General features: G+C 32.2%; 125 protein-coding genes, 3 tRNA genes, 3 rRNA genes and 1 pseudogene (2 of these 132 running past the window's edge). 91 read left to right on the plus strand and 41 right to left on the minus strand.

Translation table 11 applies throughout. The features are described from left to right. The 5 genes from N508_RS09245 to rrf form a co-directional block, all read left to right on the plus strand. Window positions 1-735, plus strand: a 16S ribosomal RNA gene (locus N508_RS09245) (it extends 814 nt beyond the left edge of the window). A 285-nt stretch (window positions 736-1,020) separates the two neighbouring features. Next, a tRNA-Ile gene (locus tag N508_RS09250) sits at window positions 1,021-1,094 on the plus strand. Window positions 1,095-1,425: 331 nt separating this feature from the next. Then, window positions 1,426-1,498 (plus strand) — tRNA-Ala (locus N508_RS09255). Between the two features lie 122 nt (window positions 1,499-1,620). Continuing rightward, window positions 1,621-4,531 (plus strand): 23S ribosomal RNA (locus tag N508_RS09260). An 88-nt stretch (window positions 4,532-4,619) separates the two neighbouring features. Next, window positions 4,620-4,737, plus strand: a 5S ribosomal RNA gene (gene rrf, locus N508_RS09265). Together the 16S, 23S and 5S rRNA genes with 2 tRNA genes alongside form the textbook arrangement of a ribosomal RNA operon. A gap of 1,801 nt (window positions 4,738-6,538) precedes the next feature. On the opposite strand, the gene N508_RS09270 is transcribed toward rrf, so the two are convergent. The 9 genes from N508_RS09270 to gspG are packed head-to-tail and all read right to left on the minus strand — an operon-like array spanning window position 6,539 to window position 12,516. Beyond that, window positions 6,539-7,312, minus strand: a complete 774-nt coding sequence (locus tag N508_RS09270) for an SDR family NAD(P)-dependent oxidoreductase (RefSeq protein ID WP_023276798.1) — start codon at window positions 7,310-7,312, stop codon at window positions 6,539-6,541. Between the two features lie 12 nt (window positions 7,313-7,324). Beyond that, complete coding sequence (locus N508_RS09275; RefSeq protein WP_023276799.1) at window positions 7,325-8,041, minus strand: hypothetical protein; 717 nt, start codon at window positions 8,039-8,041, stop codon at window positions 7,325-7,327. 27 nt (window positions 8,042-8,068) lie between these two features. Beyond that, on the minus strand, window positions 8,069-8,731 hold the full coding sequence (locus N508_RS09280; RefSeq protein WP_023276800.1) for a hypothetical protein: 663 nt from the start codon (window positions 8,729-8,731) through the stop codon (window positions 8,069-8,071). Window positions 8,732-8,734: 3 nt separating this feature from the next. Then, window positions 8,735-9,748, minus strand: a complete 1,014-nt coding sequence (locus N508_RS09285) for a hypothetical protein (protein WP_023276801.1) — start codon at window positions 9,746-9,748, stop codon at window positions 8,735-8,737. A gap of 15 nt (window positions 9,749-9,763) precedes the next feature. Next, window positions 9,764-10,675, minus strand: a complete 912-nt coding sequence (locus tag N508_RS09290) for a type II secretion system minor pseudopilin (RefSeq protein WP_023276802.1) — start codon at window positions 10,673-10,675, stop codon at window positions 9,764-9,766. After that, on the minus strand, window positions 10,676-11,197 hold the full coding sequence (locus tag N508_RS09295; RefSeq protein WP_023276803.1) for a prepilin-type N-terminal cleavage/methylation domain-containing protein: 522 nt from the start codon (window positions 11,195-11,197) through the stop codon (window positions 10,676-10,678). Continuing rightward, window positions 11,197-11,568: a type IV pilus modification PilV family protein gene (locus tag N508_RS09300; protein WP_023276804.1), complete on the minus strand. Its 372-nt coding sequence runs from the start codon at window positions 11,566-11,568 to the stop codon at window positions 11,197-11,199. Before N508_RS09300 ends, N508_RS09295 begins: the two co-directional genes overlap by 1 nt. Further along, a complete protein-coding gene (locus N508_RS09305; protein ID WP_023276805.1) occupies window positions 11,568-12,011 on the minus strand; it encodes a type II secretion system protein in 444 nt (147 codons plus the stop codon). The genes N508_RS09300 and N508_RS09305 overlap by 1 nt, the downstream gene beginning before the upstream one ends. 55 nt (window positions 12,012-12,066) lie before the next feature. Then, window positions 12,067-12,516, minus strand: coding sequence for a type II secretion system major pseudopilin GspG (gene gspG, locus N508_RS09310; RefSeq protein ID WP_023276806.1), 450 nt, complete (start codon window positions 12,514-12,516; stop codon window positions 12,067-12,069). A gap of 210 nt (window positions 12,517-12,726) precedes the next feature. Between gspG and N508_RS10990 the strand changes: the two genes are divergently transcribed. The 6 genes from N508_RS10990 (at window position 12,727) to N508_RS09335 (ending at window position 19,885) form a co-directional block, all read left to right on the plus strand. After that, window positions 12,727-13,032, plus strand: coding sequence for a CPBP family glutamic-type intramembrane protease (locus tag N508_RS10990; protein ID WP_350028806.1), 306 nt, complete (start codon window positions 12,727-12,729; stop codon window positions 13,030-13,032). 572 nt (window positions 13,033-13,604) lie between these two features. Beyond that, window positions 13,605-14,399, plus strand: coding sequence for a hypothetical protein (locus tag N508_RS09315; protein WP_040637378.1), 795 nt, complete (start codon window positions 13,605-13,607; stop codon window positions 14,397-14,399). Then, window positions 14,396-16,594, plus strand: coding sequence for a type II secretion system secretin GspD (gene gspD / locus N508_RS09320; protein ID WP_023276809.1), 2,199 nt, complete (start codon window positions 14,396-14,398; stop codon window positions 16,592-16,594). Before N508_RS09315 ends, gspD begins: the two co-directional genes overlap by 4 nt. 12 nt (window positions 16,595-16,606) lie before the next feature. Continuing rightward, a complete protein-coding gene (locus N508_RS09325; protein ID WP_023276810.1) occupies window positions 16,607-18,064 on the plus strand; it encodes a GspE/PulE family protein in 1,458 nt (485 codons plus the stop codon). Then, window positions 18,064-19,263: a type II secretion system F family protein gene (locus tag N508_RS09330; RefSeq protein ID WP_023276811.1), complete on the plus strand. Its 1,200-nt coding sequence runs from the start codon at window positions 18,064-18,066 to the stop codon at window positions 19,261-19,263. Before N508_RS09325 ends, N508_RS09330 begins: the two co-directional genes overlap by 1 nt. Window position 19,264: 1 nt before the next feature. After that, on the plus strand, window positions 19,265-19,885 hold the full coding sequence (locus N508_RS09335) for a LysE family translocator (protein WP_023276812.1): 621 nt from the start codon (window positions 19,265-19,267) through the stop codon (window positions 19,883-19,885). Window positions 19,886-20,292: 407 nt separating this feature from the next. Here N508_RS09335 and N508_RS09340 read toward each other — a convergent pair whose 3' ends face one another. Beyond that, a complete protein-coding gene (locus N508_RS09340; protein ID WP_023276813.1) occupies window positions 20,293-20,823 on the minus strand; it encodes a thiamine phosphate synthase in 531 nt (176 codons plus the stop codon). A 147-nt stretch (window positions 20,824-20,970) separates the two neighbouring features. Here N508_RS09340 and N508_RS09345 point away from each other — a divergent pair, with 147 nt between their 5' ends. The 35 genes from N508_RS09345 to rplQ all read left to right on the plus strand — a co-directional run bounded on the left by N508_RS09345 (window position 20,971) and on the right by rplQ (window position 45,074). After that, on the plus strand, window positions 20,971-22,377 hold the full coding sequence (locus N508_RS09345) for a TolC family protein (RefSeq protein ID WP_023276814.1): 1,407 nt from the start codon (window positions 20,971-20,973) through the stop codon (window positions 22,375-22,377). 35 nt (window positions 22,378-22,412) lie between these two features. After that, a complete protein-coding gene (locus N508_RS09350) occupies window positions 22,413-23,399 on the plus strand; it encodes an HlyD family secretion protein (protein WP_023276815.1) in 987 nt (328 codons plus the stop codon). 6 nt (window positions 23,400-23,405) lie between these two features. Then, window positions 23,406-24,590: an ABC transporter permease gene (locus N508_RS09355; RefSeq protein ID WP_023276816.1), complete on the plus strand. Its 1,185-nt coding sequence runs from the start codon at window positions 23,406-23,408 to the stop codon at window positions 24,588-24,590. Further along, window positions 24,587-25,735: an ABC transporter permease gene (locus tag N508_RS09360; protein ID WP_023276817.1), complete on the plus strand. Its 1,149-nt coding sequence runs from the start codon at window positions 24,587-24,589 to the stop codon at window positions 25,733-25,735. Before N508_RS09355 ends, N508_RS09360 begins: the two co-directional genes overlap by 4 nt. A gap of 77 nt (window positions 25,736-25,812) precedes the next feature. Next, complete coding sequence (locus N508_RS09365; RefSeq protein WP_023276818.1) at window positions 25,813-26,181, plus strand: META domain-containing protein; 369 nt, start codon at window positions 25,813-25,815, stop codon at window positions 26,179-26,181. Window positions 26,182-27,708: 1,527 nt separating this feature from the next. Continuing rightward, window positions 27,709-28,350: a 50S ribosomal protein L4 gene (gene rplD / locus N508_RS09370; RefSeq protein ID WP_023276819.1), complete on the plus strand. Its 642-nt coding sequence runs from the start codon at window positions 27,709-27,711 to the stop codon at window positions 28,348-28,350. Next, window positions 28,350-28,634, plus strand: coding sequence for a 50S ribosomal protein L23 (locus N508_RS09375; protein ID WP_023276820.1), 285 nt, complete (start codon window positions 28,350-28,352; stop codon window positions 28,632-28,634). The genes rplD and N508_RS09375 overlap by 1 nt, the downstream gene beginning before the upstream one ends. A gap of 14 nt (window positions 28,635-28,648) precedes the next feature. Then, complete coding sequence (rplB, locus tag N508_RS09380; protein WP_023276821.1) at window positions 28,649-29,470, plus strand: 50S ribosomal protein L2; 822 nt, start codon at window positions 28,649-28,651, stop codon at window positions 29,468-29,470. Window positions 29,471-29,487: 17 nt separating this feature from the next. After that, on the plus strand, window positions 29,488-29,766 hold the full coding sequence (gene rpsS / locus N508_RS09385; RefSeq protein ID WP_023276822.1) for a 30S ribosomal protein S19: 279 nt from the start codon (window positions 29,488-29,490) through the stop codon (window positions 29,764-29,766). 5 nt (window positions 29,767-29,771) lie between these two features. After that, window positions 29,772-30,191, plus strand: a complete 420-nt coding sequence (gene rplV / locus N508_RS09390) for a 50S ribosomal protein L22 (RefSeq protein WP_023276823.1) — start codon at window positions 29,772-29,774, stop codon at window positions 30,189-30,191. Then, complete coding sequence (rpsC, locus tag N508_RS09395) at window positions 30,191-30,844, plus strand: 30S ribosomal protein S3 (protein WP_023276824.1); 654 nt, start codon at window positions 30,191-30,193, stop codon at window positions 30,842-30,844. Before rplV ends, rpsC begins: the two co-directional genes overlap by 1 nt. 2 nt (window positions 30,845-30,846) lie before the next feature. Then, entirely contained in the window at window positions 30,847-31,272 is a 426-nt protein-coding gene (gene rplP / locus N508_RS09400) for a 50S ribosomal protein L16 (RefSeq protein WP_023276825.1), read from the plus strand. Beyond that, on the plus strand, window positions 31,269-31,481 hold the full coding sequence (gene rpmC / locus N508_RS09405) for a 50S ribosomal protein L29 (RefSeq protein ID WP_040637397.1): 213 nt from the start codon (window positions 31,269-31,271) through the stop codon (window positions 31,479-31,481). The genes rplP and rpmC overlap by 4 nt, the downstream gene beginning before the upstream one ends. Continuing rightward, on the plus strand, window positions 31,471-31,752 hold the full coding sequence (gene rpsQ / locus N508_RS09410; protein ID WP_023276827.1) for a 30S ribosomal protein S17: 282 nt from the start codon (window positions 31,471-31,473) through the stop codon (window positions 31,750-31,752). Before rpmC ends, rpsQ begins: the two co-directional genes overlap by 11 nt. Continuing rightward, complete coding sequence (rplN, locus tag N508_RS09415; RefSeq protein ID WP_023276828.1) at window positions 31,752-32,120, plus strand: 50S ribosomal protein L14; 369 nt, start codon at window positions 31,752-31,754, stop codon at window positions 32,118-32,120. Before rpsQ ends, rplN begins: the two co-directional genes overlap by 1 nt. Before the next feature lie 9 nt (window positions 32,121-32,129). Next, window positions 32,130-32,459 carry a 50S ribosomal protein L24 gene (gene rplX, locus N508_RS09420; RefSeq protein WP_023276829.1) on the plus strand — a complete coding sequence of 110 codons (330 nt, stop codon included), beginning with the start codon at window positions 32,130-32,132 and terminating at the stop codon, window positions 32,457-32,459. Window positions 32,460-32,469: 10 nt separating this feature from the next. Continuing rightward, window positions 32,470-33,006, plus strand: coding sequence for a 50S ribosomal protein L5 (gene rplE, locus N508_RS09425; protein WP_023276830.1), 537 nt, complete (start codon window positions 32,470-32,472; stop codon window positions 33,004-33,006). Between the two features lie 14 nt (window positions 33,007-33,020). Further along, window positions 33,021-33,206 (plus strand): type Z 30S ribosomal protein S14, encoded by a 186-nt coding sequence (locus N508_RS09430; RefSeq protein ID WP_023276831.1) that lies wholly within the window; start codon window positions 33,021-33,023, stop codon window positions 33,204-33,206. An 18-nt stretch (window positions 33,207-33,224) separates the two neighbouring features. Next, window positions 33,225-33,623: a 30S ribosomal protein S8 gene (gene rpsH / locus N508_RS09435; protein ID WP_023276832.1), complete on the plus strand. Its 399-nt coding sequence runs from the start codon at window positions 33,225-33,227 to the stop codon at window positions 33,621-33,623. A 13-nt stretch (window positions 33,624-33,636) separates the two neighbouring features. Then, window positions 33,637-34,218: a 50S ribosomal protein L6 gene (gene rplF, locus N508_RS09440; protein ID WP_023276833.1), complete on the plus strand. Its 582-nt coding sequence runs from the start codon at window positions 33,637-33,639 to the stop codon at window positions 34,216-34,218. 9 nt (window positions 34,219-34,227) lie between these two features. Beyond that, entirely contained in the window at window positions 34,228-34,596 is a 369-nt protein-coding gene (gene rplR, locus N508_RS09445) for a 50S ribosomal protein L18 (RefSeq protein ID WP_040637381.1), read from the plus strand. Window positions 34,597-34,610: 14 nt separating this feature from the next. After that, entirely contained in the window at window positions 34,611-35,111 is a 501-nt protein-coding gene (gene rpsE / locus N508_RS09450) for a 30S ribosomal protein S5 (protein ID WP_023276835.1), read from the plus strand. A 574-nt stretch (window positions 35,112-35,685) separates the two neighbouring features. Further along, window positions 35,686-36,570, plus strand: coding sequence for an IS30 family transposase (locus N508_RS09455; protein WP_179077821.1), 885 nt, complete (start codon window positions 35,686-35,688; stop codon window positions 36,568-36,570). Window positions 36,571-36,694: 124 nt separating this feature from the next. After that, on the plus strand, window positions 36,695-37,174 hold the full coding sequence (rplO, locus tag N508_RS09460) for a 50S ribosomal protein L15 (RefSeq protein WP_023276836.1): 480 nt from the start codon (window positions 36,695-36,697) through the stop codon (window positions 37,172-37,174). A 330-nt stretch (window positions 37,175-37,504) separates the two neighbouring features. After that, the gene (locus N508_RS09465) at window positions 37,505-38,680 is read left to right on the plus strand and encodes a PDDEXK-like family protein (RefSeq protein ID WP_023276837.1); all 1,176 of its coding nucleotides are present in this window, start codon (window positions 37,505-37,507) and stop codon (window positions 38,678-38,680) included. A 368-nt stretch (window positions 38,681-39,048) separates the two neighbouring features. After that, window positions 39,049-40,365, plus strand: a complete 1,317-nt coding sequence (gene secY / locus N508_RS09470) for a preprotein translocase subunit SecY (RefSeq protein WP_023276838.1) — start codon at window positions 39,049-39,051, stop codon at window positions 40,363-40,365. Further along, window positions 40,362-41,009, plus strand: a complete 648-nt coding sequence (locus N508_RS09475; RefSeq protein ID WP_023276839.1) for an adenylate kinase — start codon at window positions 40,362-40,364, stop codon at window positions 41,007-41,009. Before secY ends, N508_RS09475 begins: the two co-directional genes overlap by 4 nt. Then, window positions 41,009-41,767, plus strand: coding sequence for a type I methionyl aminopeptidase (gene map / locus N508_RS09480; protein ID WP_023276840.1), 759 nt, complete (start codon window positions 41,009-41,011; stop codon window positions 41,765-41,767). The genes N508_RS09475 and map overlap by 1 nt, the downstream gene beginning before the upstream one ends. Window positions 41,768-41,808: 41 nt before the next feature. Continuing rightward, window positions 41,809-42,030 (plus strand): translation initiation factor IF-1, encoded by a 222-nt coding sequence (gene infA / locus N508_RS09485; protein ID WP_023276841.1) that lies wholly within the window; start codon window positions 41,809-41,811, stop codon window positions 42,028-42,030. Window positions 42,031-42,043: 13 nt separating this feature from the next. Continuing rightward, complete coding sequence (gene rpmJ / locus N508_RS09490) at window positions 42,044-42,157, plus strand: 50S ribosomal protein L36 (protein ID WP_076653971.1); 114 nt, start codon at window positions 42,044-42,046, stop codon at window positions 42,155-42,157. An 11-nt stretch (window positions 42,158-42,168) separates the two neighbouring features. After that, on the plus strand, window positions 42,169-42,537 hold the full coding sequence (rpsM, locus tag N508_RS09495) for a 30S ribosomal protein S13 (protein WP_023276842.1): 369 nt from the start codon (window positions 42,169-42,171) through the stop codon (window positions 42,535-42,537). 111 nt (window positions 42,538-42,648) lie between these two features. Next, window positions 42,649-43,035, plus strand: a complete 387-nt coding sequence (gene rpsK / locus N508_RS09500; RefSeq protein WP_023276843.1) for a 30S ribosomal protein S11 — start codon at window positions 42,649-42,651, stop codon at window positions 43,033-43,035. Between the two features lie 11 nt (window positions 43,036-43,046). Further along, window positions 43,047-43,673 (plus strand): 30S ribosomal protein S4, encoded by a 627-nt coding sequence (gene rpsD, locus N508_RS09505; protein WP_023276844.1) that lies wholly within the window; start codon window positions 43,047-43,049, stop codon window positions 43,671-43,673. Between the two features lie 28 nt (window positions 43,674-43,701). Then, window positions 43,702-44,709, plus strand: coding sequence for a DNA-directed RNA polymerase subunit alpha (locus N508_RS09510; RefSeq protein WP_023276845.1), 1,008 nt, complete (start codon window positions 43,702-43,704; stop codon window positions 44,707-44,709). Further along, window positions 44,709-45,074 carry a 50S ribosomal protein L17 gene (gene rplQ / locus N508_RS09515; protein WP_023276846.1) on the plus strand — a complete coding sequence of 122 codons (366 nt, stop codon included), beginning with the start codon at window positions 44,709-44,711 and terminating at the stop codon, window positions 45,072-45,074. Before N508_RS09510 ends, rplQ begins: the two co-directional genes overlap by 1 nt. A gap of 1,242 nt (window positions 45,075-46,316) precedes the next feature. Here rplQ and rplT read toward each other — a convergent pair. From rplT to N508_RS09545, 6 genes are all read right to left on the minus strand, one after another. Then, a complete protein-coding gene (gene rplT, locus N508_RS09520; RefSeq protein ID WP_023276847.1) occupies window positions 46,317-46,664 on the minus strand; it encodes a 50S ribosomal protein L20 in 348 nt (115 codons plus the stop codon). Window positions 46,665-46,771: 107 nt separating this feature from the next. After that, window positions 46,772-46,975 (minus strand): 50S ribosomal protein L35, encoded by a 204-nt coding sequence (gene rpmI / locus N508_RS09525; RefSeq protein WP_023276848.1) that lies wholly within the window; start codon window positions 46,973-46,975, stop codon window positions 46,772-46,774. A 41-nt stretch (window positions 46,976-47,016) separates the two neighbouring features. Then, window positions 47,017-47,607, minus strand: coding sequence for a translation initiation factor IF-3 (infC, locus tag N508_RS09530; RefSeq protein WP_350028807.1), 591 nt, complete (start codon window positions 47,605-47,607; stop codon window positions 47,017-47,019). A 6-nt stretch (window positions 47,608-47,613) separates the two neighbouring features. Beyond that, window positions 47,614-49,536, minus strand: a complete 1,923-nt coding sequence (thrS, locus tag N508_RS09535; RefSeq protein WP_023276850.1) for a threonine--tRNA ligase — start codon at window positions 49,534-49,536, stop codon at window positions 47,614-47,616. 51 nt (window positions 49,537-49,587) lie between these two features. Continuing rightward, window positions 49,588-49,659 (minus strand) — tRNA-Val (locus tag N508_RS09540). Between the two features lie 85 nt (window positions 49,660-49,744). Then, the gene (locus tag N508_RS09545) at window positions 49,745-50,008 is read right to left on the minus strand and encodes a hypothetical protein (protein ID WP_023276851.1); all 264 of its coding nucleotides are present in this window, start codon (window positions 50,006-50,008) and stop codon (window positions 49,745-49,747) included. Window positions 50,009-50,054: 46 nt separating this feature from the next. Here N508_RS09545 and N508_RS09550 point away from each other — a divergent pair, with 46 nt between their 5' ends. The 3 genes from N508_RS09550 to N508_RS09560 all read left to right on the plus strand — a co-directional run bounded on the left by N508_RS09550 (window position 50,055) and on the right by N508_RS09560 (window position 52,881). Then, complete coding sequence (locus N508_RS09550) at window positions 50,055-51,059, plus strand: ankyrin repeat domain-containing protein (RefSeq protein ID WP_023276852.1); 1,005 nt, start codon at window positions 50,055-50,057, stop codon at window positions 51,057-51,059. A gap of 371 nt (window positions 51,060-51,430) precedes the next feature. After that, the gene (aroC, locus tag N508_RS09555; RefSeq protein WP_023276853.1) at window positions 51,431-52,489 is read left to right on the plus strand and encodes a chorismate synthase; all 1,059 of its coding nucleotides are present in this window, start codon (window positions 51,431-51,433) and stop codon (window positions 52,487-52,489) included. Continuing rightward, complete coding sequence (locus N508_RS09560) at window positions 52,486-52,881, plus strand: hypothetical protein (protein ID WP_023276854.1); 396 nt, start codon at window positions 52,486-52,488, stop codon at window positions 52,879-52,881. Before aroC ends, N508_RS09560 begins: the two co-directional genes overlap by 4 nt. Here the strand turns inward: N508_RS09560 and N508_RS09565 are convergent. Together N508_RS09565 and N508_RS09570 are read right to left on the minus strand one after the other, a co-directional pair. Further along, window positions 52,878-53,459 (minus strand): TetR/AcrR family transcriptional regulator, encoded by a 582-nt coding sequence (locus N508_RS09565; protein WP_023276855.1) that lies wholly within the window; start codon window positions 53,457-53,459, stop codon window positions 52,878-52,880. The genes N508_RS09560 and N508_RS09565 overlap by 4 nt on opposite strands. Before the next feature lie 873 nt (window positions 53,460-54,332). After that, window positions 54,333-54,863 carry a nitroreductase family protein gene (locus N508_RS09570; protein ID WP_023276856.1) on the minus strand — a complete coding sequence of 177 codons (531 nt, stop codon included), beginning with the start codon at window positions 54,861-54,863 and terminating at the stop codon, window positions 54,333-54,335. 347 nt (window positions 54,864-55,210) lie between these two features. Between N508_RS09570 and N508_RS09575 the strand changes: the two genes are divergently transcribed. From N508_RS09575 to N508_RS09590, 4 genes are all read left to right on the plus strand, one after another. Further along, window positions 55,211-56,095, plus strand: a complete 885-nt coding sequence (locus N508_RS09575; protein WP_179077821.1) for an IS30 family transposase — start codon at window positions 55,211-55,213, stop codon at window positions 56,093-56,095. A gap of 84 nt (window positions 56,096-56,179) precedes the next feature. Next, entirely contained in the window at window positions 56,180-56,806 is a 627-nt protein-coding gene (locus N508_RS09580) for a hypothetical protein (RefSeq protein ID WP_023276857.1), read from the plus strand. A 179-nt stretch (window positions 56,807-56,985) separates the two neighbouring features. Continuing rightward, on the plus strand, window positions 56,986-57,858 hold the full coding sequence (locus tag N508_RS09585) for a 5-bromo-4-chloroindolyl phosphate hydrolysis family protein (protein ID WP_023276858.1): 873 nt from the start codon (window positions 56,986-56,988) through the stop codon (window positions 57,856-57,858). A gap of 17 nt (window positions 57,859-57,875) precedes the next feature. Continuing rightward, on the plus strand, window positions 57,876-59,024 hold the full coding sequence (locus N508_RS09590; RefSeq protein WP_023276859.1) for a toxic anion resistance protein: 1,149 nt from the start codon (window positions 57,876-57,878) through the stop codon (window positions 59,022-59,024). A 477-nt stretch (window positions 59,025-59,501) separates the two neighbouring features. Here the strand turns inward: N508_RS09590 and N508_RS09595 are convergent, their stop codons facing one another. The 11 genes from N508_RS09595 to N508_RS09645 all read right to left on the minus strand — a co-directional run bounded on the left by N508_RS09595 (window position 59,502) and on the right by N508_RS09645 (window position 69,087). Next, window positions 59,502-60,398, minus strand: coding sequence for an IS3 family transposase (locus tag N508_RS09595; RefSeq protein ID WP_143815552.1), 897 nt, complete (start codon window positions 60,396-60,398; stop codon window positions 59,502-59,504). After that, window positions 60,329-60,886, minus strand: coding sequence for a hypothetical protein (locus N508_RS09600; protein WP_023274985.1), 558 nt, complete (start codon window positions 60,884-60,886; stop codon window positions 60,329-60,331). Before N508_RS09600 ends, N508_RS09595 begins: the two co-directional genes overlap by 70 nt. A gap of 130 nt (window positions 60,887-61,016) precedes the next feature. Continuing rightward, window positions 61,017-61,223 carry a hypothetical protein gene (locus tag N508_RS09605; protein WP_023276860.1) on the minus strand — a complete coding sequence of 69 codons (207 nt, stop codon included), beginning with the start codon at window positions 61,221-61,223 and terminating at the stop codon, window positions 61,017-61,019. Window positions 61,224-61,231: 8 nt separating this feature from the next. Then, entirely contained in the window at window positions 61,232-61,495 is a 264-nt protein-coding gene (locus tag N508_RS09610; protein ID WP_023276861.1) for a hypothetical protein, read from the minus strand. Beyond that, the gene (gene mobA / locus N508_RS09615) at window positions 61,488-62,078 is read right to left on the minus strand and encodes a molybdenum cofactor guanylyltransferase (protein WP_023276862.1); all 591 of its coding nucleotides are present in this window, start codon (window positions 62,076-62,078) and stop codon (window positions 61,488-61,490) included. The genes N508_RS09610 and mobA overlap by 8 nt, the downstream gene beginning before the upstream one ends. Then, entirely contained in the window at window positions 62,078-63,298 is a 1,221-nt protein-coding gene (locus N508_RS09620) for a molybdopterin molybdotransferase MoeA (RefSeq protein WP_023276863.1), read from the minus strand. The genes mobA and N508_RS09620 overlap by 1 nt, the downstream gene beginning before the upstream one ends. A 362-nt stretch (window positions 63,299-63,660) precedes the next feature. Beyond that, window positions 63,661-63,951: a hypothetical protein gene (locus N508_RS09625; RefSeq protein ID WP_023276864.1), complete on the minus strand. Its 291-nt coding sequence runs from the start codon at window positions 63,949-63,951 to the stop codon at window positions 63,661-63,663. A 29-nt stretch (window positions 63,952-63,980) separates the two neighbouring features. Further along, window positions 63,981-65,675, minus strand: a complete 1,695-nt coding sequence (locus N508_RS09630) for a fused response regulator/phosphatase (protein ID WP_023276865.1) — start codon at window positions 65,673-65,675, stop codon at window positions 63,981-63,983. Window positions 65,676-65,753: 78 nt separating this feature from the next. Beyond that, window positions 65,754-67,790, minus strand: a complete 2,037-nt coding sequence (locus N508_RS09635) for a methyl-accepting chemotaxis protein (protein ID WP_023276866.1) — start codon at window positions 67,788-67,790, stop codon at window positions 65,754-65,756. A 255-nt stretch (window positions 67,791-68,045) separates the two neighbouring features. Then, window positions 68,046-68,387 carry an AzlD domain-containing protein gene (locus N508_RS09640; RefSeq protein ID WP_023276867.1) on the minus strand — a complete coding sequence of 114 codons (342 nt, stop codon included), beginning with the start codon at window positions 68,385-68,387 and terminating at the stop codon, window positions 68,046-68,048. Continuing rightward, complete coding sequence (locus tag N508_RS09645) at window positions 68,380-69,087, minus strand: AzlC family ABC transporter permease (protein ID WP_023276868.1); 708 nt, start codon at window positions 69,085-69,087, stop codon at window positions 68,380-68,382. The genes N508_RS09640 and N508_RS09645 overlap by 8 nt, the downstream gene beginning before the upstream one ends. Before the next feature lie 252 nt (window positions 69,088-69,339). On the opposite strand from N508_RS09645, the gene N508_RS09650 reads away from it, so the two are divergent. Continuing rightward, a complete protein-coding gene (locus N508_RS09650) occupies window positions 69,340-69,594 on the plus strand; it encodes a hypothetical protein (RefSeq protein ID WP_023276869.1) in 255 nt (84 codons plus the stop codon). 191 nt (window positions 69,595-69,785) lie between these two features. Here N508_RS09650 and N508_RS09655 read toward each other — a convergent pair whose 3' ends face one another. Next, on the minus strand, window positions 69,786-70,097 hold the full coding sequence (locus N508_RS09655; RefSeq protein WP_023276870.1) for a DUF952 domain-containing protein: 312 nt from the start codon (window positions 70,095-70,097) through the stop codon (window positions 69,786-69,788). Beyond that, window positions 70,094-71,647, minus strand: coding sequence for a leucine-rich repeat domain-containing protein (locus N508_RS09660; protein ID WP_196806270.1), 1,554 nt, complete (start codon window positions 71,645-71,647; stop codon window positions 70,094-70,096). Before N508_RS09660 ends, N508_RS09655 begins: the two co-directional genes overlap by 4 nt. 194 nt (window positions 71,648-71,841) lie before the next feature. Here N508_RS09660 and N508_RS09665 point away from each other — a divergent pair, with 194 nt between their 5' ends. Continuing rightward, entirely contained in the window at window positions 71,842-72,465 is a 624-nt protein-coding gene (locus tag N508_RS09665; RefSeq protein WP_023276872.1) for a hypothetical protein, read from the plus strand. On the opposite strand, the gene sfsA is transcribed toward N508_RS09665, so the two are convergent. Beyond that, window positions 72,462-73,154: a DNA/RNA nuclease SfsA gene (gene sfsA / locus N508_RS09670; RefSeq protein WP_023276873.1), complete on the minus strand. Its 693-nt coding sequence runs from the start codon at window positions 73,152-73,154 to the stop codon at window positions 72,462-72,464. The two genes, N508_RS09665 and sfsA, sit on opposite strands and share 4 nt — an antisense overlap. A gap of 196 nt (window positions 73,155-73,350) precedes the next feature. Between sfsA and N508_RS09675 the strand changes: the two genes are divergently transcribed. The 32 genes and pseudogenes from N508_RS09675 to N508_RS09835 all read left to right on the plus strand — a co-directional run bounded on the left by N508_RS09675 (window position 73,351) and on the right by N508_RS09835 (window position 101,992). Beyond that, the gene (locus N508_RS09675; protein ID WP_023276874.1) at window positions 73,351-73,566 is read left to right on the plus strand and encodes a cold-shock protein; all 216 of its coding nucleotides are present in this window, start codon (window positions 73,351-73,353) and stop codon (window positions 73,564-73,566) included. Window positions 73,567-73,766: 200 nt separating this feature from the next. Then, the gene (locus tag N508_RS09680) at window positions 73,767-74,171 is read left to right on the plus strand and encodes a transposase (protein WP_023276875.1); all 405 of its coding nucleotides are present in this window, start codon (window positions 73,767-73,769) and stop codon (window positions 74,169-74,171) included. A gap of 56 nt (window positions 74,172-74,227) precedes the next feature. Next, window positions 74,228-74,668, plus strand: a complete 441-nt coding sequence (locus N508_RS09685; protein WP_051350820.1) for an IS3 family transposase — start codon at window positions 74,228-74,230, stop codon at window positions 74,666-74,668. Window positions 74,669-74,899: 231 nt separating this feature from the next. Beyond that, the gene (ffh, locus tag N508_RS09690; RefSeq protein ID WP_023276877.1) at window positions 74,900-76,255 is read left to right on the plus strand and encodes a signal recognition particle protein; all 1,356 of its coding nucleotides are present in this window, start codon (window positions 74,900-74,902) and stop codon (window positions 76,253-76,255) included. Between the two features lie 61 nt (window positions 76,256-76,316). Then, window positions 76,317-76,595, plus strand: a complete 279-nt coding sequence (rpsP, locus tag N508_RS09695; protein ID WP_023276878.1) for a 30S ribosomal protein S16 — start codon at window positions 76,317-76,319, stop codon at window positions 76,593-76,595. 2 nt (window positions 76,596-76,597) lie between these two features. Beyond that, complete coding sequence (locus tag N508_RS09700) at window positions 76,598-76,828, plus strand: KH domain-containing protein (RefSeq protein ID WP_023276879.1); 231 nt, start codon at window positions 76,598-76,600, stop codon at window positions 76,826-76,828. Window positions 76,829-76,848: 20 nt separating this feature from the next. After that, on the plus strand, window positions 76,849-77,364 hold the full coding sequence (gene rimM, locus N508_RS09705; RefSeq protein WP_023276880.1) for a ribosome maturation factor RimM: 516 nt from the start codon (window positions 76,849-76,851) through the stop codon (window positions 77,362-77,364). Next, window positions 77,351-78,643: a tRNA (guanosine(37)-N1)-methyltransferase TrmD gene (trmD, locus tag N508_RS09710; RefSeq protein WP_023276881.1), complete on the plus strand. Its 1,293-nt coding sequence runs from the start codon at window positions 77,351-77,353 to the stop codon at window positions 78,641-78,643. The genes rimM and trmD overlap by 14 nt, the downstream gene beginning before the upstream one ends. Window positions 78,644-78,663: 20 nt before the next feature. After that, window positions 78,664-79,020: a 50S ribosomal protein L19 gene (rplS, locus tag N508_RS09715; protein ID WP_023276882.1), complete on the plus strand. Its 357-nt coding sequence runs from the start codon at window positions 78,664-78,666 to the stop codon at window positions 79,018-79,020. A gap of 100 nt (window positions 79,021-79,120) precedes the next feature. Further along, window positions 79,121-79,552, plus strand: a complete 432-nt coding sequence (gene rplM / locus N508_RS09720) for a 50S ribosomal protein L13 (RefSeq protein WP_023276883.1) — start codon at window positions 79,121-79,123, stop codon at window positions 79,550-79,552. 13 nt (window positions 79,553-79,565) lie between these two features. Beyond that, entirely contained in the window at window positions 79,566-79,955 is a 390-nt protein-coding gene (rpsI, locus tag N508_RS09725; protein ID WP_023276884.1) for a 30S ribosomal protein S9, read from the plus strand. Window positions 79,956-80,497: 542 nt separating this feature from the next. Further along, window positions 80,498-82,066 carry a tetratricopeptide repeat protein gene (locus N508_RS09730; protein ID WP_023276885.1) on the plus strand — a complete coding sequence of 523 codons (1,569 nt, stop codon included), beginning with the start codon at window positions 80,498-80,500 and terminating at the stop codon, window positions 82,064-82,066. A 96-nt stretch (window positions 82,067-82,162) separates the two neighbouring features. After that, window positions 82,163-83,102 (plus strand): annotated as a pseudogene (locus N508_RS09740) (glycosyltransferase family 2 protein). Further along, window positions 83,102-83,548 carry a GtrA family protein gene (locus tag N508_RS09745; protein WP_023276888.1) on the plus strand — a complete coding sequence of 149 codons (447 nt, stop codon included), beginning with the start codon at window positions 83,102-83,104 and terminating at the stop codon, window positions 83,546-83,548. The pseudogene N508_RS09740 and the gene N508_RS09745 overlap by 1 nt, the downstream one beginning before the upstream one ends. Further along, window positions 83,548-84,909: a DUF6020 family protein gene (locus N508_RS09750; RefSeq protein ID WP_023276889.1), complete on the plus strand. Its 1,362-nt coding sequence runs from the start codon at window positions 83,548-83,550 to the stop codon at window positions 84,907-84,909. The genes N508_RS09745 and N508_RS09750 overlap by 1 nt, the downstream gene beginning before the upstream one ends. Before the next feature lie 1,098 nt (window positions 84,910-86,007). Further along, window positions 86,008-86,238, plus strand: a complete 231-nt coding sequence (gene rpmE / locus N508_RS09755; RefSeq protein WP_023276891.1) for a 50S ribosomal protein L31 — start codon at window positions 86,008-86,010, stop codon at window positions 86,236-86,238. Between the two features lie 74 nt (window positions 86,239-86,312). Then, window positions 86,313-87,029, plus strand: coding sequence for an FAD-dependent thymidylate synthase (thyX, locus tag N508_RS09760; RefSeq protein ID WP_023276892.1), 717 nt, complete (start codon window positions 86,313-86,315; stop codon window positions 87,027-87,029). A gap of 159 nt (window positions 87,030-87,188) precedes the next feature. Then, window positions 87,189-88,121 carry a DUF1385 domain-containing protein gene (locus N508_RS09765; RefSeq protein WP_023276893.1) on the plus strand — a complete coding sequence of 311 codons (933 nt, stop codon included), beginning with the start codon at window positions 87,189-87,191 and terminating at the stop codon, window positions 88,119-88,121. Window positions 88,122-88,140: 19 nt separating this feature from the next. Beyond that, window positions 88,141-89,208, plus strand: coding sequence for a peptide chain release factor 1 (gene prfA, locus N508_RS09770; RefSeq protein WP_023276894.1), 1,068 nt, complete (start codon window positions 88,141-88,143; stop codon window positions 89,206-89,208). Between the two features lie 2 nt (window positions 89,209-89,210). After that, entirely contained in the window at window positions 89,211-90,035 is an 825-nt protein-coding gene (gene prmC, locus N508_RS09775; protein ID WP_023276895.1) for a peptide chain release factor N(5)-glutamine methyltransferase, read from the plus strand. After that, the gene (murA, locus tag N508_RS09780; protein ID WP_023276896.1) at window positions 90,035-91,297 is read left to right on the plus strand and encodes a UDP-N-acetylglucosamine 1-carboxyvinyltransferase; all 1,263 of its coding nucleotides are present in this window, start codon (window positions 90,035-90,037) and stop codon (window positions 91,295-91,297) included. Before prmC ends, murA begins: the two co-directional genes overlap by 1 nt. Beyond that, complete coding sequence (hisG, locus tag N508_RS09785) at window positions 91,290-91,913, plus strand: ATP phosphoribosyltransferase (RefSeq protein ID WP_023276897.1); 624 nt, start codon at window positions 91,290-91,292, stop codon at window positions 91,911-91,913. The genes murA and hisG overlap by 8 nt, the downstream gene beginning before the upstream one ends. Window positions 91,914-91,918: 5 nt before the next feature. Next, window positions 91,919-94,195 (plus strand): outer membrane protein assembly factor BamA, encoded by a 2,277-nt coding sequence (gene bamA, locus N508_RS09790; protein WP_023276898.1) that lies wholly within the window; start codon window positions 91,919-91,921, stop codon window positions 94,193-94,195. A gap of 117 nt (window positions 94,196-94,312) precedes the next feature. Continuing rightward, a complete protein-coding gene (locus N508_RS09795) occupies window positions 94,313-94,840 on the plus strand; it encodes an OmpH/Skp family outer membrane protein (RefSeq protein ID WP_023276899.1) in 528 nt (175 codons plus the stop codon). A gap of 14 nt (window positions 94,841-94,854) precedes the next feature. After that, on the plus strand, window positions 94,855-95,865 hold the full coding sequence (gene lpxD, locus N508_RS09800; protein ID WP_023276900.1) for a UDP-3-O-(3-hydroxymyristoyl)glucosamine N-acyltransferase: 1,011 nt from the start codon (window positions 94,855-94,857) through the stop codon (window positions 95,863-95,865). Then, window positions 95,855-96,301: a 3-hydroxyacyl-ACP dehydratase FabZ gene (gene fabZ / locus N508_RS09805; RefSeq protein WP_023276901.1), complete on the plus strand. Its 447-nt coding sequence runs from the start codon at window positions 95,855-95,857 to the stop codon at window positions 96,299-96,301. The genes lpxD and fabZ overlap by 11 nt, the downstream gene beginning before the upstream one ends. A gap of 14 nt (window positions 96,302-96,315) precedes the next feature. Beyond that, entirely contained in the window at window positions 96,316-97,092 is a 777-nt protein-coding gene (gene lpxA / locus N508_RS09810; RefSeq protein ID WP_023276902.1) for an acyl-ACP--UDP-N-acetylglucosamine O-acyltransferase, read from the plus strand. An 87-nt stretch (window positions 97,093-97,179) separates the two neighbouring features. Then, window positions 97,180-98,151 carry a Gfo/Idh/MocA family oxidoreductase gene (locus N508_RS09815; RefSeq protein ID WP_023276903.1) on the plus strand — a complete coding sequence of 324 codons (972 nt, stop codon included), beginning with the start codon at window positions 97,180-97,182 and terminating at the stop codon, window positions 98,149-98,151. 7 nt (window positions 98,152-98,158) lie between these two features. Further along, window positions 98,159-98,623, plus strand: a complete 465-nt coding sequence (gene lpxI / locus N508_RS09820; RefSeq protein ID WP_023276904.1) for a UDP-2,3-diacylglucosamine diphosphatase LpxI domain-containing protein — start codon at window positions 98,159-98,161, stop codon at window positions 98,621-98,623. Further along, window positions 98,623-99,411: a prepilin peptidase gene (locus N508_RS09825; RefSeq protein WP_023276905.1), complete on the plus strand. Its 789-nt coding sequence runs from the start codon at window positions 98,623-98,625 to the stop codon at window positions 99,409-99,411. Before lpxI ends, N508_RS09825 begins: the two co-directional genes overlap by 1 nt. A gap of 17 nt (window positions 99,412-99,428) precedes the next feature. After that, complete coding sequence (gene tyrS / locus N508_RS09830; RefSeq protein WP_023276906.1) at window positions 99,429-100,607, plus strand: tyrosine--tRNA ligase; 1,179 nt, start codon at window positions 99,429-99,431, stop codon at window positions 100,605-100,607. Window positions 100,608-100,732: 125 nt separating this feature from the next. Then, window positions 100,733-101,992, plus strand: a complete 1,260-nt coding sequence (locus tag N508_RS09835; RefSeq protein WP_023276907.1) for a DUF1015 domain-containing protein — start codon at window positions 100,733-100,735, stop codon at window positions 101,990-101,992. Between the two features lie 276 nt (window positions 101,993-102,268). On the opposite strand, the gene N508_RS09840 is transcribed toward N508_RS09835, so the two are convergent. From N508_RS09840 to N508_RS09875, 8 genes are all read right to left on the minus strand, one after another. Then, window positions 102,269-104,548, minus strand: coding sequence for a PAS domain-containing sensor histidine kinase (locus N508_RS09840; RefSeq protein ID WP_023276908.1), 2,280 nt, complete (start codon window positions 104,546-104,548; stop codon window positions 102,269-102,271). A 177-nt stretch (window positions 104,549-104,725) separates the two neighbouring features. Next, window positions 104,726-105,247: an IS3 family transposase gene (locus tag N508_RS09845; protein ID WP_083688349.1), complete on the minus strand. Its 522-nt coding sequence runs from the start codon at window positions 105,245-105,247 to the stop codon at window positions 104,726-104,728. A 15-nt stretch (window positions 105,248-105,262) separates the two neighbouring features. After that, window positions 105,263-105,499: an IS3 family transposase gene (locus N508_RS09850; protein ID WP_179077838.1), complete on the minus strand. Its 237-nt coding sequence runs from the start codon at window positions 105,497-105,499 to the stop codon at window positions 105,263-105,265. After that, a complete protein-coding gene (locus tag N508_RS09855; RefSeq protein WP_076654182.1) occupies window positions 105,474-105,872 on the minus strand; it encodes a hypothetical protein in 399 nt (132 codons plus the stop codon). Before N508_RS09855 ends, N508_RS09850 begins: the two co-directional genes overlap by 26 nt. Before the next feature lie 388 nt (window positions 105,873-106,260). Then, entirely contained in the window at window positions 106,261-106,767 is a 507-nt protein-coding gene (locus N508_RS09860) for a GNAT family N-acetyltransferase (protein WP_023276911.1), read from the minus strand. Between the two features lie 17 nt (window positions 106,768-106,784). Then, entirely contained in the window at window positions 106,785-108,551 is a 1,767-nt protein-coding gene (locus tag N508_RS09865) for a thioredoxin domain-containing protein (protein ID WP_023276912.1), read from the minus strand. Window positions 108,552-108,622: 71 nt separating this feature from the next. Beyond that, a complete protein-coding gene (locus tag N508_RS09870; protein WP_023276913.1) occupies window positions 108,623-110,182 on the minus strand; it encodes a Na+/H+ antiporter NhaC family protein in 1,560 nt (519 codons plus the stop codon). Window positions 110,183-110,323: 141 nt separating this feature from the next. Continuing rightward, the gene (locus N508_RS09875; RefSeq protein WP_076654125.1) at window positions 110,324-111,262 is read right to left on the minus strand and encodes a DDE-type integrase/transposase/recombinase; all 939 of its coding nucleotides are present in this window, start codon (window positions 111,260-111,262) and stop codon (window positions 110,324-110,326) included. A 170-nt stretch (window positions 111,263-111,432) separates the two neighbouring features. On the opposite strand from N508_RS09875, the gene N508_RS09880 reads away from it, so the two are divergent. Next, the gene (locus N508_RS09880) at window positions 111,433-111,789 is read left to right on the plus strand and encodes a hypothetical protein (protein WP_023276935.1); all 357 of its coding nucleotides are present in this window, start codon (window positions 111,433-111,435) and stop codon (window positions 111,787-111,789) included. A 10-nt stretch (window positions 111,790-111,799) separates the two neighbouring features. Here the strand turns inward: N508_RS09880 and N508_RS09885 are convergent, their stop codons facing one another. Then, window positions 111,800-112,159: an Hpt domain-containing protein gene (locus N508_RS09885; protein WP_023276936.1), complete on the minus strand. Its 360-nt coding sequence runs from the start codon at window positions 112,157-112,159 to the stop codon at window positions 111,800-111,802. 222 nt (window positions 112,160-112,381) lie between these two features. On the opposite strand from N508_RS09885, the gene N508_RS09890 reads away from it, so the two are divergent. From N508_RS09890 to N508_RS09900, 3 genes are all read left to right on the plus strand, one after another. Beyond that, window positions 112,382-112,978, plus strand: a complete 597-nt coding sequence (locus tag N508_RS09890; protein ID WP_023276937.1) for an HD domain-containing protein — start codon at window positions 112,382-112,384, stop codon at window positions 112,976-112,978. A 249-nt stretch (window positions 112,979-113,227) separates the two neighbouring features. Beyond that, window positions 113,228-113,713, plus strand: coding sequence for a TlpA family protein disulfide reductase (locus N508_RS09895; protein WP_023276938.1), 486 nt, complete (start codon window positions 113,228-113,230; stop codon window positions 113,711-113,713). Between the two features lie 2 nt (window positions 113,714-113,715). Further along, window positions 113,716-115,343: the 5' portion of a putative manganese-dependent inorganic diphosphatase gene (locus N508_RS09900; protein WP_023276939.1), read on the plus strand. Its footprint extends 13 nt past the window's final position; 1,628 of the gene's 1,641 nt are visible here — the first part of the coding sequence; the start codon lies at window positions 113,716-113,718; its stop codon lies beyond the right edge, outside the window.

The following is a 115,343-nucleotide window of genomic DNA, read 5'->3' on the forward strand; positions in this document are numbered from 1 at the left end:
TAAACGATGGATGCTAGGTGTTGGGCTTTTAAGTTCAGTGCCGCAGCAAACGCGATAAGCATCCCGCCTGGGGAGTACGTTTGCAAGAATGAAACTCAAAGGAATTGACGGGGGCCCGCACAAGCGGTGGAGCACGTGGTTTAATTCGATGCTAACCGAAGAACCTTACCTGGGTTTGACATCCACAGAAGGCGTTAGAGATAATGCTGTGCCTGATTTATCAGGAGCTGTGAGACAGGTGCTGCATGGCTGTCGTCAGCTCGTGCCGTGAGGTGTTGGGTTAAGTCCCGCAACGAGCGCAACCCCTATTTCCAGTTGCTAACGGTTGAAGCTGAGCACTCTGGAGAGACTGCCAGCGATAAGCTGGAGGAAGGTGGGGACGACGTCAAGTCATCATGGCCCTTATGTCCAGGGCTACACACGTGCTACAATGGCATAATCAGAGGGAAGCATCTCCGCAAGGATAAGCGAATCTCATAAATTATGTCTCAGTTCAGATTGCAGTCTGCAACTCGACTGCATGAAGTCGGAATCGCTAGTAATCGCAGATCAGCAAAGCTGCGGTGAATACGTTCCCGGGCCTTGTACACACCGCCCGTCACACCACGGGAGTCGGTCGCGCCTGAAGCCGGTGGCCTATCAGTAATGGGGGAGCCGTCTATGGCGAGATTGGTAACTGGGGTGAAGTCGTAACAAGGTAGCCGTACCGGAAGGTGTGGCTGGATCACCTCCTTTCTAAGGAAAGTAAGCAAGTCTGTCACGATATTAACCTAAACAATATGGGGGATTAATATCCCCCAGTAATTGAGTTAGTTTATCTTAAATATTTTTAATAAAGTATGAAAGATATTTAAATTAAACTAATAAGCTCTATAAGGGCATAAAGGTAAGAATATTTTTAATAATATTTATTCTGTATCAAGGCGATAATTTAAAGACCGCAGAGAGTTTACATATAAGTAAATGAGCAAGGGGTTTAAATTATCAACACAGAGACAGTATAAATAGATTAAAAAGATAGGGCCTATAGCTCAGGTGGTTAGAGCGCACGCCTGATAAGCGTGAGGTCGATAGTTCAAGTCTATCTAGGCCCATAGTATTAGGCGTATTTATAAGAATATTTTTATCAGGACAAGGCGATTTTTTAGAGCGAAGAGAGTTTACATAAAGGTAAATGAGCAAGTGAGAAAAAATCAACGCAGTAATGATGAAAATAGATTATAAAAAGGGGTCTATAGCGAAGGATGATTAGAGCGGATGCCTGCTGCGTAGGCGATAGTTCAAGTCTATCTAGGCCCATAGTATTAGGCGAGCGATGTCTGGAAAGATTTTTTCAGCCATTAGTGAAGAAAATATGTTAGTTTGTTGTTTTAGAAAAGAAAATAATAAGTTTTAAATGTAAGAGTTTAAAATGACTTATAAAGAGGGGATATAGCTCAGCTGGGAGAGCACTTGCCTTGCAAGCAGGGGGTCAGCGGTTCGATCCCGCTTATCTCCATAGATATTAGAAATACATTTCATTTTTTTGATGGAATGTGTTTCCATCATTTATGGAATGAAGTAATGATTGACATAAGAATAAGAATTAAGTGAGAGGAGTATAGAGAGAACTGCAATTTAGGTCAAGCTACTAAGGGCGCATAGAGGATGCCTAGGCGATGACAGGCGAAGAAGGACGCGGCAAACTGCGAAAAGCCACGATAAGCTGTTAACAGGCGTTACAGTCGTGGATATCCGAATGGGGCAACCCAGTGGAGCGACCCTCCACTACCCGTAAGGGAGCGAACTCAGGGAAGTGAAACATCTCAGTACCTGAAGGAAAAGAAAGAAAACTCGATTCCGTGAGTAGCGGTGAGCGAAAACGGAAGAGCCTAAACCAGTCATAAGGCTGGGGTTGTGGGGCAGGTGTTATAATACTTGCGACTATAGAAGAACGGCATGGGAAGGCCGGCCATAGAGGGTTAGAGCCCCGTAATCGAAATGGTCAAGAGATTAAATCTGTACCCGAGTACTGCGGGAAACGTGAGGTCCTGCAGGAATCAGGAGGGACCACCCTCTAAGGCTAAATACTAGTCATCGACCAATAGTGAACGAGTACCGTGAGGGAAAGGTGAAAAGAACCCTTGTTAAGGGAGTGAAATAGAACCTGAAACTATGTGCCTACAAGCGGTCGGAGCATATGTTAATATGTGACGGCGTGCCTTTTGCATAATGAGCCTACGAGTTATCGTATGCAGCGAGGTTAAGCCGATAGGTGAAGCCGGAGGGAAACCGAGTCTGAATAGGGCGAATTAGTTGCATGCGTTAGACCCGAAGCCAGTCGATCTATCCATGGGCAGGTTGAAGCAGCGGTAAGACGCTGTGGAGGACCGAACCAGTTTGGGTTGAAAACCATTTGGATGACCTGTGGATAGGGGCGAAAGACCAATCAAGGCTGGTGATAGCTGGTTCTCCCCGAAATGCATTGAGGTGCAGCGTTGATATTTAATTTTCTGGGGTAGAGCACTGTTTGGGCTAGGGGGCATACCGCTTACCGAACCCATACAAACTCCGAATACGGAAGAGAATATATCAGCAGTGAGACTACGGGTGAGAAGATCCGTGGTCGAGAGGGTAAGAGCCCGGACCGTCAGCTAAGGTCCCTAAATATACACTAAGTGGTAAAGGATGTGGAAATGGAGAAACAGCCAGGAGGTTGGCTTAGAAGCAGCCATCCTTTAAAGAAAGCGTAACAGCTCACTGGTCTAGCGTTTCTGCGCCGAAGATATAACGGGGCTAAGTGTATTACCGAAGCTACGGACTGTGTAAGATTATTATACAGTGGTAGGGGAGCATTCTGTTCAGCGGAGAAGCCGAACCGTAAGGTTTAGTGGAGCGTACAGAAGAGAGAATGTAGGCATGAGTAGCGATAAAACGGGTGAGAAACCCGTTCGCCGTAAACCTAAGGTTTCCACCGGCAGGGTAATCCGCGGTGGGTTAGTCGGTCCCTAAGACGAGTCCGAAAGGGGTAGTTGATGGGAAACAGGTCAATATTCCTGTACCGGCATAAATCGTTTAACGATGGGGTGACGGAGAAGGTTAGGTGAGCAGATTTATGGATTAGTCTGTTTAAGTATGTAGGCAGACTGTGCAGGCAAATCCGCACAGTTAATGACCCGAGATACGAGCACGAGCTGGTTAACCCCAGCGAAGTCATTGATACCACGCTTCCGAGAAAAACCTCTAAGTAGATATTATGTTGACCGTACCGCAAACCGACACAGGTAGGTGAGGAGAGAATCCTAAGGCGTATGAGATAAGTTCACTTAAGGAACTCGGCAAATTACTACCGTAACTTCGGGATAAGGTAGGCTCTGAGTATGTGAATCTATTTACTAGAGGAGCAGAAAAGAGTTGCAGATGAGAGGCCCAGGCGACTGTTTAACAAAAACATAGCACTCTGCAAATTCGTAAGAAGAAGTATAGGGTGTGACGCCTGCCCGGTGCTGGAAGGTTAATAGGATGGGTGCGAGCTCAGAATTGAAGCCCCAGTAAACGGCGGCCGTAACTATAACGGTCCTAAGGTAGCGAAATTCCTTGTCAGGTAAGTTCTGACCTGCACGAATGGCGTAACGATCTGGGCGCTGTCTCAAGTGAATACTCAGCGAAATTGCAGCAGCGGTGAAAATGCCGCTTAACCGCAGCGGGACGGAAAGACCCCGTGAACCTTTACTATAACTTGGCAGTGATATTTGGTACATAATGTGTAGGATAGGTGGGAAACATAGAAGCGTGTGCGCCAGCATGTGTGGAGTTGCCCTTGAAATACCACCCTTTGTGTGCTGACTATCTAACCTGGCCGCTTTGTAAGCGGAGGGACATTGCCAGGCGGGTAGTTTGACTGGGGCGGTCGCCTCCTAAAGAGTAACGGAGGCGCGCGAAGGTGCCCTCAGGTTGGTTGGACACCAACTGTCGAGTGCAAAAGCATAAGGGCGCTTAACTGTGAGACTGACGGGTCGAGCAGGTTGGAAACAAGGCTTTAGTGATCCGGTGATTCCAAGTGGAAGGGTCATCGCTCAACGGATAAAAGGTACTCCGGGGATAACAGGCTGATCTCCTCCAAGAGTTCACATCGACGAGGAGGTTTGGCACCTCGATGTCGGCTCATCACATCCTGGGGCTGTAGCAGGTCCCAAGGGTTCGGCTGTTCGCCGATTAAAGTGGTACGCGAGCTGGGTTCAGAACGTCGTGAGACAGTTCGGTCCTTATCCGCTGTGGTCGTAAGAAATTTGAGAAGGTTTGCCCCTAGTACGAGAGGACCGGGGTGAACGGACCTCTGGTGTGTGGATTGTTCCCCAAGAGCATAGTCCAGTAGCCACGTTCGGAACGGATAACCGCTGAAAGCATCTAAGCGGGAAGCCGGCTTCAAGATAAGATTTCTCAGAACATAAGTTCGTAAGACTCCATGTAGACTACATGGTTGATAGGTTGGAGGTGTAAGTGTCGTGAGGCATTGAGCTGACCAATACTAATAAGTCGAGGGCTTGACTTTTATACCTATAAAGTGGTTGTTACTCTATACTCCTTTTACTTAATTCTTATTTAAATGAATATTGGTTGGAATAATAAATTAAATCTGCTTTGGTGGTCATAGAGGGAAAGTAACACCTGTTCCCATACCGAACACAGCAGTGAAGGGTCCCATCGCCAAATGTACTTAGTGAAGATAACACTTGGGAGAATAGGCCGCCGCCAAAGCTTAAAGATATAAGAGCTGTCTATATTATAATAGACAGCTCTTTTTTATGCTTTAAAGGCGGCCTAAAAATGCACAGGAAGTGCATTCTTTAGTGACTGCGGAAGAATTCATTTCGACCAAAGGATAAATAAAAAATCTAGGATTGATTTTTTATTATTGATTAACAAATTGCCGCCAAAGCTTAAAGATATAAGAGCTGTCTATATTGTAATAGACAGCTCTTTTTTTATAATTTATATTTATCTTTTTAGTTTATACATCATTGTTTGAAAAATGTATTCAAGTATATACTATAAAGAAGTGCATCATTAAATTTAATCAGTCTAACAGTATCAGATATTATTAATATACAGCATTAATATGCAGCATTTGTCATTATGAGCGGAGCGAATAATCTATTAAGACTTTTATCTTTTAATATTGATTAAATCTGTATTATTTATATTTTTTTAAATTGTAAAACAGTTAGATACTTATTGCAGTTTAATCATTTTACCTATCAAAAAACAGATAATTAAATATATTATACACTATTGCAATATATGTAATTTAGATTTTTCGCCTTTAAAAATCAGGCTCAAAATGACTTATGGTGTGAAAACTGTATAGACTTACATTGTTACAGAGAAAAGAAATTTATTTAGTGGCTTAGTCTAAAAATTTTGGATAAGTCCAAAGTTCACAACATTAGGTCATACTGAGACTGAAAGGCAAAGTATCTAAAAGACAGATACTTTAAATATATCTTACACTACTGCAATATAGGTAATTCAGATTTTTCGCCTTTAAAAATCAGGCTCAAAATGACTTATGGTGTGAAAACTGTATAGACTTACATTGTTACAGAGAAAAGAAATTTATTTAGTGGCTTAGTCTAAAAATTTTGGATAAGTCCAAAGTTTATAACATTAGGTCATACTGAGAGTGATAAGGCATTTGTCATTATGAGCGGAGCGAATAATCCATTAAAACTTTTATCTTTTAATATTGATTAGAACTGTATTATTTATATTTTCTTAAATTATATAACAGGTAGATACTTATTGCAGTTTAATCATTTCAGCTATTAAAAGACAGATACTTTAAATATATCTTACACTACTGCAATATATATAATTCAGATTTTTCGCCTTTAAAAATCAGGCTCAAAATGACTTATGGTGTGAAAACTGTATAGACTTACATTGTTACAGAGAAAAGAAATTTATTTAGTGGCTTAGTCCAAAAATTTTGGATAAGTCCAAAGTTCACAACATTAGGTCATACTGAGAGTGATAAGGCATTTGTCATTATGAGCGGAGCGAATAATCTATTAAAACTTTTATCTTTTAATATTGATTAAAACTGTATTATTTATATTTTCTTAAATTATATAACAGGTAGATACTTATTGCAGTTTAATCATTTCAGCTATTAAAAGACAGATACTTTAAATATATCTTACACTACTGCAATATATATAATTCAGATTTTTCGCCTTTAAAAATCAGGCTCAAAATGACTTATAGTGTGAAAACTGTATAGACTTACATTGTTACAGAGAAAAGAAATTTATTTAGTGGCTTAGTCTAAAAATTTTGGATAAGTCCAAAGTTCACAACATTAGGTCATACTGAGACTGAAAGGCAAAGTATCTAAAAGACAGATACTTTAAATATATCTTACACTGCTGCAATATAGATGATTCAGATTTTTCGCCTATAAAAGCAGGCTCAAAAATAACTGCTTCATAAAATTTTTGTAAATTCAGCACACTTTTAAAATAATAATATAAATTAAAAGTATTAATATTATTAAACTTTATAAATTTCTGTTAAAAAGTGTTGCAGACCTTTGTGCTGTTGGAGTTACAAGAAGATTTTGTATATTTACATGCTCAGGCAGAGTAGTCATAAAGTAAATAATATCGGCAATATCTGAAGCTGTGAGTGGCAGAAAACCTTTATATACATTGTCTGCTTTTTCTTTATCCCCATTAAAGCGGACAAGTGAGAATTCTGTTTCAACAGCTCCCGGCTCAATAGTAGATATTCTTATATTTGTTTTAAGCAAGTCCATATTCATTGCCTGATTTAATGCTCTTACAGCATGTTTTGTTGCATTATAAACATTACCACCCGGATATACCTGACTGCCTGCAACACTTCCGAGATTTATAACTGTCCCTGTATTTTTTTTAATCATTAAAGGCAGCACAGCTCTTGCAGTATATAAAAAGCCTTTAATGTTTGTATCTATCATTTCTTCCCAGTCATCTATATTTCCATCCTGCAATGCAGATATTCCTTTTGCAAGTCCTGCATTATTTATGAAAATATAAGGTGTTAAATTATTATTTTTAAGCTCCTGTCCAAACTCTGCTACAAGTTTTCTGTTTCTTACATCAAAGCAGTATGGGATAACTTTTACATTATATTTATCTTCAAGCTCTTTTTGTATTTTTTCAAGCCTGTCATTACGCCTGCCTGTAATAATAATATTTGCACCGTTTTGTGCATATATTTCTGCACATGCCCTGCCTATACCAGAAGTAGCTCCAGTTATTAATATAAGTTTTTCTTTAACATTTATCATAATTATACCTCTTTATTTTATGGAAAATTTTGGAGCACGGGCAGGTCCTGTTAAAGCAAATTTTAACGGATAACTGCCCATAGATGCTTCACCATTTATATTTAATATAGATGTATCTATTTTCTGTTTATTTAAATCAATATAGCCTGTTACATTTAATGAATTTACACCTTTTGCTGATAAGTTTTTTATAGTAAGTTTATTTTTATTAATATCAGCCTGTCCATTCAAAGAATCAACTGATACTGACATTAATGGGTGGTTAACTGACACTTTATTAGGACTTTCAAGATTAACAATGCCTTTTTCATCTTTAATATTATATTCTATTTTACCGTTAACAGTGCCGCTTCCTGTAATACCTGTAATCTGGGCAATCCCTGAAACAGATGCTTTAATATCTGCATTAAGGCTGCTGCCTTTAAGTCTGCCTGTAAGCATAAATGCAGGGGAATCTGCTTTAAATGTAATTCTTTTAAATAAAAGCCCAACTGGGTTATAATCAAGCTCTATATTTTTAATTACAAGGTTCCCTGTTTGGATATTGGATGCAGCTGCACCAAAGAATGTAACATTAATTTTATCATATCTTAAATCAATTCTATTTTTTGCTGTAGTATCTTCTATAATCTTTGAAGCAACTGCATTAAGTGGAAATGCTGCTATTAAAGTTATTATCAGTGCTGCAAAAAAAGCTGTTATAGAAAATATAATTTGTTTTTTAGTCATTATTTAATTCCTTATAAATCAAAGTGATTACATTTTTACTATTTCAATAGAAGAATCAATCATTTTAGGGTTGTCATATCTTTTATTAAAGTTAATAACTTTTATGCTTAAATTGTCATATTTTTCAATATCAGCAATAAATTTAATAAATTCATCATAGTATAAGTTTTCAAGCCTTAAAGTAACATGTTCAATGCCTTTTGATGCACTAACAGGTCTTAAATTAACTATTTTATCAGATATTCCAAGAGCAGAGCCTGTATTTTGCACATACACAAGTATAGTCTGTGTCATAGCATTTATACCTGTTGATTTTGCAAACTGAATCTGACCTGCCATATTAGCTGCTTTTTCAAGTTTTTTATATGTGTTTTCAGTTTTTGTTTTTGCTGCTTCTATTTTTGAATTAAGAAAAGCATTTGTCCAGTAAAACAGAAAAAATATACCCATAACTACAACAAATGAAGTTAATATTTGCTGTTTATAGTGTGCATAAAATCTTTGAATATCAAAATTTTTTATATCCTGCCATGAAATATTTTTCAAATTTTGCAGTCTGAATTTTCTTAATAGTGTTTCTTCAGAAATATTTTTTGCTGATGTTTTTTCTTTATGAGCTATAAAATCTGGCTTTTTAAACTTTATTTCAGTAGTTTTTATCTTATGAAAAATCTCTTTTAATTTATCCATATATTACCTTTGAGTTTTAGTATATTTCATTGTAAAAGAAATACCATCTTTTGTCTTTTTTGTATCATCTACATTTACAGCAGACTGTAATTTATTTTCCATAATTTTTTTTATTTCATCAACCTGAGCAAAGCTTGCTGCGGAGCCTGATACTTTAATATCATCATCACGAATATTAATATTATCAAACATAACACCATCAATACCTGCATCATTTAAGTTATTTAATATTGTTAATATTCTTTCGCTTGTTCCTGCCGAAGTTACAGATTTAGACTGCTGCAAAAGTGAGCCATAAGGGTCTTTAGATGAAGCAACCCCTAAATTATTATATATTTTTAATAATGCATCTTCATAATATTTATTTATTCTATTGTATGCAGATATTTCGCTGATACTTCCTATAATCATAACAATAAACACAACAGCAAGCACAGCAGCAGGAGCAGCAAGCGGCAGTTTCATTGCAGATTTTCTTACTATACCGGGAAGTGATATAGAATATTTTACAGTCTGCATTGTTTCAAATAAATCTTTTGCAGTAATACAGTCTGCATCTTTATCTTCAATAAGAGATACTATATTTTCAGAAAGTCTGTATTTTTTACTGCCGTCTGAAAAAATAAACTCATTATATTTTATACACTGCTCTAAAAATGGTGTAGATATTTTTTTAAATCCAGTAAACACTTCAGTATTTTCAGATATTATATCCATTAATGTATGATTAACAACATATATTATGGTTTTTCCTGAATGCTGGAATACTCCATATTCTTTTATCATATCAGCAGGGAAAAGCACATTCAGGTAGTTTGCTGCAATGGCATGTAGTTTTTTAGCACTTGTAGATATATTTTCCATGCCAATATAAAAAAAATACGAATCATCTATTAAAAGGGCAGATTTACTGCTGTCATCTATTACATCTTCACTGCTTACCCGATACATTGCTGCACCAGTCAGTTTGTAAAGTAACCCGTCTTTTAAGTAATAGTTATTTTCAGAATTACTCAAAATAATACTCCAAAATTAAAAATATTCTATATTATTTCCCTCAATATATTTAACAGGGGAAACATTTGTGCCTTTTCTTTGAACAAGCAGATGATAGTAAATATTATCATATCCTATATTTAATTCAAGTTTAATATAAAATAAAGAAGATTTTACATCAATGTATGGCAAAATTTTACTATATTCATCCTGCATAGCTGAACCCATTAACTGATATATTGCAGAAATATCTTTAAAAGGCTCTGTTTCTCTTGTGGAAATAATATCTTCCACATAAGGCTCAAGCTCTGGAACGAATGCTTTTATTACTTCAACAGAAGCCATATTTAAATTTATTTTATTATTATCTCCTGCAATTGAAACATAAGGCATTAGTTTTTTATATTCATCTTTAAATGATGGAATATATGCAAGCTCAGCCAAAGTCTGCAGCTGTGATGATTTTGCACTGTATGGTGCACTGTTTAAATCAAAACGCTCACCTGTTGGGTCAGATGAGCCTGCCCATATCTTTAAATCATAAATATTTGATTCCGTTAATTCCAGCTCTGATAATAGGGTTGTAACAGCATTTTCTGTCCTTTCTTTTAACTTTTCATCACTTGAAACAAGCCCTGCCAGCGGCACTTTTGCATTAAGCGGCTTTATATAAACAGTCATAAACCCATTATCAAGGGGTATAGGTGGAATTTGTGCCCAAATATCAGATGATGAATCATAAGTTTCTTCATCATATTTAAATGCCATTTCCAAGGCTTCAACTGCTGTCATAGCATATACAGCACCCTGATAATCATTTTGCAGAGAAATAACTGTGCCGTAAGCATTCATTGTTTTTTCATGTATAAATAATACTAAAGTCGTGCAGGCTGCTATAATAATTAAAACAGTAACTAAAATAGAGCCTTTTTTCATATTTTTATTCATTTAAGTATTATCCATTGTTCTTGCAACAGGTATAAATATCTGCTGTTCATTTATTTTTAAAGCAATATTCAGCATTTTAGCATTTGATACAACATCTTCTTTATATTCTGAGCCGTTATAAAAAGTGGCAGAAAATTCTGTTACATTTGGTATAATACGCATTTCCATACTGAAAGCAGTATCATTATTTTCTTCTTTTCTTACAAGATAGTTTTCATCATCTATATAATATGTTACATCAACAGGCAGTGCTTTATTAAAACGCATACTGTTATGTGTGGAAAATTTAAGCCTGTAAATCTGACCAGATTTATCAAGAGATAAAGAGTTTCCTATCATCATTCTTGCATCTCTATTTATAAGCCTTGTAAATGATTCCTGCAAAATAATATTTCTGCTTTGGGTAATAGCACTGTCTCGCATATTGGCAATAGATGAAAATATAGAAAATACACCAAGAGCAACAATAGAAGAAATGGCTGCAGCAATTAGAAGCTCTAAAAGAGTAAAGCCCTTTTTCATCACATTCCAAACCCTGTGCCGCCTGAGGCTTTTTCATAATAAATAAAGGTTGTGCTTGCACTGCTTGTGGAGACTGTCATTGTGATTTTCTGCACCATAGGCACACCTGATGATTCTTTTAAAAAGGAATAGTGAACTAATGTTCCATTATAATCTTCCACATCTTCATAGGCTTTATTAGGAAAATTAATCTGGCGGCTTATTCTATCATATCCTCTTTCTATAACAAACATTTTTTCTTTTGCAGAAATTAGTGTTTTTAATGACATATTTTGCAGAGAGTAAATACCAAGCATACTAATGCTTAGCACTGCAAGAGCAATCATTACTTCTAAAAGAGTAAAGCCTTTTTCTAATTTATTCTGCGTCATTATTCCTCAGTTTTTTTATATCTTGTAGTCATAAGCAGCGGCATAGATTCTATTACTCTGCCGTCATCAAGAGTTAATTCAAAATAATCACATATTCCATCAGGATATATTCTAACTGCATATTCATTTCCCTGAGTTTGATAGCGGTTAATCACAGCATCTTTTACTTCTTTAATATCAGGTATTGTTTTAGTTTCTTTATCATGGTTTAATAAGTTGGCACTTCCTTTAAACCCAGTAATAACAATAGGCTGACCAAGCTCAATAGAGCGTTCCCATTCTGCTTTTATAAGTTTATCTATATAATCAAGCTGCGGGTCTATTCCTACACTTTTTGATGTAAATTTAGGAGTTAAGCTCATAAGACCTATGCCTATAATAAGCATAACTATCATTATTTCCATTAAAGTAAATGCTTTTTTATATTTTCCTATTTTATACATAGATGAAAAACAAAGGGAAAGTATAATTTTTACAGCTTTCCCTCATATATTTAAATTACTGTCCTATCGTATATGATGCAATATCTGCATTATAATTTTCACCACCTTCCTGACCATCAGCTCCAAACGATATAATTTCATAATCTCTATTTTCATCTTCAGTAGGGCTTCTGTATATATAGTCGTTGCCCCATGGGTCTTTTGGAACAGTAGATGTTGAAAGGTATCCGCCCGGGCTCCAGTTATTTGGCACAGGTTCTAATTCAGGTTTTTCAACAAGTGCCAGTAACCCCTGGTCAGTAGTAGGATAGTTGCCGTTATCAAGTTTATACATATTTAAGCCGCTTTCTAAGGCTTTAATGTCATTTATTGCTTTTGTAACTCTTGCTTTATCTGGTGCACTCATAATTTTTGGACCAATAAAAGTAGCTAAAAGCCCTAAAATAACAAGAACAACCATAAGCTCAATCAGTGTAAACCCTGGATGCATTCTTCTTTTTTTCATATTTAACAACCTCTTTCATCTATTAAATTTATCAGAAAATATCATAAATCATTAAAAAAATCAATAAATCATTTAATTTTTGTAATTATTGAGCTATACATATTAGTATATGAAAAAAATATATTTCCAATAATAGTCTTTACTGCTGTATCAGTATATTTTATATGCTGTATTTTTCTTTGTGGTATATCTAATATCTCTTTATATAATATTATCCTTTTTTTATTTGCTGTGCCTTTATTTGAAGAGTTTATTTTCAGGGGATTAGTTCAAGACAAGATAAATAATTTTTTCAAATCTTGTAATTTTCTACATATTTCATTTGGCAGTTTTATATCATCGCTGATATTTACATTTATCCATTTGCTGTTAAATGATTTTGCATTGTTTAACCTTATGGTATTCATTCCATCTTTATTTTTGGGATATTTATATGATACATATAAAACACTTACTCTGCCAGTTTTGTTTCACAGTTTCTTTAATATTAATGTATTTCTGTCATATTCTTTTTGATAATGTCTTGATAAGTTAGTAATTTTTATTACTGAGAATAAGTTATAGAGAATAAAATATGTATCTGTCTCGCCGCCGCAAATCTCATAAAGTAATATTTTGTTATTTCATTCCTTATGCTCCAATTGTATAACCATTCTCAATTTTTTCTCCATTGTCACTATAACTCGCTATGCTCAGACAAATAGCTGACAAACCATTCCAAAAAAAATTGTTCATATAAAATTAAGTCGCAAAGATAATGAAATAACTTAGGGTATCTGCTGTAAATAGAAATAATCTATAAATATTTCTTATTTATTACAATTATAATTTAGAACTTTTTAGGACAATATCATATTCTTTTTGAATTGTATTAAAAAAATGTCATTATCATTTGCGGACATAAGAGAAAAATTTTGTTGCAATTTTATTAAAAATATACATAATATGTAAAAAATTATTTGCAATTTATGTAATAAATTGATATTTCATATAGCATGGTAAATTTTAAACTTCCTTATATAATTTATCCTATAGTTACAGGTATCGCAGCAGGTTATTTAATTTCAGTAATAGTGGGGAGTGCTTTTATGGCACCAAAGCCGCTGCCTGTGCCAAGGATAAAAAAAATAGAAAAAGCTAATTTAGATATTAATAAAGCAGCAGAAAATATTATTGCTGAAAATATTTTTTTATTAGATGTTACTCCTGCTGCGGTTACTGACAGCAGTGGTGTAGATGCAGATGGCAGTCCTATTGTTACAAAAGATGGTGCACCATTAAATCCACCCCCTCCATTTAGAGCTGCTTTAATAGGTGTCATTTATGATGAAATAAACCATGCAGGCATAGCTACTATAAGCCTTGAAAATGATACTGTCAGCATTTCGCTTGGCAAAACAAAAGCAGGTATTACATTAGTTGATTTATCTTTCAGCTTTGCAACTATAGAAAAGGATAAGAAAAGATATTCAATAGTTATAGATAATGGAGCTGTTGTGCAGTCAATACCAAATAAACAGACAGCTTTAAATACTGGTGTAAAAGTGCAGGACAGTGGAACAAATGTTAATATTACTGTTCCAAGAGATGAACTTAAAAATGACTTGAAAGATATAAATAAAGTGCTTCAAAGTGCAAGGGTTGCCACTTTTTATGAAGATGGCAGTTTTGTAGGTTACAGAGTGGCTATGTTAAAGCCGGAATCACCTTTATTAAAACTTGGATTAAAGGTTGGAGATGTTATTACCAGAATAAATGGCAGTGAGCTTACAAACCCAGCAGCATTATTTAATATGTTTTCTCAAGTTGATGATATTTCAGCATTAAATGTGGATATGCTGAGAAATAATGAAAAAAAATCATTGTTTGTGGAAATTAGATGAAAAAGAAACTATTTTTATTACAATTCCTTTTTGTGATATTTTTTGCATGCAGCGGATATGCTCAGCAGAATGATTATACAGTAAACTTTAAAAATGTGCCGATGAAAGATTTTATTACATTTGTATCTGAATTTACTGGTAAAAATGTTATATATAATGAAGCAGATTTGCGGGGTAATGTAACCATTTCTTCTCAAAAGAATATGGATTCAAAAGAAATTCTTGATATTTTTTATTCTGTTATGAAGTTAAATGGTTATCAGCCTGTTACACAAGGAGACAGCATACAGATTATAGCAGAAAAAGATATGCAGGCTTTTGATGAAGAAATAAAACTAAATGGAGTTGGTAGAAATTCAAAAGGGTATATGACTACTGTTATGTCTCTTGATAACTATAATGCTGCAACAATACTTCCTGTATTAAACAGAATGAAATCTAAAACAGGTTATGTGGAAGCAGTAAAAGGTTTAAATATTGTAGTAGTAAGAGATGATGCATCTCGTATTGAGAAAATGACTGCATTAATAAATAAAGTAGATAATATGGCAGCAGGTTATAAATTTTATACACTTTCTTTGCAGTATAGTATTGCAAGTAAAATAGAGCAGCAGATTACTAAATTTTTTAACGAGCTTGCAAAAAATTCTATTAATTCAACTTCGCCAGTTATTATTTCAGATGATATATCTAACACATTAATCATTGCAGCAACAAAAAAGGATTATGAAAGAATATCTACAATAGTAGCAAATCTTGATTCTAAAAATATGGCAATAAATACAGAGCCTAGAGTATTTTATTTAAAAAATGCAAGGGCAGAAGATGTGGAAAAAGTTTTATCAAAACTTGTATCTTCTCTTTCTCAGCAGGCAGGTAAAACTGGCACAGCTGCTACTGCTTCATCTAATTCAAAAGTAAGTATTTCTTCAGATAATGCAACAAACTCTATTTTAGCAATAGGGGACAAAGAGTTATATGATAATTTAGATTCATTAATATCTAAACTTGATGTTCCACGCCGTCAGGTATATGTGGAAGCTTTAATTTTAGAAACAAGTATAGATAAAAGCTCTCAGTTTGGTGTTGAATGGTTTATGGGGGCAGGAAATGGTTCAGGAGCTATTGTTGGCAGCAGTGCAAATACTGGAAATTTGGGAAGTATTATTGGCTCCCTTACTCAAGGAGCATCAAGTATTTCTGGACTTGGCACAGGTCTTGGAATTGGTGTAATAGGTAATATTATATCATTTCAAGGAGCAAAATTTCCATCAATTGGTGCATTAATTTCTGCCCTTCGCACATCAAGCGGTATAAATATTATATCAAATCCACAGATACTTACATTAAACAACTCAGCAGCAGAAGTATTTGTTGGTGAGAATATGCCTTATCAAACAAGTACAAAATATGACTCAAACAATAATCCTATACAAACTTATGATTATAGAGATGTGGGTGTAAAATTAAAAGTTACTCCGCAGATATCCAGTGATGATATGGTAACACTTGCTATTGAACAGGAAATAAAAAAGGTATCTGGCTCAGCAGTAAGCTCAACAGCACCTACTACTCTTACTAGAACAACAAATACAACAGTTAAACTGAAAAACCATTCAATTATGGTTATTTCTGGTATGATAAAAGACGACTCTACTACTACAGTAACAGGTATTCCGGGTCTTTCTCAAATACCTGTTTTAGGCTGGCTTTTTAAAACACAGTCTACTATGACTCAAAAAACAAATGTTATGCTTTTTATTACTGCCCATATTATAGATACACTTGAAGATAATCAAAAACTTATGGAAGGCAAGCGTGCCACAATGGAAGATTTTAATCGTCAGGGTGATGCAGAATTTAATAAAGGTGCTTTTACAGATACAGGCAGGTCTATACAGCTTAAAAATGAAATAGAAGGTTTATCTCCAGAAGAAGCACAAAAAACTCAAAGTCAGAGAGATAAAGAAAAAGCACAGCGAGAAAAAGCAGAAAAAAAAGCTGAAAAAGAGAGACAAAAAGCTGTAGAAAAGGCAGAAAAAGAAGCAGCCAAAAAAAGTGCTAAGGAAGATAAAAAAGCAGTAGAAGAAAATACTAAGCTTTTAACTCCGTCTGCTGTTGATAATAATGAAGAAAATGGAAATCAGTTTTTAAATAATAATGAAGATACAGGTATTATCAGCCCAGAAAACTAAGGTGAATAATATATGAGTATGGATTTTGAAAGTGTAAAATCTCAGTATATGAAATTTCCTGATAAAAGTGATTTTGTGCCTGTTGGTGCAGATAATGGAGATATAAAGTTTTATTATGCTGATGATGCGGGACTGCAAAAAGCAAAGTTTATGAGTTTTTCACTTGGAATTAATCCTGATTATGAATATACAGAAAAAAGGCACATATTAGAGATACTTGAAAGTTTTGGCGGCGAAGTAGATGATATGGCATCTGATGATGAAAGCAATGATTTAGAAGATGATGCAAATATTTTAACATCATCTTATGATGATGCACCAGTTATCAGGCTTGTAAACCAAATCATTATCAGTGCCGTAAAAAATGGTGCCAGTGATATTCATTTTGAGGGCAGAGATGGTGCATTTTTAATCCGTATAAGAGTGGATGGTTGTTTAAATACTTTAAAAACATATCCAAAAAGTGTTCATGACCCAATACTTGCCCGCATAAAAGTTATAGGTCAGCTTGATGTGGCAGAAACAAGAAGAGCTCAAGATGGTAGAATAAATTTAAAAATAGGTAACCGTGTAATAGATATTCGTGTATCTACTATGCCGTCAATTAATGGAGAGAAAGCCGTTCTTCGTATATTAGAGCGTTCATCAGATTTTACATCTTTACAGCAGATTGGTTTAGACGGTGAGCTTTATGAAAAATTCCGCCCATATCTTGACAAACCAAATGGTATTATACTTGTTACAGGTCCCACTGGGAGTGGTAAAACAACAACTCTTTATGCTTCATTGCTTGCAATGAATAGAGATAATAAAAATGTAGTTACAATAGAAGACCCTGTTGAATATCATATTGATAATGTAACACAAGTGCAGATGAATCCAGCTGTAAATTTAACATTTGCAGCAGCAATTAAAACATTTTTAAGGCAGGACCCTGATATTATATTAGTTGGTGAAATTCGTGATAATGAAACGGCAGAAGCTGCTATTCAGGCATCATTAACAGGGCATTTAGTTTTATCTACACTTCATACAAATGACTCTCCAACAGCTATTGCAAGGCTTATTGAAATGGAAGTAGAGCCTTTTTTAATTTCTTCATCACTTGCTGTTGTAATAGGTCAAAGGCTTGTAAGGAAAACATGTCCGCATTGTCAGGAAGAAGTATCAGCAGATGATTATATAAAATCCACTTTTCTTCGTGCAGGTATAGAAATAAACAGTTATATTAAAGGTAAAGGCTGTTCTAACTGCTTTAATACTGGTTATAGAGGCAGGATAGGTATATTTGAAATGCTTGAAATAACAGACAGTCTGCGAAGCTTAATAAATAAGCGGGCTTCAAGCTATGATATAAAAGAAGCAGCACGAAAAGAGGGTTTTCGCACTATGTTTGAGTATGGTGCAGAGCTTGTAAAAAAAGGCATAACAACACCATCAGAAGTGCTTTCTGTTACAAAGGTTGATTAATGGCAGCATACAGTTATAAAGGCATATCAAAAACAGGCAAAGAAGTGAAAGGTGTGCGTGAAGCAGTAAGCAGGCAGGTATTAACCAGCGAGCTTTTATCAGAAGGAATATTTGTTTCTTCCATTTCTGATATGCGGGAAAAGCAGCCATTTTTTGCCAAATTGCAGGAAATATTTGCAAAAAAACTTAACTTATCAGATACTTTTTTCCAGCTTTCACTGCTTTTAAGAAGCGGAATACCACTTGTAGAAGCATTAAAAATTGTTGCAAAAAGCACAAAAGAGCAGCATTTAAAAAATGCTTTGTTAGAATCAGCATCAAAAGTTTCAGAAGGTATGCGGTTTTCAGACAGTTTATCAAAATATCCTAAAATATTTGAGCCAATGTATGTAAACCTTATAAAAGCATCAGAGCAGGTTGGCAAACTTGCTGCCATTTTAGCAGATATTGCAGTATATGAAGAAGACAAGCGAAAAAATACAGATAAAATTAAAACAGCTATGGTTTATCCTATGACTATACTTGTTATGGGGTTTGCAGTGCTTGGTTTTTTACTTGCCTTTGTTGTGCCTAAAATGGAATCTATTTTTGCATCAATGAAACAGCAGATACCTGCATCTACTCAATTTTTACTGCATGTTTCTGATTTTGTCAGTGAATATGGTCTTGTGCTTTTATTATTTATTATGTTTATTATATTTTCTATCAGGTATCTATATAGAAACAATAATAAATTCAGACTGGCTCTTGATAAAAAGTTGTTTAAAATAAACCTTGTTTCCCATGTATCTGTATCTAAGTTTGCCCATGTATTATCATTTCAGTTAAAAGAAGGGCTTCCCTTAACTGATGCTTTGCATTATGCATCTCTTGTTATTGATAATAAGTATATGTATAATATTGTAAGTCAGGTAAGAGAATCGGTGCAGGCAGGGACAAAATTTTCTGTGGCAGTTAGAAATGCAGGTATTTTTCCAGAGCTTTTTCCAGCAGCAGTATCAACAGGTGAATCTTCCGGAAATATGCCTGAACTTTTAGAGCGTGTAAATGAATTTTATTCTAAAAATGTTGATAAGTTTTTAACATCATTTATCTCTGCTATTGAGCCTATATTTATTGTTATTATTGGTGTGCTTGTAGGTTTTATTGTTGTATCTATTATGCAGCCGCTTTTCTCAATGAATTCTTTGGTGCAGTAAAATGTCAGATATTACAAATTACTATGGTTTTATTTTAGCAGTTATTATGCTTTCCATTACACCGGGAGCAGATACTGTTTTTATATTAACAAAATCAATAGCAGGCGGATACAGGCAGGGATTTGCTTCTGTTTTTGGTATTGTATGCGGTTTATTTGTTCATACAATGCTGGCTGCCTTTGGTCTTTCTGTTATATTAATGACTTCTGCACTTTTATTTAACATAGTAAAAATTGCAGGGGCGGCATATTTAATATATCTTGGTATAATGGCATTAAAATCAAAATCAAGTATTAATATTAATGAAGATAATGCTTCGTATTCATTTTTTGCAGTATTCAGGCAGGGTTTTTTTACAAACCTTCTTAATCCAAAAGTGGCACTTTTCTTTTTAGCACTTTTGCCACAGTTTGTAAAAAGTAATGTGTCAAGTCCTGTTCCATTTTTAATATTAGGTCTAACATTTATATTTATAGGTTCACTGTGGAGTATTTTTTTAGTATGGGCATCAGCAAGGATGTCAAATATATTAAGGCAGTCTAAATTTTCATATTATTTAAATAAAACTGCAGGTGTAATATTTATTGCTCTTGGATTAAATATTTTAAGACTTAAAAATTAACTTTTATTATATTATTTATGATAATTTTTTAATAAGTCCGCAGTATTTTAATATGTTTTGGACTTATTTAAAAAATTTTATGCAGCAGTCATATGGTTTTCACACTCTAGTCATTTTGAGCCTGATTTTTAAAGGCGAAAAATCTATATGGTATAAATTTAAATAACTATACATACTATTTTATGATTATTGCAGTTTATATATTTTAGATACTTCGCTTAAAAGCTTAATATGACACGGAAGCAGCCTCAGAACAAGCCGTCTTTAGTTGAGCGATAGCCGGTTTCGGCAGAGCGTGATTTAGAAAATTCAAGGGGGAGCATTTTTTGCGAGGCAAGGACTTTCCAAGCGAGCAGCAATAAAATTAAAAGTCCGTAGCTGGACAGTATTTAAAAATAAAAGATAAATTAGGATAATATATCATTTATTACCCTTATACCTGCAAAGCCGTAAAAATGTTTTTTTATTATCTCTAAATTTTCAAGATTAATGCCACCAAGAGCAAATACTTTTTTGGTTTTATCATAATCTATGATGCCTAATTGATTTACATTGTATGGTTTTGGTGTATCAAATATGGGGCTTAAGGTATAATAATCAGCTTTTATGTTATCAATTTCAGCTGCACTGTGGCTTGAATAGCCAGTAATAAGACTTGATGCTGGTTTAAAAGTATTGTAATCTTTTATAGTATTTTTATTAAGATGAATGCCGTCAAAGCCATACTTTTCTGCAAGGACATAATCACTGCTTAGTGTAAGAATACTTTTCTTTACAATTTTTCTTATTTTATTAAGTTTATAATGGATATTATTATAATTTTTAAACCTGAACCATATAATTTCAGCAGTGCCGTCAAGTTTTTCTGCTGTTTCAAATATATGTTCGTTAAAGAAGTTATCATCTAATACTGCTAAAAAATTTAATCCTGATACCATATATTAATGCAGCCTGTGTTTATCATAGAACAATATAATATTTATTGTTTATTTAATCAATAAAAAAAATAGTAGAAAAATAATTAATTATAAAGTATATAATAACCATAAAATAAAGTTAACTGCTGTTTTTATGGTAAGGAGTATATGAAGAAAGTTCAGATATTTTTAATACTACTGCTGCTTGCATCAGGCACTTATTCTTTTGGTGCAGATATAACATTCAGTCAGGCTTTAGAAAGCCTGTATGGAACACATGAAGGTATAGCACAGGCAGAAGCCGACTATAAACAAAAAGAGTATGCAAAAAAAGCTGCATTAGGGCTTTATTCTCCGCAAATATATTTAAATGCAGCTTATACATATTTTGGCAATGACTTAACTATGGATGTGGATTTAAGCCCTGTCAGCGACACAGTCAATGGAATATTAAGCAGCCTTCCTATTCCACTTCCACCGCTTAATCTGCCATCATCTATGGAACAGGTAGTTCAGCAGGACCAGTTCTTTTCATTAAATGCAGCAATGATTTGGCCAGTTTTTACAGGTGGTAAAATATATGCTGCCAATAAAGCTGCAAGTGCAAATTTAGAAATTGCAAGATATGGTAAAACTATCCGCCATGATGAGTTAGGTATTGCTATGGCAGAAAAATATTTTACACTTCGTTTTATTAATGACATTATTGCATTAAAACAGGATGTAAAAAACTCTATGCAGGAGCATTATAATAAAGCATTAAAAATGGAAAAAGCTGGTATGCTTGCAAAAGTGGAAAGGCTTCATGCAGAAATGGCTTTATCTGATGCAGAAAAATCACTTGATACATCTATTAGAGAAGCTAAACTTGTAGAATCAGCATTAAAATCTATGATTAGCAGTAATGATAATAATATAACGCCTGCAACTCCGCTTTTTATAATAAATACAGAAGATATTGAAGCGTTAATGTATTTTCAGGATATGGCATCAACTTCTAATGCTAAATTAAAGCAGGTGCAGAGTGCTAAAAAACTGGCTCATGCAGGAGTGATTAACAGCACATCATCATTTATCCCTAAAATAAATGCTTTTGGTATGGTAAATATTTATGACTATCAGCTTTCAAGCCTTGCACCAGATTATATAGTTGGCTTGCAGATGTCATTAAATCTTTTTGATGGTTTGAAAAATTATCATCAGTTAAAAATGAGTAAACAGTCAGAAGAAAGCACAAAATTAATAGCTTTAAGAGCTGAAAAAGATATTAGAACTCTTATAGAGCAGCAGTATATAACAATGGAAAATGCAAGGGCAGACTATGAAGCATCTCTTAAATCTCTTGCTTTTACAGAAGAATATCTTAGAGCAAGGCAGAAAGCCTTTAATCAGGGAATGGCTACAAGTTTAGATGTGGTAGATGCAGAGCTGGCTCTTTCAAATTCAAAGATGTCTGCAATAAAGGCAGCTTATAAGTTTGATATGGCTTTAATAAATATGCTTTCAACTGCGGGTATGTTTGACAGCTTTGAATCATACAGGGCAAAAGCATTTGTTGAGCCGGGGTTAAAATAGGTTATTTTTAATAAAATAAAAAGGAGATTAATTCTATGAAATATATTTATTATTCTGTTGCATTTATAGTAATAGGTGCCATTATTGCAGTTAGTGTATGGTATGCCACAAGACCTGTTCCCTTAACAATACAAGGAGAGTTTCATTCAAAACAAGTGCAGGTAGCGGCAAAAGTTCCTGGAAATATTGCAACACTTCCTGTTATAGAGGGGCAGAAAGTTAAAAAAGGCGAAATTTTAGCTACTATTGATTCACCTGCTTTAAAAGCAAAAGAAACTCAGGCTGCTGCGGCAGTAAAAGCTGCTGAGGCACAGCAGAAAAAAGTAGATGATGGAGCAAGACAGGAAGAAATTACTGCTCTTTATAATATATATCAAAAAGCAGTGGCTGCAGAACAGTATGCATTTAAAACATATTCAAGAGTAAAGTCACTTCATGATGACGGTGTAGTTACCACTCAAAGTTTAGATGAAGCCTTAACTCAATGGAAAGTGCTGCAAAATGATGTGAGAGCATCAAAAGCAAATTATGAAATGGCAAAGATTGGAGCAAGACCAGAAGATAAAACAGCAGCAGAGGCTATAAAAGAGCAGGCAAATGGTGTGCTGCAGGAAGTAATGGTGCTGCTTGAAGATACAATACTTCATTCACCAATAGATGGAGAAGTGTCAACAGTTGTTGTGGAGCAGGGCGAGCTTGTAACTCCCGGGTTTCCAGTTATTACTATTGTGGATTTAGAAGACACATGGGTTACTTTTTATCTTAGGGAAGATTTATTAAAGAATATCCGTATGGGCACAGTTATAAATGTGGAAATACCAGCATTATCTGACAGTCAGATATATCCTGTAGAAGTAAGATATATTGCACCTGCAGGCAGTTATGCAGTGTGGAGTGCTACAAAAACAAGTGCAGATTTTGACTTAAAAACATTTGAAGTTAAAGCATATCCACAGCAGAAAATTCCGGGAGTAAGAGCTGGAATGACTGCTGTATTTTATTCAGATGTTAAACACAAGTAATATAAAATGACAATATCAGAATATTTTAGAACTATAAAATATTTTTTTGAAAGAGAATGGCATTTTCTGCTGCATACACGCAGGAAACTCTTTTATTTTATACTTATTACTCCAGTTATTTTATTCACTGTTTTAATAGGTGTTTTTGCTAATCCTGTAATAAGAGAAATACCTATTGCTGTTATAGATGAAGATAACAGTGCATTATCATTAGAATTAACAAGCATTATTCAGGCATCTCCCTATGTAAATATTATAGAGAAAGTGCCAAATATGAAAGTGGCAGAAAAACTCATCCGTGGTGGAAAAATATATGGTATAGTGCTTATTCCTGAAGATTTTTCAAAAAGAGCATTAGGTTATAAAGGTGCAGAAGTTGTTCTTTATTATAATAATGAGCTTTTTATAGTTGGCAGTCTTGTAAATAAAGGAGTATTTTCTGCTGTAAAAGATTATTCTGATTTTCATAATAAAAAATATATGATGAGCCACGGGGTGCCTGCTTATGATGCAGATTTTCAGGTTCATCCTGTAAATATTGGTGAAAAAATACTTTTTAATCCATATTTAAATTATCAGTATTTTTTTGTGTTTGGGCTTATTCCTGCGGCATTTCAGCTTTTTGTAATATGTGTTATTCTTTATGGTGTGCTTTATGAAGAGCGTTCAAGAAAATATTTAGACATTATAGATATGGTTAATAAGGCACCTTTTTCATATACTTTTGGCAAACTGCTTCCTTATGCTGTATTGTTTGCATTTTCTGGAATGTTTATGCTTTTTGTATTATTTGTATATATAAAAGTGCCTATGGTTTCAGGATACTGGAAAATAATTATTGCTACAATGATGTATGTGTATGTTTCAATGGCAGCAGGGCTTTTTATTGCAGTGATACTTAGGCCGTTAGCTTTTAGTGCAGCAGCAGTATATGCCGCCCCAACATTTGCTTATGCAGGTATATCTTTTCCACAGGTAGCAATGCCAAAATATGCTTATTATTTAAGCGAGTTTTTTCCATTAACTCACTATCACAGAGTTTTAGTAAATGAGGCTATTAGAGGCAGTGCCCCATATAATTCTACAGGCAGTGAAATATTATACCTTTTTTTATTAGGCACATTCGTTTTTGCTGTATCTATTATTGTAATAAAGTTATACAGCCATATATACCTTAGGAGGCAGGTATGAAAAATTATTTATCTATACTTAAGCTTGAATATAGAAGAATAATTTTTGATATGCTTTCTATAACTATTATATTTGTAGGCACAGCATTTTATTCGTTTTATTATCCATTTCCTTATGAAAATGATATTGTCCGCAAAATGCCTGTTGCGATTGTAGATTTAGATAAATCAGATTTAAGCAGCACCGTTGTAACTATGCTTAATAATACAGAAAGTTTAAAAGTTATGCAGTATCCATCTATGGAGGAAGCAAAAAAGGCAGTTTATTTAAGGGATGTTTTTGGCATTATATATATACCAGATGAGTTTTATAAACAGGTTGCAAAAGGGGAAAGCCCAACAGTTTCTGTATTTGCAGATGGCTCATATTTTATTCTTTATTCCACAGCTATCACAGCAGCAACTCAAATTGTGCTTATGACAGCAGCAGGTGTAAAAATACAGAAAATGAGTATGCTTGGTGTTCCTATAACAGATGCACTTCTTTTGCAGTCAGCAGTAAATGTAACATCAAAGCCAGTATTTAATCCGCGTGCTGGCTATGTTGGTTTTGTAGCACCTGCAATCTATGCAATTATAGTTCAGCAGATTTTATTAATGGTTATACTGCTTGTTCATGCAGCAGGTTATGAAAGAGGTTACGGCTATCCAGAAAATACTTCTACATTTACAATACTTTGTGCAAAAATAACTGTGTATATGACAATTTTTGCAGCTGTTTTTTCATTTTTCTTTACAATAGGTCCTATGGTTTTTGGTATTCAGCTGCATAATTCTCTTTTAGAAGCAGTAATGTTTGCCATACCTTATGGTTTATCTATTGCTCTTTTTGGTATAACATTAAGTGTATTTGCCAGAGACAGGGATGCGGTGCTTTTAGTTATGCTTATGACTTCTATTCCGTTTGTTATGCTTGCAGGTTTTATATGGCCGCACTGGATGATGCCAGACTGGATAAAATATTTTTCTTATCTTATACCATCAACTCCGGGAGTAACAGGTTTCTTGTATATTCGTCAAATGGGGGCAGGTATAACAGATATTATGCCTAAGTATATTAATCTTTGGATACAGGTTGCAGTATATACTGTTACTGCGGTTATGGCAATCAGATGGCAGCAGAAACAAAAGCAGTTTTTGATTTAATTAAATTTTAAAAATAATATAATTGCAAAAATATTAAACTTATTATACAATACAATAAATATTTAGTAGGAGATGTTATGAAATATTTTAAATTATTACTTATTATTCTTATAATTGTTCCAGCTGCTGCTTTTGCTGTACCAAAAGATGTATTAAATGGCAAAGAGTTTACATCAGAAAAATACCCATCTATTTTAATTGGTTTTAAAAACGGTGGTGTATATGGCTATGCTCTTGTAAATACATATATGGGTACTTATGAAATTAAAGACAATAATAAAATCAAACTCAGCTATATGTCATATACGAAAATGGAAGGCACAAGAGAACAAAATGATGGTGAATATGAATATTTTAGCTATTTAAGAGAAGCAAAAACATACAGTTATGACAGCAAAACTGGTGTTTTAATTATTGATAAGATGAAATTTAGGCAGCGAAAATAGTTAAATAATTAATATTTTTAATCAGCCGCTTTATTTAAGAGCGGCTTTTTTTATATTGTGAATTTATCTAAAAGTTTTGTTCCAAAGTCATTTTAAGCCTGAATTTACGGGCAAAAAATCTATATAGTATGAGTTTCAATAACTATATATACTATTTTTATAATTGTTGCAGTTTGTATATTTTAGATACTTTGCTATAAATTAAGCGGAAGCAGGTTTAATAATGCAATGCAGGGACAGGAAGTCCCGTCTTTAGTGAGCGATAGCCGAACTTGTTTCGGCAGAGCGTGTTTTTTCAAATTCATGGACGAATTTGAAAATAAAGGACATTAATTAAGATACTTCGCTATATTTCAAGCTCAGTAAGACAGGTAAGCAGGTTTAATAATGCAATGCAGGGACAGGAAGTCCCGTCTTTAGTGAGCGATAGCCGAACTTGTTTCGGCAGAGCGTGTTTTTTCAAATTCATGGACGAATTTGAAAATAAAGGACATTAATTAAGATACTTCGCTATATTTCAAGCTCAGTAAGACAGGTAAGCAGGTTTAATAATGTAATGCAGGGACAGGAAGTCCCGTCTTTAGTGAGCGATAGCCGAACTTGTTTCGGCAGAGCGTGTTTTTTCAAATTCATGGACGAATTTGAAAATAAAGGACATTAATTAAGATACTTCGCTATATTTCAAGCTCAGTAAGACAGGTAAGCAGGTTTAATAATGTAATGCAGGGACAGGAAGTCCCGTCTTTAGTGAGCGATAGCCGAACTTTTTTCGGCAGAGCGTGTTTTTTCAAATTCATGGACGAATTTGAAAATAAAGGACAAATTAAGATACTTCGCTATATTTCAAGCTCAGTAAGACAGGTAAGCAGGTTTAATAATGTAATGCAGGGACAGGAAGTCCCGTCTTTAGTGAGCGATAGCCGAACTTTTTTCGGCAGAGCGTATTTTTTCAAATTCATGGACGAATTTGAAAATAAAGGACAAATTAAGATACTTTGCCTTTGGCTCAGTATGACCTGATTGTAATAAGCTGTATTTCTGGATAAGTTCTCATAGTTACAGCTGTTATAATAATTCACATATTGTCATTTTGAGCATAGTGAAAAATCTAAATTATTTATATTATAAGAGTGCATAATATATTTAATTTATCTTATTTTTATACACTTCGCTATATTTCAAGCTCAGTAGAGTTATATTTTTTTTAAATTATAATATTTTTTTGATAAGTCTATAATAAAATAAATTGTTTTATATCAAGCACTTACATATAAATAAAAAAACTTTTAAAAAAAGTAAAAAAAAACTTGATATTTTTTTTAAAATATGCAAAAGTATCTATCCGTGCATAAAGCATTATGCCTATATCTATGCTCAAAAATAAAGATATAGTGAAAAAGTTAATAACAAGGCATTAAGCCTTTTAAATAAAAGATTTTGTGCGATAAGCTTTTAAGCCTTTTATGCACAAATACATATATCAGGATATCCTATCTGGTATATGTGAAAAATTTTAGAGGAAATCTAATGGCAAAAATTGATGTATTTGATGTGAAAAACTCAATAGTTGGCTCAGTTGATTTGCATGATGCTATTCTTGATTATCCAGTAAATACTGTATTAATCCATGAAGTAGTTAAAATGCAGCTTGCCTGCAGAAGAGCAGGAACTCATGCAACTAAGACTAAGGGTTTAGTTTCCGGTGGTGGCAGAAAGCCGTGGAAACAAAAAGGAACTGGCAGAGCTAGAGCTGGTTCTTCAAGGTCTCCATTATGGAGAGGCGGTGGCACAATATTTGGACCACAGCCAAGAGATTATTCTTATTCTATGCCTAAGAAAAAGGTTAAAAACGCATTAAGAAGTGCAATCCATGCAAAATATGATGCAGGTGCAGTTGTTGTTTTAGACAGCCTTTTTGTAGAAAATGGCAAAACTAAAGAAGCAGTTGAAATCTTAAAAGCTTTCAATGCTGACAGAAGAGTTCTTATTGTAGTTGATGTAATTGATGAAAAAGTTGCTAGAGCTTTCAGCAACATTCCTTATGCAGACATATTACATGTAAATGGTTTAAATGTTTATGATATTATGAACTCTTACAAAATAATTTTCCTCAAAAACAGTCTCCCTATGGTAGAAAAAGCCACAGGCGTTGCAGTGGAAGGTGCATAATGATTACTAAGTATGATGTTATAAGAAAACCCTTTCTTACTGAAAAAGCAATGATGATGCAGGAAAAAGGCCTTAATTCTGTTGTTTTTCAAGTGCATACAGATGCTACTAAAACACAAATTAAAGAAGCTGTTGAAGATTTACTTAAAGTTAAAGTTGAGCATGTTCGCACAATGAACTTTAAAGGTAAAGAAAAACGCTTTGGCAAAATTCTTGGCAGAAGAAATGATTGGAAAAAAGCTATCGTTACTCTTAAAGAGGGCGAAAAGCTTGACATCGTGTAATGGGAGAGTGGTAAATGGGTATCAAAACCTTTAAACCGACGTCAAAAGGCGTTCGTTTTAGAACAAACAGCGATTATGCGGATATCACTACTTCTACTCCGGAGAAATCGCTTACAACAGTTCTTCAATCAAAAGGCGGTCGTAATAATAGAGGCCGTATTACAGTTCGTCACCAAGGTGGTGGCAATAAAAAATTATACCGTATTATTGACTTTAAAAGAAATAAAGATGGTATTCCAGCTACTGTTGCAACAATTGAATACGACCCAAATCGTTCTGCTCGTATTGCATTAGTTGTATATAAAGATGGTGAAAAACGCTATATTGTTGCTCCAATATCATTAAAAGTTGGTGATATTATTCAAAGCGGCGAAGGTGCAGATATTAAAGCTGGTCATGCTATGGCATTAAAAGATATGCCTGTTGGAACAGTAATTCACAATGTTGAATTAAGACCTGGTAAAGGTGGTCAATTAGCTCGTTCAGCTGGTTCGTATGCTCAGCTTCTTGCAAAAGAAGGTGAATACTGCCATGTAAGGCTCCCATCTGGTGAGATTAGGCTTGTTAAAGCTGAATGTAAAGCAACTATTGGTCAAGTATCTAACACAGAACATGAAAACTTAAAAATTGGTAAGGCTGGTAGAAAACGCTGGAAAGGTGTTAGACCTACAGTTCGTGGTGTTGCGATGAACCCAGTTGACCACCCAATGGGTGGTGGTGAAGGTAGAACAAGTGGCGGTCGTCATCCTACTACACCTTGGGGTAAACCAACTAAAGGTTACAAAACTCGTAAGAAAAACAAACCATCTAATAAGTATATTGTATCTAAAAGATAGCACGATAGGAGGGCAATGTGCCAAGATCGCTTAAAAAAGGACCTTTTATAGACGCTCATATTGAAAAAAAGGTAAAAGAAGCTAAAGAAACTAACAGCAAACAAGTTATAAAAACTTGGTCACGCAGAAGCACTATCGTGCCAGATATGATAGGCTTAACATTTGCTGTTCATAATGGAAATAAATTTATCCCTGTCTATGTTACAGAAAACATGGTAGGTCATAAGTTAGGTGAATTTTCTTTGACTAGAACTTTTCGTGGTCATAAGAAAGATGATAAAAAGGTCAAAAGGTAAGTCGTATGGATGTTAAAGCAGCAGAACCATCAAAAGCACCTGTTAAAAACAAAAGAAAAAATCAAAGAGATTTAGAACCGGGTGTTAGGGCAGTAGCAAAGTTCGCTCGGGTATCCACACGAAGAGCCCGTGAAGTAGCAGCTCTTGTTAGAGGCAAACAAGTTGAGGAAGCTATGGCTATCCTTAAATTTACTCCACGCAAAGCAGCTGCTATTATTGCAAAAGTTATTAAATCAGCTATGGCAAATGCTGAAGAAAACCACGGTATTCGTGATGTGACCCGCTTAAAAGTAGGCGTACTTAGAATTGAAATGGGGCCACCTATGAAGAGGTTTACTCCTCGTGCATATGGTAGGGCATCTCTTATCCGTAAACCGACTACTCATATCAAAGTAGTTTTACAAGAAGAAACGGAGGTGAAATAGTGGGACAGAAGGTTAATCCTAATGGTTTCAGACTCGGTGTAAACAAAAGCTGGAATTCTGTATGGTATTCTAATAAAAAAGAATACAGCCAAAACTTAATTGAAGACATCAGAATTCGTAAGTATTTAAGGGGACGCTTAAATCAGGCAGGCATTGCACAAATTGGCATTGAGCGTATGAGTTCTAAAATCAGAGTGACTCTCAATACTAGCCGTCCGGGTATTGTTATTGGTAAAAAAGGTGCGGAAATTGAAAAGCTCAAAAGTGAGCTTAAAAAATTCACTTCAGCAGAAATATTACTTGTTATCCGTGAAGTGAAAAAACCTGAGCTTGATGCAACATTAGTTGCAGATTCTATTGCTCAGCAGCTTATTCGCCGTGTAGCTTTTAGAAGAGCTATGAAAAAAGCTGTTTTACAGACACTTAAATCTGGTGCATTAGGCATCAAAGTAATGTGTGGCGGAAGGCTTGCAGGTGCAGATATTGCACGCAGCGAATGGTATATTAAAGGACGCGTTCCTCTTCAAACTCTTCGTGCAGCTATTGATTATGGCACAGCAGAAGCTCTTACAGCCTATGGTATTATAGGTGTAAAAGTATGGATATTCACTGGTGAAATCCTTGAAGACAGAAGCGGCAAGGGGGCAGAATAATTATGTTAATGCCAAAGAAAACCAAATACCGCAAAATGTTTAAAGGCCGTATTAAAGGTAAAGCTCAAAAAGGTAATACTGTTGTATATGGTGATTTCGGTTTAGTAAGCGAAGATAAAGCAAAAATAACAAGCCGTCAAATTGAAGCGGCTCGTATCGCCATTAACCGTTACTTAAAGCGTGGTGGTGATGTAGTAATTAGAATATTTCCACACAAACCTATTACTAAACGACCAGCTGAAGTTCGTATGGGTAAAGGTAAAGGTCCTCTGGAAGGGTATGTTGCTCCTATTAAAGAGGGAACAGTTTTATATGAAATTGGTGGAGTAGATGAAGCATTAGCTAGAGAAGCTTTCCGCCGTGCAGCTCATAAACTGCCTGTTAGATGCAAAGTTATTGCAAAAGCAGCATCAGAAGAGGTGAAATAGTGAAAGCAGCTGAAATTCGTGAATTAAGCACAGAAGAATTAATGAAAAAAGAAGCGGAACTGAGAGAAGATTCTTTCCGTCTCCGTTTTAAACTTTCTACAGGCGAGCTTGAAGATACATCTAAAATTAAACAAACTCGCAAGGATATTGCTCGTATTAAAACAATACTAGCTGAGCGTCGTAAGCAAGAGGTTGCAAATGGAAAGTAGAGGGCGTAGGAAAGTTCGCCGCGGCATAGTCGTAAGCGATAAAATGCAGAAGACAGTTACTGTTAAAGTAGAGCGTCAAATCCTGCATCCAATGTATAAAAAATTCATCAAACGCAGTAAAACTTTCTTTGTTCATGATGAAGAAAATACTGCAAGAGTAGGTGATTTTGTTCAAATAGTTGAAACAAGACCACTTAGTAAGAATAAACGCTGGAGAATCGAGAGCATCATTACCCGCTCTGTTGAGTCTACAGGCGAGGAGACTGTTTAATGATTCAAGTTCAATCTCGTATGACAGTTGCTGATAACTCTGGTGCGCGAGAAATCATGTGTATTAAAGTGATAGGTGGTTCTCGCAAACGCTATGGTAAAGTCGGCGACATTATAGTGGCAAGTGTAAAAGAAGCTAGCCCAGACAGTAATATTAAAAAAGGTGCGGTTGTTCGTGCTGTTGTTGTTCGCACAGCTAAAGAAAAACGCCGTGCAGACGGAACATATATTAAATTTGACGATAATGCAGCAGTTTTATTAAACAAACAAAATGAGCCAATAGGCACACGCGTTTTCGGTCCAGTTGCCAGAGAATTAAGGGGTAAAGGTTTCCTTAAAATAGTTTCTATGGCACCTGAAGTATTATAGGAGTTAAGAATGCCTATAAAATATAAACTTAAAAAAGATGATCCAGTTGTTGTTATAGCTGGTAAAAACAAAAAAACAGTATCTAAAATAATAAGTTTAGATAAAGAGAAAGGTCAAGTGGTTGTAGAGAATGTGAATGTTGTAAAACGCCACACTCGTCCTAACCAAACTAACCCGGATGGCGGTATAGTGGAAAAGAATATGCCGTTTTCCATCTCTAATGTAATGTATCATTGCAGTAATTGCAAAACAGGCGTTCGTTTAGGTGTTAAGTTTTTAGAAAACGGCAAAAAAGTTCGCTATTGCAAAAAATGTAATGAAGTTATTGATAAGGCATAGGTGGAAAGATATGACTGAATTAAAAGAGAAGTATCTCAAAGAAGTTGTTCCCCACATGATGAAAACTTTTTCTTACAAAAACATTAATCAAGTGCCTGTAATTGAAAAAGTTGTTCTTAATATGGGTGTAGGTGAAGCAGCTGCAAATGCAAAAGTTCTTGAACATGCTATCAATGATATGACTAAAATAGCTGGTCAAAAACCAGTTGTTACAAGAGCTAAAAAATCAATAGCTGGTTTCAAAATCCGTGAAGGTCAGGCTATTGGTTGTAAAGTTACTTTGCGTCACAATGTTATGTATGAATTTTTACAAAGATTTTTCAATATAGCACTTGCACGCGTTCGTGACTTTAAAGGTGTAAGTCCAAAATCATTTGATGGCCGTGGCAACTATGCTGTGGGTGTTAAGGAACAAATTATCTTCCCGGAAATTGATTACGATAAAATAGATAAAGTACGCGGATTAGATGTAATTATTACTACGACGGCTAAAACCGATGAGGAAGGCAGGGAACTGCTTAAAGCTCTTGGTATGCCTTTCGCTTAAGTAGGAGGATATGAATGGCTACTACTGCGAAATATAACAGTGCTTTTGAAAAGAAAAAATTTCAAGTGCGTAAAAATAATAGATGCCCACTTTGTGGTCGTCCGCGTGCTTTTATGAGACGGTTTAATATGTGCCGTATGTGTTTCCGTAAACTTGCGTTAAATGGTGATATACCAGGTGTTCGCAAGTCAAGCTGGTAGGATTGGAGGAGCAGTATAATGAGATTGACTGACCCTATTGCTGATATGCTTGCGCGTATGCGTAATGCATTAATGGTTAAGCATTCAGAAGTTACAATACCTTATTCAAAAATAAAAGAAAGCATTGCAGCTATCTTTAGAGATGAAGGTTATATAAAAAATTACAGAGTTGTTACAAACGGCAATAAAAAAGACATTATAGTTTATTTAAAATATAACGATATGAATGAGTCTGTTATCCGTGGATTAAAGCGTATATCTAAACCGGGTAGAAGAGTTTATGTAAATACTAAAAACTTAACTCTTGTATTAGGCGGCTTAGGTAATGGTATTATATCTACATCTGCTGGTATTAAAACAGTGAAACAATGCCTTAATGAAAAAGTAGGCGGCGAATATCTCTGTCAAGTTTGGTAATTGGAGTATTATTATGGCACAAAATAGTCAAACAGCCCAAAAGCCGAAAGTTAAAGTATCTCGTATTGGTAAAACACCAATTACTATTCCGGCGGGGGTAAAAGTAAATGTTGAGGGCTTTCTTGTTAAGGTAGAAGGTCCAAAAGGGAAACTGTCACAAGAAATTAGTGAAGGTATCATTGTTAAAGTTGACGGGTCTCAAGTAATAGTGGAATGTGCTGATGGTTCAATTGGTTTAAGACAAAAACATGGACTTTTCAGAACACTTATTGCTAACATGGTTGAAGGTGTAACTAACGGATTTTCTAAAAATCTTGAAATAATCGGTGTAGGTTATAAAGTTGTTATGAAAGGTAAAGATTTAGACCTTTCTATGGGCTTTTCTCACCCAGTTATATTTAAAGCACCAGAAGGTATAGAGTTTTCAGTTGATGGAACTACTAAAATCTCAGTAAAAGGTATAGATAAACAGCTTGTTGGTCAAGTTGCAGCAAATATCCGCAAAATAAGAAAACCAGAGCCATACAAAGGTAAAGGTATCCGTTATGCAGGTGAATATGTTGCTATGAAAGCTGGTAAATCTGGTAAAAAATAAGGAGAGCAGATAGTGAGCAGGTTGAATAAAGCTGACGGACGCGTTAGGCGTCATATCAGATTAAGAAAAAAAATCCGCGGGACAGAGTCTCGTCCACGCCTTGCTGTATTTAAAAGTAATACAAACATATATGCTCAGGTTATCAATGATAAAACTGGGGAAACTATTGTTTCAGCAAGCTCTCTTGAGAAAGAGTTCCGTGCAAAATTCGGTGGTAAATTAAACATTGAAGTTGCTAAAACTATTGGCGAAACAGTTGCTAAACGCGCTAAAGAAAAAGGTGTGCAGGCAGTTGTATTTGATAGAGGTGGCTTTATATATCATGGCAGAATAAAAGCATTAGCAGACAGCGCACGCGAAGCTGGTCTTGAATTCTAATTAGGGGGTATGATTTGAGTACAGAAGAAAAACAATTATCTGATAAAGTTGTTCACATTGGCAGAGTTACAAAAGTTGTTAAGGGTGGACGCATATTCAAGTTTACAGCCCTTGTTGTAGTTGGTGACCACAATGGTAATGTAGGTATCGGTCATGGTAAAGCAAGAGAAGTGCCTGATGCTATTCGTAAAGCTATGGATAATGCTAAGAAAAATATGGTAGCTATTCCAGTTGCAAAAGGCAGTATCCCGCACGAAATTATTGGTAAATTTGGAGCAAGTGAAATTATTATGAAGCCAGCTGCTCCTGGTACCGGTATCATTGCTGGTGGAGCAGTTCGTTCATTATTTGAACTTGCTGGTATCCACAATATTCTTGCTAAATCTGTTAGAAGCAGAAATCCATATAACTCTTTATATGCTGCTATGAATGGATTTAAAAATTTAAGAACAATAGATCAGGTTGCATCAGCACGCGGTCTTGAAATTTCAGACATTATTAAAAATAATAAATAATTTATGGGGCATAAAGCCCCATAAATTTTATCATTCCTTATATACTTACTAAAAATTTTATATAGTATCCTAACAATTTCGCAGTATTAAATGCTCTATAAACACAATATGTTTCGGCAATACTTCAGAATAGGCATTATATGGCATTACTCTGAATAATAAAAATATCTCAATTATATCATATTGAACCCAAAAGGCGAAATATCTATATTGTAAAATGCAACCTATAATATAGTATTAGATAAACAGATTAATAAAAATTGCGAACCAATTAATACATTTTTATATATTTAAAATGGTAAAATCTAAAAACGATTGCGAAAAAGTGAATAAATAAAAAAGTGGTTGTTAAAACTCTTTAAATAAAATAATATTTTTTAGCTAAAAAATAAAGTAAGAGAGGTAACAACCACAAATGGATACTACACCAAAAAATCGTAAAAATAAACACTTAAATGCATTTGAGTGTTATAAATTAGAAGGTCTGTTGAAATCCAAAGTTAGTGTGTTGGAAATAGCGTAGATATTATGCAGGTCTAAAAGCACGATATACCGAGAAATAAAGCGAGGGACAGTGGAATTTCTCAACAGTGACTTGAGTGTAAGGAAAGAATATAGTGCATACTATTCTCTAAATATAAGGCAAGGTTTAATGAGTAAAACAGGTAGGAAATTACAATATAACATTGAATATGGCTTATTAGACTATATACAGAGTAAGTTAGATGAGAAGTATTCCCCAGATGTTATATCTGGAGAGTTAAGGCATCAGTGTATATCAACAATAAGTACCCAAACAATATATAACTATATATCATTAGGACTATTAGAAAGTATAGAATATAGAAAATATACTAAACAATGTAAAAGTAATCCACGAACAGCCTATAATAATACACGCGGCAGAAGTATAGACGAACGACCATTTGAACTGAAAGAGCGACTATATGGCAATTGGGAGATGGATACAGTGGTGGGCAAACAAGGCAGTAAATCAGCCTTACTGGTGCTTACAGAACGAGTATCACGGTTTGAAATAATAATCAAATTAAGAAATAAAACACAGAAAAGTATAATAGCAGCATTAGATAAGTTAGAAAGAAAGTATAAAGATAAATTCAGCTTAATATTTAAGAGCATAACAGTAGATAATGGTGTAGAATTTTTAGATATGGCAGGTTTAGAAAAATCAGTGTATGATAAAGTATCTAAACGAACAACTATTTATTATGCTCACCCTTATTGCTCTTGGGAGAGGGGAAGTAATGAGAATAATAATAAACTTATAAGGAAATTTATTAAAAAGAAAACTGATATTAAAAACTTTTCAGCTGCTTATATTAAAAAAATACAAGACTGGATGAATAATTATCCTAGAAAATTATTTAATTATAAATCGGCTAATGATATATTTTATGAGAACTTAAACAACTGCTTAAAATGTTGCAATCGTTTTTAGATTTTACATTATATATTTAAAATTTTTACTTTACTTTTAAAATTAATTATTATACATTACTATTTCATTAATAGCGGCTTGCGTTAGAGAAAAGCGAGTAAGTCGTTAAATTTAGGAGAATAGAATGCAACTTAATGACCTTAGACCAGGACATGGTGCTAACAAAGAAAGAAAACGCAGAGGCAGAGGAACAGGCAGCGGTCAGGGAACTACTGGCGGACGCGGTAACAAGGGACAGAATGCTAGAAAAAGCGGGCAGGTTCGCGGGGGATTTGAAGGCGGTCAAATGCCATTACTTCGCCGTATTCCAAAAAGAGGCTTTAACAATACTCAATTTGCTACAGTTTATGAAATAGTTAATTTAGCAGATATTGAAGAAAGATTTGAAGCAGGCGAAGTAGTTAATGCTGAAAATTTAAAATCAAGAAGATTAGTTCACTGCAATGAAGACGGCATCAAAATATTAGGCAATGGCGAATTAACTAAAAAATTAACTTTTGAAGTTGATAAAGTTTCAAAATCTGCAGAAGAAAAAATCAAAAAAGCAGGCGGCGAAATCAAGTTAATTGAAAAAGTAAAATATACTGCTAAAAAAGACAAATAAATCTTTTCATAGAAGCCGCCTTTTATAAGGTGGCTTTTTTTATATTAATTATTCTTTTTTTATCAAATATTTATCTATAAATATGTATAAAATATGTAGATGTTTCTATATCAACACCTTAAAATAATAGAGTAAAACGGTAGACTGTTTAGTGAAAGATATATTCCATAAAATATTTGTGATGATATTATGTATATTCATAAAATAACAGCAAAGTCAATAATTCTATTTGACAGAATATTCATATATCAAGTGGATTAAAAGCAGTTTTAATTTATAAAGCAGCATAATAATAATTTTAAAAAATATATAATATTGGGATGGAAAAATATGAGCGAATACAGCTTAAAAGAACAAATAAGAGATTTGTTATCATCTTATGATTTTAAAAGACTAACACATAAAAAAGATGATGTTAATATTTTTAAAATATTAAATATATGTGAGAAAGAAAAAATTCATTCAAATTTTTTGGCTTGGCTTTTTAGTCCTTATGAAAGTCATGAGCTTAATAATATAGCATTAAAAGAATTGCTTATACAGCTTTCAAAAAAAGAAGCAGAGTATATAAGCCTGCTTTTACTAGATTATTCTGATTTAGAAGTATATAGAGAATATACAATAGATAACGGCAGAAGAATAGATATTTTAATGGAAAGTAAAAATAATAAAGTAATTTTTATTATTGAAAATAAAATATGGAGTGGAGAAGGTGATAATCAGTTAGAAGATTATAAAAATTATATAGATGAAAAATATAGTGATTATAACAGGATATTTTTATTTCTTACTCCAGAAAAAGAAAGAAAAGAAAAATATAAAGGATATATTCATATAACATATAGTATGATTTATAGTGTTCTAAATTGTGTATTACAGGAAAATCAAATTAAATTTGAGATAGGTGTAATTATAAGACAATATGAAGAAATAATAGGGAGATATATTATGGGCAGTATAGATAAAGAAATGATAGATTTATGCAGAAAATTATATGTGGCGCATAAAGAAGCATTAGATAAAATACTACAGTATGGCTTGCCAGAATATTATTATACATATTTGATTTCTGAAATATTAGAAAGAGATAGTATATATGGATGTGAAATAGTTAGGAAGTATTTAGATAAGCACTATATAATTATAATTCCAATATGTAGTGATGATATAAAAGATAAGCTAATATGTGGTGCAAATAGTGACAGAGATAATTATATACTTACAATATCAATTGAACCAAAAAAAGAATATACTGATTTATATCTACAAGTTACATTTCCAGATATAAATAATAATGAAATCCAACAAACAAATTATAAAAAAATAATTAATGCTGTAGAAAGAATTGGATTTAAGAATAAATGGAGAAATAATAAAGGTAATTGGTATAATATTATGGAAGAGCGTATCATTAATAGCCAACAAGCAGTAAATGTAGAACTTCAAAAAAAAATAAAATCTCTAACAGATAAATTTAATGATATAATAAACTGTTTTAATGAATAAAAAATATATATAGTTATTCATTGTTGCATATATTAATATATAATATAATAACCAGTATACACTGGTGAAAATGACTCTTATGATATGAAATTGTGACTGTTTATTATGAATATTTTGTAAATGAGTTTACTGATTTTTGGAATATGGCTTATAATGGGGGCAGTTGTGGTAACTTCCAACAGGAAACCACGAACCATTATAAAATAATATTATAAGCAAATTTTTAAATGCTCTATGTAGTATATATAGGTGTAATACTGTATAGAGCCATTTTTTTTTGCAGATTTCAATATTTTATTTGCAAAATCTTTTTATATATGGTATCAAATTTCTTTATAGTGTATTTTATTTAATTAAAGGCGGACAAAATGTTTAAGAAAATTGAGGAAATATTTTCTATTCCAGAATTAAGAAAGCGTATTTTAATGACCTTAATGCTTCTAGCAGTGTTTCGTATAGGTGCACATGTGCCTACTCCCGGTGTTAATGGTCATGCATTATCTCAATTTTTTCAAAATGCAGGTAACAGTTTACTAGGTTTCTTTGATATGTTTACAGGTGGTGCATTAGAAAAACTTACAGTTTTTGCAATGGGTGTTATGCCTTACATTTCAGCATCAATCATTATGGAACTTTTAGCTGTTGTTATTCCTACTCTTGCTGAGCTTAAAAAGAGAGGCAGCGAGGGCAGGGCTAAAATAACAAAATATACAAGATATTTAACAGTTGTTGTTGCAGTTATTCAAGGTCTTGCAATATCAATAGGTATTGAAAATATGAGAGCACCAGATGGCTCACCAATTGTTTTTATGGATGGCTGGCAGTTTAGATTTATTGCAACATTAACTCTTACAACTGGCACTATGTTTTTAGTATGGCTTGGTGAAAAAATAACATCTTATGGTGTTGGTAATGGTATGTCATTAATCATTATGGCAGGTATTATATCATCATTTCCTGGTGCAGTTATAAATACTTATTCATTAATGGAAACTGGCACAATTCAAATTATTCCATTAATTATAGCTGCTGCAATTATGGTTGGTGCTTTTATAGCTATTGTATTTATGGAGACTTCCCAAAGAAGACTGCCTATTCAATATGTTCGTAAAGGTAATGCTGGCGGCACTGTTAATGCAGGCAATTCTTATTTGCCATTAAGGCTAAACCCAGCAGGTGTTATTCCTATAATCTTTGCTTCTACATTAATCACACTTCCTGCTACACTTGCAACATTTATGCCGCAGGACCCACTGGTGCAAAAAACTAACTTTTTCTTTTCGCCAGAATATCCAGTATATTATGTATTAGAATTAATTTTAATTGTATTCTTTACATATTTTTATACATCAATTATCTTCAATCCAACAGATATTGCAGATAATATTAATAAATCAGGAGGTGTAATGCCGGGCAAACGCCCTGGTATTGAAACAGCTAACTATATAGACTATGTGCTTACACGCCTTACATTTGTAGGTGCAATATATTTAGCAGTAGTTTCTGTTATGCCGCAGTTATTTATTAGAGCATTTGGACTTCCTTTCTATTTTGGCGGAACAAGTCTTTTAATTGTAGTGGGTGTTGGTCTTGATGTTATTCAAAAGATAGAATCTCACTTACTTACTCATAACTATGACGGCTTTCTTAAAAAAGGCCGCATTAGAGGGAGAAATTGGTCATGAAAAACATTGTATTTTTAGGTGCACCTGGTGCAGGCAAAGGAACACAGTCTGAGTTTATTATTAAGAAGTATGGTATCATACAAATCTCTACTGGTGATATGTTAAGAGCAGCTGTTAAAGCAGGCTCACCACTTGGAAAAGTTGCAAAAGAGTATATGGATAATGGTAAACTTGTAACTGATGAAATCATTATAGGCTTAATGAAAGAAAGGCTTGCTCAGCCTGACTGCAAAAATGGATTTATATTAGATGGTTTTCCAAGAACATTAGCTCAGGCGAAAAGTTTAGATATTATGCTTCAAGAAGATATGAAAACAGAAATTACTCATATTATAAGTCTTGAAGTGCCTGATGAATATATAGTAGAAAGAATTACTGGCAGAAGAACAAGCCCTGTTACTGGTAAAATATACCATGTTAAATATAACCCACCTGCTGTTGAGGGAATGGCAGAAGATGGTAAAACACCGCTTATACAAAGAGATGATGATAAAGAAGAAACTGTTAAAAAACGCTTAGAAGTTTTCCACGAACAGGCTGATGCTTTAAAATCATACTATAAATCAACTGGTAAATTATTTATAGTTGACGGCACAAAAGCACCTGATACAGTATTTGCTGAAATAGAGGAAATACTTAAATAATGGTTGTTTTATACTCTAAAAGTGAGATAGAAAAAATAAAAGAGGCTTCTTTAGTTGTTAAAGAAGTCTTTAAACAGTTAAAAAGTTACATTAAGCCGGGAATTTCAACAAAAGATGTTGACAAACTGGTAGAAGATGTTATATACTCAATGTCCGCCATACCATCAAGCAAAGGTTATTATGGTTTTCCGGGTTCATGCTGCACATCTGTTAATAATGTTGTAGTGCATGGAATACCAGATGATAACACTATACTGAAAGATGGCGACATTATAAGTGTTGATGTGGTAGCCAATAAAAACGGCTTTCACAGTGATGCTTGCAGAACATTCCCTGTTGGGAATATTAGTGCGGAAGCAGAGTGTCTTATAAAAGTTACAAAAGAGGCTTTTTTTAAAGGCATAGAGTTTGCAAAAGTGGGAAACAGAATTTCTGATATTTCTCACGCTATCCAAACCCATGTTGAAGCGGCTGGTTTTGGTGTTGTTAGAGAATACCAAGGGCATGGAGTTGGAAGAAATATGCATGAAGAACCATCTATTCCAAACTATGGCAGGCCAAACCGTGGTTTTAGATTAAAGTCTGGTGCGGTATTGGCAATTGAGCCAATGGTTACTTATGGTAACTATTCCATTAAAGTGTTAGCAGATAAATGGACAGCAGTTACTGTGGATAATTCTATTGCAGCTCACTATGAGAATACAGTGGTAGTTACAAATGATAAACCGCTTATTCTAACAATTGAAGATGAAGCCTAAATTTTGGTTTCACAACGCAGTGTTGAGGAGAAGAGAACATAATGAGTAAAAAAGATGACGTTATTGAAACATCAGGCATAGTAGCAGAGGCACTGCCAAATGCTCAGTTTAAAGTTACTCTTGAAAATCAACATACCATACTTGCCCATTTATCAGGCAAGATGAGAATGAACTTCATCAGAATCTTACCTGGTGATAAAGTAACTGTTGAACTTTCACCTTATGATTTGACGAAGGGCAGAATAACATATCGGCAGAAATAAACGGAGCAGACAAATGAAAGTAAGAGCTAGCGTTAAACCGATTTGCAGCAAATGCAAGATTGTGAAAAGGAAAGGGGTAATCAGAATAATCTGTGAAAATCCCCGCCACAAACAGAGACAAGGCTAAGGAGGCGGATAGTGGCGCGAGTAGCCGGAGTTGACATTCCAAATAACAAGAAAGTAGAAATCGGTCTTACCTACATTTATGGAGTAGGTAGAAGAACAGCCCGCAAACTTATCGAAGAAACAGGTATCGATAGCAACAAGAGAGTGGCTGAGTTAACAGAGCAGGAAATTTCCTCAATCAGAAAATTATTAGAGGAAAACTATAAGGTGGAAGGTGATTTACGCAAAGAAATCGGCCTTGCTATCAAACGCCTTATGGAAATAAACTGTTACCGCGGCTGGAGACATAAAATGGGTCTTCCAGTTAGAGGGCAAAAAACTCGTTCTAATGCAAGAACTCGTCGTGGTCTTGCTGGTAAACGCGGTATAAAAAGGAAGTAAAACTTGATAGTGGTCTTATTATAAGACACTGCACAGATATTAGCTGGACTACTTGTTAAAGGGTATTCAATGCATGTTAATAGTCTGTCAAAATGCTACTTTGGAGGAACCATGGCAGGTCCTAGAAAATCAGGTAAAAAAGAGAAAAAGAGCGTCCCAAGGGGTATAGCTCATATTAATTCTACATTTAACAACACTCATGTTGCTTTTACTGATGTAAAAGGTAATGTAGTATGCTGGGCAACTGGCGGAACAGAAAATTTTAAAAACTCAAGGAAATCCACTCCTTTTGCTGCTCAACTTGCAGCTGAAAATGCAGCTAAAAAAGCTGTTGATTTCGGTATGAGAGAAGTTGAAGTTAGTATTAAAGGTCCGGGTTCTGGTAGAGAAAGTGCTATTAGAGCAATTCAAGCAGCTGGAATCAAGATTACTGTTATTAGAGACATTACACCCGTTCCACATAACGGATGCCGTCCTATTAAGAAAAGAAGAGTTTAGGAGAGGATACCTTGGCTAGATATACAGGTGCAAACTGCAAACTATGCAGACGCGAAAATATGAAGCTTTTTCTTAAAGGTGAGCGTTGTTACAAAGACAAATGTGCTTTTGAAAGAAAAGAATACGCACCAGGTCAACATGGCAAAATGCATAAAAAATTAAGCGACTATGGTGTTCAGCTTCGTGAAAAACAAAAAGCAAAAAGAATTTACGGCGTATTAGAATCTCAATTCCGCAGATATTTTGAGAAAGCGTCTTCTGTTGAAGGCATTACAGGTGAAATTTTACTTCAATTTTTAGAACGCCGTCTTGATAATGTTGTTTACAGAGCAGGTTTTGCTTCAAGCCGTAAAGAAGCTCGTCAGATGGTAAAACATGAACATTTTACTGTAAATGGCAAAAAAGTAAGTATTCCATCATTCTTAGTTAAATCTGGAATGGTAGTAGAAGTTAAAGAAAAAAGCAGAAACCATGCAAGAATAATTGAATCTCTTGATACTGCTGTAGGTAGAGGAATTCCAGAATGGATAACTCTAGATAAGCAAAACTTTAAAGCAGAAATTAACCGTCTGCCAGAAAGAACTGATATCGCTTACGATATTCAGGAATCGCTCATCGTAGAGCTCTACTCTAAATAACGCTTTTAAAGCGGAGGATGCATTACCTATGATAATGATGAATTTTAGGAATTTAATAAAACCTAAAAGTATTGAACCGGTTGGTCAGATTTCAAGCACTTCTGGCAAATTTATTATTGAGCCATATGAAAAAGGGTTTGGAACAACTATTGGTAACGCTTTAAGACGAGTTATGCTTTCTTCTATTGAAGGCACAGCCGTTGTTGGTGTGCGTATTTCCGGAGTTACAAATGAGTTTTCAACTATTCCAGGCGTCATTGAGGATGTAGTAGAGATTCTCTTAAATATTAAAGACCTTACATTATGTTCTTGTATACCAGAACAGACTAAGGTTTTTATTAAGAAAAAAGGCAAAGGTCCTGTTACTGCAGGAGATATCCAGAGCGACGGCACAGTAGAAGTGCTTGACCCAGAACAACATATTTTAACAATAAGCGATGATAACCTTGATTTATATATGGAGCTTATTGTAGAAAGAGGTATTGGATATGTTCCTAGCGGCGAATTTGAAAATAAATTCAATAACGAAATTGATATAATGCCTGTTGACGCTATATTTACTCCAATTAAAAGAGTAAATTATCATGTAGAAAATGCTCGTGTTGGGCAAAGTACTGATTATGATAAGCTGATATTAGAAATTGATACTGATGGTTCTGTTAGACCAGAAGAAGCAATGGCTTTTGCAGCAAAAATAGTTAAAGACTACATGACTCAGTTTATAAACTTTGAAGAAAAAGATGAAGAAGAGGCAGATGTTGAAGAGAACAGAGGAAACAGCCAGATTCTTGAAATGCTTGATAACAGTATTGAAGAATTAGAGCTTTCTGTTCGTGCATATAACTGTCTTAAAAATGCTAATATTAAAACTCTCCATGAGCTGTGCAGCAAAACTGATGGTGAAATGCTGAAAACTAAAAACTTTGGCAGAAAATCACTGGAAGAAATTAAAAAAGTTCTTTCTGACTTAGGTTTAAGCCTTGGTATGGATTTAGAGAGTTTAGGCTATAAGAAAAAGGATACTGAGGTTGAATAATGAGACACAATGTGGTTAATAACAAGTTTAGAATGAAGACATCTCACCGTATTGCTACTTTTCGTAATATGACAGTGTCTTTAATAGAAAATGGTAAAATTGAAACTACACTTGATAAAGCAAAAGTTTTAAGAGGTGTTGTGGAGCCATTAATCACTCTTGCTAAAAAAGGCGATGTTCCTGCAAGAAGATTAGCTCTTAAAAAACTCCCACATGCTGTAAGTGTTAGAAAACTTTTCCATGAAATTGCTCCTGTTTTCAAAGACAGAAATGGCGGATATACTAGAGTATTAAAAACTGGTCGTCGTCAGGGCGATAATGCTGAAATGGCAATAATTGAATTTGTAGAAGAAATCAAACAATAATTTAAGGGGCTTTTAAAAGCCCCTTTTTTATCTTCCTGATACTTTATTTCTGTATTTATTATTATTTTTATTTCCTTTTATATATTTTTTCAATTTATTTATAATGAGTATATATTGTATCCAGATAGTATATACTATAATTGTATTATAAAAAAGTTATTAAATATCCGTATCAAGATTTTACATATATTTAATAATGCTCTTTATTAGATTTAGCTGATATTCCCATATTATTTTACTATATAAAATCTTCAACCAGTATGCAAAGTATTTTTATGGAATGATTTGCTTGTCTGAAAGTTTTAAGCATAGCAGGCTGCAGCACAATGCGAGTGTTTTTGCTGGGACAAGATTTCTTTGAGAGAGTGGCTGGAAGTGAAAATATTAGCTGGAATAGTATTAGATAAAACATATTAATACAAATGTTTCTGACTTATTAAGACATTATCATAGTTTAAATATATCTAGCTTAATGTGTTCTAGATTTACTCAAAATCTTGTGTATAAGTCATTTTGAGCCTGATTTTATAGGCGAAAAATCTAAATTATATATATTGCAATAGTGTATAATATGTTTAAATTATTTATTGTTTTTAGATACTTCGCTTAAAAGTCAAGCTCAGTAATACAAAATCGTAATAGTTATTATCATGAATAAAGTGTTATATACTCACATTTATTATGGTAAACAATATATAATTATCACAGTAATTCACATATTATCATTTGAGCATAGCGAAAAATCTAAATTATATATATTGCAATAGTGTATAATATGTTTAAATTATTTATTGTTTTTAGATACTTCGCTTAAAAGTCAAGCTTAGTAGGACATAATAGTTATTATCATGAATAAATTATTATATACTCACATTTATTATAGTAAACTATATATAATTATCACAATAATTCACATATTATCATTTGAGCGTAGCGAAAAATCTATAATTATATATATTGCAATAGTGTATAATATATTTAAATTATTTGTTTTAGATACTTCGCCAAAGCCTCAGTATGACTTATTTACTTTCATTATTTTTATAATTATTTTACATACACTAAATAAGATTATCTTTATTGTTTAACATTAAAATAGCGAACTTGTATGATACGGCTTAGATGAAATGGCAGGAGTTCTGTAAAATACAGAACTCAAACCATATAAAATTATAAAATTTGTCCAAAAATTTGGTTTACTCTTACAATTAGAGCTTTTAAATTTATAAGTTTTATATAAACTTATTTTGTAATGCTTTTTACTAATTCTGTAAAAGCTTCAGGAGCATTTATAGCCATTTCTGAAAGAACTTTACGGTTTAAATCTATACCAGCTTTTTTCAGATTACCCATAAGTTTGCTGTATGAAGTATTGTTTAATTTAGCAGCAGCAGAAAGACGAGTAATCCATAATCTTCTCATATCTCTTTTTTTCCTGCGTCTGTCTCTGTAAGCATAGCATAAAGCTCTCTCAACAGTAGGGCGGGCAATATTATAAACTGTCCTTCTTCTGCCTCTGAATCCTTTTGCTAATGCAAGTATGTTTTTTCTTCTTCTTCTGGTTTTATAACCACCTTTAGCTCTAGGCACTTGTTCCTCCTTGTTAAGTCTCTTTTTGACTTAGGTTATTTGTTTTTGCCTGTCATACGGCGGCCTAATGCCGTATACATAGCGGATTAAGTTATAAGATAATAATCTTAAGCATAAGGCATAATGCGGCGCATGTTTGCAGCCACTGTGTCAGTGATAACGCCTGTTTCTTTTAACTGACGCTTACGCTTTCTACTTAAACCAGTAGCAATGTGTCTCATTCCTTGTTTTTTGAAGATGAGCTTACCATTAGCACTAATTTTAAAGCGTTTTTTTGCACCCTTATGGGTTTTCACTTTGTGCATAGCCATGTTGACTCCTTTATAGTTTCTAGCTTTACAAAATTAAGCGTTTATTTAGCTGCCTTTGGGGCAATAATTATCATCTGCTGTTTGCCTAATATTTCAGGTTTTTTCTCCATAGTGCCTAAATCTTCTACATCTACTGAGATTTTATTTAAAAGTTCGGTGCCAGAGTCAAGAAACATTATTTCTCTGCCGCGATAGCGGATAATTATCTTGACTTTATCACCATCAGTTAAAAAGCGTCTTATATGTTTTAATTTAACATTATAATCATGCTCTTCAATTTTAGGGCGGAATTTAATTTCTTTAATATCAACCTGATGTTGACGCTGTTTTTTGCGAGCCTCTTTTTCTTTTTTGTTTTTTTCAAACTTGTATTTGCTGTAGTCCATAATACGACATACAGGCGGCTTTGCATTAGCAGCAACTTCCACTAAATCCAGTCCTTTATCCTTAGCAGCACTAATTGCTTCATGTAACGATAAGATACCTAGAGCCTGTCCACTGTCATCAATAAGACGAACTTCTGTGGCAGTTATCTCATCATTAATCCTTTCTTTGTCTCCATCTTTAACTGACGGTATGATACACCTCCATAAGAGAAATAATTCCCTTAAAAACCTTTCTAGCCTATATATATAATATTATTCAGCCCACAATTCAAGAGATTTTGAATCTACTAATGATTGTAATACACTAATATATGCAGAAAAATCAAGATTATTTTTTGTTTCTCCATTTCTTAAACGGACAGAAACTTTATTTTCATTCATTTCATTGTTTCCAACAACTATCATATGCGGCACTTTTTCCATTTGTGCTTCTCTGATTTTGTAGCCTATTTTTTCATTTCTTAAATCTTTTTCTACTCTTATGCCAGCCTGTTTTAATTTTCTGTATAAAGTTTCTGCATATTCTGCACTTTCATCTGTAATATTCATTATTTTAACTTGAACAGGGGAAATCCATACAGGAAAAGCTCCAGCAAAGTGCTCAATTAATACCCCTAAAAATCTATCAACAGAACCTAATATAACCCTGTGCAGCATAACTGGGCGGTGTTTTTCACCATCTTGACCAATATAGCTTAAATCAAATCTTTCTGGCAGGTTAAAATCGCACTGGATAGTTGCACACTGCCAAAGTCTGCCAATAGCATCTTTTAATTTAATATCAATTTTAGGGCCATAGAAAGCACCATCACCTTCATTAATTGTATATTTCAAACCTTTATCTTCAAGGGCATCAATCAATGCTTTTGTTGCAGTATCCCATACTTCAACTGAGCCTATAAATTTTTCTTCTGGTCTTGTAGATACTGTATGTATAAATTCAAAACCAAAAATATCCATTACAGTTTTAACAAAATCTAATATGTTTGTGATTTCTTCTAAAAGCTGGTCTTGACGGCAGAAAATATGTGCATCATCTTGAGTAAATGCTCTAACACGCATAAGTCCATGTAACACACCTGATTTTTCGTGCCTGTGCACTGAGCCAAGCTCAAAATATCTTAATGGTAAATCTCTGTAACTGTGTAAATCATTTTTATATATCATAATGTGAGATAAGCAGTTCATTGGTTTAATGCCAAATTCCACACCATCTATCTCTGTAAAATACATATTTTCCTTATAGTTATCATAGTGTCCTGAGCATACCCACAAGTCTTTTTTAAGTATTGTAGGACCGTAAACTATGTCATAACCTCTTTTGATATGTTCTTCCCTTTCAAACTGCTCTAAAACTGCTCTAAGCATACCACCACGCGGCAGATATATAGGAAAACCTGCTCCTGCATCTTCTTCTATTGTAAAAAGTTTAAGCTGTTTGCCAAGGCGTCTGTGGTCGCGTTTTTTAGCTTCTTCAAGCATATTTAAATAGTCATCAAGCTCTTTTTTAGAAAACCATGATGTGCCATATATTCTTTGAAGCTGTTTATTTTTTTCATCACCTCGCCAGTATGCTCCAGCAACTGATAACAGTTTGAAATGCTTTATTTTGCCAGTAGATGATATATGCGGACCACGGCAAAGGTCAGTAAAATCACCCTGTTCATAAAGAGAAACTGTATCAACACCTAAATCTTTAATAATTTCAACTTTATATTTTTCATCTTCTTTTGTGAAACGGTCTATTGCTTCACTGGAAGATATTTCTTTTCTAGTAACAGCAATATTTTCAGCAGAGATTTTTGCCATTTCCTTTTCTATTTTTTCTAAATCTTCCACAGTAAATGGAGTGTCTCTGTCAAAATCATAATAGAAGCCGTTTTCTACAACAGGTCCAATAGTAACTTTTGTTTCAGGATAAAGCCTTAAAACAGCCTGAGCCATTAAGTGAGCTGTAGAGTGTCTAAGTATCTCTAATGCTTCCTTATCAGATTCTGTTAATATTTTTATATTATCTTCATTATGGAGTGCAGTATTTAAATCAACAATTTTATCATTAACAACACCTGCTACTGCTTTTTTTGCGAGGCTGTTAGAGATTTTTTTGGCAGCATCTAATATAGTAGAATTATCTTCTAGTTCTATTTTACCACCATCAGGTAATGTTATATTCATAATTAGCTCCTTATACATTTGCAGTTGTATGAGCTGCTATCTTAAAAAATATAGGCGAGAGCGGGATTGAACCGCTGACATTTGCCACGTCAAGGCAACGCTCTCCCACTGAGCTACACGCCTAAAAGATTATACAGTAAATAAAGTTTATAATAGGAAAAAATAGAATAGTCAATAAAAATCATATTATTTTATTCAAAAATGATTACTATTTTGGTGGAAAATATTTAAGAGCGATTTTTTTTCCTATAATCTGCCCTGCAATGCCAAAAATCATAAATATAAACACATACCAGAATGAAAACCCTGCAGAGCGGCGAAGTATAGCAGCAACAGGTATTGGTGCATGAATAGATAAAAACCACATAATACTGTATGATGTAAAGCGACTTCTAACCATACCAAAAGGTACATTTATGAAAAAGCATATAATACCTATTATAAAAATTGTAAAAATTGTTTCATAGCTCATAATATTTATGTTATAATTATTTTATATCAATTTGTAAAGGTGCTTTATGAGTAAAAAAATAGTAATTTACTTAATATCTACATTATTATTTATTACAGGCTGTAATAAAAATAATGAAATAAATGAAAGTTTAGATACTAAGCAGGATAATATTTCCAGCAGCAGCGAAGAAGTTTCACTATTAGAGCCATTATCAGAAGATGGAGAAGTTATCCAAAATGCAGCAGTTCCAAAATCAGAAGGGGAAGGGATAGATGTAATAACATCTGTGCAGGCTGATAAAAATATTCCTGCTGCTACAAGTGAACATGATGTGGCAGTATTTTTCCGTGCAATATATGATAATAATACTGCAAAAATCAGCGATTTTTTACATGACGGCTTTGACATTAATGCAATGAATAAAAATGGGGAAAATGCAGTAAATGCTGCTATTGCATCAGGCAGTTATTATGTTTTACAGTTTTTAATAGATAATGGAGCAAATCTAAACAGCACATCAGATACAGGGATACCGCCATTAAGTCAGGCAATTTTAGAATATAATAAACAGGCAGTGGATATGCTTCTTAACAGTAAAAAAGTTGATATGTATTATGTGTGGGGAGATATATGGACCGGCTCGCCTTTATATATTGCATGTTCAAAAGCTAATGTTTATGCACTTGAAAAAATGGTAGAAAATGGTGCAGATTTAAATTATGATTTTAGTGAATACAATGCCGTTCCTTTAATACACTATGCGTTAAATTATAAGCAGTATATAAAACAAGAAGAATACAGGGAGTTAATCGCATTTTTAATATTAAATAAGATAAATGTTAATATTAAAAATAATAAAGGGCATACACCTTTAATGACTGCTTTAAAAAATGGTGATATAGATGGCTTTAATGCACTAATTGCAGGCGGTGCAGACATTACAATAAAAGATGATGATGGTAAAACTGCACTTTTTTATGCAGAACATTTGAAAGGTTCATCAATGCTTCCTGATAATGAATATAATAAGATAATTCATTTATTATCAATGGATAATGGAACGAAATAATATGATATATTAATTACTTGCAGCAGGAACAGATGTAAAGTAAGTAAATAATGTTATACTGAGCTTGATTTATAAGCGAAGTATCTAAAAATAGATAATTTAAATATATTATACATTGATGTAACATATATAATTTAGATTTTTCGCCTTTAAAAATTAGGTTCAAAATGACTTATATGATAAAATTTTTGGATAAGGCTATACTATTTTTCAGCTTTTTCTCTTAATAATGTTGAGCTTTTAAGGCTGGGACACTATAAAGTGCTTGCAATTAATGTAATATTAAATATAGTATTAACTTTAATATTTGTTATGGCAGGCGATACTTTATATAAAAAAGTATTTATCTGATTATAAAACTGGAGCAGTAAATGTATTCAAATTCCTATGGAGAATGTTTTAGAATAACTACATTTGGAGAAAGTCACGGTGCAGCAGTAGGTGTAATAATAGACGGCTGCCCGTCAGGTTTAGAATTAAACAATGATGATATACAAAAAGAGCTTGATAGGAGAAAGCCGGGGCAGAGCAAAGTTTCTACTCTCCGTAAAGAAGATGATATGGTGGAAATTCTTTCAGGAGTATTTGAAGGCAAAACAACAGGGACACCAATAGCTTTAATAGTTAAGAATATGAGCCAGAGAAGTCAGGATTATAATGAGATAAAAGACTTATTTCGTCCGGGTCATGCAGATTTTACATACTTTAAAAAATTTGGCATTAGAGATTACAGGGGTGGCGGCAGGGCATCTGCCAGAGAAACAATAGGCAGAGTTGCTGCTGGTGCTGTTGCAAAAAAAATACTGGCATTAAAAGGCATAGATATTTTTGGTTTTATTGTGCAGATTGAGAATGTAAAAGCAGAAAATTTTGATAAAGAATTTATAGAGCAAAACCCTGTGCGGACAGCAGACAGGCAGGCTTATCCATTAATGGAAGAAGCTATTTTAAAGGCTAAAAAAGAGCTTGATTCTGTAGGCGGAGTAGTGGAGCTTTGTATAAAAAATATACCTGCTGGCATAGGGGAGCCAGTTTTTGACAGGCTTAATGCAAGACTTGCTTATGCGATTATGAGTATTCCTGCTGTGAAAGGTGTAGAGTTTGGGGCAGGGTTTAAAGCTGCATCTATGCGTGGAAATGAAAATAATGATGAAATCACACCAGATTATTTCCTTTCAAATAATTCAGGCGGCACTCTTGGCGGCATATCTTCTGGGCAGGATATAGTATTAAGGTTTGCAGTAAAGCCTACATCATCTATTTTAATACCAAAAAAGACAATAGATATAAATGGACAACCAAAAGAGATTGTTACAAAAGGCAGGCATGACCCGTGTGTTGCTCCCCGTGGAGTAGTTGTTGCAGAAGCTATGGCTGCATTAACTATTGTTGATATGATGATGATACATACTGGCAGGAATATTATATGAGAAAATGCTTATCTTTTGCAGTGATATTAGTGATAGTATTCAGCTGGGGATGTTCAGCAACTTATAAGAAATACTCCCAGAGAATATCTGTTTCTGCAACACCAAAAGAAATTTTTGATATAGATATAGAGCTGCGGTTTGTTTCTGCCACATCGCTTGAAAAAAAAGAAATGAAAAAAAAGCTGGCAGAGCAGGGACTGCATGTATTTACAGGATACACAAGGGGTATGATGCAAGGCACTGTTATACCAGACAGACAGTTTATTGCATCTATCCGCAGTTTTGTAATAAGGTATAAGCCTTATGTAAATAGTAATGAAAAACAGATATTTGATGAGATATTAAAAGCTCTTGATGAACTTGATTTATATCTGAATAAAAGCTCTAATTAATCTTTTCCATAAATAAGTTTAAGGATTTTAACTGATTCAAGCCCTGTGATTTCTACTACAAGTTTAGAAAATTCATCTACAGATAGTTTACTGCCGTATATAAACCAGTGAATAAGCAGGCTCACAACTCCAGAAACATAGTATTCAATATAATATTCTATATTTTCCTTATGGCAGTTTGCTTTTTTTGCTTCATTTATAAGATTATCCTTGAGCATTTTTTTCATACGCATCATAAACCTAGGATTATCATTTTTTGTAAAAAGAACTCGCAGATATTTTTCATTTTTTTTATAGTTATCAATTATAACAGAAAGTTTTTCCTGATTATATGTTTCATCTATGATAAAGGCTTGTATAAGCTGTGACATTTCTTTAATTTCAAGCATAACTTCTTTTTCAATAACATCAAATATTTCATATATGTTTTTAAAATATAAGTAAAAGACCCCTCTGTTATATCCAGCAAGGTTAGTTATTTCAGAAATTCTTATTTTGCTTATTTCTTTTTCAGAATACAGTTTCCAAAATGCATCTTTTAAAATTTCAGGTGTTTTTAATTTATTTTTATTGTCCATAAACTTATCCTTAATATTTAACATATATTATATTTAATCTTAAATTAATTCAACAAAAAATATGCTTTATTGCATAAAATCTATGATACAAAAAATCAGATAATATCTTAATAGATTAGCAGTTTTTTTAAAAAACTGTTACTTGTAGTGAATATAGCAAGAGAATTTAAAATAAACTATGTTTTACTGAGCCTTAAAAGCGAAGGAACTTATTTTATCCTTTATTTTCAAATTCATCCTTGAATTTGAAAAACCACGCTTGGTCGCAGTAAATGCTCCCATCGCTTACTTTCAGACGGGACTTCCTGTCCCTGCATTATCTTACTGAATCTGCTTCTATGGCATACTGAGCTTGATTTATAAGCGAAGTATCTAAAAACAGATAATTTAAATATATTATATATTGATGTAACATATATAAGTTAGATTTTTCGCCTTTAAAAATCAGGCTCATAATGACATAATTGTAATAGTTTTTGGGTAAGTCCAATTTATTCTTCAGAGTTGCTACAGCACAATGTCTATTCTGAGCATAGCGAAGAATCTTAATTTATCCTTTATTAAAAAATATATTTATATATTTTTTAAACCACGCTATGCCGAAACAAGTTCGTCTATCGCTTACTTTCAGACGGCTCGTCCTGAGCCTGCTTCTATGTCTTGCTGAGCCAAGGGCTAAGCATCTAAAAAGCAGATAGTTTAAATATATCATATACTATTGCAATATATATAGTTCAGATTTTTCGCCTTTAAAAATCAGGCTCATAATGACTGATACTCAAAAATTTTTGGGTAAATCCAGAAATCTATTAAAAAACTTTTTAATAATATTAAATCTCTGTTTTATTATTTATTTAATAACTTCATATTTTATTAATATTTATTATAATGAATTTTTGAGCTGTCAAATCTGTCAATAAATTTATGCTTATCTTTAGAATAGCCTATTGCAATTACTGCAAATGGAGTAATATTTTCTGGCATATTAAAATGTTTTTTTAAACCCTGAATGCGTTTTTCATCTGGATATGTCCCTATCCAGACAGAACCAAGCCCAAGTTCTGCTGCCTGTAATAATATATTTTGAATAGATGCAGATAAATCCTGCGGATACCATGCAAGTCCATTTTCGCTCCTGTAAGTTGTTTTTTCATTGCCTAAAACAATTATTACAAGTGGAGCAAGTGATGCAAGCACATAGTGTCTATCAATTGGGGCAATGCTGTCTATTATTTCTTCATCATCAAGAACTAAAAATTCCCAAGGCTGTTTATTACATGCTGATGGTGCCTGCATAGCAGCACGAAGAAGTATATCTATTTTTTCCTGCTCAACTTTTTTTTCTTTAATAAATGAGCGGATAGAGCGGCGGGAAAAAATAGTGCTTTCATTAATATTTTTCATAAGTAACCCCTTTATATCTTTAATGGACTATTATCTATATTTTTAAATAAATTTCAAGATACAATTATTTGGTAAATTCTAAAAACGATTGCGAAAAAGTGAATAAATAAAAAAGTGGTTGTTAAAACTCTTTAAATAAAATAATATTTTTTAGCCAAAAAATAGAGTAAGAGAGGTAACAACCACAAATGGATACTACACCAAAAAATCGTAAAAATAAACACTTAAATGCATTTGAGTGTTATAAATTAGAAGGTCTGTTGAAATCCAAAGTTAGTGTGTTGGAAATAGCGTAGATATTATGCAGGTCTAAAAGCACGATATACCGAGAAATAAAGCGAGGGACAGTGGAATTTCTCAACAGTGACTTGAGTGTAAGGAAAGAATATAGTGCATACTATTCTCTAAATATAAGGCAAGGTTTAATGAGTAAAACAGGTAGGAAATTACAATATAACATTGAATATGGCTTATTAGACTATATACAGAGTAAGTTAGATGAGAAGTATTCCCCAGATGTTATATCTGGAGAGTTAAGGCATCAGTGTATATCAACAATAAGTACCCAAACAATATATAACTATATATCATTAGGACTATTAGAAAGTATAGAATATAGAAAATATACTAAACAATGTAAAAGTAATCCACGAACAGCCTATAATAATACACGCGGCAGAAGTATAGACGAACGACCATTTGAACTGAAAGAGCGACTATATGGCAATTGGGAGATGGATACAGTGGTGGGCAAACAAGGCAGTAAATCAGCCTTACTGGTGCTTACAGAACGAGTATCACGGTTTGAAATAATAATCAAATTAAGAAATAAAACACAGAAAAGTATAATAGCAGCATTAGATAAGTTAGAAAGAAAGTATAAAGATAAATTCAGCTTAATATTTAAGAGCATAACAGTAGATAATGGTGTAGAATTTTTAGATATGGCAGGTTTAGAAAAATCAGTGTATGATAAAGTATCTAAACGAACAACTATTTATTATGCTCACCCTTATTGCTCTTGGGAGAGGGGAAGTAATGAGAATAATAATAAACTTATAAGGAAATTTATTAAAAAGAAAACTGATATTAAAAACTTTTCAGCTGCTTATATTAAAAAAATACAAGACTGGATGAATAATTATCCTAGAAAATTATTTAATTATAAATCGGCTAATGATATATTTTATGAGAACTTAAACAACTGCTTAAAATGTTGCAATCGTTTTTAGATTTTACAAAGAAACAATTATTTATTATATTGTTTTGATTTTTTATAATTTATATGATATAAATATGCCAAGGAGTTATCATATATGAAATTTTTAGGATTTTCTCTATTTTTATTTTTTGGAATAGTTGCATTTGCTGCATTATTAGTTGCAGGCGTTATAAAAATAGTAACTCAGGCATTAAAAGATGCGGTATCTATATTTAAAGGTGATAAAAAATCACAAAAGAAAACTTATTATTATGGTGAAGGCTTTAAAAGAGAACATGAAGATGATAGTAATATAGTGATAGATGTTGAAATAGTTAAAGATAGTTTTCTGAAATCATATATTTCAGATATTAAAAAGGCAAATAAAAGTAGTAATGATGAAGAAATCAAAAATTTGCTCAGCAGTCTTATTGATGTGCTGCAAAGTATGGATAATTATATTGCAAACCATAGAGATAAAGAAGATGATATAAAAATAATGGCAGAATATTATATACCAGAAATGTTAAGCCATTTAAAAACATATCAGGAAATGTGCAGCAGTAAATTTAAAAGTAAACATGAAGAAGCTATAAAACATGAACTTATAGAAACTATTAAAATGATAACAGCTGCATTTTCTACAGTGCTTTCAGAATTTTATGATAATATGGCACTAAATACTTCGTCAAGTTTAGAAGCATTAAAAGCAAGTATCAAAATGAAAGGATATGTAAAATAAACAGAAGCAAGTCTATTTATATTCATATATAAAAATACAAGAAATCTTTAAAACTTGCATTAAAGCAAAAGTGTCTGCATAATAACTATTTTGGTGTATTCTAATTATTCTAATATTTGATTTTTTAAAAAAATTATGATAAAATTGTATATAATAAAACAAGTTAGTAGGGTGCACTGGTGTATAATATAGATGATGGAAGTTCTGCATTTGGCAGGCTTTCAAGTATGGCAGCAGTAATACAGATTTTTGCTGGATTTGCATTTATCATATTTTCAATAATTTCTTTTAACAACATTATTTTCCTTATTTTAGGAATTATTCCCGGTATTGTTCTGATTATTATCGGGTTTTTGATATTTGCCCGCTTTATCAGAGCTTTAAAATATTATAATATATATATGTCAGGTGCTTATTCTTTGCAGGATATTTCTGATATTTTAATGGATTCAAAAAGGAATATAAAAAAAGATATTGAAAAAATGGCTTCGCTTGGTATTATGCCTAATGCTCGGTTTGATTCCTATGATAATCTAGTATTTTCTAATGATATAAAAGAAGAAGATGTTATTGAAGTATCTGTTGATGAAAACAGCAGCGAAGAAGTGATACAGGAAATTTCTTCAATTAATCAGTGGAAAAAATATTTGGTAGAAATAAGCAGTGCTGAAAATGAGTTTAAATCGCAGGATATAGCTTTTAGTCTTTACAGGTTAGAAAAAATTTTAAGAAAAATATTAGAATATTTAGAAAAACACTGTGAAAAAGAAAAAGATGTTAAAAAACTTATGGACTTTCATCTTCCTTCTGCATTAAAATTAATATCATCATACAGAGAGCTGCAAAAATCAGGCTTAAATACTTTTAATATACAAAAAACAAAGGATGATATTGTTTCTGCATGCGATAAAATACATGAAGCATTCTGTGGTGTATTAGAAGATTTATATAATGATAAAGCAATAGATGTGTCAGCAGATATTCAGGTATTGAAAATGATGCTTGCAAGAGAAGGATTGTTAGATAGAGATACATTTAAAATAAAAAAATAAAATTTAAGGATAAAGCTATGGATAACAAAAAAGAAAATACACTTACAGAAGTAGAGCAGGCTGTTAAAAGTATTAATAAAGATATTGCTGCACAAACTTCGCAGCTTGCTCCTAAAATGGATATGGAACCATTAAATGATGAAGAATTAAAACAAATAGAAGATTATGCTGCTTCTATTGATATTCATAATACAAGCACAGTTATTTCATATGGTGCATCAGCTCAAAGAAAGGTTGCTGAATTTTCAGAATCAGCTCTTGGAAATGTTACAGCAAAAGATTTAGGTGCAGTAGGTGATGCTTTAACAAGTGTTATTACAGAATTAAAAGGCTTTGAAATAGATAAAGACGATAAGGGATTTTTCAGCTTTTTCAGACGCAGTGCTAAAAAAGGTGCAAATAAAGTAATGGCACTTAAAACAAGCTATGAAAAAGCAGAAGCAAATATTGAAAGAGTTGTGCAGGTTCTTGAAAAACATCAGGTTACATTGTTAAAAGATGTGGCTATGCTTGATAAACTTTATGAACTTAATAAAGGCTATTTTAGAGAGCTTACAATGTATATTGAAGCAGGCAAGAAAAAACTAGCATCTATTCAGGATAATGAACTGCATAATTTAAGAGCAAAAGCACAAGAATCAAAGCTGCCTGAAGATGCTCAGGCTGTTAAAGATTTACTTGACTTATACAGCAGGTTTGAAAAGAAAATCCATGATTTAGAGCTTACTAGAACAATATCTTTGCAAATGGGACCGCAAATAAGGCTTATTCAAAGCAATGATATTCAAATGAGTGAAAAAATACAGTCTACAATGGTAAATACTATCCCATTATGGAAAAGCCAGATGGTTTTAGCACTTGGCATAACTCATTCTCAGGATGCTGCAAAAGCTCATAGAGAAGTTACAGATATGACTAATAAACTGCTTACTCAAAATGCTGAAACTTTAAAAATGGCAACTATTGAAACTGCAAAAGAAGTGGAAAGGGGCATTGTTGATATAGAGACATTAAAAACAACTAATGCAAATCTTATATCCACGCTTGATGAAGTATTAAAAATACAAGAAGAAGGCAGACAGGGAAGAAAACAAGCAGAACTTGAATTAAACAAAATAGAAGAAGATTTAAAAAACAAACTGATGGGACTTGCTGATAAAAAATAATATCATTATGTTATTATGAGCAAATGTGAATAATCTAAATCGTTCAAATTAAGTAACTGTAAACTTTTGTAAACAATAACTGCAAGTAATTCAGATTTTGGACTTATTCAAAAAACTTAGATTACGGTCATACAATGAATATAGAAATAGTATGTATAGTTATTTAAATTTATACCATATAGATTTTTCGCTTTGCTCAAAATGACAATATGTAAATTATTATAATAGCTATATATAGTCCAACATAATAATTATGAGTATAAAACAACATATTCATGATAATAGATATTACGATTATGTCATACTAAGCTTTTAAGCGAAGTATCTAAATTTATCCTTGATTAAAAAATTCATGGGGAGTGTTTTTGCGATGCAAGGACTTTCCAAGCGAGTAGCTGTGGAATTAAAAGTTCATAGCTGGAAAGTATTTTTTAATATAAATTTATTAAGATACTGAACTTACCCAAAAATTTTGAACTAAGCCACTAAATAAATTTCTTTTTCCTGTAAAGGTGTAAGTCCATTAGCTTTTATTCTGTAATTATTATAGAAATCAATATATTTTTCAAGTTCATATTTAAACTGTTCTATATTTTTGAATTTGTTAATATAAACCAATTCACATTTTAAAGTAGCAAAGAAACTTTCCATAACAGCATTATCATAGCAGTTGCCACGCCTTGACATACTCTGCTCTATATTATTTTCCTTTAATAACTTTCTAAATTGATTAGCCTGATATAATATACCCTGGTCTGAATGTATCATTAACCCTGTTGTATCTTTTGTTTTATCTATTGCCTGTTTTAAATTATCTATTACCATTTCTTCATTATTATATTTGCTTACACTGTATGCTGTTATTTCTCTGTTATACAAATCCATTATTGCTGATAAATACACCTTTTCATTATTAATTTTTATCTCTGCCACATCTGTTACCCATTTTAAACATGGTCTCTCACTTGTAAAGGCTCTGTTTAATTTATTGCTGCATATATGACTTACTCTGCCTTGTTTATACCTTTTCTTAACCCTGATTAGTGATGAAATTTTTAGTTCTTTCATCAATTTATACACTGTCTTCCTGTCATAAGTATAACCCAGTTTCTCTAATACCTTTGATATTCTTGGATAACCATAAGTCTTGTTAGATTTTTCATATATTTCTAATATAGATGTCTTGACTTCTGCATATTTATCTAATGCAGCAGGCTTTTTAACATTATAATAGTAAGTGCTTCTTTTCATATTACTCACAGACAACAGGATATCCAAACTGTAATACAGCCTTAATGCAGTTATTATTTGTGCTTTTTCTGTTGAACTCTCTGTTCCTTTGACTGCATTAAGGCTTCCAGCTTTTTTAAATATGCATTCTCCGCTGACTTGTAATAAAGCTCTTTTTCAAGCTCTGATATTCTCTCTTTTAATTGTCTTACTTCTTCACTATCATCTGATTTAGTGAGTTTAATATCAGTAGAGTTTGAGTGTTTACTCTTTTTACTGTTCGGGATATTCTTATCTGACATATTATCTCCAATAAACTTACTGCAAAACTTATTCCAGTCATATATTACTGATGCTGATGGTATATTAAAATATAGTGCTGTCTGCTCATAACTTAAATTATTTGATGCCTTATAAGTTAACACATTTAATTTAAAATCTCTACTATATTCATTGCGGGTAAAGCTATGATGTAAACTTGATTCGCCTGAATGCTTATATCTGTTATAGATATTACATATTACTCCTTTATGAATTTTACAGCATCTTGATAATTCACTGGCACTCATTATTCCATTTTCTATGACTGTTACTAGATATTTCTTAAACTCATAGCTGTATTTTCTTGCCATATACACTCCTTATATGGCTAGTACAACTTTTTCGGGTAAGTTCATACTTCCGCCAAAGGCTCAGTATGACCAACAGCTTTCATACCAAATATCCATATAATATTAGCTTAAAAAATAGGTGTATGCAAAATTATTTATCAAGATTTTTTATTTCATCAGCCACTTTTTTTGTAGAATCTACAATAACTTTTTCTATGTTATTAAAAAAATCATTAATCATTTTATCAGTTTTTTCTTCCTGAGAAATAGTTTCATTATCACTTTTGTCATCTTCTGCATAAACTGTGCCTGCAAAAGCTATAAAAATTATTAATATAATTACTGTAATTTTTTTCATAAAGTTTCCTATTTATTTAATTGTTCTTTTATGTCTTTTTCTACCTGCTGTATGGTTTTATCAGCTGCACTTTCTGTCTGTTTCAATGATTTTTCAACTGCTCTATCAGCTTTTTTTAATGCATCTTCTACAACCTGCTCTGCCTGATTTACTGCATTATTTACTATCTCATCAACAGAAATACCATACACTTTAAAATACACTGTCCTAATTACAAAAGCCAATAAAGATAAAAGTATTAATGCTGTTATAATTTTTAATATTTTACTCATTTTCTACATCCAGTTTATTTAAGTCTTCTTGAAAATTAATATTTGTAAATATTTTCCTTTTAAACCCAGCAGCAAAAATATCATCTTCACATATATACTTTATATTAAATTTTTCCAGACTTTTTATTATTTTATAGTTTTTATTTTTATAGTCATAAATCATAGCCTGCAATACATCTCTTTTATAAAAACTCATCAATGTATAACTTTTGCCATTTATTACAGGTATTACTCCGTCACAATCTTTAAAGCGAATATATAAAAACTTTATAAACTCCCATGTAATAAGTGGTGCATCTGCACTAACTGCAAAAATATCATCATGCTTTGCTTCTTCTGCTGCTTTAATTAAGCCGCTCATAGGGCAGATTTCTTCTAAATCGTCCTGAATATACCGCACATTCTCTAAAAAAGGCTTATATTTTTCTGCATCTTTTGAGATATGCATAACATCACAGCTTACTTTTAAGCCTGTTTCAAGACCATATATATATAAAGGTTTTTCTTTATATAATGCTTTTGTCTTATCACTTCCAAACCGCTTAGCTTTGCCACCACTTAGCATGGCATAAGATATATCCATTAACCAAGCACCTGCTCTGCATTAAATACATAAGCATATATTTCTGTTCCTGCTTTTAGTGTTCCCACCATTTCATTTGTAAATTTTGCATAAGCATTTGCAGCAACAAGGGATTGTATAATATGGGAATCCTGAGTAGTAAAAGGATATGCTTTCATTACTCCATTTTCTATTTTAAGCTGCACTCTGTCAAACTGAACTCTGCCTTTTTTCTTAAAAACATCTTCTGCTAAAATAACTTTTACAGGCTTGTTTCTATGTTCTTTTAAACCCATCATTTTTAAAAGTGCAGGTTTTGTATAATAAAAATTGCAAAACATTGCACTAACAGGGTTGCCTGGACATGCAAATACTGGTGTATGCCCCATAAAACCAAATGCCATGTGCTGACCTGGTTTTTGGTTAATTTTATTAAAATGCCATTTTATACCAAGCTGGTCTGCAATTAAATTCATATAGTCAAAATCACCTGCACTAATTCCTGCTGATGTAACAATCATATCAAAATTTTTCAAGGATTTAAATGTATCAAGCAGTGCCTGTTTATCATCAGGGACAACACCTATATATGAAACTTCTGCTCCAAGCTGCTGAAAAAAGATTTTTGCCATCTGGCTGTTAGAATCAAATATCATATCAGGATTATCCTGCATTGCAGGGTCTGCAATTTCATTACCTGTAGATATTAATGCAATTCTTGGCTTTCTATATACTGCTGTATAAAATATACCTGCTGAAACATATCTGCCTATATGATATGCAGTAAATCTTTCACCTGTTCTTTCTATAACACTGCCATCTTTTAAATCTTCTCCTTTATAGCGGACACAAAAGCCATTTTTTACCTGCTGAGAAATATTTACAATTTCTTTGCCATTATCTGTAAGTTCATGCTGGATAACACTGTCTGCTCCACAGGGCAAAAATGCACCAGTCATTATTCTATAACATTCCCCATTATTAATAGAAAGCCCTGCAACATTATCCCCTGCTGCAATAACCCCTTTTACTTTTAAAGATGCACTGCCATTTGCTGTATCTTCTGCTTTTATTGCATAACCATCCATTGCAGATGTATCAAAAGGCGGTAAATTTCTTCTTGAAACCACGCTTTCTGCACTAATTCTATTAACTGCATCAAAAATAGATACTCTTTCTGTGCTGATTGGCTCTATATGTTTTAAAATAATCTCAACTGCATCATCTGCTTCTAATATCATTTTCTACTCCATTACTATCTTACTAGTGTATAATGTATCATTTTACAATAAAAAAGGCAATTCATTAATTTTAATCTATTGAAAGCTTTGCTGTTTCTGCATATGTCTCTGCTGTATATGAGATTTAAAATTAATGTAGTGTGAAAGCTGCAGGCTTTACTAAGTGAATAAATCCAATTTATGTGATAAATTGCAGTTAAAATTGTTTGCCTTTTAGGACAATATTAATTTTTATAGATTAAGTTATTTACTTTTATCATATATAATAGTTGTTACTTATAAAAAATAAAGCCTGCTTATATGCAGGCTTAAATAAGTAGAAAAAAGTAATAAGAGAAATAAAATACAAACTCTAATTACAATTAATATTTCTTAACTTTAAATGTTTCAATTAAATTTAAATCTTCAAGCAGACTGTAAAGTCTATCATCTTTTACATATACATGAATAGATACTTTATCTTGAAAGATAACCTTAATAAAAAAACCAATAACAGAAGATGTCATAGAAAAACTTTCTGGAGTTTTAACAATAATACTTTTTGCACCTGACTGCACAAGTGCATTAACATTATCTTTAATAGACTGATAATCACTAGTGTTTTTTATATTACCAGTAATGACTATTTCTGAACCTTGTCTTTGTATTTCCATACTATACCTCATAAAAAAATTTTATTTTTCTATTTAATTTTTATACCTATAAATATTTCTCTTCTATCCTCAGAAAAAAAGAAAATATCTGTATAATAGTCTATTATCTTGATACCACGACCATTAAATTTAGTAGTATCTCCAATAGCATTTTTGAATACTGTTTCTGGGTATCCTGCACCCTCATCACGAATACCTACGATAATGTATTTGCTTTCATTATCATTACAATATACATACCTGATAGTTATCATCTTATCATTATTTTTTTCTTTTTTCAAGAGTTCTTCTTCATAATCGCCATTTTTTATTAATTCATGCTTAATAGCAAATGTAATTGCAAGATTTCCATGTTCATAAGCATTCATAATACATTCAGACAGTGCTGTAAAAAATGAATCATGTCTATCTACATCTATACCGCAGTCAACCATTTCCTGACGAATAGTTTCTGATGCCTCATCAAGTTTATCATACTTTGTAGGGAAATAATAAACTTTTTCTTTTATTATATTTGTAAATGGTCGTCTAATAAAAAATAAAGTTACATCATCATAAAAATCATCTAAATAAGTATAAGCATTATTGAAAAAAGATTTAAGAAATGGTGACTGTGAAAAATTTTCATTTAAGTAAGCAGAGTATAATACACCATCTTTTGTTTCTGATTCTACAATGCCGTCTGTAAATAATGCAACTTTTGAAACATTTGATAAATCAACAGAATCAATAGCAATATCAACAACATAAGGCATAATTGGCAGGTTATTAGATGGTAATTTTTCTATGCTGCCTGTTGTTGTTTGAAGAAGAATTCGTGGCATTGAAAATGATGCATATTGAAGTTTATTTTCTTTAAAATCAAAATAAGCAAATATTGCACATAATACTTCATCTTCTACAAGATTTTCCCGCATAAAAGATACACACTGCTCCGCAATAAACCTGATTTCTTCTTCACTAGAAATACATTTATTGCTGTCATGCTGCTTTATTATATAGTTAGTAAGCGAAACAGATACTAATGATGTAATAGCAGCAGAAACACCTTTTCCCATAGCATCTGCAATAAATATAACTACATTGCCATTATCAAGAGTTCTGCATGTATAAGTATCGCCGCTTACAATATCCAAACTTTTATAAAAAACTTCTACCTGCCAACCGTTATAAGTAACAGGATTATCCCCATCATGAAAATACTTTTTAAACATATCATTACGCATAATATGCAGCTCTTTTCTTAATGTTGCATCATGCTGTATAGTGTTATACATATCTTTATATTTTAAAAGCTCTAATTCCTTCTCTCTGCTTTTATTAAGCAGATGCTCTAATACAACAGATTCTACAGTATTATTTATAGCATTTCTAAGAAGTTTAAACTGTATTGGTTTAGATACAAATTGAGTAATACCTACATTAATTGCTTCAATAAGAAACTGCATATCCACATAGCCGGTAATTAATATGAATGGCACTTTTGATTTTATTTGCAGTATTTTTCTAGCAAACTCAATACCATTAAGTCCTGGCAAAAGATAGTCTGTCAAGATTAAATCAAAATTACTATTTTGCTTAAATATTTCTAATGCTTCTTCTGCAGAAGTTACAGATAAAAACTGATTAAACTTTGGTGCAAATCTTTTCTCAACAAGCTGAATAATATCAACTTCATCTTCTACATATAATACATTAAGGCTTTTTAAAAAACTTTCATCCATGACAGTTCCAAATTATTGGTAGTAATAAGACTGTGCTGAAAAGAATATCAGCACAGCTGTAAAAAATTATTTTATGAATTATACTTGGAATTTACCTAATACTTTATTAAGTTCCCCAGCTTTAAATGCTAAGTGTTCAGAAACCTGACTTACATTTTCACTAGCAACTTTGTTATTTGAAGACAAATCAACAAGTGTATGAGCACCCTCAATTAAATCTTTAACTTTTACTGCAATATAAGATGTTTTCTTAACAACATCACTTGATACTTCAGTAGAATTTGTAAGGCGGATAACTGCCTCATTACCTTCTTCAATAAGTTTGCCTGCACTGTTTGCAACTTCTCTTATGCCATCAGATGACTTTTCCACAAGGTTATATGTTTCATCAACACTTTGGATAACCATTTTTGCCATTTTATTAATGCTGTCAAGAGAGTCTTGTGTTCTTTCAGCAAGTTTTCTTACTTCATCTGCAACAACGGCAAAGCCTTTGCCATGTTCACCTGCTCTTGCTGCTTCAATAGATGCATTAAGTGCAAGCAGGTTTGTTTGGTCTGCAATTTCAGAAATAATAGTTAAAACAGTAGTAATCTCTCTTACTCTGTCAGTAACTTCATTCATTTTGTCAGACACAATTTTTTGCTGTTCATTCTCTTCATTAACACTTGCCACAAGTATATTTAAACTTTCTACAAAGCTGTTAAATATTTTGCGTGTTTCTTCTAAATCTTCAGTAGTGCTTATTGCTTTTTCTTCTGTAACATCAAGATTTTTACCAATATCTGAAATCAAGTCTTCAGTATTAGATACAAGCTGCATTTGCTCTGAAATAGTGCTTGAAAGCTCATAAGATGTAGAAGAAAGTTCTTCTGAAGCAGAAGATGTTTCTGTAGAAGCATCAATTGCAACAACTATTGTCTGTTGAATTTTTTCTATAAATTTATCAACATATCCTGCTGACCTGCCAAATTCATCTATACTTGTAAAATTTAAACGAGTTCTTAAGTTACCGTCACCTTCAGATAAATCTTTTAACACATCAGCTAAATGTTTTACTGGTTTAATAACATTTACAGCAAAAAGCATCATAATAATGATTGTAGATATAATAAATGCTAATATAAATACTGAAAGCAGCTGTATTGCAACTCCGCTTGCTTTATTAACAATAGCAAATATATTTTCTGCAGGTGTTGCCAGATATAATGTTCCCACATAATCGCCACTGGTTATAGATCTGTCTGATGATGTTGAAGTAAACATATTAAAATTTACTGGCATAAAAAAGTGGTCTGCTGCTAAAAGAGTAACTGTATCTTTATTAAGTCCATAAGCCTTAATAACATCTAAAAGTTTAATGTCTATATCATCACTATTAATCACTAATCCATCATTATAATAAAGGCTGCCTTTAACATTTTTAGCATAAGAATTAAATTTTGGAGAAAGGTTCAGCATATATATAAAGCCATTTGACTTGACAAAATTATCTACTGTATCTCTTAAATCTTCCACCATTTGCAATGCACCTATCATTTCGCCATTTTTCACAATAGGGGCTAATGCTCTTAAAATTATACCTTGTTTGTCATAGTCAATAGTAGATACAAAGCCACTTTTAGCTGATATTTTTCTAAAAGCCCAGCTGTCAGATACATTTTCACCAACTGCCTGAGATATTACACCATCTGCATTTTTCTCTGATGTGGAAGCAACTATTACACCATTTTTATTAATTACCTGTATTCTAGTAGTTGTCCCCTTTGCTTCTTTATTAGTCATTCTCAATACTTCATTAATAACATTATCTTTTTGATTATTAATTAACTGTTGAAGAGCCGCATTATCACCATTTTCAATGGCATCAGCTATTAAAGTATCTTTTGATAAACTTGCAGTTCCAACTAAAAGAACAGTTTTTCTCATATCTATGAATGTTGTAAGCCTTGATTTAATAAGATGAACTTCGTTTTCTATAGTCTGCTGTTTTAATCCATCAATACCAATAACAGCAACCAAAACTACTATTATAAGAGACACTATAATTACCACAATTTGAGGAATAAGAACTTTTGAAGCAACACTTCTTCTATATCTTTCTAATAAAGCCATTTTACCTACCTTTTAAAAATCATTATCATTCAATTATTCTTGATTAATAACATATTTTTATATATTATGCAATAGGCTTTTTATTACTGGAATATCCATACTTTTCACTGGTAAAATTAAAATAATAAAATAAAAGTTTAAAACCATAGAAAAATATGTAAAATATGCAGTGAACTCATTAATATTTTCAAAAAATATATACAAACTAACTTAATGCTGTTTTTATTTATTTAAAAAACAGGGGATGCAGGCTTTTTAAAAAAAATACCTGATAACAGCCAGCAGTGATATGCCAAAAATAATAACTGCAAACAAATTTTTAATAAAAATACCAAATAAAAATGTAAATATCCCTGCTACAAGAAACAAATTATCTAAAGAAATAAATAACTTTTTACTTTCACCATCTATTAAAAGTGCAGGAATAAGAAGTGCTGCCAGCACAGCAATAGGAACATAACCCATCCATTCAACAATAGATGAGTTTAACTTTTTACCTTTTAATATCACAAATGGCAGTTCTCGTGAAAAATATGTTACTGCTGCCATTCCTATAATAATCATATAAACATATTCAAGTGGATTATTGCTAAGCATAATTCATCATCCTTCCTGTATAATATCCTGCAAATGCACCAGCCACTGCACCTGCAACAACCCCAATATAGACCATATCAAAAAGAGCAAAAGCTGTTGCAGCTATCCCGCCAGTAATCAGTGCTGCAAATTGAGCAGTATTCACAAGACGGGGAAGAATTAATGCAATAAATAAAGCATACAGTGTAAAATCAAGACCAAATTTTGAGCTGTCAGGAATAAGGCTTGCTGATATTCCACCAATAGTGTTGCTTATAACCCATGAAGAATGGGAAAATATATTTAATGTGAATGCCGTAACAGTTGAAACATTGTTTCTGCTCATAAAGCTTGAATGCATGGCAAATACTTCATCTGTTATTTGTGCTGCAAAAAGCGACTGCTTTAAAAAGCTCCATTTAGATATGTATGGATATAGAACTGATGTATATAAAATATGGCGGGAATTAACTATAAATGTTGTAATAATAATAGATAACGGTGATGCACCTGCTGCAATCATCCCACCTGCAATATACTGACCTGCTCCAGCATAAACAAGAAGCGACATAAGAAATATCTGCATAACACTCATACCTGCTTCTGCACATACTATACCGCATGCAAACCCTAATGGCAGATAGCCTGCACCAATTGGAACAAACAGTCTTATTCCATCTACAAAATCCTTGTATTTTACATACAATTTTTTCTGCTCCATAACTATCTCTATTACTCTATTTTATATTGTGCTGTATAACATCTTATACAGTAATAATCAATAAAATTTTAGATTTATCCAAAAATTTTATATTACAGTCATACGGTTTTCACACTATAAGTCATTTTGAGCCTGATTTTTACAGGCGAAAAATCTAAACTATATATATTGCAGTATTGTATAATGTATTTAGAGTATCTGTTTTTTTGAACTTACCCAAAAAAAGTTGTACTAGCCATATAAGGAATGTATATGGCAAGAAAATACAGTTATGAGTTTAAGAAATATCTAGTAACAATATTAGAAAGCGGTATAATGAGTGCCAGTGAATTATCAAGACGCTGTAAAATCCATAAAGGAGTGATATGTAATATCTATAACAGATATAAGCATTCAGGCGAATCAAGTTTACATCATAGCTTTACCCGCAATGAATATAGTAGAGCATTTAAATTAAATAAAGTGATATTGAGCCTGCTTTTGTGTCATACTGAGCTTGAAATATAGCGAAGTATCTAAAAAAGCAGATAGTTTAAGTAGATTATACACTACTGCAATATATATAATTTAGATTTTTCGCCTATAAAATCAGGCTCACAATGGCTGTATTCTAGGTTTTTTGTGTAAGTCTATATTCTCTTATAATAACATATATAGCTTTGTCTAATATTTTTTGATAAGTTCAGTTTTGCCCTTGTTTATTTTTTATAGTCTGATAGCTTTACAGCCTTAACTACTGCATCTTTATTAATTTCGCCATATATATGTGGAAAATCTTGATTTAATGATTTAGAATATTCCCATTGAATATTAGATAATAATTTATCAGTATCTATAAAAAGCACCATAAAATTCAGGCTGTTTTTTTCAAGGCGTGGTATAATAAGTGGAAACTGCTCCACAGTGCTTGCATGTATAAAATCAGTTTCTACTAATAATTCTTTTCCAAAAACACTTTTTTCTTTTATTTTTTCATAATATTCTTCTGAAACATTAACTATTATTATCATAATCTTTTTTTCCTGCTTTTAAATCCTGCTATTTTATATAATAAAAATATAAAAGCAAGTATAATCACAATATCTCCGCCTGTTGATTTGCCTTTTATGATAGAGCAGCCTGTCCCCATAATAATATCTTTTTCTTTCGCTTCACCATCTGTATTATTATCAAGTGGATTTTCCCACACTTCTCCAGTTATCATATCTACATTTACAATGTTTTCCATATCTATAAAAACATTATCTGGCGGATAATTTTCGCACTGGTTTTCAAAATGCACATCTTGAATATTATATAAATATCTTATCTGCCTGTAATTTGATTCTGGAATACAGTTGTATGTAAACCGCAGAGATAATATATATGTATTTATTTTTATATCTTTTATAGGTGTTACATCTGTAATACTGTTAAAATCAAATATCATACTTTTTAAATCTCTTTTATCTGCTATTGGTGCAATATCTGAAATATAGTTATGTTTAAATGATACTTCACCAAGTTTATTTAAATCTTTTAAAGGCTCTAATGATGATATTTTATTATGGTCTGCAATAATTGTGTGTAGTGCATAGTTTTTTTCAAATGGTTTAATATCTGTTATGGCATTAATAGACATATCAATACCAGAAAGCATTGTCATATTATCAAGAGCTTCTATGCTGGTTATTCTGTTATCTCTAATTGATAAATATTTTAATCCTTTTAATGATGACAGGGCTGTAATATCTGAAATTCTATTTCCCTGCAGAGATAATTGCTGCAAACTTAAAGGCATAAATTTTAGCGGTGTAATATCCGTAATATAATCAGGTCCCTGATAATTTAAAACAAGCTGATAAAGTGGATACATATAAGGAAAAAATTTTAAATCTGTAATATGATTGCCGCTTAAATTTAAAGTGTTAAGCATAGGCAGTCTTGTAAGATATTCTATATTTTTTATTTCAGAGTTAGGTATTTCAAGACGCTGCAGCCGTTTTAAATTACGCAGTGGCATAACATCATCTATTTTTGTTCCTTGGTCCCCCATATCTATAAGTTTTAGATTAACAAACTGCTGCAAGCCTTCAAGGCTTGTAATATTAGGGTCTTTGCATTTAATCATAGTTACTGCTTCAGCTTCAGCACATGATACAGGCCATCTTTTAAAACCTGTAAATTCTCTTACACATTTTTCCAGATTAGTGCCTTTTGGAAATTTTACTAAATCCCATTTATTTTTGCATACACTGAAGTCTGTAGCATTCATAAACATTTCTTTTAGATACCTGACTGTTTCATTATCACATGTGCAGTTTTTGCATGTCATATCAAGCAGGTTATCAAGGTTTGTATCTTTATTACCTGTTATGCTGTTATTTGTATTATTTTTTGTATTAGAGCATGAAGTGCATTTACAGTCTTTTCCGCTTAAAAGTTCTGTTAAAGTTGTATTATCATATATGCAGTTATCGCAGGAACAGTTTCCAGAATTATCACATGAACAGTTTTTACATATATATGAATTCAGCAGATTTACAGTATCAAATACAGATAAAGACTGTGAATAAGTCAAATTTTGTGTAAAAAAAATAAAAAACAGACAAAATGTAACTGCGGAAATAAATTTATATGTTTTCATTAATTTTTTATCGGTAAAAATAAAAAAATATAAAGTGAAATTTCTTGTAATAATCTATTAATCAGTATAGTATATAAAAGGCATAGTTTTTGCTAGTCTTTAAGTATTACTAAATAGTGGAGTGTTATATGAAAAAAGTATATATATTAATAGTTATTTTGCTTGTATCATTTATGTTTTCTTCCTGTGCTAATAAGGCAGTAAAGCCTGTTGTAAATGCTTATACTTTGGAAGATTTTAACTACCCATGTATGAAAATAGATTTTTCTGACCAAATCAGATATATAGATATGAGCACTGTAAAAGAAGATAATAATATTGCCTTATTGTATAATCTTGTAATGCCCGGTTATGAAATCAATGTTATCAAAATGTATGCTTTACAAGGTTCATTCAGCTTAGAAAGTCTGCCGTCTCTTTATGATAACCCATCTAAACTTTTTGAAATAGCAGGCACTGATAATCCAGATAAATCAGCAGTTATAGTCATTGATGATAAAAAGGACGGCATATATTTAAAAGGCTCTGTTGGTTATTTTATCCAGTCAGACAGGGTTGTCCGTGTAGATATAAACAGAGTGATTAAAAAAGCAGGCACTTTTAGATATGCAGGGCTTGATGAATGGAATAACTCTACAATAGGAAAAAGAACATTAGAAAATATGAAAACTATTGTAGAAACAGTATATTCAAGTATTTCAACTACATCATGCCCTAATAAATCAGACTTAAAAAGTAACTGGTGGGATTAAAGTTTAATATTTATCTGATTATTTAAATTTATGGAGTTTTCTGTAACAATACAGTCGTATGCTAGTATTTTTATGCCTTTTGATTTTGCATACTGCAAAGCCTTTCCAAATTCTTCATGAGTTTTATAGTTTGGTGTAAAATATTCTGGGTTTTGCATTTGTATTACAAATATAATATATGTATCAAACCCATTTTCTTTTGCATCTATAAGCTCCATAATATGCTTTACACCCCTTTTTGTTGGTGCATCTGGAAACATTACTATATTATTTTCTTCTAATGTTACACCTTTAATTTCTATAAATATTTTATTATCTGCTGTTTCTGCATATATATCAAAGCGGGATGTTTTATATTTCTGCTCCATTTTTATAAATGTTAATGGCTCATCAATGTTTAATATATTTTTACCATTATGCAGGGCTTCATATACTGCTTTATTTGGTGCAGATGAATCCATATTAATTAATCTGCCATTTTTATTAACTGTTATAAGGTCATATTTAGTTTTTCTGCTGCTTTCTGAAAAATATTCTAAATAAACTTCTGTATCTTTTATTAAAAGCTCTCTGCATCTGCCTGTATTTTTCACATGAACAATAATATTTTTATTATCAATACTGCATTCAGCAATAAACCTGTTAGGTCTGTTTTTAAAAACTGCTTTTACAATATTATTATATATCATAAACTGATTATCCTTATAATTTTTGAATAAGTTATACAGAATTATCATGAATTTGTCAGTATCTTTCTATGCTTTATGATTAGATTATCTTTTTTTAGTAAAAACAATATTAAAAACTTGACATTGATATATAAATTGTGTATTTATATATAATGAGTGTTTATGCTTGAATGTAAATTTTTTAGGGGTTTGTATAATGAGTCAAAGTGGTGTAGTTAAGTGGTTTAATAACTCAAAAGGTTATGGTTTTTTAACTGATGAAAATGGTGCAGATGTATTTGTCCATTTTTCTGCTATTCAAAGCGATGGTTACAAAACATTAAAACAAGGAGACAATGTAAAGTTTGAAGCAATAGAAGGCGATAAAGGCTTGCAGGCTCAAAATGTTAAAATAGTAAGTTCAGCAGATTAGTTGAATATATTACTTTTTTTGCATTAAAATTTTATTTTGACAAAAGATTTTAAGCTGTGGGATTATATATTTCACAGCTTTCTTTTTTATAGTAATTATTATAACATAATTATATATTACAGCAGTGAATAATATATTTAAACTATCTGTCTTTTTTGAACTTACCCAAAAAAGTTGGACGAGCCATATAAGAAGTGTATATGGCAAGAAAATACAGTTATGAGTTTAAGAAATATCTAGTAACAGTCCTAGAAAATGGAATAATGAGTGCCAGTGAATTATCAAGACGCTGTAAAATTCATAAAGGAGTAATATGTAATATCTATAACAGATATAAGCATTCAGGCGAATCAAGTTTACATCATATCTTTACCCGCAATGAATATAGTAGAGATTTTAAATTAAATGTGTTAACTTATAAGGCATCAAATAATTTAAATTATGAGCAGACATCAATACATTTTAATATACCATCATCATCAGTAATATATGATTGGCATAATTTCTGCTGTAATTATAATGGAGATAATATGTCATATAAGAGTCCGAATAATAAACATCTTCACTTTGTAAAAGATATTAATAATCAAGGAAAGCAAGAATAGCAGAGCTTGAAAAAGAGCTGTATTACAGTTTGGATATCCTGTTGTCTGTGAGTAATATGAAAAGAAGCACTTACTATTATAATGTTAAAAAGCCTGCTGCATTAGATAAATATGCAGAAGTCAAGGCATCTATATTAGAAATATATGAAAAGTCTAACAAGACTTATGGTTATCCAAGAATAACAAAGGTATTAGAGAAACTGGGTTATACTTATGATAAGAAGACAGTAGCAAAATTAATGAATGAATTAAATATTTCATCACTAATCAGGGTTAAGAAAAGGTATAAACAAGGCAGAGTAAGTCATATATGCAGCAATAAATTAAACAGAGCCTTTACAAGTGAGAGACCATGTTTAAAATGGGTAACAGATGTGGCAGAGATAAAAATTAATAATGAAAAGGTGTATTTATCAGCAATAATGGACTTGTATAACAGAGAAATAACAGCATACAGCATGAAGATAGATATAATAATACTGCTAAAACATGCTTAAATTTTAAATCTCCATATGAGATTGTTATTGAAAATAAATTATTGCTTGATTTATATTAAGTTAAGATTTATTTTTTACTAAAAGTGTAACATTTGTCCTGTTAGTTAAGAATCTAAAATTACAAAATTTATTTTTTCTCTTGACAAATCAATTAAAGTTATATATAAGAAGTATCCCTGATTATTTTAGGGATATTTTCATACAAAAGAATAGGACGCAGGAGATTGAAACTTGTTTGCGGATTTAAATGAAAAGCTTTCTGGCGTTTTCAAACGTTTAAAAGGGGAAGCTCGCATTTCAGAAGCGAATATTGCAGAAGCTGTTAAACAGGTTCGCATGGCTTTACTGGAAGCGGATGTTAACTATAAAGTTGTGAAATCATTTATATCAGGAGTGCAGGAAGCTGCTCTTGGTGAATCTGTTATTAAAAGTGTATCTCCAGCTCAGCAGTTTATCAAAATTGTCCATGATAATCTTGTGGAAATCCTTGGTGGCAAAGATTATGAGCCATCACTTCCATTACAGTCTATACCACCTACAATAATAATGCTTTCAGGTTTACAAGGTTCTGGTAAAACTACAAGTGCAGGCAAACTTGGCAGATATTTTGCCAAAGATGGTAAAAATGTATTATTAATTGCAGCAGATATTTACAGACCTGCAGCTATTGACCAGCTGGAAGTATTAGGTAAAAATTTAAATATAGATGTATATTCAGATAAATCATCAAAAGATGCAGTAAAAATTGTCCGTGACGGCTTAGAGTATGCAAAAAAAGCTGCAAAAGATATTGTAATAGTAGATACTGCAGGCAGGCTGCATATTGATGAAGAGCTTATGCAGGAAGTTGAAAATGTTAAAAAAGCAGTTTCACCACATTATACATTCTTTGTTGCAGATGCTATGACAGGTCAGGATGCAGTTAATGCTGCAACAGAGTTTAATAATCGTCTTGAAATTACTGGTGTTATTTTAACAAAAACAGATGGTGATGCAAGGGGCGGAGCTGCTCTTTCTATCAGATATGCAACAAGCAAGCCGTTAATGTTTATAGGCACAGGTGAAAAGCCAGACGAATTTGAGCTTTTCCACCCAGACAGAATGGCTTCTCGTATTTTAGGTATGGGAGATATTGTCTCTCTTGTTGAGCGAGCTCAGGAAGTTATTGATGTAGAAGAAGCTGAAATGATGGCAGGCAAGATAAAAACAGGTCTTGACTATAACGATATATTAAAGCAGTTTTCTATGATGAATAAAATGGGCTCCCTTGAAAGCATATTAAAAATGATACCCGGTCTTCCAAAAATCAATAGTGCAGATATTGATGAAAGCCGTATCAAACGCACACAGGCTATTATATACAGTATGACAAAAAGGGAACGCACAAGACAGGATGCTTTAAATGGCAGCCGTAAAAAGCGTATTGCCCGCGGTGCTGGTGTTTCTGTTAATGAAGTAAATAAATTAATTGACCAGCTTACTAATATGAATAAAATGATGAAAAAAGTAAGCCGCAAAGTTGGCGGCAAAACACCAGATATGAATATGAAAGATTTGGCAAAATTAATGAAAGGTATGAAGTTTTAAAGAAATTATAGAATAAAAATAAATAAAAATAGACTAAGTCTATATAAATTAGGAGGCATAAGTGGCAACAAAAATTAGACTGATGCGTATGGGTCGTAAAAAACGCCCTTTTTACCGTATAGTAGTTGCAGATTCAAGAACAAGACGGGATGGTGCTTTTATTGAAATTATTGGAACATATAACCCGTTACCAAATGAGACTGAACTCAAAATTGATGAAGAAAAAGCATTAAAATGGTTATCAGTAGGTGCAATCCCAACTGATACAGCTAAAAGCCTTATGAGCAAATTAGGCATTATTAAAAAATTTGCAGAAAATAAAGTAAAAGCTGGAAAATAAGTATGAAAGAATTAGTTAATTATATTGTTACATCAATAGTAGAATTCCCTGAACAGGTTAAAATTGAAGAAGGGGAAAATGAAAAAGGTAAAGTATTAAAACTCTATGTTGCTGAAAGCGATTTAGGCAAAGTTATTGGCAAACAGGGAAGAACAGCAAAATCTATCCGTTCTATATTAGCAGCAGCTTCTGCCCGTAAAGGCGAACGCTACGGTTTAGAAATTGTTGAGTAATACTTATCAGCAGGTATTATATGAAGTTTATTTCCATAGGCAGAATAGCAGGAACATACGGGCTTGACGGAGAGCTTAAAATTAAGCCGAATACAAGCCATCCTGAACTTTTTGACCAAATGGAATTTTTATTATTAACTTATGAAAACGAGTTAAAAAGGTCTTTGAAAATTGAAGATATAAGGGAGCATAATAATCTTTTGATTGTCCGCCTTAAAGGAATTGATTCTGAAATAGATGCAGCAAAGCTTAAAGGCTTAAATGTATCAATTACAGAAGATATGCTGCCAAAAGCAAATGATGATGAAGTTTACTGGTTTGAAATAGAAAATATGCCAGTAGTCTTGCCAAGTAAAAAAGAAATTGGCAGACTAATAGATGTTATGGAATCAGGCTCTGTGGATATATTCCGCATAGCATTGCAGGACGGCAGGTTTGCACTTATATCTAATAATAAAGACCATGTGCTTGAAATAAATACAGAAAGTAAATATATAGTTGTATCAGAGCAGGGTTTAGTGTATGAAGACTTATAATGTAATAACTATTTTTCCTGAAATGATAGATGCTGTATTCAAGCAAGGTGTTGTATCAAAGGCTTTAGAAAAAGGAATTATCAGTATTAATCCTGTTAATTTAAGGGATTATGCAGAGGGCCGCCATTTAGTTACTGATGATTATCAATATGGCGGTGGAGCAGGTCTTGTAATGAAGCCTGAGCCTATATGTGAAGCCGTAGCTGCTCTTAGAGAAAAATCAAATACCTTTGTGGTGCTTTTAGACCCACGAGGTGTAAAGTTTAATCAAAAGACAGCTGAAAAATTTGCCACAGATTATGATAATATAACATTTATCTGCGGCAGATATGAAGGAGTAGATGAGCGTGTTAGACAGCTTGTTGTTGATATGGAGCTGTCTCTTGGTGACTTTATACTCACCGGTGGTGAATTTGCTGCAATCACTGTAATAGATTCAATTGCCCGTTTAGTCCCGGGGGTTCTTGGAGATGAAACAAGTGCAGATGATGAATCATTCACTACGGGGATGCTTGAGTATCCACACTATACACGCCCAGTTGAATATAAAGGCTTAAAGGTGCCAGATGTGCTTACTCAGGGCAACCATGCAGAAATTTTAAAATGGCGCAGGGATAAAGCTTTAGAGATTACACGAAGAAACAGACCAGATTTATTAGATATTTCTCTGCAAGATATAGAAAGCAGAAAAAAAATATGTGCAGAGCAGAAACGAGGTTTAAGTAAAAAACTTAAACTTAATGTTGCTTTAATGCATTATCCAATGAGAGATAAACAAGGGGATATAGTTGCAACAGCTGTAACAAATTTAGACTTGCACGATATTTCCCGCAGCTGTAGAACATACAGTGTAGAAAAGTATTATGTAGTAACACCAATTAAAGCTCAAAGGGAGATAGCATCAAGAGTTATAAAACACTGGATGAATGGTTTTGGCTCTACCTATAACCCTAATAGAATGGAGGCTTTTGCTCATACTGAGCTAAAGGAAAGTTTTTCTGAAAGCTTACTTGATATTGAAAAACGCCATAAACAGCGTCCATTAATTGTGGCAACAACTGCCAAAGCAAACAAGGCAACAATTACAGCAAGGCAGTTAGGTGTGCAAGCTGAACAGCAGCCAGTTTTATTAATATTTGGAACAGGCTGGGGTTTTGCTGATGAAGTGCTTGAAACAGCAGACTATATTGTGGAACCTATAGAGGGAGTTGGAGAGTTCAACCATTTATCAGTCCGCAGTGCTGTTGCAATACTTCTTGATAGAATTACAGAAATATAAGATATTTCAGGAGGAATAAAATGAAAAACAAAATCATCGAGGCGGTTGAGTCAGAATATATGGCGAAAGTTGTGCCATCGTTCCGCTCAGGCGATACTGTTCGTGTGAACTTCCGCATCGTAGAAGGTAACAAAGAGCGTGTTCAGCCTTATGAAGGCGTTGTTATCAAAATCCATAGAGGAGGAGTAGGCAGCACTTTTACAGTTCGTAAAGTTGTTGGTGATGTTGGTGTAGAAAGAACTTTCCCATTATATTCACCAAGAATAGACAGCATTGAGCTTAAAAGAAGTGGTCGTGTTCGCAGGGCTAAACTTTTCTATCTCCGTGCATTACGCGGTAAAGCTACTCGCATTAGAGAAAGAAAAAAAGGTTTCTAATATTGTATTAGGAAAATAAGGGAAAATTTAATGTTTTCTCTTGACAATGTTTAATATTTTATTTAAAAAAATCTAACGAATGAATGAGGATTTATAAATTATGAAATCAACATGGGCTAAGCCGGGTTCCTTTGAACAAAAATGGTATCTTTATGATGCAGAAAATGTTATATTAGGCAGACTGGCTTCTAAAATTGCTATGACCCTTATGGGAAAAAACAAACCTATCTATACACCATCTATAGATACTGGTGATTTTGTTGTTGTTGTTAATGCTGAAAAAATTGCTACAACAGGTAAATTTAAACCAAAAGATAAAAAATATTACTGGCACACAGGCTATCTTGGTGGTATTAAAGAACGCTCTTATGCTGAAATGATGGATAGAAAACCAGAAGAAGTTCTTCGTCTTGCAGTGGAAAGAATGCTTCCTAAAACTACTCTTGGTCGTAAAATGATAAAAAAATTAAAAATTTATGCAGGTGCAGAGCATCCTCATGCAGCTCAAATGCCTGTAAAAGTAGATATGTAGGAGGAGTTTAAATATGTCTAACTATAACTACGGAACAGGTAGAAGAAAAACATCAGTTTCTCGTGTTTTTATCAAACCGGGAAAAGGTGATATTAAAATCAATAATAAAACACTTGAAGAATACTTTGAGCGTATGACACTTCGTCAAATAGTTTTACAGCCACTTGCTTTATTAAATCAAGAAGGTAAATTTGATTTATATATTACAGTAGCAGGTGGTGGTAAATCAGGTCAGGCTGGTGCAGTTCGTCATGGTCTTGCAAGAGCTTTAGAACAATTTAACCCAGAATTTCGTTCTGAAATGAAAAAAGCAGGCTTTATGACAAGGGATTCTCGTATGGTTGAAAGAAAAAAATATGGGAAACCAAAAGCAAGAAAAAGCGACCAATACTCAAAACGCTAATTGTTTGCAGGTATCCGCTTTTACGATATTCTTTATCATTGCCCTATATGTTTTATTATTCCTCTTGTAAGATATACAGTGGGGCAGGAAGTATTATAAAAATATCAAATTTTATATATTTATGCCATTTGCTTATGCAGGTGGCTTTTTTTATGGAGCAGCATATCTGCGGTTTAAAATAAAGTATTCTACATTTTTTAATATCATGTAAAAAATAAGTGTATTTTCTTATAAAATACTTGCAATTTATAAGCATTGCATATATTACATTAAAGATGGACTTACCCAAAAAAATTAGATTAATCCATATAATTAATCTTATATGGAAATAAAATAATGAATACAGCAATAGCATTTAAGCTGAATTATGTCTAATATTCAGCCTGAATTATAAGCGAAGTATTTAAAAAATGAGATAATTTAAATATATTATGTGTTAATGTAATATAAATAATTTAGATTTGCCTTTAAAATCAGGTGCAGAATGACTTATGACAAAATTTTAGTAAGTCCAAGATTAAGTTAGTATGTGGAGAAAATTAATGAGTCTTATTACAGATACTCTTAATAAAATGAAAAAAGAGCAGGGCAGTGAAGAAAATGATGAAAAAATGATGGCACCTCCTGCTTTGCGTAATGCTGTTATTAATACTAAAAAATATCAGGAATTTGTCAAAAATGCAGAAATTAAAGATATTAATGGCAACAAAGCTCCATTAAAAGGTTTTGTTACTGTAAGTGTTGTTTTATTTGCAGTTATTGTGGCAGCTTTGATTTATTTTCTTAATAAAGAAGATAATACACTTATTAAACATGCAGGTATTGTTTCAAATAATCAGCAGTCTGCACAGGCAGTAAATAGTAGTAATAATGTAAAATCTCTTGGTAAGCCATATAATCCTGATCTCCAAAATAATCAGCAAAAGCAGACAGCAGTATCAGCTGATATAAATAAGAAACCTGCTCCTGATCAAAATATGCAGGGTAATAATAATACAGATACTCAGCCTTTTAATGATATGCAGGGCAGGCAGACTCAAGCTCAAATGGTATCTATGCCTGACAGCCATCAAGAGAGTAATGTAAAAAAAGAAAACACTAAAACACAGGTAAAACAGGATCCTGTTAATATTATTCCTGCAAATCAGCTTTTTATTGTTACACCACAGTCTGCACCAGTAAATAATGAGATTACTGAAAAGCCTGCACAAAGTAATTTATCACCTGCTGTTAATACTAAACAAAATAATAAACCTGCAGCAGAAAAACAAAATATTTCATCTAATGATAAAGCTGAAAATGGAAGTAAAGTAAATTTTGCAGAAATCAGTCAGGAAAATATTAAAAAAGCTAATGAATACACCCAAAAACAGGTAGATGAAGAAAAAGCACGAGCTGAAAAAAATGCTCAGGCAATTCAAGAAAATTATGCAGTTAATAATCAAAATTCATCGCTTAATAAAAGCAGTATAAAAGATTATGCAGATAAAATAGAAATAGCAGAAGTGAAAGCTATTAAAACAAAAGACCCGTCAGGCACAGTTTCAGCAAGCACAATTTCATTATATAACCAGTATGTAACAACAGGTAATAAAGCTAAAAATGAAGGTCAGTATGAAAGAGCTATAGAATATTATACAAATGCTCTTGCTTTGAATAAAAATGATGTATTATCAGCAAATATTGCAAATATGTATTTAGAGTTAAAAAATCCTAATATGGCATTTCAAGTGGTAGTGAGAAACGGAATGACAGATGCTAAATTAATCAGCTCACTGGCTGTCCGTATGGTTAATTCTAAATATTTTCTTGAAAGCAGTAAATTATTGCAGTATGCAAACACATTAGAAAAATCATCATATATTTTATTTGCCAATGGTTACTATTCACAATCACAGGGTCAGTATGATGCTGCTGTCCAATTTTATAAAGATGCAATGGCTGTAAATCCTGCTGATGTAAGTTCAGCTTATTATGCTGCTCTTTGTTTTGAAGAGCAGGGTAAAAACAGTGATGCTGTGGAAATGTATAAATATATTATCAATAACAGCTCATCACCTGAAAATATGAAAAAACAGGCATCATCAAAAGTAAAAAAACTTGGCAGTTAATTTTAAAATAAATTAAAAATAGTAAATTTATTGCAATAGAAAAAGATATATGCAATATTGTATCAATAATTTTATATTAATAAATGGAGGTCTCTTATGGATAAGGTTGCAGTTTTAATTCCTTGTTATAATGAAGAATTGACTATTGGTAAAGTTGTAAAAGATTTTAAAACACATTTACCTGAAGCAGTTATTTATGTTTATGATAATAATTCTACAGATAAAACTGCAGATATAGCAAAAGAACATGGAGCTATTGTAAGGTATGAAAGAAAGCAGGGTAAAGGCAATGTGATGAGAAGTATGTTTCGTGATATAGATGCAGAATGTTATATTTTAGTAGATGGTGATGATACATATCCGGCAGAAGCTGCTCCAGAATTAGTATTTGCAGTTACTGAAAACGGGGGGGGGGGATTTAGTAATAGGAGATAGATTATCTTCTACATATTTTACAGAAAATAAGCGTCTGTTTCATAATTCTGGTAATGTGCTTGTAAAAAATCTTATAAATAAATTTTTTAAAAGTAATATTAAGGATATAATGACTGGATACAGAGGGTTCAGTTATGAATTTGTAAAAACATTTCCAGTATTATCGCAAGGCTTTGAAATAGAAACAGAAATGACCATTCATGCACTTGATAAAAACTTTTCTATAAAATCAATACCTATCCAATATAGAGATAGACCAGAGGGCAGCCAGTCAAAATTAAATACATATAAAGATGGTTTTAAAGTAATTATGATGATATTTAATTTATATCGCTTATATAAACCATTTCAATTTTTTTCATTATTTGCTTTGTTATTTTTAATATTGTCAGTTGTATTTTTTATTCCAGTATTTATAGATTATACCAAAACAGGTATTGTACCAAAATTTCCATCATTAATAGTATCAACAGCATTATTTGTAGTAAGTGCACTATCATTTAGTGCATCATTAATACTAGACAGTGTGCGAAAGAATGGAAGGCAGCAGTTTGAAATATTTTTAAATATGGTTAATACATTAAAAAAAGGAAATAAATAATGAATTTTATAAGTAATATTATTTATTTCTTTATGAATAAAGAATTTATGATTTTTCTTTTAATAGGTTTTTTTAATACCCTTTTTGCAATGATATTAACTTATTCAATGTATAATTTGCTGCATTCAGGGTATTATATATCTTCATTTACAGGCACATTTAGTGCAGCAGTGCTGGGGTTTTTCTTAAATAGAAGGATTACATTTTCATCAAATTGTAAAATATTTTCATCAATGGTGAAATTTTTTACAATTATATTATTAAGTTATATTGTATCATTTACACTATCTCATAAATTATTTTTATATATTTTTACTGCATTAAATTTTGATTTATCAGTAAGTATTATAGAGCAGACAGCAATATTATTTGCTCAAATTATTTTTACATTGCTGAACTTTGCAGGTCAAAAACTGTGGACATTTAAAAACAGGGGCAGAATTTAATGAAAATGTTTTTTAAAGCAAATAATTTATTAATTTTAAAAATAATATTAACAATATATACATTGTATTCATTAAAATATTTTTATCGTTTAAAGCATATAGAATCAGAATTTTATATGAATATGACATTCATATTTATTATTGCAGCAGTTTATTTATTGATTAATTATGCAGTAAATTTATTAAAAAATGGAATAGATAGAAGATTACTTATAATATCTTTAATAGTGGGTTTATATTTTGCATTTGCTGCAGTGCTTGGAGCATATTATGAAGGAGCTGTAAAAGGTGAAAGGTATGCTGAAGTGTTAGATTTTACACTTAATGACTTTACAAACTCAATGATATATATTCCAGCTATATGGTTTTTATTTTCAAGCTGCATATTTTTTATCTATATTCAAATCCCAAAAATGTATAATAATTATATAAACCAAAATAGTTCATATACAGAAATGCCAAAAATGTTTAATTCTATATATAAAATATGGCTTTTTATTTTTATTTGCTGGCTGCCGTATTTTATTTTACTGTATCCCGGATATTTATATTGGGATGCAGGTTCGCAAATATCTCAGTTATTTACAGGCAGATTTAATACTCATCATCCTATACTAACTACATTATATATGTATTTTATATACATATATTATAAAATATCAAATAACGGTATATTAAGTATAGCTTTATTTATAATTATTTTTCAAATGATACCGTTATCTTTTATTTATGCTTATATGATAAATAAATTAAATAAGATATATAATGTAAATAAAATGACAGTTGTATTTTTAATATTATTTGCTGCATTATATCCTGTTAATCCTGTAATATCCATTATAGTTGAAAAAGGAATATTATTTATATTTTTTTTAATATTATTTATTGTTAAAATAATAGAATTAGTTGAAAATATAGAGCTAAAAGGGCAGAAAAAATATTTTATACAGCTTATTATTATAGGAATTATACTATGCCTTTCAAGGAATAATGTTATTTATGGATTTATTATTGTTATGCCAATTATGTTACTGTTTGCAAAAAGGTATAGAAAATATATATTTGTATCATTTGCAGGTATTTTTATTGGATATATACTTTTAAATACTGCAATTATTAAAATAACAGGTGCAAATAAAGGTGAATTTAGAGAAAGTATGTCTATGCCTATACAACAGCTTGCAAGAGTTTATAAATATCATAAAGATACATTAAATGCAGATGAAATTAAATTTATTGAAAAAATTGTAAAAAATAAAAATGATTTGAATAATTATCTGCCAAAAAGAGCTGATAATGTAAAAAACTACACAAATTCACACTTTTTTAAGACAAAAGAATTTATAACAGGTTATATGTAGCTTGGTTTAAAATATACTGCCAGCTATTTAAATTCATTTTTAATTATGTCAAGTGCATTTTTATATCCTTTTAATAATAGTTTATGGTTTGAAGGACTGCATATAGTAATTCCAAATAATAAATTTATAAATGCCAGCAAATCAGATTATTATAAACATAAAAATAAGTTACTAAGTTCTTATTTGTCAAAAACACAGAGTTTTGTAAAACAAAATAATTCAATGTCAGCATTTATTTTAGTTAATCAAAGTATATTATTTTATATTCTGGTTTTTGCATTTATTTATTTTATATATAAAAAAGTATATAAGAATGCTTTTATACTACTTATCCCCTTATGCTATGCAGCTACATTATTGTTAGGTCCTATAATTTATTTTAGATATACTTATTATTTAATGGTTATTTTTCCTATTATTATTATGATGCTTGCAAATAATAATATGGATTTATCTAAAAATTTTATGCAGCAGTAATTTTGAGCCTGATTTATGGGCGAAAAATCTAAATTATATATATTGCAGTATAGTATAATATATTTAAATTGTCTTATCTTTTTAGTTACTTCGCCTTTCAGGCTCAGTATAACATAATCGCAACAGCTACTATCATTAATAAGTTGTTTTATACTCATAGTTATTGTGTTGAACTATATATAATTATCACAATAATTCACATATTGTCATTTTGAGCCTAATTTTTAAAGGCGAAAAATCTATAATTATATATGTGATACGGAAACAGGATCAGAACAAGCCGTCTGAAAGTAAGCGACTGGAGCATTTACTGTGACCAAGTGTTATTTTTTAAATTCAAGGGGAGTATATTGTGCGACGCAAGGACTTTCTGATCAAGCAGTGATGGAATGAAAAGTTCGCAGCTGGAAAGTATTTTTTAATAAAGGATAAATAAAGCGAAAAATCTAAATTATATACATGGATTTACTAAAAAAATCATAAAGATACTTTACTGTGATACTGAAAAGTGAGAATATTAAAAAAATATCTTGAATTTTATATTATATTGTGATATGAGTATCTACTTTATAAAGGACTATGACGGTCAGAAACCGTCAAATATAATAAGGAGCCCTAATAATGAAACAAGGAATTCATCCAGATTATCATGAAGTAGTATTTAAATGTGCATGCGGAGCAGAGCATAAAACTCGTTCTACTACTACTAAAACATCTATTGCAATCTGCTCTAACTGCCACCCATTTTACACAGGCAAACAAAAATTTGTTGATACTGCCGGCAGAGTTGAAAAATTTATGCGTAAATACGAACAGGCACAAAAACAAGCAGATAAAAAAGGCAAAAAATAGTTTATTTTATATAATTACAGCTTATAATATTTATAGGCTGTATTTATATTCATTAGTATTAAGCAGGAAATTAAATGCAAAAAAATACAGAATTAAAAGTAGAACTCTTGCAGCATAATGCAGAGCCAGAAATGATAGCAGCACTGGCAGCTAAACTTTGCTACTCTGGAGCAGAGCTTTCTGATTTGCAGAAAAAAGTGTCTAGTGCGGAGCAGACTGATTTTATACAAAAATTAATTGGTATGGGTCATTTTTCTGTTTTTGAGCATATTTCCTTTTCATTTGGCATAGAGGGTGTATCTCGTGCATTAACTCATCAGCTTGTCCGCCACAGGCTTGCAAGCTATTCACAGAAATCTCAGCGTTATGTTAAAGCAGGAGCTGAATTTCCATATATTATACCGCACACTATTAAGAATAACAGTGAAGCTCTTGAAATTTTTAATAATGCTATGAGCCAGATAGCAGAATGTTATAATAAACTTTCTGCCCTTGATATTCCATCAGAAGATGCAAGGTATGTGCTGCCTAATGCATGTGAAACAAAAATTATTGTTACAATGAATGCAAGAGAGCTTTTACATTTTTTTGCATTAAGGTTATGTAACAGAGCTCAGTGGGAAATAAGAGAGCTTTCTGATAAAATGCTTGCTTTATGTTATGATACAGCACCTGCTGTATTTGAAAAAGCAGGTCCCGGCTGTTGTAATAAAGGCTGCACGGAAGGAAAATTTACCTGCGGTCAGGCTGCACTTGTTCGCAAGCGTATAGCTGCTCTTAAAAAACATTAGCGTCCCTTATATATTTCATATTATTATTCTTGAAGAAAAAGTGTCTTTTTGTAAAAAAGGTATTTATTATTGTATTAATTCAACTAATATTTAAAGCAGATTTTTAAGAAATTTAAAAAAAGTAGTATATTTTAATGAAATAATAAAAAGGTGAGTAAAATGAGTGAAAAAAAGAAAAATATAGGAGGGCAGGCTGTCATAGAAGGTGTTATGATGAGAGCACCGAATAAGTTTGTTATAGCTGTCCGCCAGCCTAATGGCATAATTGCAGTTAAAAGAGATGATATAAAGCTTGATTCCAATAAAATATTAAAGAAACCTATTCTTCGTGGATTAATAGGTCTTTATGATGCATTAGTATTAGGAATAAAAGCATTGAATTTTTCAGCAGAGAAAGCAATGCCTGATGAATTTGAAAAAGAGGGTCAATCATCTAAATTAGAAACTTTTTTTTCAATGGGTTTAGGTTTGCTTTTAGGTATATTATTATTTTTATATCTTCCGTTACAGCTTACTGAATTATCTAAAAAACTGTTTCCTATTGTTGAGCATTCTTTTTTAGTGTTTAATTTTGTAGACGGTGTTATAAGAATAATATTTTTTGTGCTTTATTTGTTAATAATATCTCAAATGAAAGATATAAAAAGAGTTTTTTCTTATCACGGAGCAGAACATAAGTGCATATTTACTTATGAACAGGGTCAGGAGTTAACAATTGAAAATGCAAGAAAAATGAGTAGATTTCACCCAAGATGTGGCACAAGTTTTCTGCTTATTGTGTTAATTGTTTCTATTTTTGTATTTTCATTAATCCCAAAAGATTCTCATTTTTTAATAAAACTTTCTTCACGGATTATTTTTATGCCGCTTATAGCAGGCATTAGCTATGAAATACTTAAATTAAGCGGCAGGTATGCAGATAATTTTATAGTAAAAATATTAATAGCACCGGGGCTTTGGCTTCAACATATTACTACAAGAGAGCCAGATGATTCCATGCTTGAAGTTGCTATTGTATCTATTAAAGAGGCTTTAAGAAAAGATGATGATGAAACATATCAAAAGCCTGAAAATGTGGAATATTGTAATTAATATTAGGAGATAAAAGAATATGTATGATAAATTAGAGGAAGTAGCTGCACGGTATGACGAATTAACTGCCATACTTTCTGACCCTGAAATATTAAAAGACCAGAATGCTTTTGCAAAATATTCAAAAGAGCATGCAGAAAAACGACCTATTGTAGAAACTTTTTTAAGATTAAGAGAAGTAAAGCAGTCATTAGAAGATGCTTATGAAATATTAAAAGGTGATGATAAAGAATTAAAAGAGCTTGCAGAAATGGAAATAGAGGAATCAAAAGAGACTATTCCTGCTTTAGAGCATGAATTAAAACTTCTTCTTTTACCAAAAGACCCTTATGCAGATAAAAACATATATCTTGAAATAAGGGCAGGCACAGGCGGCGATGAAGCATCACTTTTTGCTGCAAATCTTTTTAGAATGTATACAAGATATGCAGAGCTTAATAGATGGAAATTTGAAATTGTTGAAATGAATGAAACAGGTGTTGGCGGTTATAAAGAGATAATTGCTGCAATTCGTGGCAAATCTGTATACAGCAAGTTAAAATATGAAAGCGGCGGTCATCGTGTGCAGCGTATTCCAGATACAGAATCTTCCGGCAGAATACATACTTCTGCATGCACTGTTGCAGTTCTTCCTGAAGCAGATGATGTGGAAGTGCAGATTGAACCAAAAGATTTGCGTATTGATGTATACCGCTCAGGTGGTGCAGGTGGTCAGCATGTAAATACTACTGATTCAGCAGTTCGTATTACTCACCTGCCTACAAATATAGTGGTTACATGTCAGGATGAAAGAAGCCAGATAAAAAATAAAGAAAAGGCTATGAAGTTATTGAAGTCAAGACTTTTAGAAGAAGAAATCAGGAAAGCAGAAAATGAGCGTTCTGAAGAAAGAAGACTTCAGGTTGGCTCAGGAGACCGCTCTGAAAGAATAAGAACATATAACTTTCCACAAAACAGGCTTACAGACCACAGGATAAATTTAACAGTATACAGCCTTGATAAAGTTATGGAAGGCGAACTGGAAGATATTTTAGAAGCATTGGCATCTTATGATCAGGCTGAAAGATTAAAAAGTGCTGGATTATAATATTGATTGTCAAAAGCTTTATAAAAAGGGCAGAAAAATATAATCTGCCTGTTTCTCAAGTTTATGATTTAATATCCTTTATGCTTGGTATAGATTATTCTAAGGCAAAGTATGCTCATAATAAAGAAATAGATAATGAAAAGGCAGAATATGTATTATCGCTTCTTGAAAAAAGAGAGCCTGCTGCATATATAACAGGCAGGCGTGAGTTTTACGGCAGAGAGTTTATTATAAACCATAACACTCTTATACCGCGGGTAGAAACTGAGATATTAATTGAAGAAGTAATTAAAAGATACAGACGGGCAGAAAATATAGAGCTTATAGATATATGTTCTGGAAGCGGAGCAATAGGTTTAACTTTAATGCAGGAGCTTAATATATCTTTTTTAACACTTTTAGATATAGATGATAAAGCACTTGAAGTATCAAAACAAAATGCAGATAAATTTAATATTACAAAAAATATAGAATTTGTATGCAGTGATATATTAAACTATACTACTAAACAAAAATATGATATAGTAGTCTGCAATCCTCCATATATATCAGAAAATGAATATGATTTATTGCAGGAAGAAGTAAAAAAAGAGCCTTATCATGCCTTAGTTGCAGATGATAATGGGCTGATTTTTTATAAAAAAATATTGAGTAATTTTGAAAATTTGTGTAAAAGTAACGGAATAATATTTTTTGAAATAGGGGCATATCAGGCAGGCAGTATTTGTGATTATGCTGCTGAATGTAACCTTTATGCAGAGTGTGTGAAAGATTACATTAATAATGACAGAGTAATTGTAGTTAAAAACAGTAAAAGAGGTATTTAATGGAAAAACTGATTATAGAAAGCTGTCCAGCATTACATGGCGAGGTGGTAATAAGCGGTGCAAAAAATTCATCACTGCCTATTCTTGCTGCAACTATTTTAGCAGCAGGCAGATACCATATAAGCAATATTCCAGCTTTAAGAGATATAAACACAATGTTTAAACTTCTTAAAAATGCTGGTATAGAGTCCAGTTTTGAAAATAACAGTGCTGTTTTAATAAATAATGATACAGAAGATTTTGAAGCACCTTATGAGCTTGTGAAAACAATGCGTGCATCTATTTTAGTATTAGGTCCGCTGCTTGCAAAAAAAGGCAAAGCAAAAGTATCACTTCCCGGAGGATGTGCAATTGGAGAAAGACCAGTTGATTTGCATATTGCAGCTCTTGAAAAAATGGGTGCAAAAATAGAAGTAAAAGATGGTTATATATTTGCTGAATGTGAAAAATTAACAGGCATAGAAATAATATTTGATAAAGTAACAGTTACAGGCACAGAAAATATTATGATGGCGGCAGCAATAGCTGAAGGAACAACAATATTAAAAAATGCTGCACAAGAGCCAGAAGTGCAGGATTTAGCAGATTTTCTTCGTAAAATGGGTGCTGAAATTGAAGGTGATGGAACAAATACAATTACTATACATGGAGTTTCTAACCTCCACAGTGCAGACCATCAAGTTATGGCAGATAGAATTGAAGCAGGCACATTTTTATGTGCTGTAGCAGGTGCAGGCGGCGATATTACATTAAAAAAATGTCCTGTATATGCTCTTGATGCTGTAATAGAAAAACTTCGCCTTGCAGGTCTTGAAGTAAATATTATTGATAATGAAACAATTAATGCAAAAATGAATGGTAAAATAAAAGCAGTAAATGTGCAGACAGCACCATATCCTGCTTTTCCAACTGATATGCAGGCTCAATTTATGGCAGTAATGCTTAAAAGTGACGGGGTATCAGTTATAAATGAGTCTATTTTTGAAAACAGATTTATGCATGTTCCAGAGCTTAAAAGAATGGGAGCAGATATATCATTAAATGATTCAAATGCAGTAGTAAAAGGTGTGACAGCTTTCAGTGGTGCACCAGTTATGGCATCTGATTTAAGAGCCAGTGCAGGGCTTGTTATAGCTGCACTTATGGCAGACCATACAAGCTCAGTGCATAGAATATATCATTTAGACAGGGGTTATGAAGGTTTTGAAAAGAAACTTAACAGCCTTGGTGCAAAAATAGTCAGGACAGAAGATAATGAGTAATACAATACGAGTAGCACTGCCAAAAGGCAGACTTGCGGAAGAAACTCTTGAATTATTTATAAAAAAAGGTATTTGTAGAGATGATGTTGTGGATTTTGATTCCAGAAAGCTTATTTTTACAGATGAAGAAAATGATATAAGTTTTTTATTAATTAGAAATACTGATATACCTGCTTATGTAGAATATGGGGCTGCTGATTTTGGTGTTGCAGGAAAAGATGTGCTTGCAGAAAGCAAAAGCCCTCTTTATGAGTTTATGGATTTAGGTTTTGGCTTTTGCAGGCTTTGTTCTGCAGGCATTGCAGGCAGAGATAATTCTTACAGGCAGAATATGAAAATAGCTACAAAATATCCACATATAACAAAAGAGTATTTTGCTAAAAAAGGTATTATGGTAGATATTATTAAACTTTACGGCTCAATAGAGCTTGCACCAATTGCAGGTCTTTCTGATTTGATTGTGGACTTAGTATCAACTGGAGAAACAATGCGGAAAAATGGCCTTTGTGAAGTGGAAACTATTATGGAATCAACTGCACGCCTTGTTGCAAATAAAAGTTTATCAAGAGCAAAGCATGTGCGAATAAAAGAAATTTTAAACTTACTGGAGCAATAATTATAATGACGAAAAGAATATGGCTTATTTTTTTTACAGCTGTTATTGCAATAATATCTTTTAATATAAATAATATTTATGCTGCTGTTATAGATGAAGTTCGTTTTGAAGGAAATAAACGAATTCCTGATACAAGAATTACTCCATACCTTATAAAAGCTGGTAACGAGTTTGATATTAAAGAATTTAATGAAAGCATAAAAAAATTATATGGCACAGGTCTTTTTTTAAATATAGATGGTGATTTATCTGTTGATGGTGATAAATTTGTTTTAACATATATTCTTGAAGAAATGCCTATTGTTGGAAGTATTATATTTAAGGGTAATAAGGAAGTAAAAAATTCTAAGTTAAAGGAAGATTTTCCATTTAAAACTGGTTCAGTATTAAGTTTTGCAAGTCTTGAAAAAGCTCTAACAAAAATCAAAACAGTATATGAAGAAGAAAATAGATATGGCACTAAGGTAAATTTTAGAATAGAGCCAAGAACAGTAAACAGTGTTGATATTTATTTTGATATAGAAGAAAAACCAAAGGCGAAAATTTATAATATTTATATATATGGCAATGATAATATAACACGAGATGCAATAATTGCAGCTATTCCAACAAAAGAGCGTGGCTTCTGGTCTTTTATTACAAGCAGTGGTAAAATATCACAGGAAATGATGGATGCAGATAGAGAATTAATAAGAATGCTCTATCTTGAAAAAGGTTATGCAAAAGTATCTGTTGGTCATCCTGAATTAGTTTATGAAAAAGATGCTCCAGATAGAGCAAGCCTTTATTTCAGAGTGCAGGAAAACGACCAGTATTTTGTCCGCTCTGTAGACCTTATGGGTAATGAAAAACTTTCAAAGGAAGAGCTTTCAGCATATATTAAATTAAAGCCAAAAGATGTGTTTAATATTAGACAGTATCAGGAAGATATTGCAAAACTTACAGAAGCATATACATCTATTGGTTATGCTTATGCCAATGTGGAGCCTGTAATTAACCTTGATGATGAAACAAAAGAAGTTGATATTACATATAAAGTGGAAGAAAGTTTCCTTGTTCATATTGGCAGAATAAATATTAAGGGCAATACCGTTACAAATGACCGTGTAATAAGACGGCAGATAGACCAGATGGAAGGGGCTCTTTATAACAGCCGTCTTATCCGTGAAGCAAAAGCTAATACAATGGGAACTGGCTATTTTGAAAATGTGCAGATAGCTGAAAGAAATGTTACAAAAGATGTGGTAGATTTAGATGTAACAGTAAAAGAGCAGTCCACAGGCACATTTAGTTTAGGTGCAGCTTATTCAACAATAGATGGTCTTTTAGGTATGGTGCAGTTATCCCGTAATAACTTTATGGGATGGGGACATTCTCTTTCATTAAGAGCAGAAATATCTCAGGAAAGAATGGACTTTTATTTCAGCTATACAGACCCATGGCTTTTTGACTGGCCAGTGTCAGCTGGTATTGATTTATTTTCTCTTGAAAGGGAATGGTATGAATACAGCAGGCGTTCTATTGGTGGAGCATTGCGTTTAGGGCATTCTATTATAAAACGCAGACTTTTTATGAATTATAGATTTTCTATTTATACAGTAGATATATTTGATATACAGGACGATGCATCTTACTATGTAAGACAGCAGCAGGGTATGCTTGAAACACACAGTTTTTCTCCATCTATTATGTGGAACAGTCTTGATAATCCAATGGACCCTACAAGAGGAAATAAAAGCCAGCTTTACTTTGATTTTGCAGGCAGTTTTTTAGGTGGTGATGCTCAGTTCTTTAAAATAGGTGCAGAAACTACTCAGTATTTTCCTGTGGCTTTAAATGGTGCACTTGGCTTTATGCTGCATGGCGAAGCTGGCTATATCACATCTATTAAAGATGGAGTGCCTTTACCTATAGACGAAAGGTTCCGTCTTGGTGGTATTAACAGTGTCCGCGGATATGATTATGGTGATATAAGCCCTATTGACAGAGATGGTCACAGATATGGCGGCGATGCATATTATCAAGTAAATGCAGAGTTTATTTTCCCTATTAAACAGGATATTAAGTTAAAAGGTGTAATATTTGTAGATATGGGACAGGCAGTAGATACTAAAACTGAAAATTATTTTGGCAAAATGCCGCTTTTTACTGCGGGTGTAGGTTTAAGGTGGGTTACACCTATGGGACCTTTTAGGATAGAATGGGGTTATAAACTTAATAGAGAAGCCCATGATACTTCACAGCCATATAAATTTGAATTTTCTATTGGTGGAACATTCTAAGATAATTAATAAAATTAATTTTCTTAAAAACTTGCCTGTGTTGAAGATTTATGCTATAACTATTAGAAATATTTAATAAAAATAAATAGATTAGAATACAAAAAATAGGAGATTACAATGAAAAAATCTTTATTATTAGTAGTTTTATTTTGCTTTTTAGCAGCTAATACTGTTTTAGCACAGGGAAAGACAGCTGTTATTGATATGCAGGCAGTTACATTACAGTCAAAGGCAGGTATGAAAGCTGTTGAAGAATTAAAAGCATTAGAAGAAGGAGCTGTTAAAAAATTACAGTCAAAAGATGCAGAAGTTAAAAAGCTGGCAGATAGTATTAATAAACAGAAAGCATCACTTTCTACAGCAGCTCTTCAAGATAAAAACATTGAATTAAACAAAAAAAGTGTTGAACTTGAAAGGCTGCAAAAAGATTTACAGACAGAATTGCAAACTAAACAGGCTATTAAACTTGATGAACTTTTTAAAGAATTAGACCCAGTTATATCTGACTATGCAAAAGAAAAGGGATATGATATTATTTTCATTAAGCGTCCAGATATTATGGCTTATGCAAACCAGTCAGTAGATATTACAAGTGATATAATTTCAAGATTTGATATTAAATGGTCAAAAAAAGGAACTAAATAAAAGGTAAGCTTTTCATGGCACATCATAATATAAAAGTTAAACTTTCTAATATAGCCACTTTATTAGGCGGCTCTTTGCAGGGAGAAGATATTGAAATTACTGGTTTCTGCACTCCAGAAAATCAGGAAAGCGGCTCAATATGTATTATTTCTTCAAAACAGTATCTTAAATATGCAAAAGAAGGTGCAGCATCAGCATATATTGTAACAGAAGGCTTAAATATTGAAACAGATAAGCCTTTAATTATTGTTAAAGATGCAAGACCTGCACTTGTTAAAATCTTGTCATATATTTATCCAGCAGAGCAGGTTAAGCAGTATATTTCAAAATTTGCAGCATTAGATGAAAGTGCAGTTATTGCAGAACCATGTCATATTGATAATTTCGTATCAATTGGTAAAAATGTTCGTATAGGTAAAAATACAAAAATTTATCCTAATGTAGTTATTGGTGATGATGTTACAATAGGCGAAAACTGCATAATATATGGCAATGTTACTTTGTATGAAAATATTACTATTGGAAATAATGTAATTATTCATGCAGGAGCAGTTATTGGTGCAGATGGCTTTGGGTTTATACCTGACGAAAATCCTATAAAAATTCCACAAAAAGGCACTGTTATACTGCATGATTTTGTAGAAATTGGTGCAAATGCCTGCATAGACAGGGCAACAATTGGCTCTACAGAGATAGGTTTTGGAACAAAACTTGATGATTTAGTTATGGTTGGTCATAACACTCATCTTGGTAAAGCATGTTTAATTGCAAGTCAGGTTGGTTTCAGCGGCAGTATTAAAGCTGGAGATTTTATTATAGCAGGTGGTCAGGTTGGTTTTGCAGACCATATTACAATAGCCTCAGGCTCAATGTTTGGCGGTCAAAGTGGAGTGCCAGCAAGTATTGAAAAAAAAGGTATGTATCTTGGCACACCTTGTATGGAGTTTGGCAGGTTTGCGAAATCTCATGCAGTTTTTCAGGAGCTGCCTGAATTAAAACGGAGGGTTAAGAATCTTGACAAATAGAATAATAGAAATAGATGAAATAAAGCAAATACTTCCTCACAGGTATCCATTTTTACTTGTGGATAGAGTTACAGAAATAACTGATAATAAGATAACTGGTTATAAAAATGTGACAATAAATGAAGAATTTTTTAATGGTCATTTTCCAGATTTTCCTGTTATGCCGGGAGTATTAATTATAGAAGCCCTTGCTCAGATTTCTGGTATATTTGGAATTTTAAAAATGAAAGAAGACGGCACATATAAAGAAGGACTTAAAACATTATTTACAGGTATAAATAATGTTAAATTTTCACACCCTGTAAGACCGGGGGACAGACTTATACTGGAAGCAGAATTTGTTAAGCAGAAAATGGGTATCTGGTGGTTTAATGTTTTTGCAAAAGTTGATGATAAATTAGCTGTAAAAGCTGAATTATCTGCAGCCTTAAAGTAAATCAGGGGGAATATATGGCAATACACCCAAGTGCAGAAGTGCATAAAAGTGCAATAGTAGCAGAAAGTGCAGAGATAGGCAGAAATGCTTATGTTGGACCACATTGTGTAATAGGTGAAAATGTAAAAATAGGTATGAATGCAATAGTAGAATGTCATACAGAGATAGGGGACAGAACTATTTTATCTCCAAATGCACATGTGGGTGGTGCACCGCAGGATTATTCCTTTAAAAATGAAGATACAAAACTAATCATAGGCACAGACTGTCTAATTAGAGAATTTGCTCCAATTCACAGAGCCACCACAAAAGAAGACTGGAAAACAGTGATAGGCAATGGCTGTATGATTATGGCTTTATCACATATTGGACACGACTGTAAATTTGGAAATAATGTTACACTTGTAGCATCTATGATACCAGGTCATGTTCATATTGATGACTATGTATTAATTTCTGGCTATGCAGGAATACATCAAGGTGTTCATGTTGGCACAATGGCTATGGTTGCAGGTATGAGCCATATTTCATTAGATGTGCCGCCATACTGTATTGCAGCAAACCCAGTTAAAGGCAGAATTGCAGGGCTTAATGTGGTTGGTTTAAAAAGGCGTGGAGTATCAAGCGAAGCTAGACGAGAGCTTGCTCGTGCTTTAAAAATATTTCTTGACAGGTCATATACATTAGATGCTGCAAAAGAAAAATTAAAAGAATTAGAACAGTTTAATGAAATTGTTACTTTTAGAAATTTTATAGAAGAATCTTCCCGCAGAGGAATAACAAGAGTTTAGTTGTTTATATTTGCTGCACTGTTTCATAAGCAGTATTTTCTGACTGGATAATGATAAATATTGGTATTCACTTATAGAGGTGTTAATATGTTGAATGTAGGTTTAATCGGACTTGGTAAAATGGGAAAATATCACTTAAATTTATACAGTGATATTAGTGATGTTAAATTGATGGGTATTTGTGATGCAAACCCTGATTTAGTAAATGAATTATCAGAAAAAACTGGTGTGCAGGGTTACACTAATTATAAAGAAATGTTTCCTTATGTAGATGCAGTCACTATTGCAGCACCAACAAGATTTCATTATGAGATAGCTAAAGATTGTCTGCTTGCAGGTAAACATTTACTTGTAGAAAAACCTATTACAACTAACTATGACCATGCTCGTGAGCTTTTTGATATTGCAATATCAAAAAACTTAGTTCTCCATATTGGTCATGTGGAGCGTTTTAATGGTGCAGTGCAGGAAATTAGGAAAATTACAGAAAACCCAAGATTTGTGGAAACAAAAAGGGTTGCTCAGTTTAATCCTAACTTTAAAGCAGATAGTATTGTTCTTGATTTAATGATACATGATATTGACATAGTGTTAAATCTGATTGGCAGTCCTGTGAAAGCAATTCAAGCTGTGGGCTCAAAAGTTCATACTGATTTAGCTGATTTTGCATCAGTAAATATTGCTTTTGAAAATGATGCTGTTGCAAATTTATATGTGAGCCGTATGAGCCAGATAAAAGAAAGGTTTATGACAGTTTATGAAGATAATGCTCTTTATAAACTTGATTTTACTACTCAGGATATAAATATTTATCGTCAGGGGCAGACTCAGCAGACTTTTAGTGAAAAAGAATTACGATATAAAAATGAATTCATACAAGAAAGGTTATTTGTATATAAAGAAAATCCATTAAAAAGCGAAATAATGCACTTTATTAACTGTGTAACAGGTAAAACAAAAAGAACAGTTACTGTTGAGCATGATTTACTTTCATTAAATGTTGCTCTTAAAACAGATGAACTTTTACGCAAAGGCATATTTGGGCAAGTAGAGTTATAGTAAATATATGGAGCAAAAAAATCAGGCACCAATAACTGCAGGCATTTATTCAAAAGTAAAGCCGGATAAAAAAATATTATCAGATACTGCTTTTGGATACTATATCAGTAAAGATATAGGCAGAAATGATGCAGGTCAGACTGTTGTTGTAAAAAATAATACTATAATGGCAGTTGAAGCATTTGAAGGCAGGCTTGATACTATCAGCAGAGGCTGTCATTTTGCAAATGGAAAAGCTGTAATAGTTATTTCAGGCAAGCATTCTAAAAGTGACGAAAGTATAAATCCATTAATAGATTTATCTCTTTTACGATATGCTTTAGAGTGTGGCAGCAAAGCTGTTGCTCTGGAAGCTGAAAGAGTTACTGTATCAAATCTTAAAGAATGTATAAATTATGCAGTAAAAAGTGGGCTTGTTTTTTTTGCATTTAATGGCACAGAAATATTAAGATATATGAAAAAGAGCAGCTGATGAATGTGTTATTAATTATTTTTATTGGCATTATTGGTTTAGTTTTTGGCAGCTTTATGAATGTATTAATAATGCGTGTGCCAAAAAATATCAGCATAGTAAAGCCTTCGTCATTTTGTCCACAGTGTATGGAAAATATTTCATGGAAAGATAACATACCAGTAATCAGTTATATTTTATTAAAAGGCAGATGCAGGCACTGCAAAAAAAGTATACCCATAATGTATCCGCTTACAGAAATTCTTTCATCACTTCTATTTGTTGTAATTTATTTAAAGTTTGGTTTATCATTAATGTTTTTTAAGTATGTTATATTTATATTTTTAGTTCTTGTAGTTTCACTAACAGATATATATACATCTACTGGAGATTTTGAAACTGGTATGATACCAACAGTTTATATTGCACTTGGTATTTTAGCAGGGCTTATATTTGCTTTCTTTGAAGGCTATACTGCTTATTATCTTGCAGGTATTGCAGCGGGATATTTAGTGCTTTTTTTCCCAGCTTATTTTTATTCTCTAATCAGGCATAAAGAAGGTATGGGGGAAGGTGATTTTATGTTTTTTGCAATGGCAGGTGCTTTTACAGGGCTTGGTTCAATACCTGCTATTTTAACTTTTGCAGCATTTTTTGGAATAGTGGCAGGTATAGTAGTGGTGACAGTAACAAAAGATAGAAACTATCCAATACCTTTTGCACCAATGCTTGGTGTATCAGCTATAATATATGTATTTTTTGAGGAACTGCTTAACAGTTACAACTGGAGCAGTTTTATAATAAATTAATTTAGTGAGGATTGCTCATGCATGATATTGAAAGCCAGTTAGAGCTTATAAAACGCGGCACAGCAGAGATTATTTCAGAGGAAGACTTAATTGCAAAATTAAAACAAAATAGACCACTGAATGTAAAAGCAGGTTTTGACCCAACAGCACCAGATTTACATTTAGGTCATACTGTTGTGCTGCAGAAAATGAAACATTTTCAAGAGCTCGGGCATAATGTTACATTTTTAATTGGTGACTTTACAGGTATGATTGGTGACCCTACTGGCAAATCAGAGACAAGAAAACCGCTTATAAAAGAGCAGGTATTAGCAAATGCAGAAACATATAAAGAGCAGGTATTTAAAATATTAGACCCAGAAAAAACTAAAATATGCTTTAATTCTGCATGGCTTGAGCCGTTAACTATGAAAGAAACTTTATCTTTAATGGCAAAATTTACAGTAGCAAGAATTATAGAAAGGGATGATTTCCAAAAAAGATATAAATCTGGCGAGCCTATTGGTATGCATGAGTTTATGTATCCCATAATGCAGGGCTTTGATTCTGTAAATATGAATGCAGATATAGAGCTTGGTGGAACAGACCAGAAATTTAATCTGCTTGTAGGAAGAGATTTATTAAGGCAGTATGGAAAAGAAGCACAGGTTGCAATTACTATGCCTATTATTGAAGGTCTTGACGGCGTGCAGAAAATGAGTAAATCTCTTGGTAACTATGTTGGCATATCAGAAAGTCCAAAAGATATGTTTGGTAAACTTATGTCTATAAGTGATGAGTTAATGTTTAGATATTACACATTATTAAGCGATATGAGCTTAAAAGACATAGAAAAAATGAAGCAGGATATAGAAACTGGCGATTTTCATCCAATGACAGCTAAGAAAAACCTGGCAAAAGAAATCGTTTCCCGTTATCATGGCACAAAAGCAGGTGTTGAAGCAGAAGAAGAGTTTGTAAGAGTGTTTTCAAATAAAAATGTTCCAACAGATATTCAGGAATATAAAATACAAGGCTGCTTTTTAGATATTATACTAGCATTAAATTTTGCGTCATCTAAATCTGAAGCAAGAAGACTTGCAGAACAGGGCGGTATACATTTTGAAAATGAAAAAGTGTATGACTTAACTACTGCACCAGAACATGAAGGAATACTTAAAGTTGGCAAAAGAAAATTTGCTAAATTAATAAAATAAACTAATCTAGGCAAAATATACTTGTAATGATTATCTTAATATGATAAAAAGACAATTAATGTTTAGATTATATAGATTAAAGAAATCTAATTTTAATTTTTAGCTTTATAGCAGGAGGCAATACTGTGGCTATTGTTAGGCCTTTTAGAGGCGTAAGATATGATACTGAACAAGTGTTATTAAAAAATGTTATTACACCACCTTACGATGTTATTACACCAGAAATGAGAGCTGCCTATGCAGCTAAATCTCCTTACAATGTGGTCTTAATTGATTTACCTGTTGGAGATGACGACAGATATGCTGTTGCTGGTAATCTATATCGTAAATGGAAAGATGCAGGTATATTGATAAAAGGTCAAGATAAATCTTTCTATCTTTATGAACAGGTGTATGAATATGGCGGTAAAACTTATGTCCGTTCTGGGTTTGTTGGAGCTTTAAAATTATCAGAATTTGGCAAAGGTCAAGTTTTCCCACATGAAAAAACACTTTCAGGTCCAAAAGCTGATAGATATGAGCTTATGAAAGCATCAAAAGCTAATTTTTCACAAATTTTTGGCTTATATCAGGATAATGAAAACAGGCTTTCAGTATTATTTAATGATGTGAAAAAAGCAATGCCTTCTGCGTCAGCTATTGATGAAACTGGTGTAAAACATTCTGTATGGACAATATCTGATGAAAACTCTATTACAAAAATAGAAAGCTTTATGAGAGATAAAGCAATTTATATTGCTGATGGTCATCACAGGTATGAAACAGCTTTAAAATACAGAGATGATATGCGTGTTCAAGAAGGTCTTACAGAGGGGGAAGAGCGTTATTATGATTATGTTATGATGATGTTTGTGAACTTTATGGATGAAGGTTTAAAAGTATTCCCTACTCATAGAGTTATAGATGTTGCAGACAATTTTGAAGATAAAGATTTTATTGAATATGCCTCATCATTATTTGAAGTATGTAAATTAGAATCAAGAGAAAGTGCAGAAAAATTTTTAAAAGATAATATAAATATTCCTGGAGCATGGGTATACTATGGTAAGCAGGGAATATATGGTATGAATTTATTACAGGAATCTGTTGAAAAGCAGCACCCAGTATATAGAAAAGTAAGCACATACCTTTTAGAAGATTTAGTGTTAAAAGGCTATTTTAAATACAGCGACGAAAGGCTGCTTGCAAAAGCAGGTATTCATTTTATTCAAAGCTGGGAAGAAATAGATGATTATAAAAAAGAAAATTCTTCAGTTGCATTTATATTAAATGGGGAAAATATGGAATCTATCAGAGATGTTTCTGAAAGCGGTCTTGTTATGCCTCAAAAATCAACTTATTTCTATCCAAAATTAGCAACAGGATTATTATTTAATGATTTATAATATTTTATAAGCCTGCTTATGAAAATAAGCAGGCTTTTTGTATTATATAATTTCATAATTTTAAAATAACTTATTTCAGTATTTAAGGCGAAGTATCTTAATTTGTCCTTTATTAAAAAATTCATCCGTGAATTTTTTAAATCACGCTCTGCCGAAACAAGTTTGTATATCGCTCACTTTCAGACGGGACTTCCTGTCCCTACCTTAGTCATACTTAGCCTGTAAGGCGAAGTATCTAAATTTTACAGATTTTGTTTCACAGGCTATAAAATAAATCTACTTTCCTTTATGTATTGGCAGATTTAAGATAATTTGTGCGCCTTTTTCTCCATCATCTCTGTTTTTAACATTAAGTATGCCATTCATTTTCTTTTCTATAATTATTTGAGCCATATACATACCTATGCCTGTTCCTTGAGAGCCTTTAGTTGTATAGTGCATTTCAAATATTTTTCTTAAATCTTCTTCACTAAGACCTGAGCCGTTATCTGTAATGCTTAAAATAATTCTTTCATCATTATGAGTGTCTATTTTAATAGTAATTTGTCCTTTTAATTCAGGTTTTTTTTCTTTTCTTGATACAATGGAATCTTTGCCATTGACAATAATATTCATAATAACTTGTTTTAAATCATTAGTAACCCCAAAGACTTTTAAATTTTCAAACTGAGCAGGCATATCATATATGACTTCAATATTACTTTTTTTCAAAACAGGTGTTAAAAGAACCATAATAGATTTAACTGCCTGACTTACTTTGAATGGAACACTAATATCTTCTGATTTAAAGAAATTTTTAAAGTTTTCCATAGTTTCAGACATAAACATTACATGGTTCATAATGGACTGCATCATCTCTACTAACTCTTCTTTATCAAATTCATCATCTTCTTCTAAAATATCTTCAGTATTTTGTGCAATAAGTCCGATAGCATTTAGCGGCTGTTTCCACTGGTGAGTAATAAAACCAATCATAGTTCCTATTGTTGCAAGTTTTTGATACTGTGCCAATATTAACATATTTGATTCTAATGTGTTTTTTAAATAATCACTATATGATGATATTAAATTATTTGCTTCTTTTATACATCTTTGCTTTTCAATTGTTTCTGTAATATTTGTAAAAGAAACAACATAGAATGTATTTGTATTATTTTCCATTAATGTAGATTTTATGTTAAATATATTATAGTTGCCTGTTTTATCATTCATACCTACCATATATTCAATATTCTGGTGTTCAATAGGCAGTATAAACCAGTTATCTTTATGAGCATTTGTAATAAACATATTATTATCATTACTATCTAAAAATCTTGAAGAAATATCGCCAATATTATGTATAGCTTCTTCTATGGACGCATAACCAAAGAAATCTAAAAATACTTTGTTGCACCTTGTAAGCATGTGATTTTCATTAAAAACAGCAATCATATTTGGCTGAATATTAAAAATTTCTGATGTGAAATCAGTTTGGTTTTCCATTAATCGTGCAACAGCAATATGTTCCGTTAAATCTCTAACAATATATACCATAGAGTATTTATTTAAGTTATCAAAGGACTGCACTTTTAATGCACCGTTGAACTGTGTTTTATCTTTTCTAACACCAACAAACATAATAGATGAGCCTTTTACTATGGAAACATTATCAATATATTGAGATGCATCTGGTATAAGAAGTGAAAGCGGCTGATTTATTAATTCTTCTTTATCATAATGCCATAAATTACATACAGCATTATTAACATCTATTATTATACCGTTATTTACAATAAGAATACCATCAGAAATAGAGCGAGTTAAAAACTGATAGCAGAGAAAATCTTCACTGATTTGGTCTCTTTGTATTTCTATTTCTCCAAAAATATCTCTCAACATAAATATAACTTTATATTCTTTTTTACAATCTTGAGATTCTTTTTTAATTATAGGTATTACTTCAAATATCATTGTTTTATTTATTAATAAATTATAATAGCTGATTAAAAAAGTTTTATTATATGGCAGGTTTGAATTTAAGTATTTATTTATTATATGAGCACTTTCATGGAAAAGGCTTGCTATATACATATTTCTGATATGCTCAACAGGAATACCGCATATTTTTGAAAAAGCATTATTTGCAGTTTCTATTTTTTTAGTATGAAAATCAAATATAACACAAGGCTGAGGCACATTCATAAAAAAATATTCTTCTGTAATTACAGCACAATCAGTATTATAGTTATACTTATTTTCTGGAATTATTGATATTATAGTAAAGTTAATAGATTCATTAATAGATTTTCTATACTCTTTTAAAGCATAATATTTTACATCTTTATATTTGGCTTCTAACTTTTCAGAATATCTGCTGTTAATAAAGTTAAAAACTTTATTTTCACTCATAGAAAAAAGGTTTTGCATAGCATCTATTAAATTAGGGAAGTCTTTGAATGTATTTATATATGCATCATTATACCATATATTATCTGTTTGTCCGTTAATTATTGCAGCAGGTATTGGTGATTGGTTAAGTAATTTGGCTATTGATGAGTTCATTATTATCTGCATAATACAATCCTTATATGAGAGACTAAAAGAATATATAACTTTCTGCTCTATTATATTACTTATTTAGTTATATGTCTAATATTTTTTATTAATACACTTTATTTTTTATATATTTGTTTAATTATGAAGTAATAATATAAAAATTTAATGGAATTGAACTTACCCAAAAATTTTGAACTAAGCCACTAAATAAATTTCTTTTTCCTGTAAAGGTGTAAGTCCATTAGCTTTGATTCTGTAATTATTATAGAAATCAATATATTTTTCAAGTTCATATTTAAACTGTTCTATATTTTTGAACTTGTTAATGTAAACAAATTCACATTTTAATACAGCAAAGAAACTTTCCATAACAGCATTATCATAGCAGTTGCCACGCCTTGACATACTCTGCTCTATATTATAGGACTTTAATAAATTTCTAAACTCATTAGCCTGATATAATATGCCCTGGTCTGAATGTATCATTAACCCTGTTGTATCTTTTACTTTATCTATTGCCTGCTTTAAACTATCAATTACCATATCTTCATTATTATATTTACTTATGCTGTATGCTTTGACTTCTCTGTTATATAAATCCATTATTGCTGATAAATACACCTTTTCATTATTAATTTTTATCTCTGCCACATCTGTTACCCATTTTAAACATGGTCTCTCACTTGTAAAGGCTCTGTTTAATTTATTGCTGCATATATGACTTACTCTGCCTTATTTATACCTTTTCTTAACCCTGATTAGTGATGAAATTTTTAGTTCTTTCATCAATTTATACACGGTCTTCCTGTCATAAGTATAACCCAGTTTCTCTAATGCCTTTGTTATTCTTGGATAACCGTAAGTCTTGTTAGATTTTTCATATATTTCTAATATAGATGCCTTGACTTCTGCATATTTATCTAATGCAGCAGGCTTTTTAACATTATAATAGTAAGTGTTTCTTTTCATATACAAAGTGAAGATGTTTATTATTCGGGCTCTTATATGACATATTATCTCCATTATAATTACAGCAGAACTTATGCCAATCATATATTACTGATGCTGATGGTATATTAAAATGTAGTGCTGTCTGCTCATAACTTAAATTATTTGATGCCTTATAAGTTAACACATTTAATTTAAAAGCTCTACTATATTCATTGCGGGTAAAGATATGATGTAAACTTGATTCGCCTGAATGCTTATATCTGTTATAGATATTACATATTACTCCTTTATGAATTTTACAGTGTCTTGATAATTCACTGGCACTCATTATTCCATTTTCTAGGACTGTTACTAGATATTTCTTAAACTCATAACTGTATTTTCTTGCCATATACACTCCTTATATGGCTTGTCCAACTTTGTTGGGTAAGTTCAACCGAACTTATTTCGGCAGAGCGTGATTTAAAAAATACAAGAGGAATGTCTTTTACTATGCTCCGCTCTGAGTATAGAAAACGGCTTGCATTAATATAGGCAAGACCCCATTTTTGCGATGCAAGAACTTTTCAAGCAAACAGCGATGGAATCAACAGTCCGCAGCTGGATAGTATTTGAGAATAAAGGATAAATTAAGCTGCTTTACTATTTTAGAGACTACTTAAATATAAATAGTTTTAACTATAAATAATTTTAATGACTTTTTTATACTATAATTACTATTATAAACTATTATTTTATTGTTTTAATTATACTTAAATAAAATATTTATTTAATTAATATTATTTCAAGCTTTTTGCAAAATTAGAAAGAGTGTTTCCTGCAAGGCGGTGAGTAGTCCATTCTGTCATTTTAACTGCGCCTATGCTTCCATAAAAATCAAGTGATGGTTTATTCCAGTTAAGGCATGTCCATTCCATTCTGCCACAGTTTCTTTCAACTGCAGTATGTGCAGCAAAAGCTAGTAACAATTTACCATATCCTTTGCCCCTTTTTTCAGGTATAACAAATAAGTCTTCTACATATATTCCTGCTCTGCCAACAAAAGTAGAGTAGTTATGGAAAAATAAAATAAATCCAACTGGTTTGCCATATTCTTCACCAATATATGTTTCTGCAGTTTTTTTCTCAAATAACCATTCTTTTATCATTTCTGGAGTATTTTCTACTTCATCAAGCATTTTTTCATATTCAGCAATACCTTTGATAAGCTCATAAATAGTAAGTGCATCTTCTTTTTCAGCACATTTGATTTTAAAATTTTCTTTTTCAAATACGATCTTACTCATTTTATTCCCCCCCCCCATTATTTATTAATTAATTCTAATGCTCTAATCATTGTAGGGTGTCCTGTTGGAAATCTGGCTGCTCTGTCTTCTGCATAAGCAATAAGCTGTTTATCTGCCTGCATATTTAATTGTAAGCCATATTTATTGATTAAATATAAATATAATCCAACTGGGTTTGGCTTATCATCATCAAAGCTGTCTATTATTCTATGACTGGTATCTAAATAAGGGATACCATCTTTAACAAAAGTATTTTCTATTTCTTTTATAATATTTTTTGCGATTAAAAGAAATTCATTTTCGTTTGTTATTTCATAAAATTTTAAAGTTGCTTCAAGATAATATACATGGTCAGATAATACTCTGTGGTTAATAATATATTCTTCTAAATATATATTATCTTTATCAGAATTTGCCTGCATAACTTTATTTATTTCATCTTCTACAGCATAAAGTCCTCTATATACTTTACTGTCATAGACTACTAAATGACGGAGTTTATGATAAAGAGCAAGTGCCTGCTCAAGTTCATAAGGTTCATTTTCTGCTTCATACATATTTAAAAGGGTAGTGCAGAACATAAAGTTATGTCCGCTTACAGCTTTGTTATCAGGTTCAGGATGTGATTTAATAGTGCTTATTCTGTCAGCTGCTTTTTTTAAAGATACATCAAGAGCGGCAGCTTTTATATATTCTTTATGTTTAAAATATATCACACCATTATGAACTCCTGCTTCATTAGGAAAGTTTTTTAATTCTTTTTCATTTAAAACTGTAAAATCCCTGTCAGTTACTTTATAAAAGTATCCTTCTTCATAGTCGCCATTATTATTTGGCGAATCAGCATCAAGACTGTCTAAATATCCATAATCAGTTCTAATAGAGCCATACATTACAAAATCTATGGCTTTTTGAGCAGTAAATAAATAAAGCCTGTTACCAGTTTTTCTGTAAAGCTGTATTAAAAATGATGATATTTGAGCATTATCAGAAAGCATTTTTTCAAAATGCGGCATCTGCCACATTCTGTCTACTGTATATCTGAAAAAACCGCCAAAAAGGTGGTCGCAAAGCCCCATAGTGCATATTTTATCCGCAGTATTAATCAAAAAAGCTGCATACTCTTTTTCCTGAAAGTTATCAAGAAGATACATCATAGATGGAATATAAGGGAATTTTACACCAACTCTAAAACCAAAATATACAGGGTCAAAAATTTTTATAAATTCATTTTTTCTGTATTCTTTTATTTTATCTTCTGAGATAAGTGGTTTATTTATCTGATTAAATGATGTAATAAATTCTTTTCTTGTATTTATTACTTTTTCTATTTCATCATATTTATTATGAAATACACTATTTATGCTTTCCAGTATAGTTTTAAATGCAGGCTTTGCACTGTTTTTTTCTTTTGGAAAATAAGTTCCTGCAAAAAAAGGCTCTTTATCTGGAGTTAGAAAAACAGATAAAGGCCAGCCGCCAGCATCACCAGTTGACTGGATATAGAACTGATATTCTTTATCTATATCAGGGTATTCATCTTTATCTACTTTTACAGGAATATATTTTTCATTTAATATTTTTGCTGTTTCTTCATCTTCAAATGATTCTTTTTCCATTACCCTGCACCAGTGGCACGAAGAATAACCTATGCTTACAAAGACGGGTTTATTTAATTTTTTTGCCATGCTAAATACTTTATCATTCCAAGGCTGCCAGTGGACTGGATTATGGGCATGTCTTGCAAGATAAAGTGATTTTTCTTTATTTAAAATATTTTCCATATTACCTCTTATAAAAAATTGAGCCTGCACACATCTGCAAGCTCAAAAAAAATAGATTATTTAGAAGATGGTTATTCATCACCATATAAACTTCTGTTTTTTTTATTCAGCACAATTAGTATAGTTATAAGTAAAATCAAAGCTGCTCCAAATGAAAACAGCCAGCTTTTTGTAAGTCCTGCTATAATAAAGCCTATAAGAGATACTGACGCAACAATAGAAGCATAAGGGATTTGTGTTGTAACATGGTCTATATGGCTGCATGCAGCACCTGTTGATGAAAGGATAGTTGTATCTGAAATAGGCGAGCAGTGGTCACCAAAAACAGAGCCTGCAAGAGTAGCTGCAAGGTTAATAACAAGCAGTTCTGGTGCAACACTTTCAGATACTGTTACCATAATAGGTATTAATATACCAAATGTTCCCCATGATGTTCCTATTGAAAAAGAAAGCAGGGCAGCAATAAGGAAAACTATTGCAGGAATTAATACTACCGGCATATTTGATGTTTCTACTATATGGCTTACATATTCACCAGTAGAAAGTATATCACATGTTCCTTTAATAGTCCATGCAAATGCAAGTATCATACATGCAGTTACCATTGATTTAACACCAAGAACTATACCATCCATAAAATCATAGAAGTTAAGCACTTTCCGTGGCAGAAATAATATAAAAGCAACTATTACTGCACCAAAGCCCCCTAAAACAAGTGATTTTGTAGGGTCAGTATCACCAAAAGCCTGAAATAATGTTTTATTTTCGCTAAAATATCCGCCAGTATAAAGCATTGCTAAAACTGAAAATAATATTAATGCAAATATTGGTATTAATAAGTCATATACTTTACCTTTTTCTGATATATTTCTATTAGAAAAATCATCAGTATGGGTTGAAACTGTTTTAATATCATCAATAGTTTTTCTATGTTTTGCATGTCTTTCAAATTTTGCCATTGGTCCAAAATCTAAATTCCATATAGAAAGCAGAATTACCATTACAATAGTCAAAATAGCATAAAAGTTAAATGGAATAGTAGTTAAGAAAAGTTTCATTCTATCAACATCTTCTGGAAGATATGTTAAAATAGAAGCTGCCCAGCTGGATATAGGGGCAATAATACATATTGGAGCAGCCATAGCATCTATCAGGTATGCAAGTTTTTCACGGGATATTTTATGCTGGTCTGTAACTGGACGCATAACAGTTCCCACAGTTAAGCAGTTAAAATAGTCATCAATAAATATAACAATACCTAAAATAGATGTAGCAAGTTTTGCACCAACAGGTGATTTTACTTTTTTAGAAGCCCACTGTCCGTAAGCTCTTGCACCGCCTGCTAATGTAACAACTGCCACTAATGCACCAAGTATACACATAAATATAATCATCATAACATTAAATTTATCTGCCATAATCGTAAACATATATTCTAATGAAAGAATAAGTTTATTAAAAAAGGAAGATTCTGCTGCACCATCTTTAACTGGCATATTAAATGTATAGATAACTGTGCCTGACAAAATACCTATAATCAAAGAAGATACAACATCTTTTGATTTTAAGGCTAAAACGATTGCAATAATCGGTGGTAAAATAGATAAAAAGCCAACATTAATATGTTCCACAATTATTCTCCTAAAAAGTAAAATATCAGGTAATTTTATTATATAATCTTAATTTTATCAACAATAATTTTTATTTTATATATTCTTTGTTCTTAACTAACAGGACAAATGTTACATTTTTAATAAAAAATAAATCTTAAATTAATATAAATCAAGCAATAATTTATTTTCAATAACAATCTCATATGGAGATTTAAAATTTAAGCATGTTTTAGCAGTATTATTATATCTATCTTCATGCTTTTTAAGAGCCTTAATTAATTCATCTTTGGAATAGAATTTATTATTTGCATATAAAATTTTTCCATCCTCTCTATGACTTCTTTCCACCTTTCCATTCTGCCAAGGTGAATAAGGTCTTATTCGTTTAATAGTATATCCTTTCTTTTCAGCTGTCTCTTCAAAATAGCTTTTCTTGTTTGTAACTTCCTTATCATTTACAAACTCATAGCCATTATCCACTTGAATTGTTTTTAGTGGAAAGCCAAATTTATTTTCCAGTTCGTCTAAAAACTTACCTGTTTCAAATGTGCTTTTTTCTTCTACTATTTCTAATACTCTCATTCTGCTGTATTCATCTATCGCTGTTATCTGATAATATTTTTTACCATAGCTGGAAAACATTATACATTCCTGTGGAACATATTTTATATCTATCTGAACCTTGTCGCCTATATACTGACCTGTTATTGGTTCATATCTTGTATAGCTCTTTTTTGACTTGTTTAATGACTTTAAGCCTTTCTTCCTTATCTGCATACACATACTGCCAAAACTACGATTATAACCAATTTCTAGAAGTCTGACATATACCTCCGCATTACCATACAAACCATGCTCGGCATATGTGTTAAATATTAAATCAAGCTCTTCTTTACTATGCTTATTTGGACTGGTTCTTGGTCTACGACTTTTAAAAGATAAACTCTGAACTGTTCCATCATATTTCTTTAAATGCCTGTATACAAACATACGGTTCACTTGATATTTGCGGGCTGCTTTCGTTGCTCCTTTTTTTAATGCATACTCACATAACCGTTGACGAAATCGCATTTCTTCTGTTATTATCACTTTATTCATTGTGATACCTCTTAGTTTAGTTTAGTTTTTTGCTTAATTTTATACTATATACTAAGAGGTATTTTGTTGTACTTATTTTTGTAACATATGTCTTATACTCTTACACATAAAATACCTTTATTTAGAAAATTTCTTTTAAGTATTTTTATATACTGCCGATTAATCTATGTATGGAAAATAATGGTAAATTAGTAAATAAAATACTGAAAGATTTTTTAAAAGGTGAAGCAGAGACTACTGATATGCGTATAATATCTATACGCCATTTTTTATCTGCTCTAAATAATGCTGTTGATAAATATATTGCTGAAAACTATGACGAAAAAAACAGCGAAGACAAAAAGAAGCTTGCAGCAATGCTTGATGACATGGCAGAAATATACCGTAATGAGATTTCTGATTTGCTTGTAAAAAGAGGTAAGCTGCAGCATTATTTAGAAATATTTAATGATGAGTATAAACCAGATGCCAAAACTAATAAACAGTTTACAAAGGTAAAAGAAAGCCAGTCTAATTATATAAATTAAAACAGTTTTTTTATAAGCCGTAATCAGCTTTTACTGAATCAAACCATTCTTCAATAGACTGCTTTTCTGTGCCAAGTTGTTCAAATGCAGCTTTGTAGTCAAAATCTAAATCGTTTCTTGCATGCTGCTCTAAATCTTCACAAAGTTTTCTAAAATATTCAAAACCAAGATTAGCTGATGAGCCTTTTAATTTATGGCCTATTTTGTGGATAGCAGACCTGTCATCAGCTGCAACAGCTTCTGCAAATGCAGGAAATTCATCATTTACAGATGAAACAAATATACCAATAAGAGAAGCAATAATTGTTTCATCTATACCGCCCCCTAGAAACTCCACTATTTTTTTAATATCATATTTTAATTCATTCATAAATATTTTTTATCATTGTCAAATAAATTAATCAAGAAAAAAGTTAATGAAATATCAAAAAAGATTTACATTTGTAACAATTTATTATTAAGCCACAGACAGTGTTATTTAATGCCTGCAATAATGGTGTAGAAAATGTGTTAAATCAGTAATAGTTATTAAAAAATATAAGTTAGTAGTAGACAAACATTAATATTAAAATTAATATATGAAAGGTGATATATGGAAAATCTTGGCAAATTGATAACAACTGCTAGAAAGTTAAACAATATTGGCAGGTGGGCAAATGAGTTTTTACATCAAAGGTCATCAGTTGCAGAACATTCTTTTTCTGTTGCACAGATTGCCCAGCTTTTAGGGATAATTGAAGAAGAAAATGGCAGACAGATTGACTGGAAAAGGCTTTATAGAAAAGCCCTAAACCATGATATACCAGAAGCTGTTATGGGTGATGTAATAAGCACTACTAAAAATTCTAATGCAGAAGTAAAAAAAGCATTAAGCATTGTAGAAGAAACTTTGGTAGAAGAAAACCTGCTTAATTCTATCTCTGAGCCTTATAAATCTATATACAGAGAAATTATTTTTGACGGAAAAGATGACAGTATTGAAGGTCTTATTTTGACAGCAGCTGATAATTTAGATGCCTTAATTGAATGTATTCAGGAAATTAAACTTTCAAATTGTGAGCCATTTCTTGAAAAATATACATATATCCTTGATAAAATAAAAAGCATAGACTTATATTCTGCTGGCTATTTCGCTCAGCATATTCTGCCATATATTACAAATAACTGTGATGCTTTAAAAGATAAGTAAATATTTCAACTGAAATTATTTTTAAGACTGTATTTTTATTTTAAGAAAATATTAATATTCTTATGCATTTTTTACATAAAATCCAGCTTATTATATTTTCTGCTTTTCTGCATCAAAATATTTACAATTTAATATAAATATATTATTTTAAATGTTTGAAATACTATTTTAATATATAAGAATAACTTTTAAGTTAAAAATTTACTGACTTTTTCAGTATTTTAAACTATGATAAATAAAGGAGTTTTTATGAAAAAAATATTATTACCACTTTTGTTTATTTTATTGCTTTCTGTCATGTCTGGATGCAATAAAAATCAAAATACAAGTTCAGTATCCAGTATGGAAATACTTAATACTGAAAGTTTTAAATCAGTTTTGCAGGAACATAACGGTAAAGTTGTGCTTGTAAACTTTTTTGGCTCATGGTGCCCGCCTTGTAAAGCAGAAACTCCTGATTTTGTTCAAGTTTATGAAAAATATAAAGATAAAAGCAAGTTTGTAATTATTGGTATTGCTGTTGATAAAAACCAGTCAGATGCACTTAAATTTGTTAAAGATTTTGGCATTACCTATCCTGTCTATCAGGCAGACAACAGTCTTCTTGCATATTTTCAAATAAATCCTATACCTACATCATTTGTGTTTGATAAAGATGGCAGTTTATTAGACAGTATGGTAGGGTATATAAGTAAAGATATAGTTGAACAAATAGCACAATATGGGGGAGAATAGCTATGAATAAAGTGTTTATCTGCGGTCATAAAAATCCAGATACTGATTCAGTTGCATCAGCTGCTTGCTATGCTTATTTAAAATCACAGATTAATAAAGAATATGAGTTTGTGCCTATAAGGTGCGGCACAGTTAATGACCAGACAAAATTTATATTCCAGAAAGCAGAAGCAGCACTGCCTGCATATATGAAAGATATATATCCAAAAGTCATAGACAGTATGACTACAAATGTTGTTACTGCAGAAGAAAATGACCCACTCTCAAAATTTTTAAGAATTTTAAGAGAAAAAAATCTCCGTTTTATACCTGTAATAAATAAAGAAAATGTATATGAGGGTATGCTTGGAGTAAACGATGTAACAGAGCTTTTTTTAAGAGATGACAGGGCAGCAAAACCAGTATTTTCTTTAAGAGCAGATTCTCTTCGCCGCTCACTTAGGGGCACAGTGCTGAATGTTGGTGAATTAGAAGAATTTTCTGCATCAGTTGTTGTTGCAACAATGGCCTATGATGATTTTCACAAGCATGTATCAAATGTTTCTAATGAAGAAAACACTCTTTTAATTACAGGTAACAGGCAGGATATTCTGCAGGATGCATTTACAAAAAAATATCCTGCTGTTATTATTGTTGGACTTAATGAAGAAGCATGTAAACAGCTTGATTTTGGCAATTATAAAGGCTGGGTGTTTTATTCTCCATTTGATTCATCTCAAACTATACGCTGTGTAGAAATGGCTACCCCTATTGGTAAACTTTTAAATAAAGTAGAGCCATGTGCACCTTATGATTATATAGACAGTGTAGCAGAAGCAATCAGTAAATCAGCTACAAAAAGCCTGCCTGTTGTATCAGATGGTAAATTAATTGGTGTTATTACTGGCACAGATATTTTAAAACGCAAAAGAGCTAAACTTATTATGATGGACCATAATGAAGCTACTCAGGCGATAGACGGCATTGAAACAGCAGAACTTATGGAAATAGTAGACCACCACAGGCTTGGCACTATAAAAACAAGCAGTCCTGTTACATTTTATGCAAAACCTGTTGGCAGCACATGCACACTTGTTTATCAGCTTTTTAAAACATACAAAGTTGATATTCCTAGAAAATATGCACTTCTTCTGCTTGGTGGAATGCTCAGCGATACAGTTATTATGAAATCGCCAACAACAACACAGGATGATATTAATGCTATTAATGATTTAGCATCATTATGTGAAGTAGATGCAAAAGAATATGGTGTAGAGATATTCTCAGCAACAGATTCTCTTACTTCCCGCTCTGCAAAAGATATTATAGGCACAGATTTTAAAATATTTGAAGAATACGGCATTCGTTTTGGTATAAGTCAGGCAGAGACAGTAACATTAACTCAGCTTGGAGAAGTAAAAGACAAATTGAAAAATGAATTATCCAACATAAAGGAAAATAATAAACTTGACTGGATGATGCTGCTTGTTACAGACATTATTAAAGAAGAAAGTCAGCTTTTAACAACAGGCTTTGCTCCAGCTGAACAGATATTAGGCTATAAAAAATTAGAGGATAAACTGTTCTTTCTTCCGGGTGTCCTTTCAAGAAAAAAACAGCTTCTGCCAGAAGTATCAAGAATATTAGAAGA

The organism is Mucispirillum schaedleri ASF457 (assembly GCF_000487995.2).
GTDB lineage: Bacteria > Chrysiogenota > Deferribacteres > Deferribacterales > Mucispirillaceae > Mucispirillum > Mucispirillum schaedleri.

What these genes read in the sequence shown, in the direction of transcription:
- N508_RS09270 (WP_023276798.1), bottom strand. Translation starts at nt 7,312, where the DNA reads ATGATAAATGTTAAAGAAAAACTTATATTAATAACTGGAGCTACTTCT.
- N508_RS09275 (WP_023276799.1), bottom strand. Translation starts at nt 8,041, where the DNA reads ATGACTAAAAAACAAATTATATTTTCTATAACAGCTTTTTTTGCAGCA.
- N508_RS09280 (WP_023276800.1), bottom strand. Translation starts at nt 8,731, where the DNA reads ATGGATAAATTAAAAGAGATTTTTCATAAGATAAAAACTACTGAAATA.
- N508_RS09290 (WP_023276802.1), bottom strand. Translation starts at nt 10,675, where the DNA reads ATGAATAAAAATATGAAAAAAGGCTCTATTTTAGTTACTGTTTTAATT.
- N508_RS09295 (WP_023276803.1), bottom strand. Translation starts at nt 11,197, where the DNA reads ATGAAAAAGGGCTTTACTCTTTTAGAGCTTCTAATTGCTGCAGCCATT.
- N508_RS09300 (WP_023276804.1), bottom strand. Translation starts at nt 11,568, where the DNA reads ATGACGCAGAATAAATTAGAAAAAGGCTTTACTCTTTTAGAAGTAATG.
- N508_RS09305 (WP_023276805.1), bottom strand. Translation starts at nt 12,011, where the DNA reads ATGTATAAAATAGGAAAATATAAAAAAGCATTTACTTTAATGGAAATA.
- gspG (WP_023276806.1), bottom strand. Translation starts at nt 12,516, where the DNA reads ATGAAAAAAAGAAGAATGCATCCAGGGTTTACACTGATTGAGCTTATG.
- N508_RS09315 (WP_040637378.1), top strand. Translation starts at nt 13,605, where the DNA reads ATGGCACCAAAGCCGCTGCCTGTGCCAAGGATAAAAAAAATAGAAAAA.
- gspD (WP_023276809.1), top strand. Translation starts at nt 14,396, where the DNA reads ATGAAAAAGAAACTATTTTTATTACAATTCCTTTTTGTGATATTTTTT.
- N508_RS09325 (WP_023276810.1), top strand. Translation starts at nt 16,607, where the DNA reads ATGAGTATGGATTTTGAAAGTGTAAAATCTCAGTATATGAAATTTCCT.
- N508_RS09330 (WP_023276811.1), top strand. Translation starts at nt 18,064, where the DNA reads ATGGCAGCATACAGTTATAAAGGCATATCAAAAACAGGCAAAGAAGTG.
- N508_RS09335 (WP_023276812.1), top strand. Translation starts at nt 19,265, where the DNA reads ATGTCAGATATTACAAATTACTATGGTTTTATTTTAGCAGTTATTATG.
- N508_RS09340 (WP_023276813.1), bottom strand. Translation starts at nt 20,823, where the DNA reads ATGGTATCAGGATTAAATTTTTTAGCAGTATTAGATGATAACTTCTTT.
- N508_RS09345 (WP_023276814.1), top strand. Translation starts at nt 20,971, where the DNA reads ATGAAGAAAGTTCAGATATTTTTAATACTACTGCTGCTTGCATCAGGC.
- N508_RS09350 (WP_023276815.1), top strand. Translation starts at nt 22,413, where the DNA reads ATGAAATATATTTATTATTCTGTTGCATTTATAGTAATAGGTGCCATT.
- N508_RS09355 (WP_023276816.1), top strand. Translation starts at nt 23,406, where the DNA reads ATGACAATATCAGAATATTTTAGAACTATAAAATATTTTTTTGAAAGA.
- N508_RS09360 (WP_023276817.1), top strand. Translation starts at nt 24,587, where the DNA reads ATGAAAAATTATTTATCTATACTTAAGCTTGAATATAGAAGAATAATT.
- N508_RS09365 (WP_023276818.1), top strand. Translation starts at nt 25,813, where the DNA reads ATGAAATATTTTAAATTATTACTTATTATTCTTATAATTGTTCCAGCT.
- rplD (WP_023276819.1), top strand. Translation starts at nt 27,709, where the DNA reads ATGGCAAAAATTGATGTATTTGATGTGAAAAACTCAATAGTTGGCTCA.
- N508_RS09375 (WP_023276820.1), top strand. Translation starts at nt 28,350, where the DNA reads ATGATTACTAAGTATGATGTTATAAGAAAACCCTTTCTTACTGAAAAA.
- rplB (WP_023276821.1), top strand. Translation starts at nt 28,649, where the DNA reads ATGGGTATCAAAACCTTTAAACCGACGTCAAAAGGCGTTCGTTTTAGA.
- rplV (WP_023276823.1), top strand. Translation starts at nt 29,772, where the DNA reads ATGGATGTTAAAGCAGCAGAACCATCAAAAGCACCTGTTAAAAACAAA.
- rplP (WP_023276825.1), top strand. Translation starts at nt 30,847, where the DNA reads ATGTTAATGCCAAAGAAAACCAAATACCGCAAAATGTTTAAAGGCCGT.
- rpsQ (WP_023276827.1), top strand. Translation starts at nt 31,471, where the DNA reads ATGGAAAGTAGAGGGCGTAGGAAAGTTCGCCGCGGCATAGTCGTAAGC.
- rplN (WP_023276828.1), top strand. Translation starts at nt 31,752, where the DNA reads ATGATTCAAGTTCAATCTCGTATGACAGTTGCTGATAACTCTGGTGCG.
- rplX (WP_023276829.1), top strand. Translation starts at nt 32,130, where the DNA reads ATGCCTATAAAATATAAACTTAAAAAAGATGATCCAGTTGTTGTTATA.
- rplE (WP_023276830.1), top strand. Translation starts at nt 32,470, where the DNA reads ATGACTGAATTAAAAGAGAAGTATCTCAAAGAAGTTGTTCCCCACATG.
- N508_RS09430 (WP_023276831.1), top strand. Translation starts at nt 33,021, where the DNA reads ATGGCTACTACTGCGAAATATAACAGTGCTTTTGAAAAGAAAAAATTT.
- rpsH (WP_023276832.1), top strand. Translation starts at nt 33,225, where the DNA reads ATGAGATTGACTGACCCTATTGCTGATATGCTTGCGCGTATGCGTAAT.
- rplF (WP_023276833.1), top strand. Translation starts at nt 33,637, where the DNA reads ATGGCACAAAATAGTCAAACAGCCCAAAAGCCGAAAGTTAAAGTATCT.
- rplO (WP_023276836.1), top strand. Translation starts at nt 36,695, where the DNA reads ATGCAACTTAATGACCTTAGACCAGGACATGGTGCTAACAAAGAAAGA.
- N508_RS09465 (WP_023276837.1), top strand. Translation starts at nt 37,505, where the DNA reads ATGAGCGAATACAGCTTAAAAGAACAAATAAGAGATTTGTTATCATCT.
- secY (WP_023276838.1), top strand. Translation starts at nt 39,049, where the DNA reads ATGTTTAAGAAAATTGAGGAAATATTTTCTATTCCAGAATTAAGAAAG.
- N508_RS09475 (WP_023276839.1), top strand. Translation starts at nt 40,362, where the DNA reads ATGAAAAACATTGTATTTTTAGGTGCACCTGGTGCAGGCAAAGGAACA.
- map (WP_023276840.1), top strand. Translation starts at nt 41,009, where the DNA reads ATGGTTGTTTTATACTCTAAAAGTGAGATAGAAAAAATAAAAGAGGCT.
- infA (WP_023276841.1), top strand. Translation starts at nt 41,809, where the DNA reads ATGAGTAAAAAAGATGACGTTATTGAAACATCAGGCATAGTAGCAGAG.
- rpmJ (WP_076653971.1), top strand. Translation starts at nt 42,044, where the DNA reads ATGAAAGTAAGAGCTAGCGTTAAACCGATTTGCAGCAAATGCAAGATT.
- rpsK (WP_023276843.1), top strand. Translation starts at nt 42,649, where the DNA reads ATGGCAGGTCCTAGAAAATCAGGTAAAAAAGAGAAAAAGAGCGTCCCA.
- N508_RS09510 (WP_023276845.1), top strand. Translation starts at nt 43,702, where the DNA reads ATGATAATGATGAATTTTAGGAATTTAATAAAACCTAAAAGTATTGAA.
- rplQ (WP_023276846.1), top strand. Translation starts at nt 44,709, where the DNA reads ATGAGACACAATGTGGTTAATAACAAGTTTAGAATGAAGACATCTCAC.
- rpmI (WP_023276848.1), bottom strand. Translation starts at nt 46,975, where the DNA reads ATGGCTATGCACAAAGTGAAAACCCATAAGGGTGCAAAAAAACGCTTT.
- thrS (WP_023276850.1), bottom strand. Translation starts at nt 49,536, where the DNA reads ATGAATATAACATTACCTGATGGTGGTAAAATAGAACTAGAAGATAAT.
- N508_RS09545 (WP_023276851.1), bottom strand. Translation starts at nt 50,008, where the DNA reads ATGAGCTATGAAACAATTTTTACAATTTTTATAATAGGTATTATATGC.
- N508_RS09550 (WP_023276852.1), top strand. Translation starts at nt 50,055, where the DNA reads ATGAGTAAAAAAATAGTAATTTACTTAATATCTACATTATTATTTATT.
- aroC (WP_023276853.1), top strand. Translation starts at nt 51,431, where the DNA reads ATGTATTCAAATTCCTATGGAGAATGTTTTAGAATAACTACATTTGGA.
- N508_RS09560 (WP_023276854.1), top strand. Translation starts at nt 52,486, where the DNA reads ATGAGAAAATGCTTATCTTTTGCAGTGATATTAGTGATAGTATTCAGC.
- N508_RS09565 (WP_023276855.1), bottom strand. Translation starts at nt 53,459, where the DNA reads ATGGACAATAAAAATAAATTAAAAACACCTGAAATTTTAAAAGATGCA.
- N508_RS09570 (WP_023276856.1), bottom strand. Translation starts at nt 54,863, where the DNA reads ATGAAAAATATTAATGAAAGCACTATTTTTTCCCGCCGCTCTATCCGC.
- N508_RS09580 (WP_023276857.1), top strand. Translation starts at nt 56,180, where the DNA reads ATGAAATTTTTAGGATTTTCTCTATTTTTATTTTTTGGAATAGTTGCA.
- N508_RS09590 (WP_023276859.1), top strand. Translation starts at nt 57,876, where the DNA reads ATGGATAACAAAAAAGAAAATACACTTACAGAAGTAGAGCAGGCTGTT.
- N508_RS09600 (WP_023274985.1), bottom strand. Translation starts at nt 60,886, where the DNA reads ATGGCAAGAAAATACAGCTATGAGTTTAAGAAATATCTAGTAACAGTC.
- N508_RS09605 (WP_023276860.1), bottom strand. Translation starts at nt 61,223, where the DNA reads ATGAAAAAAATTACAGTAATTATATTAATAATTTTTATAGCTTTTGCA.
- N508_RS09610 (WP_023276861.1), bottom strand. Translation starts at nt 61,495, where the DNA reads ATGAGTAAAATATTAAAAATTATAACAGCATTAATACTTTTATCTTTA.
- mobA (WP_023276862.1), bottom strand. Translation starts at nt 62,078, where the DNA reads ATGGATATATCTTATGCCATGCTAAGTGGTGGCAAAGCTAAGCGGTTT.
- N508_RS09620 (WP_023276863.1), bottom strand. Translation starts at nt 63,298, where the DNA reads ATGATATTAGAAGCAGATGATGCAGTTGAGATTATTTTAAAACATATA.
- N508_RS09625 (WP_023276864.1), bottom strand. Translation starts at nt 63,951, where the DNA reads ATGGAAATACAAAGACAAGGTTCAGAAATAGTCATTACTGGTAATATA.
- N508_RS09630 (WP_023276865.1), bottom strand. Translation starts at nt 65,675, where the DNA reads ATGGATGAAAGTTTTTTAAAAAGCCTTAATGTATTATATGTAGAAGAT.
- N508_RS09635 (WP_023276866.1), bottom strand. Translation starts at nt 67,790, where the DNA reads ATGGCTTTATTAGAAAGATATAGAAGAAGTGTTGCTTCAAAAGTTCTT.
- N508_RS09640 (WP_023276867.1), bottom strand. Translation starts at nt 68,387, where the DNA reads ATGCTTAGCAATAATCCACTTGAATATGTTTATATGATTATTATAGGA.
- N508_RS09645 (WP_023276868.1), bottom strand. Translation starts at nt 69,087, where the DNA reads ATGGAGCAGAAAAAATTGTATGTAAAATACAAGGATTTTGTAGATGGA.
- N508_RS09650 (WP_023276869.1), top strand. Translation starts at nt 69,340, where the DNA reads ATGGCAAGAAAATACAGTTATGAGTTTAAGAAATATCTAGTAACAATA.
- N508_RS09655 (WP_023276870.1), bottom strand. Translation starts at nt 70,097, where the DNA reads ATGATAATAATAGTTAATGTTTCAGAAGAATATTATGAAAAAATAAAA.
- N508_RS09665 (WP_023276872.1), top strand. Translation starts at nt 71,842, where the DNA reads ATGAAAAAAGTATATATATTAATAGTTATTTTGCTTGTATCATTTATG.
- sfsA (WP_023276873.1), bottom strand. Translation starts at nt 73,154, where the DNA reads ATGATATATAATAATATTGTAAAAGCAGTTTTTAAAAACAGACCTAAC.
- N508_RS09675 (WP_023276874.1), top strand. Translation starts at nt 73,351, where the DNA reads ATGAGTCAAAGTGGTGTAGTTAAGTGGTTTAATAACTCAAAAGGTTAT.
- N508_RS09680 (WP_023276875.1), top strand. Translation starts at nt 73,767, where the DNA reads ATGGCAAGAAAATACAGTTATGAGTTTAAGAAATATCTAGTAACAGTC.
- N508_RS09685 (WP_051350820.1), top strand. Translation starts at nt 74,228, where the DNA reads ATGAAAAGAAGCACTTACTATTATAATGTTAAAAAGCCTGCTGCATTA.
- N508_RS09700 (WP_023276879.1), top strand. Translation starts at nt 76,598, where the DNA reads ATGAAAGAATTAGTTAATTATATTGTTACATCAATAGTAGAATTCCCT.
- rimM (WP_023276880.1), top strand. Translation starts at nt 76,849, where the DNA reads ATGAAGTTTATTTCCATAGGCAGAATAGCAGGAACATACGGGCTTGAC.
- trmD (WP_023276881.1), top strand. Translation starts at nt 77,351, where the DNA reads ATGAAGACTTATAATGTAATAACTATTTTTCCTGAAATGATAGATGCT.
- rplS (WP_023276882.1), top strand. Translation starts at nt 78,664, where the DNA reads ATGAAAAACAAAATCATCGAGGCGGTTGAGTCAGAATATATGGCGAAA.
- rplM (WP_023276883.1), top strand. Translation starts at nt 79,121, where the DNA reads ATGAAATCAACATGGGCTAAGCCGGGTTCCTTTGAACAAAAATGGTAT.
- rpsI (WP_023276884.1), top strand. Translation starts at nt 79,566, where the DNA reads ATGTCTAACTATAACTACGGAACAGGTAGAAGAAAAACATCAGTTTCT.
- N508_RS09730 (WP_023276885.1), top strand. Translation starts at nt 80,498, where the DNA reads ATGAGTCTTATTACAGATACTCTTAATAAAATGAAAAAAGAGCAGGGC.
- N508_RS09745 (WP_023276888.1), top strand. Translation starts at nt 83,102, where the DNA reads ATGAATTTTATAAGTAATATTATTTATTTCTTTATGAATAAAGAATTT.
- N508_RS09750 (WP_023276889.1), top strand. Translation starts at nt 83,548, where the DNA reads ATGAAAATGTTTTTTAAAGCAAATAATTTATTAATTTTAAAAATAATA.
- rpmE (WP_023276891.1), top strand. Translation starts at nt 86,008, where the DNA reads ATGAAACAAGGAATTCATCCAGATTATCATGAAGTAGTATTTAAATGT.
- thyX (WP_023276892.1), top strand. Translation starts at nt 86,313, where the DNA reads ATGCAAAAAAATACAGAATTAAAAGTAGAACTCTTGCAGCATAATGCA.
- N508_RS09765 (WP_023276893.1), top strand. Translation starts at nt 87,189, where the DNA reads ATGAGTGAAAAAAAGAAAAATATAGGAGGGCAGGCTGTCATAGAAGGT.
- prfA (WP_023276894.1), top strand. Translation starts at nt 88,141, where the DNA reads ATGTATGATAAATTAGAGGAAGTAGCTGCACGGTATGACGAATTAACT.
- murA (WP_023276896.1), top strand. Translation starts at nt 90,035, where the DNA reads ATGGAAAAACTGATTATAGAAAGCTGTCCAGCATTACATGGCGAGGTG.
- hisG (WP_023276897.1), top strand. Translation starts at nt 91,290, where the DNA reads ATGAGTAATACAATACGAGTAGCACTGCCAAAAGGCAGACTTGCGGAA.
- bamA (WP_023276898.1), top strand. Translation starts at nt 91,919, where the DNA reads ATGACGAAAAGAATATGGCTTATTTTTTTTACAGCTGTTATTGCAATA.
- N508_RS09795 (WP_023276899.1), top strand. Translation starts at nt 94,313, where the DNA reads ATGAAAAAATCTTTATTATTAGTAGTTTTATTTTGCTTTTTAGCAGCT.
- lpxD (WP_023276900.1), top strand. Translation starts at nt 94,855, where the DNA reads ATGGCACATCATAATATAAAAGTTAAACTTTCTAATATAGCCACTTTA.
- lpxA (WP_023276902.1), top strand. Translation starts at nt 96,316, where the DNA reads ATGGCAATACACCCAAGTGCAGAAGTGCATAAAAGTGCAATAGTAGCA.
- N508_RS09815 (WP_023276903.1), top strand. Translation starts at nt 97,180, where the DNA reads ATGTTGAATGTAGGTTTAATCGGACTTGGTAAAATGGGAAAATATCAC.
- lpxI (WP_023276904.1), top strand. Translation starts at nt 98,159, where the DNA reads ATGGAGCAAAAAAATCAGGCACCAATAACTGCAGGCATTTATTCAAAA.
- N508_RS09825 (WP_023276905.1), top strand. Translation starts at nt 98,623, where the DNA reads ATGAATGTGTTATTAATTATTTTTATTGGCATTATTGGTTTAGTTTTT.
- tyrS (WP_023276906.1), top strand. Translation starts at nt 99,429, where the DNA reads ATGCATGATATTGAAAGCCAGTTAGAGCTTATAAAACGCGGCACAGCA.
- N508_RS09840 (WP_023276908.1), bottom strand. Translation starts at nt 104,548, where the DNA reads ATGCAGATAATAATGAACTCATCAATAGCCAAATTACTTAACCAATCA.
- N508_RS09850 (WP_179077838.1), bottom strand. Translation starts at nt 105,499, where the DNA reads ATGAAAAGAAACACTTACTATTATAATGTTAAAAAGCCTGCTGCATTA.
- N508_RS09855 (WP_076654182.1), bottom strand. Translation starts at nt 105,872, where the DNA reads ATGGCAAGAAAATACAGTTATGAGTTTAAGAAATATCTAGTAACAGTC.
- N508_RS09860 (WP_023276911.1), bottom strand. Translation starts at nt 106,767, where the DNA reads ATGAGTAAGATCGTATTTGAAAAAGAAAATTTTAAAATCAAATGTGCT.
- N508_RS09865 (WP_023276912.1), bottom strand. Translation starts at nt 108,551, where the DNA reads ATGGAAAATATTTTAAATAAAGAAAAATCACTTTATCTTGCAAGACAT.
- N508_RS09875 (WP_076654125.1), bottom strand. Translation starts at nt 111,262, where the DNA reads ATGAATAAAGTGATAATAACAGAAGAAATGCGATTTCGTCAACGGTTA.
- N508_RS09880 (WP_023276935.1), top strand. Translation starts at nt 111,433, where the DNA reads ATGGAAAATAATGGTAAATTAGTAAATAAAATACTGAAAGATTTTTTA.
- N508_RS09885 (WP_023276936.1), bottom strand. Translation starts at nt 112,159, where the DNA reads ATGAATGAATTAAAATATGATATTAAAAAAATAGTGGAGTTTCTAGGG.
- N508_RS09890 (WP_023276937.1), top strand. Translation starts at nt 112,382, where the DNA reads ATGGAAAATCTTGGCAAATTGATAACAACTGCTAGAAAGTTAAACAAT.
- N508_RS09895 (WP_023276938.1), top strand. Translation starts at nt 113,228, where the DNA reads ATGAAAAAAATATTATTACCACTTTTGTTTATTTTATTGCTTTCTGTC.